General features: G+C 72.5%; 93 protein-coding genes, 1 tRNA gene and 1 pseudogene (1 of these 95 cut by a window edge). 39 read left to right on the top strand and 56 right to left on the bottom strand.

Annotation, left to right across the window (positions count from 1 at the left end; genetic code table 11):
• From AB0K65_RS09590 to AB0K65_RS09560, 7 genes are all read right to left on the bottom strand, one after another.
• Positions 1-2639 carry the 5' portion of a M14 family zinc carboxypeptidase gene (locus AB0K65_RS09590; RefSeq protein WP_365715208.1) on the bottom strand. The gene continues 316 nt to the left of window position 1, outside the view, so the window shows 2639 of its 2955 coding nt (coding positions 1-2639); it begins with the start codon at positions 2637-2639; its stop codon lies beyond the left edge, outside the window.
• A gap of 151 nt (positions 2640-2790) precedes the next feature.
• On the bottom strand, positions 2791-3780 hold the full coding sequence (gene whiA / locus AB0K65_RS09585) for a DNA-binding protein WhiA (RefSeq protein ID WP_365715207.1): 990 nt from the start codon (positions 3778-3780) through the stop codon (positions 2791-2793).
• Complete coding sequence (gene yvcK / locus AB0K65_RS09580; RefSeq protein WP_365715206.1) at positions 3771-4793, bottom strand: uridine diphosphate-N-acetylglucosamine-binding protein YvcK; 1023 nt, start codon at positions 4791-4793, stop codon at positions 3771-3773. Before yvcK ends, whiA begins: the two co-directional genes overlap by 10 nt.
• Complete coding sequence (gene rapZ / locus AB0K65_RS09575; protein WP_365715205.1) at positions 4790-5695, bottom strand: RNase adapter RapZ; 906 nt, start codon at positions 5693-5695, stop codon at positions 4790-4792. Before rapZ ends, yvcK begins: the two co-directional genes overlap by 4 nt.
• Positions 5696-5781: 86 nt before the next feature.
• On the bottom strand, positions 5782-7926 hold the full coding sequence (gene uvrC / locus AB0K65_RS09570) for an excinuclease ABC subunit UvrC (protein WP_365715204.1): 2145 nt from the start codon (positions 7924-7926) through the stop codon (positions 5782-5784).
• 109 nt (positions 7927-8035) lie between these two features.
• Positions 8036-8902: a hypothetical protein gene (locus AB0K65_RS09565; RefSeq protein ID WP_365715202.1), complete on the bottom strand. Its 867-nt coding sequence runs from the start codon at positions 8900-8902 to the stop codon at positions 8036-8038.
• A gap of 5 nt (positions 8903-8907) precedes the next feature.
• A complete protein-coding gene (locus tag AB0K65_RS09560) occupies positions 8908-9537 on the bottom strand; it encodes a papain-like cysteine protease family protein (protein ID WP_365715201.1) in 630 nt (209 codons plus the stop codon).
• Positions 9538-9782: 245 nt separating this feature from the next.
• Between AB0K65_RS09560 and AB0K65_RS09555 the strand changes: the two genes are divergently transcribed.
• The gene (locus AB0K65_RS09555) at positions 9783-10712 is read left to right on the top strand and encodes a hypothetical protein (RefSeq protein ID WP_365715200.1); all 930 of its coding nucleotides are present in this window, start codon (positions 9783-9785) and stop codon (positions 10710-10712) included.
• A gap of 55 nt (positions 10713-10767) precedes the next feature.
• Here the strand turns inward: AB0K65_RS09555 and AB0K65_RS09550 are convergent, their stop codons facing one another.
• Positions 10768-11193 (bottom strand): Rieske (2Fe-2S) protein, encoded by a 426-nt coding sequence (locus AB0K65_RS09550; RefSeq protein WP_365715199.1) that lies wholly within the window; start codon positions 11191-11193, stop codon positions 10768-10770.
• A gap of 171 nt (positions 11194-11364) precedes the next feature.
• Between AB0K65_RS09550 and AB0K65_RS09545 the strand changes: the two genes are divergently transcribed.
• Entirely contained in the window at positions 11365-12264 is a 900-nt protein-coding gene (locus AB0K65_RS09545) for a carbohydrate kinase (protein ID WP_365715252.1), read from the top strand.
• 134 nt (positions 12265-12398) lie between these two features.
• On the opposite strand, the gene uvrA is transcribed toward AB0K65_RS09545, so the two are convergent.
• A complete protein-coding gene (uvrA, locus tag AB0K65_RS09540; RefSeq protein WP_365715198.1) occupies positions 12399-15398 on the bottom strand; it encodes an excinuclease ABC subunit UvrA in 3000 nt (999 codons plus the stop codon).
• Between the two features lie 197 nt (positions 15399-15595).
• Between uvrA and AB0K65_RS09535 the strand changes: the two genes are divergently transcribed.
• From AB0K65_RS09535 to AB0K65_RS09525, 3 genes are all read left to right on the top strand, one after another.
• Positions 15596-16285, top strand: a complete 690-nt coding sequence (locus AB0K65_RS09535; RefSeq protein ID WP_365715197.1) for a maleylpyruvate isomerase family mycothiol-dependent enzyme — start codon at positions 15596-15598, stop codon at positions 16283-16285.
• Positions 16286-16320: 35 nt separating this feature from the next.
• A complete protein-coding gene (locus tag AB0K65_RS09530) occupies positions 16321-16977 on the top strand; it encodes an MBL fold metallo-hydrolase (protein ID WP_365715196.1) in 657 nt (218 codons plus the stop codon).
• 138 nt (positions 16978-17115) lie between these two features.
• Positions 17116-18396 (top strand): MFS transporter, encoded by a 1281-nt coding sequence (locus AB0K65_RS09525; RefSeq protein ID WP_365715251.1) that lies wholly within the window; start codon positions 17116-17118, stop codon positions 18394-18396.
• Between the two features lie 279 nt (positions 18397-18675).
• Here the strand turns inward: AB0K65_RS09525 and AB0K65_RS09520 are convergent, their stop codons facing one another.
• The 5 genes from AB0K65_RS09520 to AB0K65_RS09500 all read right to left on the bottom strand — a co-directional run bounded on the left by AB0K65_RS09520 (position 18676) and on the right by AB0K65_RS09500 (position 25970).
• Positions 18676-19680 carry a TerC family protein gene (locus AB0K65_RS09520; protein WP_365715195.1) on the bottom strand — a complete coding sequence of 335 codons (1005 nt, stop codon included), beginning with the start codon at positions 19678-19680 and terminating at the stop codon, positions 18676-18678.
• Between the two features lie 231 nt (positions 19681-19911).
• Positions 19912-21894: a TerD family protein gene (locus AB0K65_RS09515; protein WP_365715194.1), complete on the bottom strand. Its 1983-nt coding sequence runs from the start codon at positions 21892-21894 to the stop codon at positions 19912-19914.
• A 114-nt stretch (positions 21895-22008) separates the two neighbouring features.
• Entirely contained in the window at positions 22009-22587 is a 579-nt protein-coding gene (locus AB0K65_RS09510) for a TerD family protein (protein ID WP_215065185.1), read from the bottom strand.
• Positions 22588-22738: 151 nt separating this feature from the next.
• A complete protein-coding gene (gene uvrB, locus AB0K65_RS09505; protein WP_365715193.1) occupies positions 22739-24880 on the bottom strand; it encodes an excinuclease ABC subunit UvrB in 2142 nt (713 codons plus the stop codon).
• A 175-nt stretch (positions 24881-25055) separates the two neighbouring features.
• Entirely contained in the window at positions 25056-25970 is a 915-nt protein-coding gene (locus AB0K65_RS09500; RefSeq protein WP_365715192.1) for an MHYT domain-containing protein, read from the bottom strand.
• 183 nt (positions 25971-26153) lie between these two features.
• On the opposite strand from AB0K65_RS09500, the gene AB0K65_RS09495 reads away from it, so the two are divergent.
• A complete protein-coding gene (locus AB0K65_RS09495; RefSeq protein ID WP_365715191.1) occupies positions 26154-26687 on the top strand; it encodes a methylated-DNA--[protein]-cysteine S-methyltransferase in 534 nt (177 codons plus the stop codon).
• 108 nt (positions 26688-26795) lie between these two features.
• Positions 26796-28070, top strand: coding sequence for an MFS transporter (locus AB0K65_RS09490; RefSeq protein WP_365715250.1), 1275 nt, complete (start codon positions 26796-26798; stop codon positions 28068-28070).
• Positions 28071-28153: 83 nt separating this feature from the next.
• Here the strand turns inward: AB0K65_RS09490 and AB0K65_RS09485 are convergent, their stop codons facing one another.
• The 4 genes from AB0K65_RS09485 to AB0K65_RS09470 all read right to left on the bottom strand — a co-directional run bounded on the left by AB0K65_RS09485 (position 28154) and on the right by AB0K65_RS09470 (position 32887).
• Positions 28154-29140: a hypothetical protein gene (locus tag AB0K65_RS09485; protein ID WP_365715190.1), complete on the bottom strand. Its 987-nt coding sequence runs from the start codon at positions 29138-29140 to the stop codon at positions 28154-28156.
• A 71-nt stretch (positions 29141-29211) separates the two neighbouring features.
• Positions 29212-30789 carry an MFS transporter gene (locus AB0K65_RS09480; RefSeq protein ID WP_365715189.1) on the bottom strand — a complete coding sequence of 526 codons (1578 nt, stop codon included), beginning with the start codon at positions 30787-30789 and terminating at the stop codon, positions 29212-29214.
• Entirely contained in the window at positions 30789-32153 is a 1365-nt protein-coding gene (locus AB0K65_RS09475) for a discoidin domain-containing protein (RefSeq protein WP_365715188.1), read from the bottom strand. Before AB0K65_RS09475 ends, AB0K65_RS09480 begins: the two co-directional genes overlap by 1 nt.
• A 377-nt stretch (positions 32154-32530) precedes the next feature.
• Positions 32531-32887, bottom strand: a complete 357-nt coding sequence (locus AB0K65_RS09470; RefSeq protein ID WP_365715187.1) for a cupin domain-containing protein — start codon at positions 32885-32887, stop codon at positions 32531-32533.
• 466 nt (positions 32888-33353) lie between these two features.
• Between AB0K65_RS09470 and AB0K65_RS09465 the strand changes: the two genes are divergently transcribed.
• Together AB0K65_RS09465 and AB0K65_RS09460 are read left to right on the top strand one after the other, a co-directional pair.
• Positions 33354-34268 carry a pseudouridine-5'-phosphate glycosidase gene (locus AB0K65_RS09465; protein WP_365715249.1) on the top strand — a complete coding sequence of 305 codons (915 nt, stop codon included), beginning with the start codon at positions 33354-33356 and terminating at the stop codon, positions 34266-34268.
• Positions 34265-35155, top strand: coding sequence for a PfkB family carbohydrate kinase (locus tag AB0K65_RS09460; protein WP_365715186.1), 891 nt, complete (start codon positions 34265-34267; stop codon positions 35153-35155). Before AB0K65_RS09465 ends, AB0K65_RS09460 begins: the two co-directional genes overlap by 4 nt.
• Before the next feature lie 279 nt (positions 35156-35434).
• Here the strand turns inward: AB0K65_RS09460 and AB0K65_RS09455 are convergent, their stop codons facing one another.
• Positions 35435-36070 carry a uridine kinase gene (locus AB0K65_RS09455; RefSeq protein WP_365715185.1) on the bottom strand — a complete coding sequence of 212 codons (636 nt, stop codon included), beginning with the start codon at positions 36068-36070 and terminating at the stop codon, positions 35435-35437.
• A gap of 5 nt (positions 36071-36075) precedes the next feature.
• Positions 36076-36684, bottom strand: a complete 609-nt coding sequence (locus tag AB0K65_RS09450) for a helix-turn-helix domain-containing protein (protein ID WP_365715184.1) — start codon at positions 36682-36684, stop codon at positions 36076-36078.
• A gap of 83 nt (positions 36685-36767) precedes the next feature.
• Here AB0K65_RS09450 and AB0K65_RS09445 point away from each other — a divergent pair, with 83 nt between their 5' ends.
• Positions 36768-37979: a pyridoxal phosphate-dependent aminotransferase gene (locus AB0K65_RS09445; protein WP_365715183.1), complete on the top strand. Its 1212-nt coding sequence runs from the start codon at positions 36768-36770 to the stop codon at positions 37977-37979.
• Between the two features lie 405 nt (positions 37980-38384).
• Here AB0K65_RS09445 and AB0K65_RS09440 read toward each other — a convergent pair whose 3' ends face one another.
• A complete protein-coding gene (locus AB0K65_RS09440) occupies positions 38385-39119 on the bottom strand; it encodes a hypothetical protein (protein ID WP_365715182.1) in 735 nt (244 codons plus the stop codon).
• An 80-nt stretch (positions 39120-39199) separates the two neighbouring features.
• Here AB0K65_RS09440 and AB0K65_RS09435 point away from each other — a divergent pair, with 80 nt between their 5' ends.
• Positions 39200-39346: a hypothetical protein gene (locus AB0K65_RS09435; RefSeq protein ID WP_365715181.1), complete on the top strand. Its 147-nt coding sequence runs from the start codon at positions 39200-39202 to the stop codon at positions 39344-39346.
• 11 nt (positions 39347-39357) lie between these two features.
• Entirely contained in the window at positions 39358-40017 is a 660-nt protein-coding gene (locus AB0K65_RS09430) for a DUF2293 domain-containing protein (RefSeq protein WP_365715180.1), read from the top strand.
• Positions 40018-40038: 21 nt separating this feature from the next.
• On the opposite strand, the gene AB0K65_RS09425 is transcribed toward AB0K65_RS09430, so the two are convergent.
• From AB0K65_RS09425 to AB0K65_RS09415, 3 genes are all read right to left on the bottom strand, one after another.
• Positions 40039-40812: a chaplin family protein gene (locus AB0K65_RS09425; protein WP_365715179.1), complete on the bottom strand. Its 774-nt coding sequence runs from the start codon at positions 40810-40812 to the stop codon at positions 40039-40041.
• Between the two features lie 189 nt (positions 40813-41001).
• On the bottom strand, positions 41002-42291 hold the full coding sequence (locus tag AB0K65_RS09420) for an SWIM zinc finger family protein (protein WP_365715178.1): 1290 nt from the start codon (positions 42289-42291) through the stop codon (positions 41002-41004).
• A complete protein-coding gene (locus AB0K65_RS09415; protein ID WP_365715177.1) occupies positions 42288-45137 on the bottom strand; it encodes a DEAD/DEAH box helicase in 2850 nt (949 codons plus the stop codon). The genes AB0K65_RS09420 and AB0K65_RS09415 overlap by 4 nt, the downstream gene beginning before the upstream one ends.
• 198 nt (positions 45138-45335) lie before the next feature.
• On the opposite strand from AB0K65_RS09415, the gene AB0K65_RS09410 reads away from it, so the two are divergent.
• Positions 45336-45668, top strand: a complete 333-nt coding sequence (locus AB0K65_RS09410) for a hypothetical protein (protein WP_365715176.1) — start codon at positions 45336-45338, stop codon at positions 45666-45668.
• A gap of 45 nt (positions 45669-45713) precedes the next feature.
• Here AB0K65_RS09410 and AB0K65_RS09405 read toward each other — a convergent pair whose 3' ends face one another.
• Both AB0K65_RS09405 and AB0K65_RS09400 read right to left on the bottom strand, forming a co-directional pair.
• Positions 45714-46169, bottom strand: coding sequence for a DoxX family protein (locus AB0K65_RS09405; RefSeq protein ID WP_365715175.1), 456 nt, complete (start codon positions 46167-46169; stop codon positions 45714-45716).
• Positions 46170-46275: 106 nt separating this feature from the next.
• Positions 46276-46971, bottom strand: coding sequence for a class I SAM-dependent methyltransferase (locus AB0K65_RS09400; RefSeq protein WP_365715174.1), 696 nt, complete (start codon positions 46969-46971; stop codon positions 46276-46278).
• A gap of 218 nt (positions 46972-47189) precedes the next feature.
• On the opposite strand from AB0K65_RS09400, the gene AB0K65_RS09395 reads away from it, so the two are divergent.
• A complete protein-coding gene (locus tag AB0K65_RS09395; RefSeq protein ID WP_365715173.1) occupies positions 47190-47477 on the top strand; it encodes a DUF6343 family protein in 288 nt (95 codons plus the stop codon).
• 50 nt (positions 47478-47527) lie between these two features.
• On the opposite strand, the gene AB0K65_RS09390 is transcribed toward AB0K65_RS09395, so the two are convergent.
• The 3 genes from AB0K65_RS09390 to AB0K65_RS09380 all read right to left on the bottom strand — a co-directional run bounded on the left by AB0K65_RS09390 (position 47528) and on the right by AB0K65_RS09380 (position 49715).
• Positions 47528-47911, bottom strand: coding sequence for a tetratricopeptide repeat protein (locus AB0K65_RS09390; RefSeq protein ID WP_365715172.1), 384 nt, complete (start codon positions 47909-47911; stop codon positions 47528-47530).
• 178 nt (positions 47912-48089) lie between these two features.
• Positions 48090-48698 (bottom strand): dephospho-CoA kinase, encoded by a 609-nt coding sequence (gene coaE / locus AB0K65_RS09385; RefSeq protein ID WP_365715171.1) that lies wholly within the window; start codon positions 48696-48698, stop codon positions 48090-48092.
• 78 nt (positions 48699-48776) lie between these two features.
• Entirely contained in the window at positions 48777-49715 is a 939-nt protein-coding gene (locus tag AB0K65_RS09380) for a PAC2 family protein (RefSeq protein WP_365715170.1), read from the bottom strand.
• A gap of 242 nt (positions 49716-49957) precedes the next feature.
• Between AB0K65_RS09380 and AB0K65_RS09375 the strand changes: the two genes are divergently transcribed.
• Positions 49958-50905, top strand: a complete 948-nt coding sequence (locus AB0K65_RS09375; RefSeq protein WP_365715169.1) for a right-handed parallel beta-helix repeat-containing protein — start codon at positions 49958-49960, stop codon at positions 50903-50905.
• Positions 50906-51035: 130 nt separating this feature from the next.
• On the opposite strand, the gene rpsA is transcribed toward AB0K65_RS09375, so the two are convergent.
• The gene (rpsA, locus tag AB0K65_RS09370; protein WP_132915486.1) at positions 51036-52538 is read right to left on the bottom strand and encodes a 30S ribosomal protein S1; all 1503 of its coding nucleotides are present in this window, start codon (positions 52536-52538) and stop codon (positions 51036-51038) included.
• A gap of 342 nt (positions 52539-52880) precedes the next feature.
• On the opposite strand from rpsA, the gene AB0K65_RS09365 reads away from it, so the two are divergent.
• Positions 52881-53708, top strand: a complete 828-nt coding sequence (locus AB0K65_RS09365) for a methyltransferase domain-containing protein (RefSeq protein ID WP_365715168.1) — start codon at positions 52881-52883, stop codon at positions 53706-53708.
• A gap of 87 nt (positions 53709-53795) precedes the next feature.
• On the top strand, positions 53796-56438 hold the full coding sequence (locus AB0K65_RS09360; RefSeq protein WP_365715167.1) for an ATP-dependent helicase C-terminal domain-containing protein: 2643 nt from the start codon (positions 53796-53798) through the stop codon (positions 56436-56438).
• Here AB0K65_RS09360 and AB0K65_RS09355 read toward each other — a convergent pair.
• The 3 genes from AB0K65_RS09355 to AB0K65_RS09345 form a co-directional block, all read right to left on the bottom strand.
• Positions 56422-57411 carry a DUF3068 domain-containing protein gene (locus AB0K65_RS09355; protein ID WP_365715166.1) on the bottom strand — a complete coding sequence of 330 codons (990 nt, stop codon included), beginning with the start codon at positions 57409-57411 and terminating at the stop codon, positions 56422-56424. The two genes, AB0K65_RS09360 and AB0K65_RS09355, sit on opposite strands and share 17 nt — an antisense overlap.
• 13 nt (positions 57412-57424) lie before the next feature.
• Positions 57425-57565, bottom strand: coding sequence for an SPW_0924 family protein (locus AB0K65_RS09350; protein WP_365715165.1), 141 nt, complete (start codon positions 57563-57565; stop codon positions 57425-57427).
• A 200-nt stretch (positions 57566-57765) separates the two neighbouring features.
• Complete coding sequence (locus AB0K65_RS09345) at positions 57766-59505, bottom strand: lytic murein transglycosylase (protein ID WP_365715164.1); 1740 nt, start codon at positions 59503-59505, stop codon at positions 57766-57768.
• A gap of 188 nt (positions 59506-59693) precedes the next feature.
• Between AB0K65_RS09345 and AB0K65_RS09340 the strand changes: the two genes are divergently transcribed.
• Positions 59694-60593, top strand: a complete 900-nt coding sequence (locus tag AB0K65_RS09340; RefSeq protein ID WP_365715163.1) for a DUF4184 family protein — start codon at positions 59694-59696, stop codon at positions 60591-60593.
• Positions 60594-60650: 57 nt separating this feature from the next.
• Here the strand turns inward: AB0K65_RS09340 and polA are convergent, their stop codons facing one another.
• Positions 60651-63335 (bottom strand): DNA polymerase I, encoded by a 2685-nt coding sequence (gene polA, locus AB0K65_RS09335; protein ID WP_365715248.1) that lies wholly within the window; start codon positions 63333-63335, stop codon positions 60651-60653.
• A 176-nt stretch (positions 63336-63511) separates the two neighbouring features.
• Between polA and AB0K65_RS09330 the strand changes: the two genes are divergently transcribed.
• The 9 genes from AB0K65_RS09330 to AB0K65_RS09290 all read left to right on the top strand — a co-directional run bounded on the left by AB0K65_RS09330 (position 63512) and on the right by AB0K65_RS09290 (position 74434).
• Positions 63512-65794, top strand: a complete 2283-nt coding sequence (locus tag AB0K65_RS09330) for an FdhF/YdeP family oxidoreductase (protein ID WP_365715162.1) — start codon at positions 63512-63514, stop codon at positions 65792-65794.
• A 95-nt stretch (positions 65795-65889) separates the two neighbouring features.
• Positions 65890-66393, top strand: coding sequence for a hotdog fold thioesterase (locus AB0K65_RS09325; RefSeq protein WP_365715161.1), 504 nt, complete (start codon positions 65890-65892; stop codon positions 66391-66393).
• Positions 66394-66770: 377 nt separating this feature from the next.
• On the top strand, positions 66771-67685 hold the full coding sequence (locus AB0K65_RS09320) for a trypsin-like serine protease (protein ID WP_365715160.1): 915 nt from the start codon (positions 66771-66773) through the stop codon (positions 67683-67685).
• Positions 67686-67733: 48 nt separating this feature from the next.
• Entirely contained in the window at positions 67734-68162 is a 429-nt protein-coding gene (locus tag AB0K65_RS09315) for a hypothetical protein (protein ID WP_365715159.1), read from the top strand.
• Between the two features lie 445 nt (positions 68163-68607).
• Positions 68608-69843: a branched-chain amino acid ABC transporter substrate-binding protein gene (locus AB0K65_RS09310; RefSeq protein WP_365715158.1), complete on the top strand. Its 1236-nt coding sequence runs from the start codon at positions 68608-68610 to the stop codon at positions 69841-69843.
• A gap of 106 nt (positions 69844-69949) precedes the next feature.
• Entirely contained in the window at positions 69950-70882 is a 933-nt protein-coding gene (locus AB0K65_RS09305) for a branched-chain amino acid ABC transporter permease (RefSeq protein WP_365715157.1), read from the top strand.
• A gap of 5 nt (positions 70883-70887) precedes the next feature.
• The gene (locus AB0K65_RS09300) at positions 70888-72648 is read left to right on the top strand and encodes a branched-chain amino acid ABC transporter permease (protein WP_365715156.1); all 1761 of its coding nucleotides are present in this window, start codon (positions 70888-70890) and stop codon (positions 72646-72648) included.
• A 5-nt stretch (positions 72649-72653) separates the two neighbouring features.
• Positions 72654-73721, top strand: a complete 1068-nt coding sequence (locus AB0K65_RS09295; RefSeq protein ID WP_365715247.1) for an ABC transporter ATP-binding protein — start codon at positions 72654-72656, stop codon at positions 73719-73721.
• Positions 73718-74434: an ABC transporter ATP-binding protein gene (locus tag AB0K65_RS09290; protein ID WP_365715155.1), complete on the top strand. Its 717-nt coding sequence runs from the start codon at positions 73718-73720 to the stop codon at positions 74432-74434. Before AB0K65_RS09295 ends, AB0K65_RS09290 begins: the two co-directional genes overlap by 4 nt.
• A gap of 67 nt (positions 74435-74501) precedes the next feature.
• On the opposite strand, the gene AB0K65_RS09285 is transcribed toward AB0K65_RS09290, so the two are convergent.
• On the bottom strand, positions 74502-75167 hold the full coding sequence (locus AB0K65_RS09285) for a response regulator (protein ID WP_365715154.1): 666 nt from the start codon (positions 75165-75167) through the stop codon (positions 74502-74504).
• A 105-nt stretch (positions 75168-75272) separates the two neighbouring features.
• Between AB0K65_RS09285 and AB0K65_RS09280 the strand changes: the two genes are divergently transcribed.
• Positions 75273-75356 (top strand) — tRNA-Leu (locus AB0K65_RS09280).
• A 97-nt stretch (positions 75357-75453) separates the two neighbouring features.
• Positions 75454-75651 (top strand): annotated as a pseudogene (locus AB0K65_RS09275) (transcriptional regulator); the annotation flags it as partial.
• 3 nt (positions 75652-75654) lie between these two features.
• Here AB0K65_RS09275 and pyk read toward each other — a convergent pair.
• A complete protein-coding gene (gene pyk / locus AB0K65_RS09270) occupies positions 75655-77085 on the bottom strand; it encodes a pyruvate kinase (protein ID WP_365715153.1) in 1431 nt (476 codons plus the stop codon).
• 304 nt (positions 77086-77389) lie between these two features.
• On the opposite strand from pyk, the gene AB0K65_RS09265 reads away from it, so the two are divergent.
• Positions 77390-79186 carry a 5'-nucleotidase C-terminal domain-containing protein gene (locus AB0K65_RS09265; RefSeq protein WP_365715152.1) on the top strand — a complete coding sequence of 599 codons (1797 nt, stop codon included), beginning with the start codon at positions 77390-77392 and terminating at the stop codon, positions 79184-79186.
• Here AB0K65_RS09265 and AB0K65_RS09260 read toward each other — a convergent pair.
• The 6 genes from AB0K65_RS09260 to AB0K65_RS09235 all read right to left on the bottom strand — a co-directional run bounded on the left by AB0K65_RS09260 (position 79183) and on the right by AB0K65_RS09235 (position 87091).
• Positions 79183-80598 carry a SidA/IucD/PvdA family monooxygenase gene (locus AB0K65_RS09260; protein ID WP_365715151.1) on the bottom strand — a complete coding sequence of 472 codons (1416 nt, stop codon included), beginning with the start codon at positions 80596-80598 and terminating at the stop codon, positions 79183-79185. The genes AB0K65_RS09265 and AB0K65_RS09260 overlap by 4 nt on opposite strands.
• Positions 80595-81992, bottom strand: a complete 1398-nt coding sequence (locus AB0K65_RS09255; RefSeq protein WP_365715150.1) for an aminotransferase class V-fold PLP-dependent enzyme — start codon at positions 81990-81992, stop codon at positions 80595-80597. Before AB0K65_RS09255 ends, AB0K65_RS09260 begins: the two co-directional genes overlap by 4 nt.
• 183 nt (positions 81993-82175) lie before the next feature.
• Complete coding sequence (gene pepN / locus AB0K65_RS09250) at positions 82176-84674, bottom strand: aminopeptidase N (RefSeq protein ID WP_365715149.1); 2499 nt, start codon at positions 84672-84674, stop codon at positions 82176-82178.
• A gap of 55 nt (positions 84675-84729) precedes the next feature.
• The gene (locus AB0K65_RS09245; protein ID WP_365715148.1) at positions 84730-85887 is read right to left on the bottom strand and encodes an asparaginase; all 1158 of its coding nucleotides are present in this window, start codon (positions 85885-85887) and stop codon (positions 84730-84732) included.
• Complete coding sequence (locus AB0K65_RS09240; RefSeq protein WP_365715147.1) at positions 85887-86192, bottom strand: chorismate mutase; 306 nt, start codon at positions 86190-86192, stop codon at positions 85887-85889. The genes AB0K65_RS09245 and AB0K65_RS09240 overlap by 1 nt, the downstream gene beginning before the upstream one ends.
• A gap of 11 nt (positions 86193-86203) precedes the next feature.
• Complete coding sequence (locus AB0K65_RS09235; protein WP_365715146.1) at positions 86204-87091, bottom strand: AraC family transcriptional regulator; 888 nt, start codon at positions 87089-87091, stop codon at positions 86204-86206.
• A gap of 84 nt (positions 87092-87175) precedes the next feature.
• Between AB0K65_RS09235 and AB0K65_RS09230 the strand changes: the two genes are divergently transcribed.
• Positions 87176-88930 (top strand): beta-galactosidase family protein, encoded by a 1755-nt coding sequence (locus tag AB0K65_RS09230; protein WP_365715145.1) that lies wholly within the window; start codon positions 87176-87178, stop codon positions 88928-88930.
• A gap of 116 nt (positions 88931-89046) precedes the next feature.
• Here AB0K65_RS09230 and AB0K65_RS09225 read toward each other — a convergent pair whose 3' ends face one another.
• Complete coding sequence (locus tag AB0K65_RS09225; RefSeq protein ID WP_365715144.1) at positions 89047-89844, bottom strand: serine protease; 798 nt, start codon at positions 89842-89844, stop codon at positions 89047-89049.
• A gap of 141 nt (positions 89845-89985) precedes the next feature.
• On the opposite strand from AB0K65_RS09225, the gene AB0K65_RS09220 reads away from it, so the two are divergent.
• Both AB0K65_RS09220 and AB0K65_RS09215 read left to right on the top strand, forming a co-directional pair.
• Entirely contained in the window at positions 89986-90870 is an 885-nt protein-coding gene (locus tag AB0K65_RS09220; RefSeq protein WP_365715143.1) for a hypothetical protein, read from the top strand.
• Between the two features lie 189 nt (positions 90871-91059).
• Entirely contained in the window at positions 91060-92727 is a 1668-nt protein-coding gene (locus AB0K65_RS09215) for an ankyrin repeat domain-containing protein (RefSeq protein ID WP_365715142.1), read from the top strand.
• Between the two features lie 64 nt (positions 92728-92791).
• Here the strand turns inward: AB0K65_RS09215 and AB0K65_RS09210 are convergent, their stop codons facing one another.
• Positions 92792-93676, bottom strand: coding sequence for an SDR family oxidoreductase (locus tag AB0K65_RS09210; RefSeq protein WP_365715141.1), 885 nt, complete (start codon positions 93674-93676; stop codon positions 92792-92794).
• A 1-nt stretch (position 93677) separates the two neighbouring features.
• Complete coding sequence (locus tag AB0K65_RS09205; protein ID WP_365715140.1) at positions 93678-94565, bottom strand: SDR family oxidoreductase; 888 nt, start codon at positions 94563-94565, stop codon at positions 93678-93680.
• A gap of 67 nt (positions 94566-94632) precedes the next feature.
• Here AB0K65_RS09205 and AB0K65_RS09200 point away from each other — a divergent pair, with 67 nt between their 5' ends.
• Genes AB0K65_RS09200 through AB0K65_RS09185 form a run of 4 tightly spaced genes read left to right on the top strand, consistent with a single transcriptional unit; the run spans position 94633 to position 98034 of the window.
• On the top strand, positions 94633-95403 hold the full coding sequence (locus tag AB0K65_RS09200) for an enoyl-CoA hydratase family protein (RefSeq protein ID WP_365715139.1): 771 nt from the start codon (positions 94633-94635) through the stop codon (positions 95401-95403).
• Entirely contained in the window at positions 95400-96254 is an 855-nt protein-coding gene (locus tag AB0K65_RS09195) for a CoA-transferase (RefSeq protein WP_365715138.1), read from the top strand. Before AB0K65_RS09200 ends, AB0K65_RS09195 begins: the two co-directional genes overlap by 4 nt.
• On the top strand, positions 96251-96985 hold the full coding sequence (locus AB0K65_RS09190; protein WP_365715137.1) for a CoA-transferase: 735 nt from the start codon (positions 96251-96253) through the stop codon (positions 96983-96985). The genes AB0K65_RS09195 and AB0K65_RS09190 overlap by 4 nt, the downstream gene beginning before the upstream one ends.
• On the top strand, positions 96985-98034 hold the full coding sequence (locus AB0K65_RS09185; RefSeq protein ID WP_365715136.1) for a nitronate monooxygenase: 1050 nt from the start codon (positions 96985-96987) through the stop codon (positions 98032-98034). Before AB0K65_RS09190 ends, AB0K65_RS09185 begins: the two co-directional genes overlap by 1 nt.
• Positions 98035-98229: 195 nt before the next feature.
• Here AB0K65_RS09185 and AB0K65_RS09180 read toward each other — a convergent pair whose 3' ends face one another.
• The 6 genes from AB0K65_RS09180 to AB0K65_RS09155 all read right to left on the bottom strand — a co-directional run bounded on the left by AB0K65_RS09180 (position 98230) and on the right by AB0K65_RS09155 (position 104156).
• Complete coding sequence (locus AB0K65_RS09180) at positions 98230-99885, bottom strand: DEAD/DEAH box helicase (protein WP_365715135.1); 1656 nt, start codon at positions 99883-99885, stop codon at positions 98230-98232.
• A gap of 92 nt (positions 99886-99977) precedes the next feature.
• Positions 99978-100181, bottom strand: a complete 204-nt coding sequence (locus tag AB0K65_RS09175; protein WP_005318814.1) for a cold-shock protein — start codon at positions 100179-100181, stop codon at positions 99978-99980.
• Between the two features lie 188 nt (positions 100182-100369).
• Positions 100370-101527, bottom strand: coding sequence for an acetyl-CoA C-acetyltransferase (locus tag AB0K65_RS09170; RefSeq protein ID WP_365715134.1), 1158 nt, complete (start codon positions 101525-101527; stop codon positions 100370-100372).
• A 17-nt stretch (positions 101528-101544) separates the two neighbouring features.
• A complete protein-coding gene (locus AB0K65_RS09165) occupies positions 101545-102132 on the bottom strand; it encodes a TetR/AcrR family transcriptional regulator (RefSeq protein ID WP_365715246.1) in 588 nt (195 codons plus the stop codon).
• A 90-nt stretch (positions 102133-102222) separates the two neighbouring features.
• Positions 102223-103011: an SDR family oxidoreductase gene (locus AB0K65_RS09160; protein WP_365715133.1), complete on the bottom strand. Its 789-nt coding sequence runs from the start codon at positions 103009-103011 to the stop codon at positions 102223-102225.
• Positions 103008-104156: an acyl-CoA dehydrogenase family protein gene (locus tag AB0K65_RS09155; RefSeq protein WP_365715132.1), complete on the bottom strand. Its 1149-nt coding sequence runs from the start codon at positions 104154-104156 to the stop codon at positions 103008-103010. Before AB0K65_RS09155 ends, AB0K65_RS09160 begins: the two co-directional genes overlap by 4 nt.
• Positions 104157-104202: 46 nt before the next feature.
• On the opposite strand from AB0K65_RS09155, the gene AB0K65_RS09150 reads away from it, so the two are divergent.
• Positions 104203-105342, top strand: a complete 1140-nt coding sequence (locus AB0K65_RS09150) for an acyl-CoA dehydrogenase family protein (RefSeq protein WP_365715131.1) — start codon at positions 104203-104205, stop codon at positions 105340-105342.
• Positions 105342-106430: an acyl-CoA dehydrogenase gene (locus tag AB0K65_RS09145; RefSeq protein WP_365715130.1), complete on the top strand. Its 1089-nt coding sequence runs from the start codon at positions 105342-105344 to the stop codon at positions 106428-106430. Before AB0K65_RS09150 ends, AB0K65_RS09145 begins: the two co-directional genes overlap by 1 nt.
• A 160-nt stretch (positions 106431-106590) precedes the next feature.
• Here AB0K65_RS09145 and AB0K65_RS09140 read toward each other — a convergent pair whose 3' ends face one another.
• From AB0K65_RS09140 to gltB, 5 genes are all read right to left on the bottom strand, one after another.
• Positions 106591-107169 (bottom strand): pyridoxamine 5'-phosphate oxidase family protein, encoded by a 579-nt coding sequence (locus AB0K65_RS09140; protein ID WP_365715129.1) that lies wholly within the window; start codon positions 107167-107169, stop codon positions 106591-106593.
• A gap of 73 nt (positions 107170-107242) precedes the next feature.
• Positions 107243-107617 carry a VOC family protein gene (locus AB0K65_RS09135; protein WP_365715128.1) on the bottom strand — a complete coding sequence of 125 codons (375 nt, stop codon included), beginning with the start codon at positions 107615-107617 and terminating at the stop codon, positions 107243-107245.
• Positions 107618-107672: 55 nt separating this feature from the next.
• The gene (locus AB0K65_RS09130) at positions 107673-108392 is read right to left on the bottom strand and encodes a VWA domain-containing protein (protein WP_365715127.1); all 720 of its coding nucleotides are present in this window, start codon (positions 108390-108392) and stop codon (positions 107673-107675) included.
• A 355-nt stretch (positions 108393-108747) separates the two neighbouring features.
• Positions 108748-110208, bottom strand: a complete 1461-nt coding sequence (locus tag AB0K65_RS09125; RefSeq protein WP_365715126.1) for a glutamate synthase subunit beta — start codon at positions 110206-110208, stop codon at positions 108748-108750.
• Entirely contained in the window at positions 110201-114760 is a 4560-nt protein-coding gene (gene gltB / locus AB0K65_RS09120; protein ID WP_365715125.1) for a glutamate synthase large subunit, read from the bottom strand. Before gltB ends, AB0K65_RS09125 begins: the two co-directional genes overlap by 8 nt.
• Positions 114761-115343: the final 583 nt, after the last annotated feature.

Below are 115343 nucleotides of genomic sequence, written 5' to 3'. Positions count from 1 at the left end.
AGCTCGACCCGCTTGCCGGCGTAGGCGCTGAGGTCGATCGACGCCTGACGCCAGCCGTGGGAGGGGCCGGTGAAGGCGTTCCAGGAACCGGTGGTTCCGGTGGTGGCGCAGCCGTCCTCGCCGACGGTCAGATAGCGGGTGAGGAAGGGGTGGCCCTGGACGTAGTAGCCCTCTCCGCAGTCGGCCGGGGCGGCGGTGGAGGTGCCGCCGTTGGCGTCCGGCAGCGTGGTCCAGTCGTCGAGACCGGCGGTGTGGGCCTCGACCACGAGGTTGTCGTAGCCGGGCTCGGTGTCGTAGCTGACCTGGAAGGACAGGGTCGGCTTCGCGTCGGCCCCGACGCCGGTGAGGTCGACGGTGCGGGTGAGGCGGCTCCAGGTGTCGTCGGCATGGCGCACGGCGGCGAAGTACGAGCCCTCGTACGGCTCGAAGGGGGTGCGGACCCCCGGGTAGTCGCCGGCCGAGGCGCTGCTGCCGAAGGCGGGGAACTGCCGCGGGGGCAGGGTGTCCGAGGTGACGGTGTACGCGCCGGCGTTGTCCAGCGGGTTGCCTTCGGCCGCGCCGAGGGTGGCCGAGGCGCCGGCGAATCCGCCCGCTCCGGTGAAGCCGGGCGGGTTCTTCAGGCCGGCCCGGTGGTAGGCGCCGAGGTAGTACTGGGCGAAGTCGTTGGAGTCGGCGCGGCCGATGTCGACCAGGCCGCCGGACTTCTCGCCGGCGTTGACGAGCTTGCCGCCCTCGTTGAGGTAGTCGCGGACGGCCAGCATGACCGGTCCGGAGGGCTGCTCGGCGCCGGTGTACCAGACGACGGTACGGAAGTGGCTCAGGATGCCGAGGGGGTGCGGCACGCCCTGGGTGGCGACGTCCCAGACGGCGGCCTTGCGGCCGCTGTCGGCGAGTGCCTTCGCATAGGCCGCGGTGTGGCGGGCTGCGGTCGTGCCGCCCTCCTCGGCGAGGACGAGGACGTCGCCGCGCGGCCGCTCGGCCACGGTGTACGTGAACGGTTTGGACGCCGTCGCCCGGCCCTCGCGGGTGCGGGCGGTGAACCAGACCTCGACGGTGTCGCCCGGCCCGGCGTCCTCCACCTCGGCCCGGTACTGGTCGAAGTAGAGGTTGTCCTCGCCGCCGTACGTCTCGCCGCCCTTCCACGCCTCCAGCCGCTCGCTCTGCGTCCGGCCGCCGTTGACGCGGTACCTCAGCTCCTTGGCGCGCAGGGACTTCCGCGCGGTGACGGACACCTCCTGGTCGCCGCCGCGGGCGTAGGAGGTGGCGAAGGCGTGCGGGGTGAAGTCGGGGGCGTCGTTCCCGGTGACGGAGACGGGCCTGTCCGGCCGGGCCGCGCTCTCCGCGACGGCGAGGGCGAAGGGGACGTTCTTCGCGAACTCCGCCTGGATCAGCTTCTCGTCGTCGGGGAAGGTGAAGACGGAGGCGCAGTCGGCGGCCTCCCAGGCGTCGGTGGGATCGACGCGCGAGGCGGTGGCACAGGTCGACATCTCCGGGGTGAACATCTGCATCCCGTTGACGTTGGCGGCGTGTCCGTCGGCCTCGCCGTTGGTGGTGTAGAGCTCGGAGGAGACCTGCGGGCGGTAGCCGGGGACGGCCGACTTCTCCGGGGTGCCGGCGAGCGCCTCGAGCGCCACGTCGTCGGGGGTGTCGGTGGCGACCTGCCAGCCCACGCCGTAGAGCAGCAGCTGGGCGGCGGAGTGGTAGTTGATGCCGTACTGGAAGCCGATGCGCCGCTGGAAGGCGTCGAGCGCCCTGGTCTCCGGCTCGGACATGGGGCGGGTCCCGCGGAAGGTCTCGTCGGCCGGGTCGGGTGACGAGCCCTCGTTGTCGTAGCCCCACTTGTAGGCGAAGTTGCGGTTGAGGTCGACGCCGTCGCCCGGCCCGATCCTCCCGTCGCCGTCGTTGTCGCGGAGGTTCTTGCGCCACTGACGGTTCTCGGGGTCGGCGTGGGTGTGGTCGTAGCCGTCCGGGTTGGCGGAGAGCACGAACCACAGCTCGGTCGTGTCCACGACCTTGGTGAGCCGGGGGTCCTTGCCGTAGCCGTCGAGGTAGTGGTGCATCAGCCGCCGGGTCATCTCGGTGGTGATCCACTCGCGGGCGTGCTGGTTGGAGACGTAGAGCGTGGCGGGCCTGGAGCCGTCCCGGGACGTCGCCGCGCCCTTGCCGATCTTGAGGGCGAGGATGTCCTGCCCCCTGACGGTCTTGCCGATGGAGATCACCTTGGTCAGTCCGGGGTGGGCCCGGGCGGTGGCGAGGATCTCCTGCTTCAGGCCGCCGGCTCCGCCGTAGGGGCGGAAGACGCCGTCCCCCGCCCCGGCGACGCGCCGGGCGGTCCGCTCGGAGAGGGTGTGCTCGGCGAGTTCGACCCCCTTGCCGCGCAGCCGGTCCGCCTGCTTCCCGGTGAGGTGGAGTTCGAGGGTGGCGGAGCCCTTCTCGGGCACCAGTTCGGTGAGTTCGTGCGCGTCGGTACCGGCGTCGAGGAGCAGCGGCACCTGTTCCCGGCTGACCTCGGCCCGCCATACGGAGAGGGCGTCGCCGCCGTCGGTGTCCCGGGGTTGCGCGTCGGCGACGGGTGCCGTCGCCAGGCCGGCGATCAGCAGTGAAGCCGCGGCGAGGATGGATCTCGCTCTGCGTCTCATGAGCCCCCCTTGCTGTTGTCTGCCACGAAGGTGAACAGACGACAGGCTCATGAGAGTCCTTGATCATGTCAAGGAGGCCTCCGGTGCGCCGACGCAAACTGCCGGTGCCTCAGAAAGGCACCGGCAGCGGCGAGTTGGGCAAGACGGGAGGTCAGCCGACGAGACTGTCGTCCAGCTCCTCCGACAGGTTGGACTCCGTCCCCGGGATGCCCAGGTCCTGGGCCCGCTTGTCGGCCATGGCGAGCAGACGGCGGATCCGGCCCGCGACGGCGTCCTTGGTCAGCGGCGGGTCGGCGAGCGCGCCCAGCTCCTCCAGAGAGGCCTGCTTGTGCTCCATGCGCAGCCGGCCGGCGGCGGCGAGGTGCTCGGGCACCTCCTCGCCGAGGATCTCCAGGGCCCGCTGGACCCGGGCCCCGGCGGCGACCGCCGCGCGGGCCGAGCGGCGCAGGTTGGCGTCGTCGAAGTTGGCCAGGCGATTGGCGGTGGCGCGCACCTCGCGGCGCATCCGCCGCTCCTCCCAGGCCAGCACCGACTCGTGCGCGCCGAGCCGGGTCAGCAGGGCACCGATGGCGTCCCCGTCGCGGACGACCACCCGGTCCACGCCGCGCACCTCACGCGCCTTCGCGGCGATGGACAGCCGGCGCGCCGCTCCCACGAGGGCGAGCGCGGCCTCCGGGCCCGGGCAGGTCACCTCCAGGGAGGAGGAGCGTCCCGGCTCGGTCAGCGAGCCGTGGGCGAGGAACGCGCCGCGCCAGGCGGCCTCGGCGTCGCAGGTGGCGCCGGAGACGACCTGCGGGGGCAGGCCCCGGATCGGGCGGCCGCGGCCGTCGACCAGGCCGGTCTGCCGCGCCAGCTGGTCGCCGCCCGCCACCACGCGTACGACGTACCGGGAGCCGCGCCGCAGTCCTCCGGGAGCCATCACGATCAGCTCGGAGCTGTGGCCGAAGATCTCCAGGATGTCCCGCTTGAGGCGCCGGGCCGCCATGGCCGTGTCCAGCTCCGCCTCGATCACGATCCGCCCGCTCACCAGGTGCAGGCCGCCGGCGAACCGCAGGATCGACGAGACCTCTGCCTTCCTGCAGCAGGTCCGGGTGACGGGGAGCCGGGAGATCTCGTCCTTCACCGCTGCCGTCATCGCCATGGGCCGATCCTTCCATGCATCCGAAAAATACGGTCGTACGCGGCGGCCAACAGCTCCGGGTCGTGCTTCGGGAGACCGTCGGCCCGGGCGACCGGCGCCAGCTCGACCGCGGCGCCGAGCCGCTTGGCGGCGTCGGACAGTGACTCGCGGTCGGGCACGGCGGCCTCGTCGGCCAGCACCACGTCCAGGGCGAGTTTAGGGGCGTGTCGTCCCAAAACCTCCAAATGACGCTGCGGAGAGAAGCCCTCGGTTTCTCCCGGCTGCGGTGCGAGGTTCAGCGAGAGGACACGCCGGGCCTTGGTGACGACCAGGGCGTCGAGCAGCTCGGGCACGAGCAGGTGCGGGATCACCGAGGAGAACCAGGAACCGGGGCCCAGGACCACCCAGTCGGCGTCGAGGACCGCGGCGACGGCCTCGGGGACGGCGGGCGGGTCGTGCGGGAGGAGGTGCACGGACTGCACCTCGCCCGGCGTGAGCGCCACCGTCGCCTGGCCGCGGACGGTGTCCACGTCGTCCGGGCGGGACGGATCGTGTCCCTTGACCAGGGCCTGGAGCTCCAGCGGCACGGCGGACATGGGCAGCACCCGGCCGTGCGCGCCGAGCAGCCTGCCCACCAGGTCCAGGGCCTGGACGTGGTCGCCCAGCTGCTCCCACAAGGCCACGATCAGCAGGTTGCCGACCGCGTGCTCGTGCAGGTCGCCCTTGGACGAGAAGCGGTGCTGGATGACCCGGGCCCAGGTCTGGCCCCAGTCGTCGTCGCCGCACAGCGCGGCGAGCGCCTTGCGCAGGTCCCCCGGCGGCAGCACGCCCAGCTCCTCCCGGAGCCGGCCGCTGGAGCCGCCGTCGTCGGCGACGGTGACCACGGCGGTGAGGTCACCGGTGATCCGGCGCAGGGCGGCGAGGGAGGCCGACAGGCCCATGCCGCCGCCCAGCGCGACGACCTTGGGCTGGGCGCCGCGCCTGCGGAGCGTACGCACCGAGAGGGTGGACGTACGCCGGCGGTACGGCTTCACTCGCGCCCCATGTCCCGGTGGACGACGACGGTCTCGACCCCTTCCGCGGCGAGGCGGGCGGCGAGCTTCTCGGACGTGGCGACGGAGCGGTGCTTGCCCCCGGTGCAGCCGACGGCGATGGTCACGTACCGCTTGCCCTCGCGGCGGTAGCCCGCGGCGATCAGCTGGAGCAGCTCGGTGTAGCGGTCGAGGAACTCCTTGGCGCCGGGCTGGTTGAAGACGTACGCCGACACCTCCTCGTTGAGGCCGGAGAAGGGCCGCAGCTCGGGGACCCAGTGCGGGTTGGGCAGGAAACGCATGTCGACGACGAGGTCGGCGTCCACGGGCAGTCCGTACTTGAATCCGAAGGACATGACGGTGGCCCGCAGCTCCGGCTCCTCGTCGCCGGCGAACTGGGCGTCCATCTTGGCCCGCAGCTCGTGGACGTTGAGGCTGGAGGTGTCGATCACCAGGTCGGCGTCGCCGCGCAGCTCGCGCAGCAGGTCGCGCTCGGCGGCGATGCCGTCGGTGATCCGGCCGTCGCCCTGGAGCGGATGCGGCCTGCGGACCGACTCGAAGCGCCTGACCAGGGCCTCGTCGGAGGATTCCAGGAAGACGATCCGCCGGGTGACCTGCTGGGCGTCGAGGGCGGCCAGGGACTCCCGCAGGGCGTCGAAGAACTGCCGGCCGCGGACGTCGACGACGACGGCGATCCGGGCGACGTTGCCCTGGGATCGTGCGCCGAGCTCCACCATGGTGGGGATCAGCGCGGGCGGCAGGTTGTCGACGACGAACCAGCCGAGGTCCTCCAGGCACTTCGCCGCGGTGGACCGGCCGGCGCCGGACATGCCGGAGATGATCACCAGCTCGGGGATGGCCGCGTCGGCGGTGCTGTCGCCGTTGGCCTCCGTGCCCGTACTCATGTGTCCTGCTCCGTCTTCTCGCTGATGCCGTTCGTGCTCTTCAAGCCGGTCCTGCTCACGGTGCCGGTCTTGCCCGTCCTGCGCGGTCATGCGGTGCTGCCCCCGTCGTCTTCCATGATCTCTCCTGTTGCCGTGTTCACGGCGGGTGCGGCCGGGGCCGCCTGGGCGAGGGCCACCGCCACGGCCTCGGCCGTCTTGCGGCCCATGCCGGGGACCTCGCAGATCTGCTCGATTGTCGCCTGTCGGAGCCGCTTCACCGAACCGAAATGCTTGATCAACGCCTGCTTGCGCGTGTCTCCGAGACCGGGGACGGCGTCCAGGGGGCTCGTCCTGATGCGCTTGTTCCGCTTCGAGCGCTGGTAGCGGATGGCGAAGTCGTGAGCCGTGTCACGTACCCGCTGAAGGAGGTACAGGCCCTCGCTGGAGCGGGGCAGCACGACCGGGTCGTCATCGCCGGGCAGCCAGACCTCCTCGAGGCGCTTGGCGAGGCCGCAGACGGCGATGTCGTCGATGCCCAGCTCGTCGAGGGCCCGCCGGGCGGCGGCCACCTGCGGCTGCCCGCCGTCGACCACGACGAGCTGCGGGGGGTACGCGAAGCGCTTGGGCCGCCCGTCGTCGGCGGGCACCTCCCCGGAACGGGACGGGCCGCCGGCCGGGGCCGCGCCGCCGTCCCCGGCCGCGAAGGCGCCCGGGGCGCGGGAGCCGGGGATGCCCGGGGTGCCGGGTGCGCCGGCGGACGCTCCGCCGGGTACCGCGCCGTCGACGGCGGCGGCCGCGGCCTCCGCCGCCTCGGTGTCGTCGACGCCTTCGGGCGCCCACTCCCCCGTCCTCTCCTTCTCGGCGAGGTAGCGCTTGAAGCGGCGGCTGATCACCTCGTGCATGGAGCGGACGTCGTCCTGGCCCTCGAAGCCCTTGATCTGGAAGCGGCGGTACTCGCTCTTGCGGGGCAGGCCGTCTTCGAAGACGACCATGGAGGCCACGACGTCGTCACCCTGGAGGTGCGAGATGTCGAAGCACTCGATCCGCAGCGGGGCCGAATCCAGGTCCAGTGCCTCGGCGATCTCCTCCAGGGCGCGGGAGCGCGTGGTCAGGTCGCTGGCGCGCTTGGTCTTGTGCAGCACGAGGGCCTGCTGGGCGTTGCGCGCGACCGTCTCCATCAGGTCCTTCTTGTCCCCGCGCTGCGGGACGCGCAGGGAGACGGCCGAGCCTCGGCGCTCGGAGAGCCACTGGCCGACGGCTTCCAGGTCCTCGGGGAGGGCCGGGACGAGGACCTCCTTGGGGACGGCGTCGCCGCGCTCCTCGCCGTACAACTGCTGGATCGCGTGCTCGACGAGACCGGCCGTGGCGACGGCCTCGACCTTGTCCGTGACCCAGCCGCGCTGGCCGCGGACCCGTCCGCCGCGGACGTGGAAGATCTGGACGGCGGCCTCCAGCTCGTCCTCCGCGAGCGCGATCAGGTCGGCGTCGGTGGCGTCGGCCAGGACGACGGCGTTCTTCTCCATGGCCCGGCGCAGGGCCCCTATGTCGTCGCGGAGGCGGGCCGCCCTCTCGTACTCCATCTCCTCGGCCGCCGCCGCCATCTGCTTCTCCAGGCGGCGGATGTAGGTGCCGGTGCGGCCGGCCATGAAGTCGCTGAACTCCTCGGCCAGGTCCCGGTGTTCCTCCGGGGTGACCCGGCCCACGCAGGGGGCGGAGCACTTGCCGATGTAGCCGAGGAGGCAGGGGCGCCCGGCGGAGGCGGCGTTGCGGAAGACACCGGCCGAGCACGTGCGGACGGGGAAGACGCGGAGCATCAGGTCGACGGTCTCGCGGATGGCCCACGCGTGCGCGTACGGCCCGAAGTAGCGCACGCCCTTCTTCTTGTGGCCGCGCATGACCTGGACGCGGGGGAACTCCTCGTCGAGCGTGACCGCGAGGTACGGATAGCTCTTGTCGTCCCGGTACTTCACGTTGAACCGCGGGTCGTACTCCTTGATCCAGGAGTACTCCAGCTGGAGCGCCTCGACCTCGGTCGAGACGACGGTCCACTCGACGGAGGCGGCCGTGGTGACCATCGTGGCCGTGCGCGGGTGCAGGCTCGCCAGCGGCTGGAAGTAGTTCGCCAGCCGCTGTCGCAGGGACTTGGCCTTGCCGACGTAGATCACCCGGTGGTGCTCGTCGCGGAATTTGTAGACCCCGGGCGAGTCGGGGATCTGTCCCGGCCTGGGGCGGTAGCTGGAGGGGTCGGCCATGGTCCCCACCCTACTGGCGGGAACCGACAGTCCGGGTGTCCCTCCCGTGACGTCCGGGTGCCCCGCCGGGCCGTCGCGGGGAGGCGGCCGGCCCGGCGGGGCGGTGGCGTCAGGACGCGTGTCCCGGAGCGCCGGGTGCCCTCCGGCGACGCCGGGCCGCCGCCGACAGGAAGCCCAGCGCGAGGACGGCGCCCGCGCCCGCCGTGGCGGAGAGGACGGGAGCCGGCGGTCCCTCGCTCTCGGGGCCGCCGGGGCCGCGGAGCGTGCCGGAGGCGAGCGGGGCATCAGGGGCGACAGGGCCCGCGGCGGTGCCGGGGACGGCGTCCCCGCCCGAGGCTCCGTAGCCGCCCGCGGCGCCCTTGCGGGCGTAGCCGGAGCCGGGCAGCTTGTCGCCGTACGCGGCGGCGACCCGCTGCCGGTACGCGGCCAGGCTCGTCCCCGCCGCGCCGATGGCGCGCACGGCGTCCTCGTCCAGCGGGATCACCGTCGCACCCCGGTGGACGTACCACGCGTCGATCTGCGGCTCGCGGAAGACCGTCCCGCCCGGCAGCGCCCGGGCTCCCCGCGCGGCGTAGCGGATCTCGTCGTCTCCGGTGGCGATGTTCACCACCTGCCAGCCGCCCGGGCGTCGCACGGTCCACAGGGAGGCCGTCCGTCCGTCCGAGGCGACGGCCTTGCTCGCGTGGAACTCGACCCGGGCCACCGGCGCGCCCGCCTTCCCCGCGACGAACTCCGGTGAGAGGACCCGTACCGGGACGGCGGCGCCCTCGATGCGGGGGCGTGTCTCGGAGCGGGCGAGGGCGCCGTCGCGGGCGAAGAACCGGGAGAGCGTGTCGAGGGTGGCGGGCGCCGAGGCCGCCGTCTCCGGGGTGACCGCCGTCGGCGGGACGTCGGAGGCGGCGGCGGGGACCGCGACGAGAGCGACGAGGGCGGCGGCGGCGAGCAGACCGGCGCCGGCGGCACGTACGTGGGTCATGGTCGTCACGCCCCTATCCGGTAGAGCGAGTGGGTCCAGGAGAAGGAGCCGTTGTCGACGTACCAGGCGTGCGATGCCCAGTTGTAGCGGTCGCTGGAGGGCCAGGGGTCGCCCCAGTAGACCCAGCTGTTCGCGTCGTCGTAGCCGTACACCACGTGCATGTGGCCGCCGCCGCTCGACCACTGGATCCGCGTCTCGACCGGGCGGCCTGCGTTGATCTCGGTCTGCACGGTCGGGTAGCGCAGCCAGCCGGTGACGTACGAGCCGGGGTTGACGCCCGCCCAGCGCAGTCCGGTCTGGACGTTGCCGAGGGTGGCCTGGTTGTTGGGGCAGTCGTAGCCCTGCTGCCGGTCGAAGGCGGCGTTGCAGAACTGGTTCTGGGTGTACGAGCGGCCGAACCAGGTGGCGATGGTGTTGCCGCCGGCGGCCCAGCACCAGTTCGTCTTCTGCTGCGCCTGCATGGTGATGTTCAGCCGTCGGGAAGCGAGAGCCGCGGGGCCGTCGGCCTCGGGCCCGGCGGAGGCGGAGGCCGTCGTGGTGGCGGTGGTCGTCGTGGCGGCGGTGGCGGTGGTGGTGCCGGCGGGGATGAGGAAGAGGGCGGCGGCGAGTGCCGCGAAGGACAGCATTCTTTGCATCGCGTTCCTCCCGGGGCGGGAAGTGTGGGGATGTGGGGGTGTGGGGGGTGGAGGAGCGCGTCCGGACGCTGGTGAGGAGCATCGAGCGTTGTCGGGAGCCGGTCAACGCGCTTCAATGCGGGGTGACGGCGGCCTGTGAACGGTGCGACCCGGGTGTGAACAGGTGCCCATGTGCCACCTGCGGTCCCGTCATCGGCGGCACGGCGGCCCGCCGTCCCGGCGTGAACGTTCACTGAGGAGTCCCCATGGGGCACACCGAGGCCGATCTGGTGCAGTTGCTGCACACCGGACCGTTCCACCTGGCGCTGCGCACGGCGCTCGCGGTGCGCGGGCTGCCGCTCCAGCGCGTCCAGCACCATCTCGCCCACCGGGGGATCAAGGTCGGGGTGACCAGTCTCAGTTACTGGCAGCAGGGCGCCCGCAGGCCGCAGCGGCCGGAGTCGATGAAGGCGGTCCGCGCCCTCGAGGAGGTGCTCCAGCTGCCGGGCGACTCGCTCATCCGCCTGCTGACGGGAGACGCGGCGGCGCGCGGTGCCGTGGACCGGCCGGCGGCCCGTTCGTACCGCTCACTGGTGGAGGCGTCGGGCGCCGTCGAGGAGCTGCTCGCCGGACTCGAGTCGCCGGTGGACGGCGGCCTGCACACCGTCGGTCACCAGGAGCGGGTCCGCATCGGGGCGGAGCGGCAGTTGCTGGGACGCGCGTCGCAGCACGTGGTGCGGGCGCACCGGGACGGCGTCGACCGCTATCTGGCCATCCATCACGGGGATCCGGGCTGTGACCCCTCGCGGGTGGAGGTGCGCGCCGTGGAGAACTGCAGGGCGGGGCGGGTCCGGTGGCACCGCGAGGCGGGGGTGCTGGTCGCCGAGCTGCTGTTCGACACGCGGCTGCGGGCCGGGGACACCTACCTCTTCGGGTACGGCTTCGAGGACGGGACGGCGGGGCCGAGCGGGGAGTACGTCCGGGGGTTCTCGTTCGCGGGCGGGCAGTACGTGCTCCAGGTCGGGTTCGACGAGGCGGCGCTGCCCGTGCGCTGCCGGCGCTTCACCCAGGCGTCGGCCGGCGCACCGCGCGGTGGGCGCTCGCCGCTCACGCTGAGCGGGCGCCATCGCACCGTGCACCTGGTGGAGCAGGGGGTACGGCCGGGGATCCTCGGCATCGACTGGGACTGGGTGTGAGGGGCACGCGCCGGCGGGCACAGGGCCCCGGCGAGGCCGTCCCGGTCGCCCGGGCTCAGGCCTCCGGGCCCGCGACGAGCTTGCCGTTCTCGACCCGGACGGGGACCGCGGGGAGCGGGACGGTCGCCGGGCCCTGGAGCGCCTTGCCGGTGGTGACGTCGAAGCGGCTGCCGTGGCAGGGGCAGTTGCCCTCGTTGTCCTCGATCTTGTCCAGGACGCAGCCGGCGTGGGTGCACTGGGCGCTGAACGCCTTGTACCGGCCCTCGGCCGGGCAGCTCACCAGCACCCGCTGCTCGCGGTAGAGCTTCGCCCCGCCGACGGGCACCTCGTCCGGGGCGCCCAGGACGACCGGCGCGGTCGGGGTCGGGACCTCGGCGTGGCCGAGCTTGGACTCGGTGGAGCAGGCGGTGACCCCCAGCCCGGCGGCGCCGGCCAGGGCGGCGCCCTTCAGTACGGTGCGGCGGGCGGACTGGCCGGGCATGAGCGCTCCACGGTCGGATCGGGGCAGGACGTGACCGAACCGACGATACCGGCGTGCCTCCGGGGGGCCTCGCGGGGGCCAGGGGCCGAAGGCGGGCGGCGGTCCGCCCGGACCTCGCTGCCGCGCGGCCGGGGGCTGTGCCGTCCGCGGGGCATGGGTTACGTTCACGGCGTGATCGTCGTCGCCGGTGAATCCCTGATCGACCTGGTCCCGGACGGGGCCGCCGCCACCCCGCCATCGCCGCTGGCGCCCCTGGTACCGAGGCCCGGCGGCGGCCCGTACAACACCGCCGTGGCGCTGGGCCGGCTCGGCGCGGACGTGGCCTTCTGCTCACGGGTCTCCACGGACGCCTTCGGCGAGGCCCTGATGGACGGGCTGCGGACGGCGGGGGTCTCGGACGCGCTCGTCCAGCGGGGGCCCGAGCCGACGACCCTGGCGGTCGCCACGCTGGGCGCGGACGGCTCCGCCCGCTACGGCTTCTACGTCGAGGGCACGGCCGACCGGCTCTTCGCCCTCCCCGACCGCCTTCCGGAGGGCGTGCGCGCCGTCGCGTTCGGCACCTGTTCGCTGGCTCTGGAGCCGGGTGCGAGCGCGTACGAGGCGCTGCTGCGGCGCGAGTCGCGCCGCGGGGCTCTCACGCTCCTCGACCCGAACATCCGGCCCGGGCTCATCCCGGACAGGGCGGCCTACCGCGAGCGCTTCGCGGGCTGGCTGCCGTACGTCCGCCTGCTGAAGCTCTCCGAGGAGGACGCGTCCTGGCTGGGCGGCACCCCGGCCGAGTGGCTCGCGCGGGGTCCGTCGGCCGTGGTCCTCACCCGCGGCGGGGAGGGGATGACGGTCTTCACTCCGTCGTTCGAGGTGTCGGTGCCGGCGGTCCGGACGGGTGTCGTGGACACGATCGGTGCGGGCGACACGGTGAACGCGGCGCTCCTGCACGGCCTGGCCGGCCGGCAGGTCGCCTCGCTGGACGCCGTCGGATGGAGCGGCCTTCTGGCGTACGCGGCGAGGGCGGCGGCCCTGACCTGCACGCGCGCCGGAGCGGAGCCTCCGTACGCGTACGAACTCGGCTGAGGCCGTGACGCGGGGGAAACCCGCGTCACGGCCCCAGCGCCCCCGCCGCTCCACACGTCCGCTCGTCACGGCCCGTCGTGCAGGCCGCCACTGGTCACGGCCCGTCGCCGGCGCCGCACGTCACGACCTCGGGCTCACGCCTTGCGGGCGCGGCTCGCCGTCTTCTTGGCGGCGGCCTTCTTCGCCGGTGCGGCCGTCTTCCTGGCGGGCGCCTTGGCCGTGGACTTCTTCGCGGCCGTCTTCCTCCCGGACCCGCTCCGGGCCGCCGGAACGGTCGCGTCACTGATCCGGTCCGCGCCGAGGATCTCGCGGAGGAACTTGCCGGTGTGGCTCGCGGGAACCGACGCGACCTCCTCCGGCGTGCCCTCGGCGACGACCAGACCGCCGCCGCTGCCGCCCTCGGGGCCCATGTCGACGACCCAGTCCGCGGTCTTGATGACATCGAGGTTGTGCTCGATGACGATCACGGAGTTGCCCTTGTCGACGAGACCCGAGAGGACCTTGATCAGCTTCGAGATGTCCTCGAAGTGCAGACCGGTCGTCGGCTCGTCCAGGACGTAGACCGTGCGGCCGGTCGAGCGCTTCTGGAGCTCGGAGGCGAGCTTGACGCGCTGGGCCTCACCACCGGAGAGCGTCGGCGCCGACTGTCCGAGGCGGACGTAGCCGAGGCCCACCTCGTTGAGCGTGCGCAGGTGGCGGGCGATCGTCGGGACGGCCTCGAAGAAGTCCAGCGCCTCCTCGATCGGCATGTCCAGGACCTCGGCGATGGACTTGCCCTTGTAGTGGACCTCCAGGGTCTCCCGGTTGTACCGGGCGCCGTGGCAGACCTCGCACGGGACGTAGACGTCCGGGAGGAAGTTCATCTCGATCTTGATCGTGCCGTCGCCGGAGCAGTTCTCGCAGCGGCCGCCCTTGACGTTGAAGGAGAACCTGCCGGGCAGATAGCCGCGGACCTTGGCCTCCATCGTCTCGGCGAAGAGCCTGCGGACGTGGTCGAAGACGCCGGTGTAGGTCGCCGGGTTGGACCGCGGGGTGCGGCCGATCGGCGACTGGTCGACGTGGACCACCTTGTCGACCAGGTCGTCCCCGTCGACGCGGGTGTGGCGCCCGGGGACCGACTTGGCGCCGTTCAGCTCGCGCGCCAGGTGGGTGTAGAGGATGTCGTTGACCAGGGTCGACTTGCCGGATCCGGAGACGCCGGTGACGGCCGTGAGGACGCCCAGGGGGAAGGAGACGTCGATGTCCTGGAGGTTGTTCTCGCGGGCGCCGTGCACGGTGAGCCGGCGCGAGGGGTCCACGGGGCGGCGGATGTCCGGCGTCCCGATGGCCCTGCGGCCCGAGAGGTACTGCCCGGTCATCGACTCCTCGTTGGCGAGCAGCTCGGCGAGGGGTCCCGAGTGCACGACCTTGCCGCCGTGCTCGCCGGCACCCGGGCCGATGTCGACGACCCAGTCGGCGACCTTGATCGTGTCCTCGTCGTGCTCGACCACGATGAGCGTGTTGCCCATGTCCCGCAGCCGGACCAGGGTCTCGATGAGCCGGTGGTTGTCGCGCTGGTGCAGTCCGATCGACGGCTCGTCGAGGACGTACAGCACGCCGACCAGGCCCGAGCCGATCTGGGTGGCGAGCCGGATGCGCTGGGCCTCGCCACCGGAGAGCGTGCCGGCCGCGCGGTTGAGGGAGAGGTAGTCCAGGCCGACGTCGACCAGGAAGCGCAGCCGTTCGTTGACCTCCTTCAGGACCCGCTCGGCGATCTTCTTGTCGCGGGCGTTGAGCGTGAGGCGGCCCAGGAAGTCGGCGCAGTCGCTGATCGACATCGCGGAGACCTCGGCGATGGACCGGTCCATGACCGTCACCGCGAGGACGATCGGCTTGAGTCGGGTGCCCTCACAGGTGGGGCAGGGAACCTCGCGCATGTAGCCCTCGAAGCGCTCCCGGCTGGAGTCGCTCTCGGCCTCGCTGTGCCGCCGCTTGACGAAGGAGACGGCGCCCTCGAAGGCGGGGGTGGTGTACGCCCGCTCCCGTCCGTACCGGTTGCGGTAGCGGACCTCGACCTGGGTCTTGTGGCCGTGCATCAGGGCCTTCTTGGCCCGCTGCGGGAGACCGGCGTACGGGATGTCCGTCCGGAAGCCGAGCGCCTGGGAGAGGCCGCCGATCAGCCGGCCGAAGTACTCCTTGGTGTGGCCGTGGGACCAGGGATGGATGGCTCCCTCGTCGAGGGACTTGTCCGGGTCCGGGACGATCAGCTCGGGGTCGACCTCCATGCGGGTGCCGATGCCGGTGCAGTCGGGGCAGGCGCCGAAGGGCGAGTTGAAGGAGAAGGAGCGCGGCTCCAGCTCCTCGAAGGACAGGTCGTCGTACGGGCAGTAGAGGTGCTCCGAGAACATCCGCTCGCGCTCGGGGTCGTCCTCGGGGAGGTCGACGAAGTCGAGCACGACCATGCCGCCGGAGAGTCCGAGCGCCGTCTCGACGGAGTCGGTGAGCCGCCGCTTGGCGCCGTCCTTGACGGTGAGGCGGTCGACGACGACCTCGATCGTGTGCTTCTCCTGTTTCTTCAGCGTCGGCGGCTCGCTCAGCTGCACGGTCACGCCGTCGACCCGCGCCCGGCTGTAGCCCTTGGTCTGGAGGTCGGCGAAGAGGTCGACGAACTCTCCCTTGCGCTCCCGGACGAGGGGCGAGAGGACCTGGAAGCGGCTGCCCTCGGGCAGCTCGAGGACCCGGTCGACGATGGCCTGCGGCGACTGCCGCGAGATCGGCCGGCGGCACTCGGGACAGTGCGGCTTGCCGATGCGCGCGAAGAGGAGCCGGAGGTAGTCGTAGACCTCGGTGATGGTGCCGACCGTGGAGCGCGGGTTGCGCGAGGTCGACTTCTGGTCGATGGAGACGGCGGGCGAGAGACCCTCGATGAAGTCGACGTCCGGCTTGTCCATCTGGCCGAGGAACTGCCGGGCGTACGACGAGAGGGACTCGACGTACCGGCGCTGGCCCTCGGCGAAGATCGTGTCGAACGCGAGGGAGGACTTGCCCGACCCGGAGAGCCCGGTGAAGACGATGAGGGAGTCACGCGGGAGGTCGAGCGAGACGTTCTTGAGGTTGTGCTCGCGAGCGCCACGAACGATGAGACGGTCGGCCACGCCGGTCCGCACCTTTCTTGAGAGAGCGGAGGCACAGGAAGGAAGGGTCACAGGATGTCCGATGTGCCTGAATGTGCCTGCATACCCAACAACCAAGGATGCCGGATGCTTCCACCGAGCCTATAGCACGCACATTCGATTTCCGGCCGCGCTCCGACCGCTTCACCCGAACGAGTGGCGGCGCTAGGGTCGGCGCCATGATCGACCACACACGTGACCTGGCCTCTGTACGCCAGGCGACCGACCGACTCCTCACCGCGGCCGCCTCATGGGACAACGCGGCGGTGGCCCAGCCGTCACGGCTTCCCGGCTGGAGCCGTGGCCACGTCCTCGCCCACCTCGCCCGCAACGCCGACGCGCTGGTGAACGTTCTCCGGGGCCGGCCCATGTACGTGTCCGCCGAGGCCCGCGACGCCGACATCGCGCGCGACGCCGGCCGTCCCCTCGCCGACCAGCTCGCCGACGTCCGCGCGAGCGCCGAGCGCTTCGACGCGGTGGGGAACGAGCCCGCCGACTGGGACCGGACCGTGGAGCTCCGTAACGGCGTCACCGACAGCGCCGCGCGGATCCCCTTCCGCCGCTGGGTGGAGGTCGCCCTGCACCACGTCGACCTCGGGGTCGGCTACGAGCTGGAGGACCTGCCGGAGGAGTTCGTCCAGCGGGAGATCGACTTCCTCACGGAGCGGTTCGCGGGCCACGGCGACGTGCCGGCGACCACCGTCCGGGACGAGGGCGGCCGGGAGTGGTCCACCGGCGGCGGCGCCCAGGGCGGACCGGTGACCGTGTCGGGGCCCGCTCCCGAACTGCTCGGCTGGCTCGCCGGACGCCGGGACGGCTCGGCACTGAAGGCCGAGGGCGGACCGCTGCCGCAACTGCCCCCCTTGTGACCCCCGCCGTCGGTGCCCGGCGATAGGCTGCACCCATGACGTACAGCGGAGCGGTGAAGGTCGGCGGCCCGGCGGACGTGCACGAGCTGACGGACCTGATGATCTCCAAGGTCGCCGTCGGCCCCATGGACAACAACGCCTATCTGCTGCGCTGCCGGGCCACCGGCGAGCAGCTGCTGATCGACGCGGCCAACGACGCCGCGACGCTGCTGACGCTGATCGGTGACGACGGCATCGCCTCCGTCGTCACCACCCACCAGCACGGAGACCACTGGCAGGCCCTGGCCGCCGTGGTCGCCGCGACCGGCGCCCGGACGTACGCCGGGGCGTACGACGCCGACGGCATCCCCGTCCCCACCGACGTGCGGGTCGAGGACGGGGACTCGATCCGGGTCGGGCGGGTCGAGCTGACCGCCCGGCACCTCGTCGGGCACACCCCCGGCTCGATCGCCCTCGTCTACGACGACCCGCACGGCCATCCGCACGTCTTCACCGGTGACTGCCTCTTCCCCGGCGGTGTGGGCAACACCTGGAAGGACCCGGAGGCCTTCGCCAGCCTCTTCCACGACGTGCGGACCAAGCTCTTCGACGCGCTGCCCGACGAGACCTGGGTCTACCCCGGCCACGGCAGGGACACCACGCTCGGCGACGAGCGGCCGCATCTCGAGGTGTGGCGCGAGCGCGGCTGGTAGCGGCCGCCCCGGGGCCGCGAGGACGGCGCACGGCCTCCTGCCACGCGCTTCCGCGCGCCCCCGTAACCCACTCGGGCGCCGGGTAGTTGGCGCGGCATGCACGACAGTCACTCCCCGCGTCCGCCCTCCGCACCCTCCATGGCGCGGCTCGCCGCCGCGTCCCTCGTCGGCACGGCCATCGAGTTCTTCGACTTCTTCGTCTACGGAACGGCCGCCGCGCTCGTCCTCGGACCGCTCTTCTTCCCGACGTTCTCCCCTCTCGCCGGGACCCTGGCCGCCTTCGGCACCTTCGCCGTGGGTTTCGTCGCCCGGCCGCTGGGCTCCGCGATCTTCGGCCACATCGGCGACCGCTACGGGCGGCGCCCGGTCATGTTCGCCTCCCTGGTGCTGACCGGCTGCGCCACGGTCGCCGTCGGCTGCGTCCCCACGTACGCGACCCTCGGCATCACCGCCCCCCTCCTCCTGCTCGTCCTGCGCTTCCTGCAGGGGCTCGGCCTGGGCGGCGAATGGGGCGGAGCGGTGCTGCTGACCGCCGAGCACGCGCCGGAGCGGCGGCGGGCGCTGTGGGCCAGCTTTCCCCAGATCGGTCCCCCGGTGGGCTTCCTGCTGGCCAACGGCGTGATGCTGGCCCTCTCCGCCGGGCTGACCGACGCGCAGTTCCGCGAGTGGGGCTGGCGGGTGCCGTTCTGGGCGGCCGGGCTGCTCGCGGCGGGCGGTCTCCTGCTGCGCTCCTCGCTGGCCGAGACCCCCCAGTTCGAGGAGCTGAGCGCGGCGGGGAGGCGGGCGACCGCTCCCCTGGCGGAGGTGGCGCGTGACCACTGGCGCCTGGTGCTCCTGACCGCGGGCGCGCTCGCCGTCGGGTACGCCGTGTTCTACACGGTGTCCACCTGGGCCCTCGCCTACGGCACCGAGCGCCTGGGGATCGACCGCACGGTGATGCTGGTCTGTGTCATGGGGGCGGTGGCGATCAGCGGCGTGGTGACGCCGTTCGTGGCCGTCCTCGGCGACCGCCACGGCCGGCGGCCCCTGTGCCTGCTGGGGTGCGCGGCCTCGGCGGTCTGGATGTTCCCGATGGTGGCCCTGCTGCACACCGCCCGGCCGGTGCTGATGTTCCTCGGCTTCACCGGTGCGCTGCTGGCGTTCATCACCATGTTCGCGGTGATCGCCGCGTACCTCCCGGAACTGTACGAGCCGAGGGTGCGGTGCACGGGCGCCGCGGTCGGCTACAACCTCGCCGGCGTCCTCGGCGGGGCGCTGACACCGATCGTGGCCACGGCCGTCTCGACCGGTCCGGGCGCGCCGTGGGGCGTGGCGGCCTATCTGACGGTGGTGGCGCTGGTGAGCCTGGGCTGTTTCGCCCTGCTGCCCGAGACGCTGCCGGCCGGGCGTGAGGAGGCTCCGAGGAAGGTGCCGGTCTAGGGAGCGGCCCGGGAGGCGTCGGTGTCCGCCCGCAGGCGGGGCTGCGGCGTCCGGTGCCCGCGTACAGCGCGTCGCAGCCCGGGCGAGACATCCCGGACACGGCCGAGGAGTGTCCGGCGGGAGGGTTCCGGAGCACCTGCACGCCGGGGACCGGTCGGGCCCGGGCCAGGACGCGCCGCGGCCGGCGGGGGCGGTGGTGTGCCGCCCGCGCCGGCCGCGGTGCTGTCTCCTGCTGCCGCCCGGTCCTGCCGGGCTCGTCGAGCCCTGCCCCGGGGAGGGTCAGGCCTCGACGCTGTCCTTCTCGGCCTCGCCGGCCTCGGCCGCCTCGGCCGCCTCGCGCTGGGCCTGCTTCTTGGATGCGATCAGGCTGGTGATCGTGGTGATGATCAGGACGCCACAGATGACCGCGAGCGAGAACGGGATGGAGATCTCGGGGACGTGCACCCCGGATTCGTGCAGTGCGTGCAGCACCAGCTTCACGCCGATGAAGCCGAGGATCACCGACAGGCCGTAACTGAGGTGAACCAGCTTCTTCAGCAGGCCGCCGATCAGGAAGTACAGCTGCCGCAGGCCCATCAGGGCGAAGGCGTTGGCGGTGAAGACGATGTACGGGTCCTGGGTCAGGCCGAAGATCGCGGGGATCGAGTCGAGGGCGAAGAGGATGTCGGTGGTGCCGATGGCCAGCATGACGATCATCAGCGGGGTCAGCACCCGCTTGCCGTTGACCCGGATGAAGAGCTTCGTGCCGTGGTACTTGTCCGCGACGCCGAACCTCTTCTCGACGGACTTGAGGAGACGGTTCTCCTCCCACTCGTCCTCGTCCTCGTCGGCGCGTGCCTCCTGGATGAGCTTCCAGGCGGTGTAGATCAGGAACGCGCCGAAGATGTAGAAGACCCAGGAGAAGCTGGCGATGATCGTGGCGCCGGCGGCGATGAAGATCGCGCGGAGCACCAGGGCGATCAGCACGCCCACGAGCAGCACGCGCTGCTGGAGGTGGGAGGGCACCGCGAACTTCGCCATGATCAGCACGAAGACGAAGAGGTTGTCGACGCTGAGCGACTTCTCGGTGATGAAGCCCGCGAAGAACTCGCCCGCGGCCTGGCTGTTGCCGAAGACCAGCAGGCCGAGCCCGAAGAGCACGGCCAGGATGATCCAGACGATGGTCCAGATTCCGGCTTCCTTGACCGACACGTCATGGGGCTTGCGCCCGATGAGGAAGTCGATCCCGATCAGTGCGGTGAGACCGAGAATGGTCAGCACCCAAAGAGTCATCGAAACGTCCACTGCGCCTCCGGCGTCGTACGGCTACTGATCAGCGTCGTCGCTGCCGGAGGTCTCTTCCACCCGGGCCGTGCGGGACGGTCCGGGCCGACGCCCCGGGATCAGACCGCTTCACGATCTGTCCGTATTGACGGGAACGCCGCACATGGGGAGTACTCCCCTCCGCACCATGAAGACTACCCGAAAGACCAAGAGAAGGTAAAGGGCAGGGTAAAGAGACCCCAAGGAGGCAGGTCAGCGGCCCCACTGGCGGCGGGCGTCGGCGACCTGGGCGAGGACCGTGCGGAGCACCTGACTGCCGTGCGGGATGCTCGGCGGCTCGTACGTCCAGGCGTGGCCGACCCACGGATCGGCGAGGTGGTCGTCGGCCACCGGAGTGATGCGCAGCAGCGAGCGCCACAGCGGGTCGAGGACCGGGCCGTACGCCGAGGCCTCCTCGCGGTCGGCGACCATCAGGAGATGGACGCCGACGGCCGGGCCCTCGTCGGCGAGGTAGCGCAGCTGGGTGACCGCCCGGTCGTCGAAGCCGTGGGGGAAGTCGTGGACGATCAGCAGCTGCTCGGCGGTGTCCATGCCGGGCGGCAGCGCGTCGGGGGCGCCGGCCCGGACCGCCATCTGCACCAGGTCGACCCGCTCGGTGAGCCGGGCCAGGACGGCGCCGACGCCGGCGGCCCCGGCGGCCGGGGGGCCCGCGAGGACGCCGGCCTCGACCAGCGGGGCGAGGGACGCGGCTCCCGAGCCGGCCGGGTCGATGACGTGGACGGTGAACTCGCCGGAGGGGTAGACGGCGAGGAGCCGGGCGGCGTGGGCGACGGCGGTGTCCATGGCGAGGCGGCGCAGCTCGGCCTCGTCGAGCAGGTTGGCGGCCTCGGAGTGGCCGCGTCCGCTGTCCACCCACAGCCCGCGTTCCAGCGGAAGGCGGACCAGCATGGGGATCCGCAGACCGGTGCGCTCGGGGAGGTGGAGGTCGCCGAGGCGCACGGCCATCGGCACCTCCATGGGCACGCGGTAGGCGTGCCAGACGGGGTTGTCCCAGCGGGCGAAGGCGGCCGGCAGCGCCGGCTCGACGACCTCGGCCTCCGCCGACAGCTGGTCGAGATCGCGGTCGAGGGCCTCCTGGGCGCGGGCGGTCAGCTCGTCGTGCCGGGCGCGGGCCGCCTCACGGGCGGCGTCCCCTGCGCCGCCGATGCGGCTGCGCGGGTCGGACAGGGCCCGGTCAAGCTCCTGGTCGAGGCGGGACTCGGCGAAGTCGCACGCGCTGCGGTAGGCGGCGGTGGCGCGGGCCAGGTCCTCGAACATGCCCCACACCTGGTTGTAGAGCCGCTCCTCCATGGACCAGCCCGTGGCGTCCCCGGCGACGGGAACGGGCGGGGCGGGCCGCGGCTCCGGGGCCGCGGGCCGGCGCCGGGGATGGGCGTAGCTGATGCCCCCGCCGGTCGCGGGGCCGCAGGAGCCGCCGGGAGGGGCGGAGGAGGCGTCGGGAGACGCGGACGCGGTGGCCGTCGCGGGCGGCACCGGCGTGCCGGGAGCTCCCGGTGCGGCGGTGGTGGCCGGCGGGGGCGCCACCGGCAGCGTCGGGGCCGCGTCGGAGGCCGTCACCGGCGAGGAGTGCCGCACTCGCTCGGCGTCGGGGACACGCGGCGGCGGGGCGGAGACCGATCGGGCCATGCCCCGGGAGACGGCGTCCAGGATCGACGCGGCGAGTTCGGCGGGCCGCTCCACGCCCTGGTCGCCGAGCATGGCCGCGAGGCCGCCTTCGTACCCCTGGCCGATGGCGCGGACCTTCCAGGAGTCCTGGCGGCGGTACAGCTCCAGGGCGACGACGGCGGACTCCCGGTCGAGGCCGGTGAGGGTGAAGCTGGCGATCTCGCCGCCGTCGAGACCGGTGACCGCGACGAAGGGCGCCGCGACGGCGCCGAAGCGGGACGGCCCGCCGACGCCGACGGGCAGCGCCAGCAGGACCGAGACCCGGTGCACGGGGTGCGGCAGCGCTTCCAGGTCGACGGCGAGGCGGTGGTCGGCGGCGGCCTGCTGGGAGACCTCGATACCGGGCAGCGAGGGCGAGCCCGGATGGGCGATCCACTCGACCCCGCCCACCCTGCCGCGTTCGTCGCCGAGGGTCGCTCCGGCGATGACCGGATGCCCGGCCGACACCCGGATCTCCAGTCGGGTGTGGGGCAGGGGGTGGTTCTGCCCGCGGACCAGCTCGGCCGTCATCGACTCTGTCCCCTCAGCATCTTTCCGTGCGGATCATGTGGGAGCGGATCATGTGGGACAGCTCCCGGCGGCCTGGTGCCTCCGGGAGCTGTGGGTGCGCCTGCGGGTGCCGGGTTACAGATGCGGCAGGATCGCGGGCATGAGGTCCTGGAACGTACGGCCGTTGGCCGGGTTCCCCAGGGCCGTCATCTGCCAGCCGGAACCGGCTCGGTGCACCTTCGCCATGATCTGCGCGGTGTACTGGCCGCCGCCGTCCAGGGTGTAGCGCGCGAGCTCCTGGCCGTTGGTCTCGTCGACGATCCGGCAGAAGGCGTTCTGCACCTCCTGGAACGTCTGGCCGGTGAAGGAGTTCACCGTGAAGACGATCTGGTCGATGTGGACCGGGACGCGCTGGAGGTCGACCAGGATCGACTCGTCGTCGCCGCCCTGCCCGGCGCCGCCCACCAGGTTGTCGCCGGTGTGTCGGACCGAGCCGTCGTCGCTGACCAGATGACGGAAGAAGACCACGTCGACCGGCTGCTTGTCCGCGAAGAGCACCGCGGAGGCGTCCAGGTCGACCTCCCGGGTGCGCGAGCCGAACAGCCCACGGCGCGGCGCCGCCTGCCAGCCGAGCCCCATCCGTACCGAGGTAAGGGTGCCCCCGCCCTGCTTCTCCAGGCTGATGGCCTGACCCTTGGTCATGTTGACCGTCACGCGCTGTCCCCTCTCGTTGCGATCCCCGCGGCCGTCTCTGCTGTGCGTGCGGTTGTCCAGCACCCTACGCAGGGGGACTGACAGCGCAGCAGACGCGGTCCGGTTTTGTGTCGGTCTTGCAACACACCGGACCGCTTCCGGGCTCTTCCCGTCAGGCGAGACCCGCCTCCTTCATCTGGCGCAACTCCTTCTTCAGCTCTCCCACTTCGTCCCGGAGCCGGGCGGCCACCTCGAACTGGAGCTCCGCCGCGGCGGCGCGCATGCGGTCGGTCATCTCCTCGATGATCGCCGCAAGTTCGGTGGCGGGGCGGTCGCCGAGCTGGACCGTCGAACCCGCCGCGCCCGCCTTGCCGCCCTTGCCCTTGGCGCCGTGGGCGGCGAGGGAGGGGACGGGGGCCTTGCCGCCCTTGCCCTCCTTGCCCTGCCGGTACCCGGTCCCCAGCAGCTGCTCGGTGTCGACCTCCTCGCGCGCGATCGTGGCGACGATGTCGTTGATCTTCTTGCGCAGCGGCTGCGGGTCGATGCCGTGGGCGGTGTTGTACGCGATCTGCTTCTCGCGGCGCCGGTTGGTCTCGTCGATGGCCTTCTCCATCGCCGGCGTGATCGTGTCCGCGTACATGTGGACCTGGCCGGAGACGTTGCGCGCCGCGCGGCCGATGGTCTGGATCAGGGAGGTGCCGGAGCGCAGGAATCCCTGCTTGTCCGCGTCGAGGATGGCGACGAGCGAGACCTCGGGCAGGTCGAGACCCTCGCGGAGCAGGTTGATGCCGACCAGGACGTCGTACTCGCCGGCCCGCAGCTCCCGCAGCAGCTCGATGCGGCGCAGGGTGTCGACGTCGCTGTGGAGGTAGCGCACCTGGATGCCGAGTTCCAGGAAGTAGTCGGTGAGGTCCTCGGCCATCTTCTTGGTGAGCGTGGTGACGAGCACGCGCTCGTCCTTCTCGGTGCGCAGCCGGATCTCGTGGACCAGGTCGTCGATCTGGCCCTCGGTGGGCTTGACGACGACCTCGGGGTCGACCAGGCCGGTGGGGCGGATGATCTGCTCGACGAAGCCGTCGCCGCGCGACAGCTCGTACGTGCCGGGGGTGGCGGAGAGGTAGACCGTCTGGCCGATCCGCTGCTGGAACTCCTCCCACTTCAGCGGACGGTTGTCGAGCGCGGAGGGCAGCCGGAAGCCGTGGTCGACCAGGGTCCTCTTGCGCGAGGCGTCGCCCTCGTACATCGCGCCGATCTGCGGCACGGTGACGTGCGACTCGTCGATGACGAGGAGGAAGTCCTCGGGGAAGTAGTCGAGGAGGGTGTTGGGCGCGGAGCCCGGCTCCCGGTCGTCGAAGTGCATCGAGTAGTTCTCGATGCCGGAGCAGGAGCCGATCTGGCGCATCATCTCGATGTCGTACGTGGTGCGCATGCGCAGGCGCTGGGACTCCAGCATCTTGCCCTGCCTGTCGAGTTCGGCGAGGCGGCTCTCGAGCTCCCGCTCGATGCCGTTGATCGCCTTCTCCATGCGCTCGGGTCCCGCCACGTAGTGGCTGGCCGGGAAGACGTACAGCTCGCGGTCCTCGCTGATGACCTCGCCGGTGAGCGGGTGGAGCGTGGAGAGGGCCTCGATCTCGTCGCCGAACATCTCGATCCGGACGGCGAGCTCTTCGTAGACCGGGAAGATCTCGATGGTGTCGCCGCGGACCCGGAAGGTGCCCCGGGTGAACGCCAGGTCGTTGCGGGTGTACTGGATGTCGACGAAGCGGCGCAGCAGCTGGTCGCGGTCGATCTCCTCGCCGACCTTGAGCGGGACCATCCGGTCGACGTACTCCTGCGGCGTGCCGAGGCCGTAGATGCAGGAGACGGAGGCGACCACGACGACGTCCCGGCGGGTGAGCAGCGAGTTCGTCGCCGAGTGGCGCAGCCGCTCGACCTCCTCGTTGATCGAGGAGTCCTTCTCGATGTAGGTGTCCGACTGCGGGACGTACGCCTCGGGCTGGTAGTAGTCGTAGTACGAGACGAAGTACTCGACGGCGTTGTTCGGCAGCAGCTCGCGGAACTCGTTCGCCAGCTGGGCGGCCAGCGTCTTGTTCGGCGCCATCACCAGCGTGGGGCGCTGGAGCTTCTCGATCATCCACGCGGTGGTCGCCGACTTGCCGGTGCCGGTGGCACCGAGCAGGACGACGTCCTTCTCGCCGGCGCGGACGCGCCGGTCGAGATCGGCGATGGCCGTCGGCTGGTCGCCGCTGGGCTGGTAGGAGCTGACGACCTCGAAAGGCGCCACCGTACGTTCGATCTTGGAAACGGGCCGCATGCAACCACCGTACGACCCCCCACTGACAGTCGGGCGGTGAAAGGGCCGGAGGGGGCGCGCGGGACCGGGGCCGGGGCCGCGAGAGGTCCTGGGCGGACGGGCGGGAAGGGTCCGGGTGGAAGGGGCGAGAGCGGCCGGGTGGAGGGGCGAGGGCGGCCCTGGCGGGAGGTCCGGCTCACCAGTCCTGGGAGCGGTGGACGCCGTGCGGGGCGCCTCCCCGGCCGTCCCTGCGTACCGCCCGGCCGGACGGCGGGCGGGCCGACCAGTTCGCGGGCTCGCCGTATGCGGCGGCCCGGCGGGGCGCGGGGACGCCGGGCAGATGACCGCCCTGCGCGGCGGGCCGCTGCCAGTCCGGGTCGCCCATCACGAGCAGCGGGTCGAACATGACGACGACGGCGGCCAGGACGAGGAAGACCCCCGGGCCGATCAGCATGGGCAGCAGCAGCGACGTGGCGGAGTCGCCGACGACCGGGCCGGTGCCCTCCGCGTAGAGGTGGACGTTGACCGCCGCCATGGCGGTGTAGTGCATACCACTGACCGCCAGGCCCATCACCATGCTGGCGCCGAGGCTGGCCAGAAATCCGTGCACCGAGACGGCCGCCCAGAGGGCGGCGGTGGCCGCCACGACCGCGATCACCACGGACAGGGCGACGGTCGGGGTGTCGTACGCGATGCGCCCGTGGAGCCGCATCCCCGCCATGCCGAGGTAGTGCATGGTGGCGATGCCGAGCCCGGTGATCGTGCCGCCGGTGACCAGGGTGAGACGGGTCGCGCCGCGGTATCCGACGATGAAGATGCCGATGCCGACCATCACGACGGCGACGGCCAGACTGGCGAAGGTGAGCGGTCGGTCGTATCCGATGGGGACCTGCCGTACCGAGAAGCCCATCATGGCGATGAAGTGCATCGTCCAGATGCCGGTACCGATCGAGGTGGCCCCCAGGGCCAGCCAGCCGGCCTTGAAGCTGTCCCGGTTGCGGAGTGATCTGGTGGTGCAGCGGAGACCCAGGGCGCCGCCGAGGCAGGCCATGAGGTAGGCGGCCACCGGCGTGACCAGGCCGTAGCTGAATCCGTCGACCGTGCCCTGCATGAGCGTGAGTCCTCCACCCGTGGCGCAACGTCGTCCGAAAACAGTCGGTACCGCTGAGTAGTGCTACGGGGCGAGATTATGGCGCGCGGGCGGCCGGACGACCACGTGGTCCGGGAATTGGCATCGGTGAGACCGGGGCGAGACCGGACCGTGATGTCAGTGCCGGGTCGTACCGTGACCGGCATGGACACCACGGTGGAATGGACGGTCGTCGAGAGCGGCATCGGCCCGCTCCTGCTGGCCTCGACCGATCGCGGCCTGGTGAGCGTGGTCTTCCACGCCGACGAGACGGTCCGGGAGCGGGCGCTGGACCGCCTGGCGGGGCGGCTCGGGGCGGAGCTGACGCGGAGCGGCACGGGTCGGCTCGCGGAGCCGATACGGCAGCTCGCGGCGTACTTCTCCGGCGGGCTGCGGCACTTCGACGTCCCTCTGGACTGGACGCTGACGAGCGGCTTCAACCGGCAGGTGCTGCGCGAGCTGGCGGACTCGGTGCCGTACGGGACGGTGGTGGGATACGGAGACCTGGCGAAGCGCGTGGGCCAGCCGGGCGCGGCGCAGGCGGTCGGGGCGGCCATGGGCTCCAACCCGCTGCCGGTGGTCGTGCCGTGCCACCGGGTGGTGGAGAGCGACGGCGGCCTCGGCGGCTTCGGAGGGGGCCTGGAGACGAAGCGGAGACTGCTGGCCCTGGAAGGGGTCCTGCCGGAACCCCTGTTCTGAGGGGCCGCGTGCCGGACGGCCGGGGCGTGGGCGTTCCCCTGCCCTCCCCCGGCTGGCACACTCCCGTAAGTGACCCACGCTCCCGGCGCCCCTGACGCCGCCGCCGACATACCGCCCCGGCGCACCCCCGCCCCGAAGGCCACCGAACTGCCTGCCCTGCGCCGCCGTATCCAGGCCGTGCTGATCGCCAGCCAGATCCTCGGCGGGCTCGGCATCGCCATCGGTGTGGCCCTCGCCGCGGTGCTCGCCAAGGACGTCAGCGGCACGGAGGCGCTGTCCGGGCTGGCCTCCACGGCCACGGTGGCCGGCCCCGCCCTGCTCGCGATGCCGCTGGCGTCCCTCATGGCCGCCCGGGGACGCAGGCCCGGGCTGGTGTTCGCGTACCTGATGGGCGCCGCGGGCGCCGGTGTCGTGGTGCTCGGGGCCGTGATCGACAGCTTCCCCCTGCTCCTCGCGGGCCTGGTCGGTTTCGGCGCCGGATCCTCGGCCAACCTCGCGGCCCGGTTCGCCGCCGCCGATCTCGCCGAGCCGGACCGCCGGGGCCGCGCCATCTCCACGGTGGTGTGGGCGACGACCATCGGCGCCGTCCTCGGTCCGAACGTCGCGGCGCCGGCCGGGGAGAGCGTCGCCGGATTCGGCATCCCGGCGACGGCCGGCCCGTTCGTCTGGGCAGCCGGGGTGTTTCTGATCGCGGCGGTCATGGTCGCCCTGCTGCTGCGTCCCGACCCGCTGCTCACCGCCCGCGACCTGGCCGGCCCCGTGGACGCCGGGGAGGCGGCCGCCGGCCGCTCCCTCAAGGCGGGGATGCGGGCCGTCCGGGCGTCCTCCCGGGCGCGCCTCGCGCTGGTGACCGTGGCCGTCTCGCACACCACCATGGTCTCGATCATGTCGATGACGCCGGTGGCGCTGAGCCATCACGGAGCCGGCATCCAGCTGATCGGCCTGGTGATCAGCGGTCATATCGCGGGCATGTACGCCTTCTCGCCCGTGATGGGATGGCTCTCGGACCGGCTGGGGCGCCTGTCGGTCATCGGCCTCGCGGTCGGGCTGCTGTCGGTGGCCGCGCTGCTCGCCGGCACGGCGGGGGCGAGCCACCCGCAGACCGCCGCGGGCCTCTTCCTGCTGGGACTGGGCTGGTCGGCGGGCCTGGTGTCGGGGTCGGCGCTGCTGACGGACTCGGTGCCGCAGGCGGCCCGGGCAGCGGTCCAGGGGCTGTCGGACTTCACGATGAACACGGCGGCCGGGGTCGGCGGCCTGGTGGCCGGACTGGTCGTCGCCCAGGCGGGTTACGGCCTGCTGAATCTGCTGGGCGCGTGTCTGCTGCTCCCGATGGCGGCGCTGGCGGTCCGGGGAGCGGTACGGGGAACCGCCCGGCGCGCCTGAGCAGCACCACCCGGGCCGCCGGGGTGCCCGCCCGGCGGCTCGGTTCGACCGGCCGTCGGCGGTCCGACGGCCGCCCCGGCGCGTCAGCGCGGGAACGCCGGGGACGACGCGCCGGAGACCAGCCTGCGGGGCGCGCCCGTGCCGTCGGCGGGGACGGTCCACACCGCGCCCTCGTGGCCGTACGCCAGGGTGCCGTCGTCCGCCCAGGCCGCCTGGTCGTCCACGCTCCGCCGCTCGGCGACCGGGTGCTCGCGCAGCGTCCGGAGGTCCAGGACGTGCAGCCTCCAGGGCGCCTTCACGTCCCGGGAGACCTTCTTCTTGAAGGCGATCCGGGTGCCGTCCGGTGACAGCGACGGGCATTCGACGTTCTCCCGCAGGGCCCGCGCCGACCAGCCCCGCATGTCGCCCTCGACCAGGTAGGTGCTGCCCTTGGTGGCGACCGTGGCGTAGAAGCGGTTGTCGTCGCGGGCGAAGGTCACGCCCCAGTAGTTCACGTCCGGGGCGTGGTAGCGCCGTCCGCCGAGGGTGAGCGGGATCTGCTCCATGTTCTTGACCAGGTAGCCGGTGCGCAGGTCGAGGATCGAGGTCCGGGTCGAGAAGGCGGCGGTGGCGTACGAGTCGCCCGTGGCGAACATCGTCCAGGAGAGCATCCGGCCCGAGGCGGAGACCCGGGCCCGGTTCGGGATGCCGGGCAGCGCGATCCGGCGCACCTCCCGCAGCCGCCGGTCCAGGACGAGGGCGTACGAGCGGGCCGGGACGCCCGGCCGCCGCTGGAGACACAGCGCGGTGGACCCGGAGGCGTGGAAGCGGTCGCAGACCGGGCCGCCCGCCACCCGGGCCCGCCCGGGAACGTCCGGGTCCTGTCGGGCGACACGTCCCGTCGCGGTGTCCCGGAAGAACGCCCGGCCCGCCGGGCCGTCGAGGGTGAAGGCCGGATCGGCGGCGGCCGGACGGGCGCGGGGGGCGGTCCGTTCGGCGGCCCGGAACGTATAGGCGGTGGCCCCGCCGCCGAGCAGCAGGACGGCGAGGACCAGGGCCCAGAGTCGTGCGCGGTTGTGCGGGCCTTTCATGACGGGAGCCTTTCGGACGACGGGCGCCGGGCCCCTCCGGGACTCGGCGGCGCTGCGGGGGAAGGGGACACTTAAGGGCACGGCGCCGCGCCGGAGGACGGGGGCGTGTCGGAGGACGGGGGCGCGCCGGAGGACGGGGCCGTGCCGGAGGACGGGGGCGCGCCGGAGGACGGGGCCGCGCCGGAGGACGGGGGCGCGCCGGAGGACGGGGGCGCGCCGGAGGACGGCAGGTTCGCGGGTCGTGGAAGCGCCCCGGGCCCCGGAGTACCCGCGGGCCGCGGCGCGAGACCGGTCGACCGAGGCGGCCCTTCGCCACCCGGCGGCAGCCCGGCCGCAGCAGACCCCGCAGGGCCCGGCGGAACGGCGCGAACCGGCTGCGGCCCTTCGGGGCCGCCCGGCGACCCGTGCGTCCGCGGCGCCGCGGGCAGCAGGCGCCAGGCGCACGCGAGCGCGGTGGCGAGGCCCGCGAGGGCGAGGACCAGGGCGGTGCGAGGCCCCCACAGCGTCCACGCCGCCCCGAAGCCGGTCGCCGCGAGGAGCCGGGCCAGCGCCTGCGCGGTCTGGACGAGGGCGAGTCCGCTCGCCTGCCGCCCCGCCGGCAGGATGGGTCCGGTCAGCGCCATCAGGACCCCGTCCGTGGCCGCGTAGAAGAGGCCGAGCATCCCGAGGACGAGGCCGAGCACGAGGAGGCCGGGGCCCGGGGCGAGGAGCAGGGCGTACGCGACGAGCAGGGCCGCGTGCCCGTACAGGAAGGGCCGGCGGCGGCCGATCCGGTCGGCGAGCCGGCCCGCCGGGACGGCGAGCAGCAGATAGCCGGCCGCGGCGCCCAGCGGCAGGAACGGGAACCAGGTGACGGCCAGGTCGAGCCGTCGCTGGAGCAGGAGATAGACGAAGGCGTCGCCGACGGTGACCGCGCCGAGCAGCGTGGTCACGCCGAGGATCCGCCGGAAGGGGGCGGATCGCAGCGGTGCGAGCGGCGCGGCCGCGCGCGGCCGCCGCGGGCGGGGCGCTCCCGCACCGACGGCCGGCCCGCCCGGTACGAGCACCAGCAGCAGGAGCACTCCGACGACACCCGTGCAGAAACTGACGACGAAGACGGCGTCGTACGCGTCCGCCGTCGCCCACAGCAGGGCGAACGCGACGAGCGGCCCGAGGAGGGCGCCGGTCGTGTCCATCGCCCGGTGGACGCCGAAAGCGCGGCCGAGGTCGTCCGGCGGGCTGCTCAGCGTGATCAGCGCGTCGCGCGGGGCGGTGCGGATGCCCTTGCCGAGCCGGTCGCCGGCGAGCGCCGCCGCGATCCAGCCCGTCGCGCCGCCCGCGAGGAGCAGCCCGAGCCGTGAGCAGGCGGACAGGGCGTACCCCAGGCCGGCGACGCGCTTGTGGCGGCCTCCGCGGTCGGCCGCGTGGCCGCCGAGGAGCCGTACGAGCGCGGTGGCGCCGTTGAAGAGGCCGTCGAGGAAGCCGAACTGGAGCGGGGAGAGGCCGAGTCCGACGACGAGGTAGAGCGGCAGGACGGCCGTCACCATCTCGGAGGAGATGTCCGTGACGAGGCTGACGGCGCCCAGGGCGAGGACGGTCCCGGAGACGCGCCGCCGTCCCCTCGCGCGGGGTGGCGGCGCGTCCGGGCGACCGGTGGTCGCGAGGTACATCAGTGGCAGGTGTAGGTCGGGCCGGAGTCCTTGACCTGGCCGTCGGTGCCGACGTACTGCCAGGTGTACGTCGTGTCGGTGAAGTCCAGCTTGAGGACGCCGTACGGTCCGCTGATCCGCTTCTGGCTGTTCGGCTGGACCGTCTCGATCGGGTACGGCTCCGCGCCGCCCATGCCGCCGACGATCTCGACGATGCCGTCGGGGGTGGCCCGCCCGGAGGCGTCCTGGGGCGCGAACCGCTCGTAGTGGTGGTCGTGTCCGTTCAGGACGAGGTCGGCCCCGGCCCCGTGGAGGATCTGCCAGACGGGCTTGGAGACCGGGTCGTTGCCGTGGCCGCCGGAGGAGTACAGCGGGTGGTGGAAGTAGGCGGCGACGCAGCCCTTGGTGGTGCGGGCGAGGTCGTCCTTGAGCCACTGGATCTGCGCGGCGTCGTCGAAGGAGTTGGAGTCGAGGGCGATGAAGTGCCAGTTCCCCTCGTCGTAGCTGTAGTACGGCTTGCCCTGCGGGTAGGCGAGGGCGCCGAAGTACGCCTTGTAGCCGGCGAGCGGGCCCGCCGGGTCGTAGGTCTCGTGGTTCCCGGGTGCCGGGCGAGTCTTGGCCTTGAAGGCGCCCCACGTCTTGTCGTAGTAGGCGCGGAAGTCGGAGAGCAGGGCGTCGTCGTACTGGTTGTCGCCCATGGTCAGGTAGAACCTGGGGTTGATCCGCTGGGCCAGGGCGGCCGTCTTGGGGTGGGCGCAGGAGCTGCTGGAGGCCGTGCACTGGGCGGCGATGTCACCGGCCGCGACGACGGTGAAGGCGCCTCCCGGGGAGGGCGTCGGGGTCGGCGTCGGGGTTCCGCCGTCGAAGGTGCCGTAGACCTCCGTCTCGTAGAGGGAGTAGCCGTACGACGTGCCGCGGGCGGTGCCGTACACGCGCAGGTAGCGGCCCTTGCCGGTGAGGCCGGTCCAGTCGTCGGTGCCGCCGTTTCCGGCGGTCTCGGTCGCGAGCCGCGTCCAGCTGGAGCCGTCGGCGGAGATCTCGACGCGGTAGGCGCGGGCGTAGGCGGCCTCCCACGAGAGGCGGACGCGCGAGACGGTGGCGGAGGTTCCGAGGTCGACCCGGATCCACTGTGGGTCGGAGCCCTCGGCGCTGGCCCAGCGCGTGGCCGGGTCGCCGTCGAAGGCCTTGGCCGGCGGGAAGGTGGAGTCCTCGACGGAGGAGGAGGTGGCCGGCTTGTCCCGGGAGAGGAGCGGGTCGGCGGCGGCTCCCGCGCGGCCCGGGGAGACGAGCAGCAGGCCTCCCACGAGCAGGAGGACGGCGGAGAGGATGAGGAACGGGGTGAGGGGGACGGTGCGACGGGGTGGGGCGAAGGCGTACAGGCGCATACCTGGGCTCCCTGGCCTGGAGGGTCGGCGAGAGCTGGACACCGGTGCGGGACGCCGTGGCCCTGCCCGGGAGTCCGCGGGGGCGCGGAGCCGTCCGGGCAGGATCGGCGTACAGCGGCCGGGTCAGAGCTCTCGCTGAGCGCGTCACGCCCTCGGGGGTCGGGCGCCGCGCCAAGCCGCTGACGGGATGCTAGCTGATAGGAAACCTTCCTACCAGAGGTCGGTACGCCCTTCTCCGGGCGTTCACCGGAGCTTTCCCGGCAGCTTCTCCCGCCTTTCCCACCGCTTCCCAGGGCCGCCTCTCCCGCCTCCTCCGCGGGACCGCCTCCCCCACCTCCCCCACGGGACCGCCTCACCGGGCGGTCCCGCCCGGGGATTCAGAGGCTGATGTGGTAGGCCTTGCGCAGCGTCTCGTGGACGGTCCAGGTGGTCCGGTCCCCCTCGCGCAGGACACAGGCGTCCCCGGGGCCTATCTCCAGGGTGTCCCCGCCCTCGACGGCTACGGTGGCGCGTCCGCTGACGACCACGAACAGCTCGTTGGCCTCCGTGTCGGTCACCACGCCGGGCGTGATCTGCCAGATGCCCCGCACCTGCTTGCCGTCCGCGGATTCCCACAGAACCCTGCCGGTCACCTCGGGCGTGCCCGACACGATCTGGCCGGGATCGAGCGGCTCGGGCTCCAGGTCCGCGTCGGCGATGTGAACGGCGAAAGAGGGGTGATCGTGTGTCGTCATGGGCGGTGACTGTAGCCGGGGCCCACCGGGGCCCGGCGGGCGGCACCCGTGACGCGGCTCCGTCTCGGCTCCCCGCCCCGCTCCCGCTCCCGCCAGGAGAGTGCCGACGCCGGCGTCCGCCGTGCTCCACCGCCTCGCCCTGACCTCCGCCGCGCCGGCCGCCCCCGCGGCCGACGGCATGGACCGGCTCCGGGTCGCCGGCCGCCTGGTCACCTGGAGCACACCGGAGACCTCCCGCGCCCTGAACCCGGCCACCGGCCCGTACGCTCGGATCACTCCGGCCTACCGTTACGCGCAGGCGCGGTGCTGGGCGGCGGACCTGGCGTACGGCCTGGGCGACGCCGAGGCGAGCGGCTACCGGTCCGTGGTCCGGGTGGTCTGCCCCGACCGGCTGCCCCGGTGCGGCGGTGTGGCCGAGGACCGCCGGCGAGGTTTGACCGGGGCGCCGCCGCGCCAGGGATGGGACATGTCCACACAGGTGTCCGAAGAGGTACGGGAGGCGCTCCGCGAGGGCCGTCCCGTGGTCGCGCTCGAGTCCACGATCATCGCCCACGGGCTGCCGCGGCCGCGCAATCTGGCCGTGGCGCGCGAGTTGGAGTGCCTGGTACGGGAGGGCGGAGCCGTGCCCGCCACCATCGCCGTGATCGACGGCGTGGCCCACGTCGGCCTTGACGAGGAGCGGCTCACGCGGATCGCGGAGGACCCGACCGTACGGAAGCTGGGGCACCGCGACCTGGCGCCGGCGCTGGCGACCGGAGCCACCGGTGCGACGACCGTCTCCGGCACCGCCTGGCTCGCGCACCGCGCGGGCATACGCGTCTTCGCCACCGGCGGGCTCGGCGGCGTGCACCGGGAGTGGAGCGAGACGCAGGACGAGTCGGCCGATCTGCGGCTGCTCTCGCGGGTCGGGGTCACGGTGGTCTGCGCCGGGGTCAAGTCGATCCTGGACGTGCCGGCGACGCTCCAGCGCCTGGAGACCCTGGGCGTGACGGTCGTCGGGTACGGCACGGAGCACTTCCCCGGCTTCTATCTGGCCTCCTCCGGCGAGCCGGTGGACTGGACCCTGCGGACACCTCGGGAGGTGGCCGGGGTGATACGCGCGCGAGACGAGCTGGGCGAGCCGTCCGCCGCGCTCGTCGTGGCCAATCCGGTGCGGGTGGAGGACCAGCTGGATCCCGCCCTGCACGACCGGGTGCTGGCCCAAGGGCTCGCCGAGGCGAGGGAGAAGGGGATCACGGGGCAGGCGGTGACGCCGTTCCTGCTCGAATATCTGACGGTGCACACGCACGGGGCCTCCCTGGAGGCCAATCTCGCCGCGGTGCGCGGCAATGTGCGGCTCGCGGCGCGGATCGCGACGGCGTACGCCGAAGCAGGCGCATGAGGGGCCTGCTCGTCGTCGGGGACGTGGTCACCGATGTCGTCGCCCGCCATCGCCACCCGCTGACGGCGGCGACCGACACGGCGGCCGAGATCCGTACGCTTCCCGGCGGGGCGGGGGCCAATGTCGCCTGCTGGGCGGCGCGTTCGGGATGTCGGGACGTGCGGCTGCTCGGCCGGGTCGGGACCGACGCCGCCGACTGGCACGACCGGGCGCTGGCCTCGTCGGGCGTGCGTCCGCTCCTGGTCCGGGACGCGGAGGCCGCCACGGCCACGGTGATAGCGCTGGTCGACGCGAGCGCGGAGCGCACGTTTCTGACCGACAGCGGGGCGGCGCTGCGGCTGGCCCCCACCGACTGGTCCCCGGCGCTCCTGGACGGGGTCGCCCACCTCCATCTCTCCGGGTACCTCTTCTTCGCGGAGCCGAGCCGCGCCGCCGCGCGACGCGCGCTGCGGGACGCGCGCGCGGCGGGGGTCCCGGTCAGCGTGGACCCCGCCTCGGCGGGCTTCCTGGCGGAGCTGGGGGCGGACCGCTTCCTGGCGGAGGCGGCGGGCGCCGACATGCTGTTCCCCAACGCCGACGAGGCGCGGCTGCTGACCGGTCACGCGGCGCCCGGCGATGCCGCCGTGGCGTTGAGCAGCGCCTTTCCGCTGATCGCGGTCACGCTGGGCGCGCAGGGCGCTCTGGTCGCCGAGGCGGGGGCGGTGACGGCCCGGGTCGCGGCGCCCGCGGTCCGGCCGGTGGACTCCACGGGCGCGGGTGACGCCTTCACCGGGGCCTTCCTCGCCGCCCGGCTCGCGGGGGCGGGCACGCCGAAAGCGGCGGAGGCGGGCTGCCGGGCGGGCGCGGAGGCGGTGACCTCGGTGGGCGGGCGCCCCCCGGCAGCCTGAACTCCGGCCCGGGGCCGGCTCGGACGGGCCTTCTCCGCAGCATCCCGTGGGACGGGCCTCGGCAGACCTCCTCCGTGGAGGCCTTCGCCGCATCACCCCGGGCGGGCCTCGGCAGACGGGCCTGAGACGGGCCTCCTCCGCGGGTTTGCTGTCGAGGGGCCTCCGCGGACGGGCCTCCTCCGTGGACGGGCCTCCTCCGCGGGCTCCCCTCCGACGGCCTTCTCGCCGCGCCCCGGCCCAGCCGTCAGCCGTCAGCCGTCAGCCGTCAGCCACGGTCCTTCACGCCGGGAGGCCCGTCCAGGCCGGGTGGCGGGGGTCGTCGGCGCGGACGACGACGTCGGCGACGTCGGTGGGGCCGACCTCCCGCTCGTACCGCGCGAAGGCGGGCAGGGTCCAGGGCTCCTCGCCGCGGCGCCCGAGGGCCCCCGGGGAGAGCCGCAGGTGCACCGAGAGGTCGAAGGGGAACCAGTGCCCGAGGAGGAACGGGCCGTGCAGCAGCACCACCCCTCCTGGCGGGAGGGACACGTAGGGGCTGCGGGTCGCCCGGTCGGTGACGGGGTCCCACAGGTCGGGCAGCACCCGCCCGCTGCCCCCGGCCTCCAGCGGCCCGAGGACCTCGCGCCAGAGGGCGCCCGTGTCGAACCAGCCGCTGTAGTACGTGTCGGGGTCCTGTCTGCCGTATTCGTACCGCAGCGACGCGGGTCGCAGGAACCCGCCGGCGCCCACCACCAGGACGGACCGGCCGCGCAGTCGCAGCGTGGTCGCGATCCGCTCGGCGAGGTCCCCGGTGGGCGCCACCGGCGCGCCGTCGATGCCCACCTTGAGCCAGTCGCCGCCGTCGCCGGGGGCCGTCCGGTCGAGATGCGCGGCGAGGGTGTCGGCCAGCCGCTCCCAGGTGATCGGTTCGAATCGCACGCTGCTCATGGTGACGGCTCGTCCACGACGGCCCGGCCCGCCACGACCGCCTCCGCGAGCGTCAGCTCGCCCGCCGCCAGGGCGCGGCAGGTCGCCAGGTCCGTCCGCACGCGCGCGTCGGCGGCCTGCGCGGGCCCGTCGCCGTACCCCGCGCCGCCGTCCTCCCCGGTCCGCACGTGGAACGGCCCCTCGTCGAGGTCCACCTGGACGACCCCCGGACCCCGGGCGGCCTCCAACGGGCCCAGCAGCGGGAGCGCGAGCCAGTGCGCCCGTACGGCGTCGGTCGGTCGCGGCTCGTCGAGTGCGGGCGCTCCCCATTCCGCCAGGGCGCGCAGGACGGGAAGCAAGGCGCGTCCCCGCTCGGTGAGTTCGTACACGTGGGCCGGGACGGGCGGCGGCAACCGGCGGCGCGTGACGAGGCCCGCGCCCTCCATCTCCTTGAGGCGGCCGGCCAGCATGTCCGTGCTGACCCCGGGGAGATCGGCGTGCAGGTCGGTGTAGCGGCGCGGCCCCGTGAGGAGTTCACGGACGATCAGCAGCGTCCACCGGTCGCCCACGGCGTCGAGGGCGCGGGCGGCGGCGCAGTACTGGTCATAGCTTCGGCGACGTGGCATACGACGCAGTCTAGACAAGTAGTTGGACTTTCCAAGCTCGAACTTGGTAAAACCAAGCAACAGCACTCTGGGGAGGTCGTCGCATGGAGTTCCGGCAGTCGAGCAAGTTGAGCGAGGTCTGTTACGAGATCCGCGGACCGGTCATCGAGCACGCCAACGCCCTGGAGGAGGCGGGACACAGCGTCCTGCGCCTCAACACCGGCAATCCGGCGCTCTTCGGCTTCGAGGCTCCGGAGGAGATCGTCCAGGACATGATCCGGATGCTTCCCAAAGCCCACGGATACACCGATTCCCGCGGCATCCTCTCCGCCCGCCGCGCCGTGGCCCAGCGCTACCAGGCCCTCGGCCTGCCGGACGTCGACGTGGACGACGTCTTCCTCGGCAACGGCGTCTCGGAGCTGATCTCCATGGCCGTCCAGGCGCTCCTGGAGGACGGCGACGAGGTGCTGATCCCCGCCCCCGACTTCCCCCTGTGGACGGCGGTGACCACCCTCGCGGGCGGCAAGGCGGTGCACTACCTCTGCGACGAGTCGGCCGACTGGTACCCGGACCTCGACGACATGGCCGCGAAGATCACCGACCGCACCAAGGCGGTCGTGCTCATCAACCCCAACAACCCCACCGGGGCCGTCTATCCGCGCGAGATCGTCGAGGGCGTCCTCGACCTCGCCCGCCGCCACCAGCTGATGGTCTTCGCCGACGAGATCTACGACCAGATCGTCTACGACGACGCCGTCCACCACACCGCCGCCGCCCTGGCCCCGGACCTCGTCGTCCTCACCTTCTCCGGGCTCTCCAAGACGTACCGCGTCGCGGGCTTCCGCTCCGGCTGGCTGGTGGTCAGCGGTCCCCGGCAGCACGCCAAGAGCTATCTGGAGGGCCTGACGATGCTGGCCTCCATGCGCCTGTGTGCCAACGCCCCCGCGCAGTACGCCATCCAGGCCGCGCTCGGCGGTCGGCAGTCGATCCACGAGCTGACCCGCCCCGGCGGCAGGCTGCGCGAGCAGCGCGACAAGGCGTGGGAGAAGCTGAACGAGATCCCGGGGGTCTCCTGCGTGAAGCCGAAGGGCGCGCTCTACGCCTTCCCGCGCCTCGACCCGAAGGTCCACCGGATCCACGACGACGAGAAGTTCGTCCTGGACCTGCTGTTGCGCGAGAAGATCCAGGTGGTGCAGGGCACGGGCTTCAACTGGCCCCGTCCGGACCACTTCCGCATCCTCACCCTGCCGTACGCCGACGACCTCGACGCGGCGATCAGCCGCATCGGCCGCTTCCTGAGCGGATACCGCCAGTGACGGGGCCCCGGCGACGGTAGCGGGAGGCAGGTGTGACCGCCGCCGGAAAGGAAGCGGGTCCGAGGGCGTAGCCTGCCCCCGGACCCTGTCGGTGCCGCTCACATCACACGCCGGCACGCTTGAGGACCCGGGTCAGTCGTCATTGCGTCGCGTCCTGCCGTTGGACCACCGCCGATCGAAGCTCGGCGGACCAGATTCGAACTGGCATTTCGACGCACCAGGGCCCGGGCCCGGTCGATCCGGCGATGAGCGGCGCATGCTGAGTCTGGAGCAATAGTCTGAGTCTGCTCGCGACCCTCGTCAGGAGGGCCGCGCATTCACGACAAGCCTCATCTTCAGCTTCGCGCTCCTCGCGCACCCCGGCCGTGTTCCGTGGCCGGGGAGTCTGTGTCGTCCGCCTCCCGACTACCCGAAGAGGTAGCCGAAGACGGCGTCGCCGACCCGCTGGTCGGTCACCTCCGCGCCGTTCGCCTCCTCGCGGGCGAACTTCACGGCCTGCTGGAGCTTCTCCACCCGCTCCAGGAGTTCGTTCACCCGACGGGCCGGCAGCGCCCCGGAGAACTTCACCGTGCTCCAGTACCCGACCGGGATGTCCTCGTAATACACCTCGACCTGCGCCGGGTGCTTCTCCGTCGCCTCCGCCTTCACGTGGTTGCGCGGGACCTTCTTCGTCCGGACCGTGCGGACGACCTCGGTCTTCCACGCGTCCGTCGACGGGTCCTGCGTCCAGGACTCGGCGGCGTCCAGGACGGGCAGCTTGCGCACGAAGGTGTTGATGTCCGTCAGCTGCTTCTCCAGGAAGAGCAGATACGCGACGGGCACCCGGCCCACCAGGACGCGCCCGTCGACCGTAATGTCGGCGCGCGCCTCGCAGTTGGCCCAGTCCTTGGTGGCGGTCACATCGAACAGCCGGGTCAGCGCCCGCGCGGTGTCGCGCAGCACGTCCTCGGCCTTCACCTGCACCAGCGTGGACTCCGGAGGGAGCTGTTCGCCCTCCTCGTCCTTCGGCTGGTACGTACGGGAGATGCCGGCGAGCAGCGCGGGCTTCTGGAGCCCGTGGTGCGCCGCGGTCAGGTCCTGATGCGCCCGGGACTTGACGCCTTTCTCGACTGCGATGATCTGATTGAGTTTCGTTGCCACGTCACGGACCCTAGCCGCGCGACCGGTACCGAATCGAACTGTTTTTCCACGTGTGTTGACGACCCGAGGAGAGACCTTTCATGGAAACGGCCCTGATCTCGGTGGTGGGACCCCTGCTGGGCGTGGTGGCCACGCACCGGTGCGAGGAGGAGCGCGCCCACCACTCCGGGGAGGCCGAGGAAGCACTCGACCGGTTCATCGCCTCGGCCGCTCCCGGCGTCCGCTGAGGAGATCCGTCATGGACCTGGTCGCGCCCGTCGTCGTCGAACCCCTCAAACGCCGCCGCTGCTCCGAGTGTCACCAGGGACCGCTGCGGTGGATGATCATGGAATTCAACGCTCCGGTCTGCCTCGACTGCGCCGACCTCGGGCATCTGGTCTTCCTCGGCCGCGGCGACACGGCACTCACCCGGCGCGCCCGTGAGGGGAGCACGCTGTGGGCGGTGGTGGTACGGCACAACCGGCGCCGTACCCGGTACGAACGTCAGGGGCTGCTCGTCGAGGCGGCCGCGCTGGCCCGGGCCGAGGAGGCCTGCCTGGCGGACGCGGAGGCGCGGGCGCGGAGGCGGGCCCGGGACGCCGTCCGGCGCGCGGAGCGGGACACGCGGGTCACGGCGGAGCTGGAGGCCGAGATCCTGCGGCTGTTCCCGAACTGTCCCGTGGAGCGGGCCGCGGAGATCGCGGCTCACGCCTCCCGGAAGGGCAGTGGCCGGGTGGGGCGCACGGCGGCCGGGCGGGCGCTCGACCGGGGCGCGGTCACGGCGGCGGTGCGGGCGTCCGTACGGCATGTGGACACGGAGTACGACACGCTCCTGATGCGGGGCGTTCCCCGCCACCAGGCCCGGACGAGGGTCGCTCCCGCCATCGAGGCGGTGCTCCGGGCCTGGCGTCCTGCGTGAGGGCTCAGGGCCCCGCGGTTCTCAGACCTCCCCGCCCGCACGGCGGGAGCGGCGGTACAGCAGCGCGCCGCCGAGCAGCAGGGCGGCGCTCGCCGGGGCGGCGTAGCCGACCAGGTCCGAGCCCGTGCTGGCCAGCGAGACGGAGCTGGTCCGCGGAGCGGGAGCCGGGGCCGGCTCGTCGGTGTCCGTGCTCGGCAGCGGCGGGTGGTTGCGGGGCTCCATCGGCTTCGGCTCCTGGCCGGGGGCCTCGGGCGTGCCGGGACCGTTGACCGAGGTGTTGCCGAAGGCGGGGTTGCCGATGCCGACGACGTTGACGGAGTTGCCGCTGACGTTCACCGGGAGGTCGATCGGCAGCTGGATGCCGTTGCCGGAGAGGAGCCCGGGCGAGTTGTGCGCCACGCCCTCGGCCGTGGCGCCTCCGCCGTCGCCGCCGTGGGAGGCGTTCCCTCCCTGGCCTCCCGACCCACCACCGCGCGGGGTGGCGGGCAGGTCCTTGTGCTTGCCGCCGCCCTCGCCGCCCCGGTCACTGGAGCCGTGACCGCCCTGCGCGCCGGAGTGGTTCGCGCATGTGTTGCCGAACGAGGGGTTGAGCAGCCCGACGACGTTGACGGTGTTCCCGCAGATGTTGACCGGGGCGTGCACCGGCAGCTGGACGGTGTTGCCGGAGACCGCGCCCGGCGAACCGATCGCGGCGCCCTGCGCACCGGAGTCGGCGTGCGCGGCACCCGCCGAGAGCGCGAGCGCGCCTCCTGTGACCATCAGTGTGGCCAGACCACTACGGCGAATCTGCCTCATGGCTTCCTGCCTTCCGGAGGTGTAGACGAGCATTCGCCCGTACCGCAATTAACGCGATGCCGCCCCCCTCGGATCAGGCCAAAGGGCTGTTTCACTCCTTCGAGTGGGTATGACTCGAACGTTCGTGGGCAGCATTCCTGGCCGCTTCTCGCTCCCGGTGGCCTCCGACGGCCCGGAAGCGTCTCGTCGTCACCGTCCCAGCAGGTCGGTGAGGGCGCCGACGGGGTCGGTGTCGGGGGTGCCCCGGGGCCACCAGTCCTCTCGGTCGGCGTCCGATTCGTAGCCGTACCAGAGGCCGTCCCGCCCGTAGCGGAGCTGGAGGGAGCGGGTCGACAGACGGTTCCGCCAGGGCCGGAAGGCGGGGTGGTCGGCGGCGAGCAGCGCGGGGCGGGCCCGGTCGAAGGGGCCCGCGGGCGGGTCCCAGGGCTCTTCCAGGACCGTGAGACCGGCGAGCCCGCCCTGGCGCCAGGCGGCGACCGCGCGCGCCAGTTCGGTCGGGGTCCTGTCGAGGGCGTACGCCAGGTCGCGGTAGAGGGCGCGGGTCGACGCGGTGAGGCCCGAGCCGGGGTGAGCGGCGGCGAGCCGGACGGCGTCCTGCCAGGGGGTGAGGGCGGCGACGGGGTCGTGGCCCGTGATCAGGAACGCGTGGGCTCGGGCCGCGGCCTCCGAGGCGAGCAGGTCGAGCGCGAGGGGGTCGGGGGCGTCCGGGTCCGGCGGGTGGACGGGCGGGCGGCCGGGCTGGGCGGGGGCGGGGAGCGGCGCGGGCAGGGGCGGCAGCGGCCGGGGGACGGTGTCCTCGGCGGTCGGGGCCAGGACGCTGCGGGCGAGGACGGTCGCCAGGGCGGGCGCGGCGGCGCCGGCCTCCGCGGCGGAGCGTGCGGCGTTGCGCCGGGTCAGCGCGGCGAGGATCTCCTGCTCGCCGCGGCCCCGCATGAGGAAGAGGACGAAGGGGTCCTCGTCGAGAAGACGCGCGGCCTGGTAGCAGAGGGCGGCGGCGTGTTTGCAAGGGAAGCCGTCGTCGGGGCAGGAGCAGTCGGGGATCAGGTCGCCTGGAGCGGGCAGCAGGCCGGTGACCGCCTCGAGGGCGTGCGGGACGTCCTTGTCGAGCAGGGCGGCGATGTGGTCTGGTCGGGCGGCCGCCTTGTCGAGGAACCGCTCCCAGTCGTCGTCGCCGAGGGTGCGCAGCCGGATCTCCGAGCGGTAAGGGCGGGGGCGGGTGCCGTGGACGTAGGCGACGACCCGGCCGGGCGTGACCGTGATCGCGTCGACGTGGCCCCGCCGGGCGTACGCCTGGCCGCGGGCGAGACGGGCCGGGTCGAGGGCGGTGTCCTCCAGGGCGTCCACCCAGGCGTTGCCCCACCAGGTGGCGGCGAACCGTCCGTCCCGTGCGTCCCGGGGCGCGAGCTGGGGGAACGTGCGGCGGCGGTCGTCGGGGCGCGGCAGGGCGGGGCGGCCGCCCGGGGACGGGCGGGGGGTCATGACGGCCTCCTCAACGACACCAGGTCGGCCAGCTCGCGGTCGGTCAGTTCGGTCAGCGCCGCCTCGCCGGAGCCGAGGACGGCGTCGGCCAGGGCCTGCTTGGCACGGAGCATCTCGGCGATGCGGTCCTCGACCGTCCCCTCGGCGATCAGCCGGTGCACCTGCACCGGCTGGGTCTGCCCGATGCGGTAGGCCCGGTCGGTGGCCTGCTCCTCGACCGCCGGATTCCACCAGCGGTCGAAGTGGACGACATGACCGGCCCGGGTCAGGTTGAGTCCCGTACCCGCCGCCTTCAGGGAGAGAAGGAAGACCGGCACCTCGCCGGACTGGAAGCGGTCCACCATCCGCTCGCGCTCGGCGACGGGCGTCCCGCCGTGCAGCAGTTGGGCCGGGATCGCGCGGGCGGCCAGATGGTCGGCGAGGAGCCGGGCCATGGAGACGTACTGGGTGAAGACGAGGACGGAGCCGTCCTCGGTGAGGATCGTGTCGAGGAGTTCGTCGAGGAGGGCGAGCTTCCCCGACCGGCCGGCGAGCCGGGCCGTGCCGCCGCCCTTCGCGGACTGCTCCTTGAGGTACTGGGCGGGGTGGTTGCAGATCTGCTTGAGGGAGGTCAGCAGCTTCATGACGAGCCCGCGGCGCGCCATGCCCTCGGCCTCCTCGATCTGCGCCATGGTCTCCCGCACCACCGCTTCGTAGAGCGAGGCCTGTTCGCGGGTGAGGGGCACGGGGTGGTCGGACTCGGTCTTGGGGGGCAGCTCGGGGACGATGCCGGGATCGGACTTGCGGCGGCGCAGCAGGAACGGCCGGACGAGCCGGGCGAGCCGCTCGACGGCCTCGTCGTTCTCGATCTCCTCGGTGTTCTCCACCGCGCGGGCGTGGCGGGAGCGGAAGGCTTTCAGGGGGCCGAGGAGGCCGGGAGTGGTCCAGTCGAGGAGGGCCCACAGCTCGGAGAGGTTGTTCTCCACGGGCGTGCCGGTGAGGGCGACCCTGGCCGGCGCGGGAATCGTGCGCAGCGCCTTCGCGGTCGCGGAGAAGGGGTTCTTGACGTGCTGGGCCTCGTCGGCGACGACCATGCCCCACTCGTGCTCGGCCAGTCGGGCCGCGCTGGTGCGCAGGGTGCCGTACGTGGTCAGGACGAACCCGCCGTCGGTGCCGGCCAGGGAGCGGTCGGCGCCGTGGAAGCGGCGCACGGGGACGCCGGGGGCGAACCGTCTGACCTCCCGCTGCCAGTTGCCCAGCAGGGAGGCGGGACAGACGACGAGGGTGGGCGCGCGGCGGGCGCGCCGCAGATGGAGGGCGATGAGGGTGACGGTCTTGCCGAGGCCCATGTCGTCGGCGAGACAGCCGCCGAGGCCGAGCGAGGTCATCAGGTCGAGCCAGGCGAGGCCCCGGAGCTGGTAGTCGCGCAGGGTGGCGTCGAGGCCGTCGGGCGGGGCGACCGCCTCGGGACCGGCGACGAGCCGGTCCCGCAGGGTGGCGAGCGCGCCGACGGGCACGGCGGGGACGGTCTCGCCGTCCACCTCCGCCGTGCCGCTGAGGGCGACGGCGAGGGCGTCGACCGGCTCCAGCAGGCCCAGCTCCCGCTTGCGGGCCTTGCGGACGAGCGCGGGGTCGACGACGACCCACTGGTCGCGCAGGCGCACGATGGGCCGGTGGGCCTCGGCGAGGACGTCCATCTCGCGTTCGCTGAGCGGGTCGCCGTCCAGGGCGAGCTGCCAGTTGAAGCGGAGCAGCTCCTCGCTGTCGAAGAAGGCCGTGCCGTCGGTGGCGGAGCCGGGCGCGGACAGCGCCGGCCGGACGACGGCGGAGGCGCTGAGGGAACGGGCCAGCTCGCGCGGCCAGTGGACGGCGACGCCGGCGTCGGCGAGCCGCGCGGTGGCGGGGCCGAGCAGCTCGTACAGCTCGTCCTCGGTCAGCGCGAGCACGTCGGGCACGTCGCGCTCCAGAAGCCGGCCCAGCGGTGTCCAGACGCGGGCCGCCCGGCGCACCGCGAGAAGGGCGTCGATCCGGGCGCGCGGTCCGAAGTGCTCGTCACCCTCGCCGGCCCAGAGGGCGGCCGCGTCGATGACGAGGGTGGGGTCGGCGAGGCTGTGCACCTGGACGAGGGCGGCGGCCGCCTGCCGCTCGTCGCCGCCCTCCTCGGCGATGTCGAACAGCTCGTAGCCGGCGAGGTCGAGGCGCAGGGAGACGCGGACGCCGGCGTCCATGCCGGCCGCGGCCTCGGCCGCCCAGGCACGGGCGCGGGGCAGGTGCTGGGCCTCACGAGCGGCGAAGGGCGCCCCGGCCGCGTGGGCCGCGGCGGGGGTGCGGGGCAGGGTGTCGGCGACGGCGTCGAGGAAGGCCCGCACGAGCGCCTCGGGCTCGTGCACCCGGAGCGGGCCGCGCCCGGGGACCGGCACGGCGTGGGCCTCGTACGGCATGGCGGCGGCGACGGCCCGGAGATGGGCGATGTCGTCGGCGTCGAGCGGCCCCGCCCGCCAGGCGTCGTGGTCGTCCGCGGTCAGTCCGGGCAGCAGACGCCCTCGCGACGTCAGGTGCAGCGCGTGCAGGGCTGCGGCGCCCCAGCAGGCGGTGGCGGGGTGCGCTCCGGGGTGGTGGCGGGCCGCGATCAGGTGGGGCAGGGCGTCGGCGACGGGCAGGATGACGGCGGGCACCGTGCGCCCGCGGGCCCCGGCGCCGTGGCGGCGCCCGACGGTCAGCCGGCCCGCGGGCCGGGCGTCGCCCGCGTCCTCGGCCAGGAGCTCGGGCAGCGCGCCTCCGTCGGGCGCCCAGAAGGCGACACGGCCCTCGCGGGGCAGGGCGGCCGGAAGGAAGACGGCGGCGCACGCGTGCAGGGTGTGGTTCACGGCGCTGCTCACCTCCCGATCCGGCTCGGATTCCGACTGGACTTCCGACCTTACGGGTGGGGTCTGACAACGACCTCCTCCCCCGCTTCCCCCGGGCGGCCCAACAGCGGGTGACAGTCGCCCCGCCGGGGGGCATGGTGACGTGGAACAGGCTGCGGACGGGTTCTGCCGCCTTCGCCCGACAGACGAGGATCCGCCATGTCCGTTCACCGGCGTCTCGGCATCGCCGCCGGGGCCGCGCTCCTGACTCTCTCCGTCGCGGGCTGCTCCGGCCTCGGCCGGACGGCGGTGGGCCCGATCACGTACGAGACCCCGAACGAGGTCGTGGTCTCCGTGACGAGCCCCTCCGTCAAGGGCTGTCACCGCCTGGCACCGGCCGGCGCGACCAGGGTCGAGAACGGGTCGCTGGTCGACATCGTCATGTACCCGGCGCCGGGCTGCCGGGGGGACGGCATCTACGTGGCCACCATGACCTCCGACTCGATCGCGCCGGGTACGAGGCCCTGGCGGAGCTACAGCCTCGTGCACTGAGCGGCGGCCGGGAGGCGGGCAGGGCCTCGTCCCCGCCCGCCCTTCTCAGGCGCGGCGGCGCAGGGCGAGGGCGAGCAGCTCCCCGTTGTGGTGGCGGCGCGTCCAGGCGATGACGACGAGCGGGACGGCGAAGAGGAGCGGCGTCAGGGCGTACTGGCCGTCGAAGACACTCATCTGCGTCACGAACGCCCCGATCATCAGGCCCGTGAGCGCGATCGCCGAGGCGCTCGACAGGATCGGGATCAGCAGCGCGATCGCACCGGCCAGTTCGAGCGCGCCGACCGTGTACATCAGCCAGTCGCCCCAGCCGATCGCGTCGAAGGACTCGGCGGCGGACGAGTGGCCGACCAGCTTGGGGGCGGCGCTGGGAACGGCGAAGGCGAGGGCGAGGAGGATCTGGAGCACGCGCACGGTGATGTCGAGGCGGCGTCCCTGGCGACGGACGGCGTCGGAGCCGGGCGTCGGGGCGGTGCCGGTGGTGGCGGTCGTGGTGGTGGCCATGGTGGATCTCCTCGTGTCGGCGTCGCGTGCGCTTTCGCTTTCACAGAGGTAGACGGTCCGGGAGCCGCAAACTCATCGCCGCCATGGTGCCCGAACCGGACTCCCGTCAGGGCGACTTGGGGCGCGCCCGGACCCATGTGCCGTCGTCCGTCAGGGTCGTGTCCACGACGAGGCCGGCCTCGCCCAGATGGCGCTCGAAGTCCTCCGGGGCGAGGGGCCGCGACAGGAACGTCTGCGTCCACCGCGCGTCCGGGAAGAGGTACTCGGCGAGGACCGCGTCGACGCCGTCGCCGACCGGTCGTGCCGACACGATCCGTACGGTGCAGCCGGCGGCGTCGACGCGCTCGCGCGGTACCTCGCGGTGCCAGTTCTCGCCTTCGCGCTGGATCAGCACACAGCCGTCGTCCTCGACGTGCCGTCGGCACGTCTCCAGCAGCGCCTGGCGCGTGTCGTGTTCGGCCGTGTGGACCAGGTACGACGCGAGCATGACCACGTCGAACCGTCTGCCCAGGTCGAGTGCCTCGATCGGGCTGAGCACGGTCTCCACGCCCGGCACCCGCTCCCGGACGGCGGCCAGCATCTCCGCCGACTCGTCGACGGCGGTGACAGCGAACCCCCGCTCGACGAGCGGCCCTGTCACCCGGCCCGCGCCGCAGCCCAATTCGAGCAGCGTCGCGCCGGGTGGCACGGCCGCGGCGATCACGTCGGGCTCGTTCCCGACCGCGAGCCGCCGGTACAGCTCGACGGCGCATCCGTCCGGGGTGATCGCCCCGGCTCCCGTCCCTTCGTGTCCCTCACGCATCGGTCCCCTCATGCCCCGGAGAACGCGGGGGCGCGCGGCGCCGTTCCCCCGGTGGGCGGGGGCGACCCGATATCGCCCGTACGAGTGAACGAGCATCGAACACGGGCCGCCTCGGAGCCCCTCCGGTCGTGTCCCCTGGCCGCCGCACCGCGTTCCCGAACGCTCCTGGCGGGTACATCGTAAATGGACGCTCCGGCCTCTGGGGAGATGCGATCGTCATGCGTACGGGCAGTGAACCGGCGACCGCGCGCAGCCCCCTGCGCCTGCGGTTCTGGCTGAGTCTGTGGGGTCTGCTCTGGGCGGGCTTCGGGGTGACGGCGTTCGCCCTGATCGGCCGGCCGGGGTGGGCGGCCGCGTGCGGCGTGCTGTTCCTCGTGGTCCTGGCCGACATGGTGACGGTTCTGCGCCGCCTTCGGCAGGGGCCGCACTGGCAGCCGGGCCGCGATGTCCCGCCCTACGAGCCGGACCACCGGGGCACGCCTCCGGGGGGCCGCTCCTCACCGTGATCACGGGGACACTCCCCGCTGACCGGACCGGTTGGCGGACCGCCCCTGGCTCAGTCCTCGGCGGCTCGGTCCTCGGCGCCGAAGCGGGCGGCCCGGAGGTACTCCGGCTTCGGGTCGAGCGCGGCCGCGAGCCGGAAGTGCCGGGTGGCCTGGTCGGGACGGCCCGACCGCTGGAAGGTGCGGGCGAGCGCGAAGTGCGCGAAGGCGTTGTCCGGCTCCCGCTCCAGGACCAGCTCGAACTCGAGCTCGGCCGGACGCAGTTGCGCGGCGGCGAAGAAGGCGCGGGCACGCAGCAGACGGGCGGCCGTGTTCTCGGGGTGGGCGGCGATCACCGAGTCGAGCAGCTTCACGGCACCGCGCGGGTCACGCGCGGCGAGCAGCTGCTCGGCGGCGCGGAAGTCGATGACGTGGGTTTCGGGGTTCCTCTCGGCCACGGTGGCATCCTTCCCTTGCTCCGGCGGTTCAACATCGGGGACCGCGGCGGTATTCCGTATCGGATGACGATCCCACCGCCGCCCCCTTCGCGATCCTTACCCAGCCGGAGCCGGAGACGATCGGCCGTGGGCCCCACCGCCCGCTCGCGCGGGCGCCATGGGCCCGGGCCGGATCCTTTCAGCGGCCTTCGGTCGAGGCCCGCCGGACGAGGTCGGCCCAGACCTTCCGCACCTGCGGCTCCAGCGCTTCGAAGGGGCCGTCGTTGTCGATGACGAGATCCGCGACGGCGCGCCGCTGCGCGCGCGTGGCCTGGGCCGCCATCCGGGCCCGCGCCTCGGGCTCCGCCATGCCCCGCAGGCGCACGAGCCGGTCGAGCTGGGTCTCGGGCGACGCGTCCACGACCACGACGAGGTCGTACAGCGGGGCGAGCCCGTTCTCGGTGAGCAGGGGCACGTCGTGGACGACCACGTCGTCCGGGCCCGCTCGGCCCTCCAGCTCGGCGGAGCGGGCGCCGACGAGCGGATGGACGATGGCGTTGAGGGTGGCCAGTCGGTCGGAGTCGGCGAAGACGATCGCGCCGAGTTTCGGCCGGTCCAGTGTCCCCTCCTCCGTGAGGATCCCGGTCCCGAACGCCTCGACGACGGCCGCGAGCCCCGGGGTCCCGGGCTCGACGACCTCACGGGCGATCCTGTCGGCGTCGATCAGCACGGCTCCGTACGAGACGAACAGCCGTGACACTGCACTCTTGCCGGCGCCGATACCGCCGGTCAGGCCCACCTTCAGCATGAGCGGCAGCTTAGGACCCCGGCCCGGTCGCCGTCCGGCGGGGGCGGGGTCCGCTCGCGCCGGACGGTCCGGGGAGCCTTACGCCTCGCCTTCACGCTCTGCGAGGAAGCGCTCGAACTCGCGGCCCAGCTCGTCGGCCGAGGGCAGGTCGACGGGCTCGGCGACCAGGCTGCCGCGGGTCTCGGCGCCCGCCATGGCGTCGTACTGGTGCTCGAGACCCTGGACCAGCGCCACCAGCTCTTCGTCGCCCTCACCGATCTGGCGGTCGATCTCGGTCTGGGTCCGCCGCGCCTCCGTGCGCAGGGCGTGCGCCACGGACGGCAGGACGAGCCCCGTGGCCGCCGTGATGGCCTCCAGGGCGGTCAGCGCGGCGTCGGGGTAGGAAGCCCGCGCGATGTAGTGCGGGACGTGCACGGCGATCCCCAGGGTGTCGTGGCCGGATTCCGTCAGCCGGTACTCGATCAGGGCCTCGGCGCTGCCGGGCACCTGGGCCTCGTCGAAGGGGCTGCGGTGGCCCGGGACGAGGTCCGTGCGGCTTCCGTGCGGGGTGAGGCCGACGGGGCGGGTGTGCGGCACCCCCATCGGAATGCCGTGGAAGTTCACCGCGAGGCGCACGCCGAGGCGTTCGACGATCTGCCGGACCGCGACGGCGAACCGCTCCCACTCCACGTCCGGCTCGGGGCCGGACAGCACCAGGAAGGGCGCCCCGGTGGCGTCCTGGACGAGGTGCACCTCGATGGCCGGCGTCTCGTACGCCGTCCATCGGTCGCGCCGGAAGGTGAGCAGCGGTCGGCGGGCCCGGTAGTCGACGAGCCGGTCGTGGTCGAAGCGGGCGACCACCTGGTGCGGCATGGTGTCCAGCAGGCGCTCGACGATCTGCTCGCCGGTCTCACCCGCGTCGATGTATCCGTCGAAGTGGTAGAGCATGACCAGCCCGGCCGACTCCTGCGCCAGGGCCACGTCCACCACGGCCAGGCCCTTCTGGTCCCATTCGTACAAATCCTGGGGATCAAGCACGATTACCGCTCCTCCTCGCGTTCCGTCAGGGGAACGCCGCACGGAGCGAGGGCATTCCCCCGCGGCGGCCTATGCCGATCTCTTCGCCCTCTGGTCCAGACCTTGACATGCACATGTGGCCATCTTTACCGTCACGGAGCAGCAAGCGTTCAGCCTGTCGTTCGCCGTACACATACGAGAACCCCCTCGCGCGGAGCGGCCGCTCCGGCGAGAACGCCACGCTTTTACGGGAAGGCACCCCCATGCGCACCCGCACTCTGCTCCTCACCCTGCTCCCGGCCCTCCTCGCCGTTCCCCTCGCCGCCCCTCCGGCCACCGCCGCCACCATCGAGGTGTCCACCACCGCCCAGCTCAAGACGGCGCTGGCCGGCGTCAGGCCCGGGGACACGATCCACCTCGCCGACGGGACGTATACCGGCAACTTCAAGGCCACCACGCCGGGAACGTCCGCCGCCCGGATCACGCTCACCGGCTCCTCGCGCGCCGTGCTCACCGCCGGCGGCGGCTACGGTCTGCATCTCGACGGCGCCTCGTACTGGACGGTCAAGGGTGTCACCGTCACCGGCGGCCAGAAGGGGATCATGGCGGACACGGCGAACGGCGTGGTCATCGACGGCGTCACGGTGCACGGTCTGGACATGGAGGGCGTGCACTTCCGCAAGTCCAGCAGGAACGGCGTCATCAGGAACTCGAGGATCTACGACACCGGGAACGACGGCCGCGGGATGGGCGAAGGCGTCTACGTCGGCTCCGCCAACACCCTCTCGGACAAGAGCGACAACGTTCAGATCGTCGGAAACATCATCGGCCCTGACGTCGGCGGGGAGGCGGTCGACATCAAGGAGGGCACCACCGGCGCGAGGATCATCGGCAACACGTTCGACGGACGCGGTCTCACCGGCGCCAACTTCGACGACTCGTGGGTCGACGTGAAGGGCAACAACGTCCTGGTGGAGAACAACACCGGCCGCAACACCACCGACAACGGCTTCGAGACCCACACGCAACAGAGCGGCTGGGGCTGCGGCACGGTCTTCCGTGGCAACCACTCCGATCTGACGGGTGCGACCGGACCGAAGCAGCTGGCGATCAACGTGACCAACCGGAGCGGCAGCTGCCCGACGACGGTCTACAGCTCGAACACGGTGACCGGGGGCAAGGGCCTGACGAACATCCCCGTCACCCCCTGACGCGTCCGGCCGCACCGAGGAGACCGGGCGGCCGGAATTCGACCGGACCGCCGCAGAAGGCGAGAAGGCCCGCTCCCCCAGAGGGGAACGGGCCTTCTCGCTTCAGCCTGTCAGCTGGTGGTCAGAGCGTTCAGCTCTGGCCGCCGGCCAGCTTCTCGCGCAGGGCAGCCAGGGCCTCGTCCGACGCCAGGGCGCCGGAGGTGTCGTCCGACTCCGAGGAGTACGAACCACCGGAGACGCCCGCCGGGGCACCGGCCGGAGCGGCGGCGCCACCCTCGGCAGCGGCGGCCTCGTCGGCCTCGCGGGACTTGATGACCTGAGCCTGGTGCTGCTCGAAGCGCTGCTGCGCCTCGGCGTACTGGGTCTCCCAGGCCTCGCGCTGGGTCTCGTAGCCCTCGAGCCAGTCGTTGGTCTCGGGGTCGAAGCCCTCGGGGTAGATGTAGTTGCCCTGGTCGTCGTAGGACGCGGCCATGCCGTACAGGGTCGGGTCGAACTCGACCGAGGCCGGGTCGGCACCGAAGGACTCGTTGGCCTGCTTCAGCGAGAGGCTGATGCGACGACGCTCGAGGTCGATGTCGATGACCTTGACGAAGATCTCGTCGTTGACCTGGACGACCTGCTCCGGGATCTCCACGTGGCGCTCGGCCAGCTCGGAGATGTGGACCAGACCCTCGATGCCCTCGTCCACGCGGACGAACGCACCGAACGGAACCAGCTTGGTGACCTTGCCGGGAACGACCTGGCCGATCTGGTGCGTCCGGGCGAACTGCTGCCACGGGTCCTCCTGCGTCGCCTTCAGCGACAGGGAGACACGCTCGCGGTCCATGTCCACGTCGAGAACCTCGACGGTGACCTCCTGGCCGACCTCGACAACCTCGGAGGGGTGGTCGATGTGCTTCCAGGACAGCTCGGAGACGTGCACGAGACCGTCGACGCCACCCAGGTCCACGAAGGCACCGAAGTTGACGATCGAGGACACGACGCCGGAGCGGACCTGACCCTTCTGGAGGGTCGTGAGGAAGGTCTGGCGGACCTCGGACTGGGTCTGCTCCAGCCAGGCACGGCGGGACAGGACCACGTTGTTGCGGTTCTTGTCCAGCTCGATGATCTTCGCCTCGAGCTCCTTGCCCACGTAGGGCTGGAGGTCGCGGACCCGGCGCATCTCGACCAGGGAGGCCGGGAGGAAGCCACGGAGGCCGATGTCGAGGATGAGACCACCCTTGACGACCTCGATGACGGTACCGGTGACGATGCCGTCCTCTTCCTTGATCTTCTCGATGGTGCCCCAGGCGCGCTCGTACTGGGCACGCTTCTTCGAGAGGATCAGGCGGCCTTCCTTGTCCTCCTTCTGAAGGACAAGGGCCTCGATCTCGTCGCCGACCTTGACGACCTCGTTCGGGTCGACGTCGTGCTTGATCGAGAGCTCGCGGCTCGGGATGACACCTTCGGTCTTGTAACCGATGTCGAGCAGGACCTCGTCCCGGTCGACCTTCACGATGACGCCGTCGACGATGTCGCCGTCGTTGAAGTACTTGATCGTCTCGTCGATCGCGGCGAGGAAGGCTTCCTCGTTACCGATGTCGTTGACCGCAACCTGCGGGGTGGTGGCGGTGGTCTCGGTGCTGCTCGTCATGTGGGAAAGGGCTCCGGTTACGGACAGAAAGTCGTAGGTACTGCTACGCCGTGAGCCCGTATCGCACCAAGAAGCCGGACAGCCAATGAAGCGCCGATCCGCGAACGGTGGCGCCCCGAAAACCGAGGGGACATACAACAGGTACGAGCGCGGCCTGCTCCGTCTGAGGCGCGCAGGCCCGCAGCGCAACCTTTAGCATACGGGGGCAGCCGGACAGGGTCAATGCGCGAAGCGCGCACCCGGGGCGGATCGCCGCATAACCGGCACAACTCAAGCCACTCGCGGCCGTCCTGGCCACGAAGGCCACCGCCGCGCTGAGCGCAAACTACATCGACGGGCGAGATGAACCAAGAGTACGGACGGCAGGACGAGAGCGACTTCGAGCCGGAGGCGACGCGGCGTGACGCCGACGACGCGGAGAGCACCCGGGCGAGTCGTGGCTGGTGGGACAGGAACGCCGACGAGTACCAGAGTGACCACGGAGCGTTCCTCGGGGACGACCGGTTCGTCTGGGGCCCCGAAGGACTCGACGAGGCCGAGGCCGGGCTGCTGGGGCCGGCCGGGTCGCTGAAGGGCCGGGACGTCCTGGAGATCGGCGCGGGCGCGGCGCAGTGCGCGCGCTGGCTCGCCCGGCAGGGCGCCCGGCCGGTGGCGATGGACCTCTCCCACCGGCAGCTCCAGCACGCCCTGCGGATCGGCGAGGACGTACCGCTGGTCGAGGCGGACGCCGGCGCGCTGCCCTTCCGGGACGGCTCCTTCGACCTGGCGTGCTCGGCGTACGGCGCGGTTCCGTTCGTGGCGGACCCGGTCAGGGTGTTCCGGGAGGTCCGCCGGGTGCTGCGCCCCGGCGGCCGCTGGGTGTTCTCGGTGACCCACCCGATCCGCTGGGCGTTCCCGGACGAGCCGGGGCCCGAGGGCCTGTCCGTCGCCGCCTCCTATTTCGACCGCACCCCCTATGTCGAGCAGGACGAGGAGGGCCGGGCCGTCTACGTGGAGCACCACCGGACGATCGGGGACCGGGTGCGGGACGTGGTGGCGGGCGGGTTCCGCCTGGTGGACCTCGTCGAGCCGGAGTGGCCCGCGTGGAACGACCAGGAGTGGGGCGGCTGGTCCCCGCTGCGGGGCCATCTGATCCCCGGCACGGCGATCTTCGTCTGCGAACGGGACTGACTCACGGCATCACCGCCGGTCATTTGAACACATGGGGCTTGTGGACAGCCGTGCCCGCCGCCGGTGACGACGTATGAGACTGAGTGCGTGATCCGACACGACGCACTCGACCTTCTGCCCGTCCGCCATGCCGTCCCCGCGCTGCTGAGCGCGCTGGACGAGCGCGGCGCGGCGGTGCTGTACGCCCCTCCCGGCACCGGCAAGACGACGTTGGTGCCGCTCGCCCTGGCCGGTCTCATAGGGGACGGGCCGCGGCGGCGGGTGCTGGTGGCCGAGCCGCGCCGGATGGCGGTACGGGCGGCGGCCCGGCGGATGGCGTGGCTGCTCGGCCAGGAGGTCGGCGAGGCCGTCGGCTTCTCCGTCCGCGGTGAGCGCCGGGCCGGGCCCTCCACCCGGATCGAGGTGGTGACGACGGGCGTCCTGCTCCAGCGGCTCCAGCGGGATCCCGAGCTGTCGGGCGTGGACGTCGTCCTGCTCGACGAGTGCCACGAGCGTCATCTGGACGCCGACACGGCGATGGCGTTCCTGGTGGACGTCCGGGCGACACTGCGGCCGGAGCTGCGGCTGATCGCGGCGTCGGCGACCAGCGACGCCGAGGCGTGGGCGGAACTCCTCACGGTCCTCGACGGGTCCGGTCCCGCGCCGATCGTGCGGGCGACGGGAGAGGGGCACGGGTGCCGCGTCCTGTTCGCTCCCCCGCCCGCCGGCATCCGGCCGGCGCACGGCACCTGGGTGGATCCGGCGCTGTTGCGTCACGTCGCGGCGACGGTGCGGCTTGCGCTGGAGCGCCACGAGGGCGACCTGCTCTGCTTCCTTCCGGGCACGGGCGAGATCGCCCGGACGGCTGGGATGCTGGCCGGCCTGGACGCGGAGGTGCTCCAGTTGCACGGCCGCGCCCCGGCGGCGGTCCAGGACGCGGTGCTGCGCGGGACGGAGCCGGGCGGACGGCGGCGCGTGGTCCTGGCGACGGCCGTGGCGGAGTCGAGCCTGACGGTGCCGGGGGTGCGGATCGTGGTCGACTCAGGGCTCGCCCGGGAGCCGCGGACGGACCATGCCCGGGGTCTCGGCTCGCTGGCGACGGTGCCTGTCTCGGTGGCCGGGGCGACCCAGCGCCTGGGCAGGGCGGGGCGCGAGGCGTTCGGCACGGTGTACCGCTGCTGGGCCGAGGCGGACGACGGACGCCGGGCGAGGTTCCCGTCCCCGGAGATGAGGATCGCGGACCTGGCCTCGTTCGCCCTGCGGGCGGCGTGCTGGGGTGACCCCTCAGCGGCCGGTCTCGCCCTGCTCGACGCCCCGCCGGCCGGGGCGATGGCGGCGGCCCGTTCCGTGCTGACGGCGATCGGGGCGGTGGAGGAGGACGGTCGGGCGTCGGAGCGGGGGGTGCGGATGGCCCGGCTCGGCCTGCATCCCCGGCTGGCTCGGGCTCTCCTGGACGGGGCGCCCGCGGTGGGCACGCGGCGGGCCGCCGAGGTGGTGGCGCTGCTCAGCGAGGAGCCCCCACGGGAGTACGGCGACGATCTCTCGGCGGCCTGGCGGGCGGCTCGACGGGGCGCGGACGGATACGGGGCGCGTTGGAAGGCGGAGGCGCGGCGTCTGGAGCGGTCGGCCGTCGACGCGGGGGCACCGCGCCCGGCCTCTGTCGGACCGGATGCGGAGCGGTCGGCCGCCGTGCGGCCGGACGGCACGGAAGGCCAGGGGGCCCCGAAACCGGTCGCCGTTTCCGCCCCTTCGGGGACGGCGGGGACGGGGGATGACTCCGCGGCCGGGCTGGTGACGGCGTTGGCGTTTCCCGAGCGGGTGGCACGGACGCGGCAGGGCAGCGGGTTCCTGATGGTGTCGGGGACGGGCGCCGAGCTCGCCGAGGGATCCGGCCTGCGGACCGCTCCGTGGCTGGCCGTGGCCGTCGCGGACCGGACGGCGCAGAACGCCACGGCGCGGGTGCGGCTGGCGGCCGTGGTGGACGAGGAGGTGGCGCGGGCGGCCGCCGGGCATCTGCTCGCCTCGGGTGAGGAGGTCCGATGGGAAGACGGGGACGTCGTCGCCCGGTGGGTGTCCCGCCTGGGCGCCGTGGAGCTGGCGGCGCGGCCGCTCGGGGGCGGGGCCGCTCCCGGAGCGGTGCGGGAGGCGCTGCTCGACGGCCTGCGCCGGGAGGGTCCGGGGCTGCTGCGGTGGAGCCGGGACGCGGAGGAGCTGCGCGGGCGGCTCGGTTTCCTCCACCGGGTGCGGGGCGAGCCCTGGCCGGACGTCTCGGACGGGGCGCTTGTGGACCGGGCGGATGAATGGCTGGAGCCCGAGCTGTCCCGGGCCCGGCGGCGCGCCGATCTCGGCCGGATCGACGCCGGTCAGGCGCTCGGGCGGCTGCTGCCGTGGGCGACGGGCGAGGCGGCGCGTCTGGAGGAGCTGGCGCCCGAGCGGATCGAGGTGCCGAGCGGCTCGCGGATACGCGTCGACTACGGCGGGGAGCAGCCGGTGCTCGCGGTGAAGCTGCAGGAGATGTTCGGGCTCGCCGAGACGCCCCGGGTGGCGGGGGTCCCCGTCCTGGTCCATCTCCTCTCCCCCGCCGGCCGTCCCGCGGCCGTCACCGCCGATCTGGCCTCGTTCTGGAAGGAGGGGTACCGCGCGGTGCGGGCGGAGCTGCGCGGCCGCTATCCGAAGCATCCGTGGCCGGAGGATCCCGGGGCCGCGGAGCCGACCCGGCACACCAGCGCGCGGCTCAGACGGGAGCGGTGACGGGCGACGGCGTCGGGCCGGGGTCCGCTTCCGGGCGCCGGGAGCGCGCCTCGAGCCAGAGGGCGAGGGCGAGGAGGGTGAGGGCGAGGACGACGAAGGTCCACGGCAGATAGGAGACGAGCAGCAGGACCATCAGGCGGTTGGACTCGACCAGCTCGACGACGGCGGTGATGTAGTCCTCGCGCATCTTCACATGGCCCTCGAAGACCGTGACGGTGTCCTGTCCCATCATCGCCCGGGCGTTGCGGAGCTCCTCCTTGTGGATCTCCTCGCCGTTGACGGGGGCTCCGGTGACGGGGTCGACCCAGAACATGCGCCGGGTGGTGTACCACCGGGTGAGGCCGGAACCGGCGAGGATCTCGGGGGTGATGCCCTTGACCGGCATGGTCTTGGGCATGGGGACCTTGGTCCAGGGGATGGTCTGTTCGAAGTAGTAGACGTCCAGGCCGCGGAAGGTCCGGGTGCCCTGGTAGTGGATGGGGGCGGAGGTCCGGGTCTGGGCGTCGAAGTACCGGTAGTCGCGCTTCTCGGTGAGGAAGGGCCATTTGAACTCGATGCCCTCGCGCCGGACGGGGTCGCCGTCGACCATCTCGCCGGTGGCGTGGACGGGGTCCTGGGTGTGGGCGTCGAAGATGTACCGCTCGGGGATCCGGGACACCATCGCGCCGTCCGGCCCGGCCACGAAGGAGAGCGAGTCCCAGACGACCACGTCCCGGCCGGCGTCTCGCTCGATCTTCCTCGACTCCTCCACGTTGCCCTTGAGGGTCTGGATGATCGTGATCTTCTCGATCTTCTCGGCCTTGAGCGTGGAGTAGTTGAGGAGGGTGGCCGGCTTCGCCTCCAGGACGGTCTCCTGGTACTGGTTCGGCGGGATCTTCGCCAGCCGGGGGAAGGCGTACCAGCGCAGGGTGGGGGCCATCGCGGCGAAGAAGACGGCGAAGGAGAGCAGGACGAGGCTCGCTCGGCGGCGCATGGAAGGGCTCCTCCTACTTCTTGGGGCCGGGGTCGGCGGTGAGGAGGGGGCGGGGGGAGGTGGGGCCGTCTGGCGGCAGCTCGACCACGGAGACGAGCAGGATGACGAGGAGGACGGGGACCAGCCCGAGGGCTGCGGCGACGAGGGCACGCACGGTCGGCCTCCCGGTGCTCGAACTGATGCGGCGTCAGGGCGGGGGCACCGTAGCAACGGGGCCGTGAGATGAGAACACGTTGCACCCAGAACACGGCTTCGTCGCCGGGCGGCGGCCCTCCCCCGCACACAGAGCCGCCCCTCCGTCCGGAGGGACGGAGGGGCGGCGCGGGGACGCGTGCGGGACCGGAGTCCGTGCGGTCAGGAGGTGGAGCTGGGCGTCGGCGACGGCGAGCCGTCGGGCGACGTCGACGGGGACGGGGTGGGCTCGGGGGCCGGGGCGGTCACCGTGAGCTCGATCAGCACGCTGCCGCCGCCGGGCGCGGTCAGCCGGAGCAGGAACGTGCCCGCCTCGCCGTCCGCGTAGATGTCCGGCAGGGTCAGCAGACCGTTCTCGTCCGTCTTGAGGCCGGTCAGGGTCCGTACGGGATCGCCGTTCGCGTCCTTGAAGAACGGTCCCTTCCCGGCCGCCCCGGAGTCCTGCGCCGAGCCGACCATGGTGGCGGTGAGGGCGACCGACGCGGCGGGGGCACCGTCGAGGGTGGCCTTGACGAGCACCCGGTCGGCGAACTGCCCGCCGGTCGTCGCGGTCAGCGCCTTGGCGTCGCTGCGTACCAGGGTGTCGGCCTCGCGAGCGGTGACGGTCGCGTCGAATTCGACGGGGGCGAGGGTCCGGCCCACGACCGTGGCCCGCACGGTGAAGGTGCCCAGCTGCTCGCCCGCCCGCAGGAGCGGGGTGACGGCCTTGCCCGTGGAGTTCGTGGTGAGGGTGAGGCTCTTGGCCACGCCGCCGAAGTTGGCACCGGTCGTGCCGGTGATCTCGAAGCGCACGCTGAGCCCGGCGACCGGCTTGCCCGCCGCGTCGAGCGCCACGACCGTGGGCCGCCCGGCGAAGACGCCACCGGCGGTCGCCGTGAGCGCGCCCGTGCCGGCGTCCTTGATGCGGACCACCCGCACGGTCGCCGGCGGGGCCGGCGGCGGGGTGGTCGGGGTCGTGCCCGGCGTGGGCGGCTTGGGCTTCGCCGTGGTCGGCGGCTTCGACGGGGACGGCGTCACGGGGGCCGTCGGCGTCGTCTGCGTGGGCGAGGTGTCGCCGGAGGAGCTGTCGCTGCGGTCGACCGGCAGCACGCCCGTACCGTCCGGGACCTGGTGGGTGCCGCGCTTGTAGTACTCGAACCACGAGAGCACCGTGCGCAGGTACTCCGTCGAGCGGTTGTAGCTGAGGATCGCCCGGTCCAGGTCCGCCTTCACCGCGAGGTCGCGGTTGTTGGCGCAGAGGTAGAGGCCGGCGGCCTGAGCGGCGTCGTAGATGTTGTTGGGGTCCTTACGGCCGTCGCCGTTCGCGTCCTGACCCCAGGTCGCCCAGGTGGAGGGGATGAACTGCATCGGACCGACCGCGCGGTCGTGCTTCGCGTCGCCGTCGTACGCGCCGTTGTCGGTGTCCGAGATGTTGGCGAAGCCGACGCCGTTGAGCTGCGGGCCGAGGATCGCCGAGAGGGTGGTGCCGTTGGCGTCCACCCGGCCGCCCCGCGCCTGGCCGGACTCGACCTTGCCGATGCCGGCGAGCAGCTGCCAGGGCAGGTGGCACGAGGCGTCGCTGGAGGCTATGGACTGTTCCGCGCGCTTGTACGCGGCGAGCACGGTCGCGGGTATGCCCGCCTCGGCGGGGCCGGTGACGATGGGCAGGTCGACGGAAGTCCCCGGCTTGTTCGGGGTGTTCAGCGGCGGGAGGTCGGTGTAGTACGGCGACTGACCGGTGGCCGAGCCGTCCGGGGGCGTCGTCGCGTCACCGGCGCCGATCGACTGGTCGCCGCTCGCGTTGTCGGTGGGAGGCGGTGCCACGCCCGGTGCCTGCGAAGCGGCCAGCGCCGCGACCGCCGCGGCGACGACGGCCCCGCTCGTGGCTCCCCTGCGCAGCCGACGGCCGAGTTGCGCTGCCATGCGTATGGTCCCTCCCCCTCGAGTACACCCGCGCTCCCCGCGCGTGGACTCAGGAGACCCTATGACAACTCCGGGCCTGCGGGCACCGGCGCCTGACCGGCTTTCACGCTTTCGTCACCACTTGGCTGCCCCCGCTTCCGACGAAATCACTCCCGCATACTGGGCGGACCGTCGAAGGGGGAGATCCGATGCCGTTCACCTTGAGTCATGCCGCGGCGGTGCTGCCCGGCATCAGGAGAGACGGAAGGGGACGGGGTCCGCTGGTGGCGTCGGCGCTCGTGGCAGGGTCCTTCTCGCCCGACATGACCTATTTCACGGCCACGGCGGTCCCCGACGCGATGATGTTCGGGGACGTCACGCACGCTCCGCTGGGCATCCTGACGGTCGACGTGCTCATCACCGCGCTGCTGGTGGCACTCTGGCTGATGGTGCGTGAGCCGCTCGTGGCCCTGCTGCCGGCCGGCCGGCGGGCACGGGTGTACGCGTTCGTCCGGGGCCGCCCCTGGCGGGACCGGCGGCCGCTGCCCCTGGCCGCGTGGTTCTGCGTCTCCGCCGTCCTGGGGGCGACGACCCACGTGGTGTGGGACTCCTTCACCCACCTCGACCGCTGGGGGACCCGCGCGATCCCGTTCCTCGGGGACGTCGTGGCCGGCTTCCCCGTCTACCTGTACGCGCAGTACGGCGGTTCGGCGCTGGCTCTGCTGCTGCTGGTGTGGTTCACGGCACGCGCGCTGCGCACGCCTCCCGCGGACGGGGCACAGGCGGCCACGGAGACGGAGGCACGCCGGGAGGAACCGGCTCCGGCGCTTCCGGTGGTCGACCGGCGCGGGCGCCGGCTGGCGGCCGGACTCATCGGAGGATGCGTCCTCGCCGGCATCGTGCACCGCTGCCTGCGCTGGTACGCGTACTGGGGCCGGATCGAGTCGCCGCTGGACGTCATCCCGACCGCCTGTTTCGGAGGCGGCGCGGGCCTCGCTCTCGGCCTGGTGCTGTACGGGGCGGTCGTGCGCCTGCGCACGGCGCCCGCCGCGCCCGAGGCGGCGGGGAGGGACCGCGAGCCGGTGCGCTCCCGACGGGGCCCTCGCTGACCGGGCGCGACATGACGGGAGCCGGCACCCGCGAGGGCGCCGGCTCCCGCCGTACGGTCAGTGCGCCGCCGACTCCCAGTCCGGTCCGACACCCACGGAGACGTCGAGCGGAGCACGCAGCGTGACCGCCGCCGCCATCTCGCGGCGGACCAGGGTCTCCACCCGCTCGCGCTCGCCGGGGGCCAGCTCCACCACGATTTCGTCGTGGACCTGCAGGAGCATCCGGGAGGACAGGCCGGCCTCCCGCAGGGCGCGGTCGACGTTCAGCATGGCGACCTTCACGATGTCCGCCGCGGTGCCCTGGATCGGGGCGTTCAGCGCCATCCGCTCGGCGGCCTCGCGGCGCTGCCGGTTGTCGCTGTTCAGGTCCGGGAGGTACCGCCGACGGCCGAGCATCGTCTCGGTGTAGCCCGTCGCGCGGGCCTCGTCGACGACCCGCCGCAGATAGTCGCGCACCCCGCCGAAACGCTCGAAGTACGTGTCCATCAGCGCGCGTGCCTCGCCCGCCTCGATGTTCAGCTGCTGCGAGAGCCCGAACGCCGACAGGCCGTACGCCAGGCCGTAGGACATGGCCTTGATCTTGCGCCGCATCTCGGCGTCCACGGCCGACCGCTCGACGCCGAAGACCTGCGAGGCGACCGTGGTGTGCAGGTCCTCGCCCGAGGTGAACGCCTCGATGAGCCCGGCGTCCTCGGAGAGGTGGGCCATCACCCGCAGCTCGATCTGGCTGTAGTCGGCGGTCATCAGGGCCTCGAAGCCCTCGCCGACGACGAAGCCGTGCCGGATGGCCCGGCCCTCGTCGGTCCGGACCGGCACGTTCTGCAGGTTCGGGTCGGTGGAGGACAGGCGTCCGGTGGCGGCCACCGTCTGGCTGAACGTCGTGTGGATCCGGCCGTCGGCGGCGATCGTCTTGATCAGGCCCTCGACCGTGGACCGAAGCCGGGCCTGCTCACGGTGGCGGAGCATGATCACCGGAAGTTCGTGCTCCGTCTGGCCGGCCAGCCAGGCGAGCGCGTCGGCGTCCGTCGTGTAACCGGTCTTGGTCTTCTTCGTCTTCGGCAGGTTCAGCTCGCCGAAGAAGACCTCCTGCAGCTGCTTGGGCGAACCGAGGTTGAACTCGTGGCCCACCGAGGCGTGCGCCTCCTTCACCGCCTGCTGCACGGCACCGGCGAACTGCTGCTCCATCGCCTCCAGATGGGCACGGTCGGCGGCGATGCCGTGCCGCTCCATCCGGGCCAGCAGCAGGGACGTGGGCAGTTCGACGTCGTGGAGCAGGTCGGTGGCGCCGACCTCGCCGAGCTTGCCGGCGAACGCCTCGCCGAGGTCGAGGACGGCCCGGGCCTGCGCCATCAGGGCGTCGGCCTCGGCGTGCTCGTCGGTACCGAAGGCCAGCTGCCCGTCGGGGGCTGCCGGGGCCAGCTCGCGGTGGAGGTACTCGACGGAGAGCGCGTCCAGGGCGAAGGAGCGGCGGCCGGGCTTGACGAGATAGGCGGCGAGCGCGGTGTCCATCGTGATGCCCTCGATGTGCCAGCCGTGCTCGGGGAAGACCCGCAGCGCGTCCTTGGCGTTGTGCATCACCTTGGGGCGGGCCGGGTCGCCGAGCCAGGCCGTGAAGGCCCGCTCGTCGGCCTCGTCGAGCCGGGTGGTGTCGAACCAGGCCGCCTTGCCTCCGCCGTGGCCATCGGTGCCGGAGGCGCCTCCGGCGGCCGCGAGCGCGACCTCGCTGACGTTGCCGACGCCCAGGGCCCAGGTGGCCACGGTGGCCACGCCGAGCGGCTGGTCGCCGTGCGCCTCCAGCCACGCGGCCAGCTCGCCGGTGCCCAGGACCGTGCCGTCCAGCTCGACGCCCGCGTCCGGAACGGGGGCCTCTTCCTCCGCCGCGCCGGGATCGACCGCGAGGAGGCGCTCCCGCAGGCTGGGATTGCGGATCTCCAGGACCTCCAGGAAGCCCTTGAGCGCGGTCCGGTCATACGGGGCGCGCTCCAGCTCCGCGACGGTGCGGGGCAGCTCGACGTCCCGGACCAGCTCGGTCAGGTGGCGGTTGAGCTTCACCGACTCCAGGTGGTCGCGCAGGGCCTGGCCGACCTTGCCCTTGACCTCGTCGGCGCGCTCCACCAGCTCGGCGAACGAACCGAACTGGTTGATCCACTTCGTGGCGGTCTTCTCCCCGACGCCCGGGATGCCGGGCAGATTGTCGGACGGGTCGCCGCGCAGGGCGGCGAAGTCCGGATACTGCGAGGGGGTCAGGCCGTACTTCTCCTGGACCTTCTCCGGGGTGAAGCGGGTCAGCTCGGAGACGCCCTTGGTGGGGTACAGCACGGTCACGTGGTCGGTGACCAGCTGGAAGGAGTCGCGGTCGCCCGTGACGATCAGCACGTCGAAACCGGCCGCCTCGGCCTGGGTGGCCAGGGTGGCGATGACGTCGTCGGCCTCGAAGCCGTCCACCGCGAAGCGCTGGGCGTTCATGGTGTCGAGCAGCTCGCCGATCAGCTCGACCTGCCCCTTGAACTCGTCCGGCGTCGACGAGCGGTTCGCCTTGTACTCCGGGAAGTCGGCCGACCGCCAGGTCTTGCGGGAGACGTCGAACGCCACCGCGAAGTGCGTGGGCGCCTCGTCGCGCAGCGTGTTCGCCAGCATCGACGCGAAGCCGTAGATCGCGTTCGTCGTCTGTCCGCTCGCGGTCGTGAAGTTCTCCGCGGGCAGTGCGAAGAACGCCCGGTACGCCAGCGAGTGCCCGTCCATGAGGAGCAGGCGGGGACGGTTGTCTTGGGTCTTCTTCGATGCTGTCTCGGCCACGTACACGATCCTGCCACGGACCGCTGACAATCCCGTCCACGCCCGGTCCGGGCGGGCTCTGTCAGCGGTCCGTGACAGGATCGGAGACGTACACCCCAGGTTTCCGCTCAAGGGAGAGCGCGATGGTCAGCAAGCCGCCGGCAGGCGACCCGGTCCAGGACGCGCCGCAGGTCGCGCCGCCCCAGCACGCGGCCGCCGGACTCCCCGCCGTGGCCCACACGCTCAAGGCGGCCCACGCGCAGATGGGGGTGCGGCGCACCGCCCGGACCCTGCTCAAGGTCAACCAGAAGGACGGGTTCGACTGCCCGGGCTGCGCCTGGCCCGAGGGCGACAAGCGGCACGTGGCGGAGTTCTGCGAGAACGGCGCGAAGGCGGTCGCCGAGGAGGCGACGCTGCGCCGGGTGACGCCCGACTTCTTCGCCGCCCACCCGGTGACGGACCTGGCGGCCCGCAGCGGCTACTGGCTGGGCCAGCAGGGCCGCATCACCCAGCCGATGTACCTGCCGGAGGGCGCGGACCGCTACGAGGCGGTCACCTGGGAGCGGGCCTTCGCGATCATCGCCGAGGAGCTGGGGGCGCTCTCCTCCCCCGACGAGGCGCTCTTCTACACCTCGGGGCGCACCAGCAACGAGGCCGCGTTCCTGCTGCAGCTCTTCGCCCGCGAGTTCGGCACGAACAATCTGCCCGACTGCTCCAACATGTGCCACGAATCGTCCGGTTCGGCGCTCAACGAGACCATCGGGATCGGCAAGGGCAGCGTCTCCCTCGAGGATCTGCACCAGGCGGACCTGATCATCGTCGCCGGGCAGAACCCCGGGACGAACCATCCGCGGATGCTCTCCGCCCTGGAGAAGGCCAAGGCGGCCGGCGCGCGGATCATCTCGGTCAATCCGCTGCCCGAGGCCGGCCTGGAGAAGTTCAGGAACCCGCAGACCCCGCAGGGCATGCTCAAGGGCGCCGCCCTCACGGACCTCTTCCTCCAGATCCGGATCGGAGGCGACCAGGCCCTCTTCCGGCTCCTCAACAAGCTGATCCTGGAGACGCGGGGCGCGGTCGACGAAGGGTTCGTGCGCGAGCACACCCACGGGTTCGAGGAGTTCGCCGCGGCCGCCCGCGCCGCCGACTGGGACGAGACGCTCGCGGCGACCGGACTGGGCCGCGACGAGATCGAGCGGGCCCTGGAGATGGTCCTCGACTCGCGGCGGACCATCGTCTGCTGGGCCATGGGCCTCACCCAGCACAAGCACTCCGTCCCGACCATCCGCGAGGTGGTCAACCTCCTCCTGCTGCGCGGCGCGATCGGCCGGCCGGGAGCCGGCGTCTGCCCGGTCCGGGGCCACTCCAACGTCCAGGGCGACCGCACGATGGGCATCTTCGAGCGGCCGGCGCCCGCCTTCCTCGACGCCCTCGACAAGGAGTTCGGGATCGTCTCGCCGCGCCACCACGGCTTCGACGTGGTCCGGTCCATCCAGGCCCTGCGCGACGGCGAGGCGAAGGTCTTCTTCGCCATGGGCGGCAACTTCGTCGCGGCGACGCCGGACACGGAGGTCACCGAGGCCGCGATGCGCCGGGCCAGACTCACGGTGCACGTCTCGACGAAGCTGAACCGCTCCCACGCGGTCACCGGCAGGCGGGCGCTCATCCTGCCGACGCTCGGCCGCACCGACAAGGACGTGCAGCGCGGCGGCAAGCAGTTCGTGACGGTGGAGGACTCGATGAGCCTGGTGCACGCCTCGCGCGGCAACCTGCCCCCGGCGAGCCCGCACCTCCTGTCCGAGCCGGCGATCGTGGCCAGGATGGCGCGGGCGGTCCTCGGCGCCGCCTCCGCGACGCCCTGGGAGGAGTTCGAGAAGGACTACGCCACCATCCGCGACCGCATCGCGCGCGTGGTGCCCGGCTTCGAGGACTTCAACGCCCGCCTCGCCGCGCATCCCGGCGGCTTCGCCCTGCCGCACGCCCCGCGCGACGAGCGCCGCTTCCCCACGGCCACCGGCAAGGCGAACTTCACCGCCGCGCCCGTCGAGTACCCGAGGGTGCCGCAGGGCCGTCTGCTGCTCCAGACGCTCCGGTCGCACGACCAGTACAACACCACCATCTACGGCCTCGACGACCGCTACCGAGGGATCAAGGGCGGCCGCCGGGTCGTCCTGGTGCACCCCGAGGACGCGGCGGAGCTGGGCCTCGCCGACGGGGCGTACACGGACCTGGTCAGCGAGTGGACGGACGGCAGCGAGCGCCGGGCGCCCGGCTTCCGGGTGGTGCACTACCCGACGGCCCGGGGCTGCGCGGCGGCGTACTACCCCGAGACGAACGTCCTGGTGCCGCTGGAGTCCACCGCGGACGTCAGCAACACACCCGCGAGCAAGTCGGTCGTCGTGCGTCTGGAACAATCACCCACCGCCTAAGCGTTTGCTCAGGCACCCGGGCCGCGTCGTGGCGGCGCCGGTCGCACCACACTGACGACGTACGACGACGTACGAAGACGAACGGAGCCGGGCCGATGGGCGAGCAGCAGCACGTGAAGTTCCCGCAGGAGGTCATCGACGAGTACGCCTCGCTCGGCGTCGACCTGCCCGCCCTCTTCTCGGCCGGGCACCTCGGCAACCGGATGGGCGTGCAGATCGTCGAGGCCTCGGCGGAGAAGGTCGTCGGCACGATGCCCGTGGAGGGCAACACACAGCCCTACGGCCTGCTGCACGGCGGCGCCTCGGCGGTGCTGGCCGAGACGCTCGGCTCGATCGGCTCCATGCTGCACGGAGGAGTCTCCAAGATCGCGGTGGGCGTGGACCTGAACTGCACCCACCACCGCGGGGCCCGCAGCGGCCTGGTCACCGGCGTCGCGACCCCCGTCCACCGCGGGCGCTCCACCGCCACCTACGAGATCGTGATCACGGACGAACAGGACAAGCGGGTGTGCACGGCGCGCCTGACCTGCATGCTGCGCGAGGTCACCGCCAAGGACGCGGCGAACGTCCCGGACGCCGGGACGACGACGGCCGTCTGACCGCACGGGCGGGGCGAGCGGGCCGAGCGGGGCGGGCACCCGCCCGGCCCGGCCCGCACCCGGCGGCACATCCGCCCCGCCCGCAGCCCCGGCGGACCCGCTCAACATCCGCCTCGCACCCGGCGGCACGTCCGCCCGGCCCGGCCCGCTGTCCCCGTGGTACGTCCGCCCCGCACGGCCCGCTGTCCCCGTGGTACATCCGCCCCGCACGGCCCGCTGTCCCCGTGGTACATCCGCTCGCCCTACCCGCAGCCCCGGCGGACCCGCTCAACATCCGCCTCGTGCGGCCCTCTTGCCTCGCAGGGTGTCAGGCGTTTCACTTGCGGCCTTCCCCCACAGGAGAAGACCCGATCCGCTCACACACCGAGGGGCTCTTCTTGACCGCCGTACGCACCACCGCCGTACGCACCACCGCCGTACGCACCACCACCGTGGCGACCGCCGTCGCCGCCGCGGCCTGCGCTGCCGTACTCGCCACCGCGATCCCGTCCTCAGCGATCAACTCGTACCACGCGACCCCCGCGCCCGAGCGCACCGAGGTCGGAGCGCTCGTCGCGACCTGGGACGACGACGCGGACCCGGGCACACCCGACCGGGTCGACTGGGTCTGCTCCGGCACGATGATCGACGCAGACACCTTCCTGACCGCCGCGCACTGCACCACCGACTGGCCGGAGAACGTGCGGTTCCACGTCTCCCTCGACCAGGACGTGCAGACCGGTCTCGACGAGGCCGCCGCCCGGCACCCGGGAGACCCGGCCGCCGTCGCGAAGGCCGTGGCCGTCGAGGGCACGGCGCACAACCACCCGGCCTACCCCGGCCCGGCCTCCGACACCCACGACATCGCCGTGGTGGAGGTCCCGGCCGCAGCGATGAAGGCCCGCTGGTCCTTCACGCCCGCCGCGCTCCCGAAAGCGGGCGCGCTCTCCGCGCTCGGCCCGCAGGGGCTGAACGCCACCCCGTTCGTCGTCGCCGGATACGGCACCCAGGAGGCGCGGCGCGGCCCCGGCGGCCACACCCACCCCGGCGGCGGCGTCCGGCTGAAGGCGCCGGTCGCCTTCAACGCGCTCAACGAGGTCTGGATCCGGCTGGCGATGACCGCCCCCCAGGGCAACGGCGGTGCCTGTTACGGCGATTCGGGCGGCCCGAACTTCGCCACGCTGGACGGCAAGCGCACGCTCGTCGCCACCACGATCACGGGCGACACGCCCTGTTACGCCACCAACGTGGTCTACCGCCTCGACGCTCCGGGCGCCCGGGACTTCCTCAAGCCTTTCACGCAACTGCCTTAGCCGGCACGGGCGTTGTGCGCCGGAGCCTGATCGCCTAGCGTGACGGCCATGGCGCCGCCGCCGCACACCCGGGCCAGGACCGCACTGCGCGCGGTCCTGGCCTTCGGCGTGCTGAGCGCCGCACCGGCCTGCGCCCCGGCCCCCGCACCGCGGGAGCCGCCGGCTCCCCGCCCCCGGACGGCAGTGGATGTCTGCGTCGACCTTGTCGCGTACTGGGTGAGGGAAGCCCTGCGCGGCAGCACGTGGGCCGGCCTCGACTGGGAGCAGAAAGGGCTCTCCAACGAGCAGCTGGTGATCCACGACGACGTGCTCGCGCTCGCCCGCGCCCGGGACCGCATCGAGGGGCGCGAGGCCGCGCTCGCCGCGACCGACCGGGAGACCCGAAGACGGTGCGCGTCGGCGGACGGCGCGACCGGCAGCTCGGAGAACTGGAGACCGCCTCCGGCGCGGAGCACACCGGAACCCTCTCCCTCGTAACACTGCGTAACATTTCCGCAATGGTGCCGCGGAGTACGGCGCTCGACGCTTCGTCCGCTCAGATTTGAGGGCTTGTCCGCTATGCGGACACCTTCGAGGCCGGGCCGACAGGAGCAAGATCCGCTCAAGCACCTTAACGGAACTGCGCGTTCTCACTATGTGAACACCCTCCGACTGCCCGATACGTACCCATTTGCCCCCTGCCTGCGCACCTCCTCTCCCCCTCGCGATAACAAGACAGTCACATCCTGACCTCGCCGCTCCCCACCTCCCCCACCTGCGCTTAGAGTCACCGCCAGTCACCGCGCCGCCGGGCGCGTCCACTGCACGGCCCTGCATCACCCAGTCATCCCCGTACGGCCCGGCACTCACCAACGGCACCTCTTGCCACGGCTTCACGGCACCGCCTCAGCTCGAGGGGGCCGCGCCAGGGAAAGGATTCATCGTGCGACACCGTTCCTTGCTCATCCTCACCACCGTGATCACCACGGGAGCACTCACCCTCACCGCCTGTGGTTCGCGCGACGACAAGGGCGGAAGCGACGCCAACTCCCAGGGCGGCACGACGGTCGTCATCGGCGTCGACGCCCCGCTCACGGGCTCGCTCTCCGCGCTGGGTCAGGGCATCAAGAACTCCGTGGACCTGGCGGTGCAGACCGCCAACAAGAACAAAGAGGTCCCGGGCGTCACCTTCAAGATCGAAGCCCTCGATGACCAGGCCGTCCCGGCCACCGGCAAGGCCAACGCCACCAAGCTGGTCGGCATCAAGGACGTCCTCGGCGTCGTCGGCCCGCTGAACTCCGGCGTCTCGCAGTCCATGCAGGCGGACTTCGACAAGGCCAACCTCACCCAGGTCTCGCCCGCCAACACCAACCCCTCGCTCTCCCAGGGCGACAACTGGGGCAAGGGCGAGTTCAAGCGCCCCTTCAAGACCTACTTCCGCACCGCCACCACGGACGTCGTCCAGGGCAAGTTCGCCGCGAACTACCTCTTCAAGGACGCCGGCAAGAAGAAGGTCTTCGTCGTCAACGACAAGCAGACCTACGGCGCCGGCCTCGCCGCGATCTTCTCCGACGAGTTCAAGCGCCTCGGCGGCACCGTCGTCGGCACCGACTCCGTCACCGTGAAGGAGACCGACTTCTCCTCCACCGCCAACAAGATCAAGGCCTCCGGCGCCGACTCCGTCTACTTCGGCGGCCAGTACCCCGAGGGCGGCCTGCTCTCCGACCAGGTCAAGAAGGCCGGCGCCAAGATCCCCACCATGGGCGGCGACGGCATCTACGACCCGCAGTTCATCAAGGCCTCCGGCGAGGCCAACGACGGTGACCTCGCCACCTCGGTCGGCTTCCCCGTCGAGAAGCTCCCGACCGCCAAGAAGTTCATCGCCGACTACAACGCCGGCGGCTACAAGGACCCCTACGCGGCCTACGGCGGCTACTCCTACGACGCCGCCTGGTCCATCATCCAGGCCGTCAAGGCCGTCGTCGCCGACAACGGCGGCAAGCTGCCCGAGGACGCCCGCGCCAAGGTCACCGAGGCCATGTCCAAGGTCTCCTTCGAAGGCGTGACCGGCAAGGTCTCCTTCGACCAGTACGGCGACACCACCAACAAGCAGCTCACCGTCTACCAGGTCAAGAACGGCGCCTGGGCCGACGTGAAGTCCGAGACCTTCAAGGACTGACCCACCGCACTGCCCCGCACACGCACCACCTGAACCAAGCCGCGCGAGGGCGCAAACAGCGCCCTCGCGCGGTGTCATATCCGACACGCTCATCGGAGGCCCTGCGGTGAACGAACTGCCGCAACAGCTGGCCGACGGCCTTGCCCTGGGGGCCCTTTACGGCCTCATCGCCATCGGTTACACGATGGTCTACGGCATCGTCCAGCTCATCAACTTCGCCCATGGCGAGATCTTCATGATCGGGGGCTTCGGCGCCCTCACGGCATACACGATCCTCCCCGAGGGCACCGCCCTCGTGATCGCGATCCCCGTGATGCTCATAGGCGGCGCGGTGGTCTCCGTGGCCGTCGCCACCGCCGCCGAGCGCTTCGCCTACCGGCCCCTGCGCGGCGCCCCCCGCCTCGCCCCGCTCATCACGGCGATCGGCCTGTCGATCGTGCTCCAGCAGCTCGTCTGGGGCTTCTACCCCGACGCCAAGAGCCCGGTCAGCTTCCCCGAATTCAAGGGAGGCAGCTTCGAGATCTTCGAGAACCTCGCGATCTCCCGCGCCGACGCGTTCGTCCTCGTCGCCGCCCCCGCCTGCATGCTCGCGCTCGGTCTCTTCGTCTCGAAGAGCCGCAGCGGCCGCGCCATGCAGGCGACGGCCCAGGACCCCGACACCGCGAAGCTGATGGGCATCAACACCGACCGCATCATCGTGATGGCCTTCGCCATCGGCGCGGCCTTCGCCGCCGTCGCCGCGGTCGCCGAAGGCCTCGACAAGGGCCAGATCCGCTTCGAGATGGGCTTCCTCCTCGGACTCAAGGCCTTCACGGCCGCCGTCCTCGGAGGCATCGGCAACATCTACGGCGCCATGATCGGCGGCGTCGTCCTCGGTGTCGCCGAAACCCTCTCCATCGCCTACGTCGAGCACATCCCCGGGATGGCCCAGTTCGGCGGCGGTGCCTGGAAGGACATCTGGGTCTTCTCCCTCCTCATCCTCGTGCTCCTGTTCAGACCACAAGGTCTGCTCGGACAGCGCGCCGCGGACAGGGCGTGATCGCGATGACGACCGACCTCACCAAGACGCCGGAGACCACCGGCACCCCCGAGCAGACCGCGGCCCCCCAGAAGCCCGGCCTCCTCCACTGGGTCATCGCCGCCGGTGGCCTCGCCACCGTCGCGAGCACCTTCCTCGCCTGGACCTACACCACCGAATTCCCCGGCAACCTCACGGTCTCCGGCTACCCCGGCGGCCTCCAGGTCCTCACCCTCGTCGGCGGCCTCCTCGTCACGCTGTTCGCCCTCTCCGGGCTCGGCATCAAGGGCCTCCGCTGGCTGACCCCCGCCGGCTCCACCAAGGCGCTGCAGTTCCTCGCCCTCGGCGCACTCGGCACCACCTGGTACACCGTGATCGCGATCGCCGCCCAGCTCGGCGGCCTCGCCCACTGGGAGCCCGGCGCCTACGTCGCCTTCGTCGCCGTCCTGATCCCCCTGGCGGCGTTCTCCCTCAAGGACGACTCCCGCAAGCCGTCCAAGCCCAAGGAGATCCCCTCCTGGGCGGAGATCCTGATCATCGTCGCCGCGTTCGCGATCGGCATGTACGCCGTCACGTACGGCATCTCCACCGAATACCCCGAGCTGTTCCTCGGCTACCTGCTTCTCGCGGGCCTCGGCGCCGGCGCACTCAACAAGTCCGGCCTCATGGGCCGGATCTCCGCCATCGCCTCCAAGAACAAGCAGGTCGCCGCCGTCGCCGCCTTCGCAGCGGCCGCCGTCTTCCCCTTCACCCAGACCACCGACACGTTCACCGTGATCGCCGTGCAGATCCTGATCTTCGCGACGGTCGCCCTCGGCCTGAACGTCGTCGTGGGCCTGGCGGGCCTGCTCGACCTCGGATACGTCGCCTTCCTCGGCGTCGGCGCCTACACGGCCGCCCTCGTCTCCGGATCCACGGCCTCCGCGTTCGACATCCAGCTCCCCTTCTGGGTCGCCATGATCATCGGCGCCATCGCCTCGCTGATCTTCGGCGTGATCATCGGCGCACCCACCCTGCGGCTGCACGGCGACTACCTCGCCATCGTCACCCTGGGCTTCGGAGAGATCTTCCGCATCACCGTCAACAACATGGACGGCGACAACGGACCCCAGATCACCAACGGCCCCAACGGCATCCCGAACATCCCGGCGCTGAACATCTTCGGCTACGACTTCGGCGAGACCCACACCATCCTCGGCGTGGAACTCGGCTCGTACGCCAACTACTACCTGCTGATGCTCCTCGTCATGGTGTTCGTCGTGCTGGTCTTCAGCCGCGCCCAGGACTCCCGCATCGGCCGCGCCTGGGTCGCCATCCGCGAGGACGAGACCGCCGCCACCGCCATGGGCATCAACGGCTTCCGCGTCAAGCTCATCGCCTTCGCCCTCGGCGCCACCCTCGCCGGCGTCGCCGGCACCGTCCAGGCCCACTTCCAGGGCACCGTCCTCCCCGAGATGTACGTGTTCGCCGGCCCCGTCGCCCCGAACTCCGCGTTCCTCCTCGCGGCCGTCATCCTCGGCGGCATGGGCACCATCCGCGGCCCGCTCCTCGGCGCGGCGCTGCTCTTCCTCATCCCCGAGAAGCTGGCCTTCCTCAAGGACTACCAGCTCCTCGCCTTCGGCCTCGCGCTCATCCTGCTGATGCGTTTCCGTCCGGAGGGCCTCATCCCCAACCGGCGCGCGCAGCTCGAATACCACGAGCACGACGAGAGCGCCGACAAGCTCGACGTACCGGAACAGCGGCCCCCCGCCGACCCGATCGTCGGAACCTCGAAGGCGGGTGCGTGAACGCCATGACGACGACCACCACCACGGAGACCACGGCAGCGACGCCCACCGGTGCCACCGTCCTCGACGCCAGCGGCGTCACCATGCGCTTCGGCGGACTCACCGCCGTGCGCGGAGTGGACCTCACCGTCCGCGAAGGCGAGATCGTCGGCCTCATCGGCCCCAACGGCGCCGGCAAGACGACCTTCTTCAACTGCCTGACCGGCCTGTACATCCCGACCGAGGGAACGGTCAGCTACAAGGGGACCGTGCTGCCGCCCAAGCCGCACCTGGTCACCAAAGCCGGCATCGCCCGCACCTTCCAGAACATCCGTCTCTTCTCCAACATGACGGTCCTGGAAAACGTCCTCGTCGGCCGCCACACCCGCACCAAGGAGGGCCTCTGGTCCGCCCTCCTGCGCGGACCCGGCTTCAAGAAGGCCGAGACCGCCTCCCGCGAACGGGCCATGGAACTCCTTGAGTTCATCGGCCTCCAGCACAAGGCGGACCACCTCGCCCGCAACCTCCCCTACGGCGAGCAGCGCAAGCTGGAGATCGCCCGCGCGCTCGCCAGCGACCCCGGCCTGCTCCTCCTCGACGAGCCCACCGCGGGCATGAACCAGAACGAGACCCGGGCCACCGAGGAACTCGTCTTCGCGATCCGCGACAAGGGCATCGCCGTCCTCGTCATCGAGCACGACATGAAGTTCATCTTCAACCTGTGCGACCGGGTCGCCGTCCTCGTCCAGGGCGAGAAGCTCGTCGAAGGCACCTCCGACGTCGTCCAGGGCGACGAGCGCGTCGTGGCCGCCTACCTCGGAACGCCGTACGAAGGCGCACCGGGCGCGGACGAGGTCGCCGAGGTCGAGGCGGCCGAAGCCCACGCCGAGGCCGACACGTCCGACACCACCGAGACGGCGGAGCCGGCCGACGCCGACGACGCCCCGGCGGCCGACGCCCCCGAAAGCCCCGAGGCACCCGAAGCCCCCCAGGCCGAGGAGACCCCGAAGGCCGGCACACCGGCCGACGAGGCCGCCCCCGAGGCACCCGCGACCAAGGACGCGGACAGCACCACCGAAGGAGACACCAAGTGACCGCACTCCTCGAGGTCGAGGACCTCAGGGTCGCCTACGGCAAGATCGAGGCCGTCAAGGGCATCTCCTTCTCCGTCGAAGCCGGCCAGGTCGTCTCCCTCATCGGCACCAACGGCGCGGGCAAGACCACCACCCTGCGGACCCTCTCCGGACTGATCAAGCCCGCCGGCGGGAAGATCACCTTCGACGGCCAGGTGCTCAACGGCATCCCCGCCCACAAGGTCGTCTCCCTCGGCATGGCCCACTCCCCCGAGGGCCGGCACATCTTCCCCAAGCTCACCATCGCCGAAAACCTCCAGCTCGGCGCCTTCCTCCGCAAGGACAAGGACGGCATCGAGCGGGACGTCCAGCGCGCCTACGACCTCTTCCCCATCCTGGGCGAACGTCGCAAGCAGGCCGCGGGCACCCTCTCCGGCGGCGAACAGCAGATGCTCGCCATGGGCAGGGCGCTCATGTCCCAGCCCAAGCTGCTCATGCTCGACGAGCCCTCCATGGGCCTCTCCCCGATCATGATGCAGAAGATCATGGAAACCATCGCCACCCTCAAGGCCGAGGGCATGACGATCCTGCTCATCGAGCAGAACGCCCAGGCCGCCCTCTCCCTGGCGGACTACGGCTACGTCCTCGAAGTCGGCACGATCAAGCTGTCCGGCACCGGCCAGGACCTCCTCCACGACGACGAGGTCCGCAAGACCTACCTCGGCGAGGACTAGTCCACACGAACGGAAGGCCCGCTCCACAGCGTTGTGGGGCGGGCCTTCTCACGTACGGACGGCGCTCCTACTGGCCCTGCTGGCCCTTCGCCGCCTTCTTCTCCTCGGCATCCTCGATGACCGCCTCGGCCACCTGCTGCATCGACATACGGCGGTCCATCGAGGTCTTCTGGATCCACCGGAACGCCGCCGGCTCCGACAGCCCGTACTGCGTCTGGAGCACGCTCTTCGCCCGGTCCACCAGCTTCCGCGTCTCCAGACGCTGGGAGAGGTCCGCGACCTCCTTCTCCAGGGCCCGCAGCTCCGCGAAACGGGACACGGCCATCTCGATGGCCGGCACCACATCACTCTTGCTGAACGGCTTCACGAGATACGCCATCGCCCCGGCGTCCCTCGCCCGCTCCACCAGGTCCCGCTGCGAGAACGCGGTCAGCATGAGGACGGGCGCGATCGACTCGCCGGCGATCTTCTCGGCGGCCGAGATCCCGTCGAGCACCGGCATCTTCACGTCCAGGATCACCAGGTCGGGCCGGTGCTCCCGGGCCAGCTCGACGGCCCGGGCACCGTCGCCGGCCTCGCCGACGACCGTGTAGCCCTCTTCTTCGAGCATCTCTTTGAGGTCGAGGCGGATGAGGGCCTCGTCCTCGGCGATGACGACGCGGGTCGTCAGCGGCGGGACGTGCGACGCGTCGTCATCGTCGGCGGCGGGCTGGGGCGACTCGGGGGCGGTCACGGGGGCTCCTCGTTCAAGGCCTCTTCCAAGGCGGATACAGCTGCCTCAGAGCCTACCTAGTGGGCTGGGGCGGCGCGCACACGGTATGCTGCACGCGGTCACCCTGCCGGGTTGGCGCAACTGGTTGACGCGGAGGCCTCAAAAGCCTCTGTCCGCGAGGACATGTGGGTTCGAATCCCATACCCGGTACCGTAAGCGGATGTTCACCCTCTGGTGAACATCCGTTTTTCGTTCCCGCAGGCTCGAGAATGCACGCAGAGTAGTTGTGCGTAGGCATCGGAGAGAAGAGCGCAAGCGGTACGAGTACCCCCGCCGCTTCTTCACCGACGGCTCGGACGACATCCGGCGGCTCCCCACCGACACACTCGACCGGCTCGGCATCGAGTGGACGCCTTGCACCCGGTACGGGAAGCCGTACGACATCCCCGTCGCCCGCCAAGCCGCCGTCGCGCTCATGGACCTGCACGCCGGGCCCACGTCCTGAGTCTCAGTTGGTCAGCGGGTCGCCGATGTGGTGGACGCGGACCAGGTTGGTGGAGCCGGCCACTCCGGGCGGGGATCCGGCCGTGATGACCACGATGTCGCCCTTCCGGCAGCGGCCGATGCGCAGAAGTTCCTCGTCGACCTGGGCCACCATCGCGTCGGTGGAGTCGACGTGCGGGCCGAGGAAGGTCTCGACGCCCCAGGTGAGGTTGAGCTGGGAGCGGGTGGCCGGGTCCGGGGTGAAAGCCAGGAGCGGGATGGGTGAGCGGTAGCGCGAGAGGCGTTTGACGGTGTCGCCGGACTGGGTGAAGGCGACGAGGAGTTTGGCGCCGAGGAAGTCGCCCATCTCGGCGGCGGCACGGGCGACGGCACCGGCCTGGGTGCGGGGCTTGTTGCGTTCGGTCAGCGGGGGCAGGCCCTTGGCGAGGACGTCCTCCTCGGCGGCTTCGATGATGCGGCTCATCGTCTTGACCGTCTCGATGGGGTACGTGCCGACGCTGGTCTCGCCGGAGAGCATGACGGCGTCGGTGCCGTCGATGACGGCGTTGGCGACGTCGCTGGCCTCGGCTCGGGTGGGCCGGGAGTTGTCGATCATCGAGTCGAGCATCTGGGTGGCGACGATGACCGGTTTGGCGTTGCGCTTGGCGAGTTTGACGGCGCGCTTCTGGACGATGGGGACTTGTTCGAGGGGCATTTCGACGCCGAGGTCGCCGCGGGCCACCATGATGCCGTCGAAGGCGGCGACGATGTCGTCGATGTTGTCGACGGCCTGGGGCTTTTCGATCTTGGCGATGACGGGAAGGCGACGGCCTTCCTCGTCCATGATGCGGTGGACGTCCTCGATGTCGCGTCCGCTGCGGACGAAGGAGAGGGCGATGACGTCGGCGCCGGTGCGCAGGGCCCAGCGGAGGTCGTCGATGTCCTTCTCGGAGAGGGCGGGTACGGAGACGGCTACTCCGGGGAGGTTCAGTCCTTTGTGATCGGAGACCATGCCGCCTTCGATGACGCGGGTGTGGACGCGGGGGCCCTCGACGGAAGTGACTTCGAGGGTGACGCGACCGTCGTCGACGAGGATGCGTTCGCCGGTGGTGACGTCGGTGGCAAGGCCGTCGTAGGTGGTGCCGCAGGTGTGGCGGTCGCCTTCGACGGGTTCGACGGTGATGGTGAAGTCGTCGCCGCGTTCAAGGAGTACGGGGCCTTCACGGAAGCGGCCGAGGCGGATCTTCGGGCCTTGAAGGTCGGCGAGGACTCCGATGCTGCGGCCGGTTTCGTCGGAGGCTTTGCGTACGCGGTGGTATCGCTCCTCGTGCTCGGCGTAGGTGCCGTGGCTGAGGTTGAGGCGGGCCACGTCCATTCCGGCTTCGACCAGTGCCTTGATCTGGTCGTATGTGTCGGTGGCGGGACCCAGGGTGCAGACGATTTTCGCTCGGCGCATGGGTTGAGCCTAGGGCTTACCGATGGGTAGGGCAGGGGCCCGGCATGACTGTTCAACAACCTTTGCGTGAAAGGTTATTGACAAGACTTGAATCTGTGCGGGGTGGTGCTCCGATGAGCATGTCCAGAGGCCGGCGGGGTGTGCCGGGGGCTGGGGTTCGCTCGTCGCGCGGGATTCCTCGCCGGACGGACGCGGGGTGCGGTCCCGGATACTTTCCCACTCCGTAACCGGAAAGGTCTGTTGCCTGAGTGGCGTCTGAGCCAGAATCTACGCGCGTTGTGCGCCACTGGACCAAGGAGAACACATGCCGCTGAACCGCCGGACGTTCCTGGAGGGCTCCGTCGCCGTCGGGGCGGGAGCCGCCGTCACCGCGGGAGCCGTCGCGCCCGCGCAGGCCCATGGGCGTCCGCCCACGCCGGCGAAGCGGTACTCGTTCACCGTGATGGGTACGACGGACCTGCATGGGAACGTCTTCAACTGGGACTACTTCACGGACAAGGAGTTCGACGACAAGGCGCACAACGATGTGGGTCTGGCGAAGATCTCGACCCTGGTCGACCAGGTACGGGAGGCGAAGGGGCGGCACAACACGCTGCTGATCGACGCCGGCGACACGATTCAGGGCACGCAGCTCTCGTACTACTACGCCAAGGTCGATCCGATCACCGCTCGGCGTGGTCCGGTGCACCCGATGGCGCAGGCGATGAACGCGATCGGCTACGACGCCGCGGCGCTGGGCAACCACGAGTTCAACTACGGCATTCCGGTGCTGCGGAAGTTCGAGGAGCAGTGCGACTTCCCGCTGCTGGGTGCGAACGCGCTGGACGCCAAGACGCTGCGCCCGGCGTTTCCGCCGTACAGCATGCACCGGCTGCGTACGCCGCACGGCCGGGACGTGCGGGTGGCGGTGCTGGGTCTGACCAATCCCGGGATCGCGATCTGGGACAAGGCGAACGTGACCGGGAAGATGGTGTTCCCGGGTCTCGAGGAGCAGGCGGCGAAGTGGGTGCCGCGGCTGCGTTCGATGGGTGCGGATGTGGTGGTGGTGTCGGCGCACAGTGGGTCGAGTGGCACGTCGTCGTACGGTGATCAGCTGCCGCACATCGAGAACGCGGCGGGACTGGTCGCCGAGCAGGTGCCGGGGATCGACGCGATCCTGGTCGGGCACGCGCACACCGAGATCCCGGAGTACCGGGTGAGGAACAAGGAGACGGGGCGGGACGTGGTCCTGTCGGAGCCGCTCAAGTGGGGTCAGCGGCTGACGCTGTTCGACTTCGACCTGGTGTGGAGCCGGGGTCGCTGGACGGTGGAGAAGGTGGCGGCGCGGGTTCTGAACTCGAACACGGTGGCGGAGGACCCGAAGATCACCGGGTTGCTCGTCGACGAGCACGAGAAGGTCGTGGCGTACGTCAATCAGGTGATCGGTACGTCGACGGCCGCGATGGCGACGGCGGACGCGCCGTGGAAGGACGAGCCGATCATCGATCTGATCAATCACGTGCAGGCGGAGACGGTGAGGGGGGCGCTGGCTGGTGGGGCGTACGCGGCGCTGCCGGTGCTGTCGCAGGCGTCGTGCTTCTCGCGTACGGCGGCCATTCCGGCGGGTCAGGTCACGATCAGGGACGCGGCCGGGTTGTACCCGTTCGAGAACACGTTGGAGGCGCGGGTTCTGACGGGCGCGCAGCTGAAGGACTATCTGGAGTTCTCGGCGCGGTATTACGTCCAGACCGCGGCGGGGGTGCCGGTCGACACGGCGAAGCTGACGAACGCGGGCGGGATACCGGATTACAACTACGACGCGGTGTACGGGCTGACGTACGAGATCGACATCGCGAAGCCGGCCGGTTCGCGGATCGTGGGTCTGTCGTTCGAGGGTCGGCCGGTCGATCCGGCGGCGCGTTTCGTGTTGGCCGTGAACAACTACCGGGCGAGTGGTGGTGGCGCGTTTCCGCATGTCGCGGGGGCGGAGCAGGTGTGGGCGAACTCGGATGAGATCCGTAACACGATCATTCAGTGGGTGACGGCGAAGGGGACGATCGACCCGGGGCAGTTCGCCTCGGTGGGCTGGAAGCTGACCCGGGACGGTGTGCCGGTCTTCTAGCGCAGTGGTGTGAGGGGCGTCAGCTTCTGGCCTTGGGCCGGGATGCGTGGCGCCTCTTGCCGTTCCAGGCCGAAGCTGGTGAACGCGGTGCGGCGTGGGAGGGGATAGGGCTCGTCGCCGGTGAGGGTGTTGAGGATGGTGGCGCTGCGCCAGGCGGCGAGTCCGAGGTCGGGGGCGCCGACGCCGTGGGTGTGCTTTTCGGCGTTCTGTACGTAGACGGAGCCGGTGACGGACTTGTCCAGGACGAGCCGGAAGGCGTGGTCGATGTGGGCGCGGCCGGCCGAGTCGTGGCGGAGGTAGGGGTCGAGTCCGGCGAGCATGCGGTCGAGAGGGCGTTCGCGGTAACCGGTGGCGAGGACGACGGCGTCGGTGGTGAGGCGGGAGCGGGTGGCTTGCTGGGTGTGTTCGAGGTGGAGTTCGACCTTGGTGGTGGCGACCCGGCCGGCGGTGCGGACGCGGACGCCGGGGGTGAGGACGGCGTCCGGCCAGCCGCCGTGGAGGGTGCGGCGGTAGAGCTCGTCGTGGATGGCGGCGATGGTGTCGGCGTCGATGCCTTTGTGGAGTTGCCACTGCCGGGGGACGAGGTCGTTGCGGACGGGTTCGGGGAGGCTGTGGAAGTAGCGGGTGTAGTCGGGGGTGAAGTGTTCGAGGCCGAGTTTGCTGTATTCCATGGGCGCGAAGGCCTCGGTACGTGACAGCCAGTGGATCTTCTCGGCCCCGGTGGGGCGGGCGCGGAGGAGGTCGAGGAAGATCTCGGCGCCGGACTGGCCGGAGCCGATGACGGTGACGTGTTCGGCGGTGAGGAGCCGTTCACGGTGGTGGAGGTAGTCGGCGGAGTGGATGACGGGGACGCCGGGGGCGTCGGCGAGGGGTCTGAGGGGTTCGGGGACGTAGGGCTCGGTGCCGACGCCGAGGGCGATGTGGCGGGCGTAGGCGCGGCCCAGGGCTTCGGCTTCGCCGTCGGTGTCGAGCTGGGTGTAGTCGATTTCGAAGAGGGCGCGTTCGGGGTTCCAGCGGACGGCGTCGACGTGGTGGCCGAAGTGGAGTCCGGGGAGTTGGGTGGAGACCCAGCGGCAGTAGGCGTCGTATTCGGCGCGCTGGATGTGGAATCTCTCGGCGAAGTAGAAGGGGAAGAGCCGCTCCCTGGTGCGGAGGTAGTTGAGGAAGGTCCAGGGGCTGGCGGGGTCGGCGAGGGTGACGAGGTCGGCGAGGAAGGGGACTTGGAGGGTGGCGCCTTCGAGGAGGAGGCCGGGGTGCCAGTGGAAGGCGGGGTTCTGGTCGTAGAAGGCGGTGGAGAGCCGGCTGGGGATGCCGTGGGCGAGGGCGGCGAGGGAGAGGTTGAAGGGGCCGATGCCGATGCCCACCAGGTCGTGGGGGTGGTCGAGGTCGTGGTGTGGGGTGGTGCCGGTCATCGGTCGGTGCTGCCTTCCACGAGGGTGAGGAGTGCTTCGAGGTCGCGGGGGGTGGCGTGGGGGTTGAGGAGGGTGGCCTTGAGCCAGAGCCGGCCGTCGGCGCGGGCGCGGCCGAGGACGGCGCGGCCTTGGGTGAGCAGGGTTCGGCGGATGGTGGCGACGGTGGTGTCGGGGGCGTGCCGGGGGCGGAAGAGGACGGTGGTGAGGGTGGGGCGTTCGTGGAGTTCGAGGTCGGGGTTCTTCTCGATGAGGTCGGCGAGGTGGTGGGCGAGGGTGCAGCACTGGTCGACGAGGGTGCCGAGGCCGGTGCGGCCGAGGGCGCGGAGGACGACGGCGATCTTCAGGACGTCGGGGCGGCGGGTGGTGCGGGGGGAGCGTCCGAGGAGGTCGGGGAGGCCGGCTTCGGTGTCGTCGTCGGCGTTGAGGTAGTCGGCGGTGTGGGTGAGGGGGGTGAGGTCGGCGGTGTCGCGTACGGCGAGGATTCCGGCGGCGGCGGGGAGCCAGCCCAGTTTGTGCAGGTCGAGGGTGACGGAGTGGGCGCGGTCGAGGCCGGCGAGGAGGGGGCGGTGGGTGGGGCTGAAGAGGGCGGGGCCTCCGTAGGCGGCGTCGATGTGGAGGTCGGCGCCGTGGGTCTGGCAGAGGTCGGCGATCTCGGGGAGGGGGTCGATGCGGCCGGTGTCGGTGGTGCCGGCGGTGGCGGCGACGAGGAGGGGGCCGTGGAGGCCGGTCAGTGTCGTGTCCAGGGCGGCGGGGTCGAGGGTGCCGCGGGGGGTGGGGACGGTGAGGGGTTCGGGGAGGCCGAGGAGCCAGGCGGCGCGGCGGAAGGAGTGGTGGGCGGCGGCGCCGACGACGGTCCGGACGGGGTGGTGGCGGTGGCGTTCGCGGGCGAGGAGCAGGGCGAGTTGGTTGGATTCGGTGCCGCCGGTGGTGACGAGGGCGTCGGGGCGGGGGGCTCGCGGGTACACCTCGGTGGCGAGGGCGTGGGTGACCAGGTCTTCCAGGGCGGAGGCGGCGGGGGCCTGGTCCCAGGAGTCCATGGAGGGGTTGAGCGCGGAGGCGGCGAGGTCGGCGGCGGCGGCGAGCGCGAGGGGCGGGGTGTGGAGGTGGGCGGCGCAGTGGGGGTGGGCGGGGTCGGCGGCGCCTTCGGTGAGGGCGCGGGTGAGGGTGTGGAGGGCGTGGCGGGGGTCGGTGCCGGTGTCGGGGAGGGCGTCGCCGAGTGCGTGCCGGAGGCGGCGGGTGACTGCGTCGGGTCCGCCGGCGGGTAGGGGGCCGCCGCGGTGGGTGGCTCCCTCGCGCAGGGCGTCGAGGACGGTGTCGAGGAGCGGGCGCAGGGCGTCGGGGCCGGTCTCGCCTCCGGCCAGGGGCGGGATCGTCGGGGAGGGCGCGGCACGCATGGCACGAGCTTGCCGGGGGTTCCGGGGGTTTGTCCGATGAGCGTGGGCATGCAACCCGAACGAGGGACGGCGCGCCCGGGGCGGGCGCGCGCCGGGGGCCCGGTGGCGGGTCCGCTTCGGATGGTCCCGGGGGCCGGTGGGTGGGTGCCCCGCCTCCGGTGGTCCGGGGGCGGGGCGGGAGCGTCAGGCGCCGCGGACGCGGAGGGCTCGGGCGAGGTCGTCCAGTTGGTCGACGAGCTTGCGGCGGAGGGCGGGGATCGGGGTCTCGTCGGTGAGGTGGGCGTGGCCGAGGGCCAGGGAGTCGGCGTCGACCGCGTACGCGGGGAAGGCGTGGCGGCCGGCGGCCTCGGCGATCGCGGGGCCTCTGCGGGCGCCGAGGGCGGTGGCGGCGGGGTAGAACCGGGGGACGTACTCCCGTACCAGTTCGGCCTGTTCGGGCTGCCAGAAGCCTTGGGCGGTGGCGGAGAAGAGGTAGTTGGACAGGTCGTCCGTGTCGAAGAGACGTGACCAGGCCGCGGCCTTGGCCTGCGCGGTGGGCAGGGCGGCGCGACAACGGGCGGCGCCTTCCTGGCCGGTGGCGCTGGGGTCCCTGGCCAGCTCCCGGTCGATCGCGGCCTCGTCGACGGCGCCGAGGACGGCGAGGCGGGCGAGGATCCGCCAGCGCAGTTCGGGGTCGGTCTCCGGGCCGCCGGGGACGGTTCCCTCGGCGAGCCAGGCGGCGATGGTGTCGGGCTGGGTGGCGCTGCCGATGAAGGTGCGGACGGCGGTCAGGCGCAGTCCGGGGGCGGAGCCGTCCTCGGTCCGGCGGATGAGGTCGCGGGCCAGGGAGGTGATGAGGGCGAGGGCGGCGGGGCGCTGGTCGGCCGGTACGTACCGGTCGGCGATCTGGGTGCGGGCGAAGGTGAGGACGCCCTGCACGATGGCGAGGTCGGTCTCCTCGGGGAGGTGGGCGTGGGCCGTCTCCAGGTAGGCGGCGGGTTCGAGTTCGCCGTCGCGGACCATGTCGCGCAGGGTGTTCCAGACGACGGCGCGGGTGAGGGCGTCGGGGATGCCGGAGAGGGTGCGCAGGGCCGTCTCGAGCGAGGTCTCGTCGAGGCGGACCTTGGCGTAGGTGAGGTCGCCGTCGTTGAGGACGATCAGGGCGGGGCGGGGGCCGCGGAGTTCGACGGGTCCGGTGGGGGTGTCGGTGATGTCGAGGTCGAGGCGGTCGCGCAGGACGAGGCGGCGGCCGTCGATGAGGTCGCGGTCGTAGAGGCCGGCGGTGACCCGGTGCGGGCGGCTGCCGTCGCGGCGCACGGTGAGGGTGGTGCGGGCCGGTTCGACGTCCGGTCGCGGGGTGAGGGTGTCGACGCCCGTGGTCCGCAGCCACCGCTCGGCCCAGGCGTGCACGTCGCGGTCGGTGGCGGAGGCGAGGTTGTCGATGAAGTCGGCGAGGGTGGCGTTGCCGAACTTGTGCCGTTTGAAGTGGGCGTTGATCCCCGCGAGGAAGTCCTTCTCGCCCATCCAGGCGACGAGCTGGCGGAGGGCTGAGGCGCCCTTGGCGTAGGAGATGCCGTCGAAGTTGAGCAGTGCGGAGGCGGTGTCGGGGACGGCGGCGGGGTCGGGGGCGACGGGGTGGGTGGAGGGCCGCTGGTCGGCGTCGTAGCCCCAGGCCTTGCGTTCGATGGCGAAGTCGACCCAGGTGTCGGGGAAGCGGCGGGTGGCTTCGTTGACGGTCTGGTAGCCCATGTACTCGGCGAAGGACTCGTTGAGCCAGATGTCGTCCCACCAGCGCAGGGTGACGAGGTCGCCGAACCACATGTGGGCCATTTCGTGGGCGATGACCATGGCCCGGGTCTGCCGCTCGGTGACGGTGACGGCGGAGCGGTAGACGAACTCGTCGCGGAAGGTGACGAGCCCGGGGTTCTCCATGGCGCCGGCATTGAATTCGGGGACGAAGGCCTGGTCGTAGGAGTCGAAGGGGTACGGCTCCTCGAACATCTCGTGGAAGCGGTCGAAGCAGGCCTTGGTGACGTCGAGGATCTCGTCGGCGTCGGCGTCGAGGTGGGGGGCCAGCGAGCGGCGGCAGTGGATGGCGAAGGGCAGGCCGGCGTGTTCGGTGCGCACGGAGTGCCAGGGGCCCGCGGCGACGCAGACGAGGTAGGTGGAGATCGGTGGGGTGGGGGCGGCCTTCCAGGAGCCGTCGGGCCGGCGCTCGGTGATGCCGTTGGAGAGGACGGTCCAGCCTTCGGGGGCGCGGACGGACAGTTCGAAGACGGCTTTGAGGTCGGGCTGGTCGAAGGCGGCGAAGACGCGCTGGACGTCTTCCATGAAGAGCTGGGTGTAGGTGTAGGACTCGCCGTCGGTGGGGTCCGTGAAGCGGTGCATGCCCTCGCCGGTGCGGGAGTAGCGCATCTCGGCGGTGACGCGCAGCTCGTGCTCGCCGGCGGTGAGGCCGGGGAGCGGGAGCCGGTTGCCGGCCAGCGTGGCGGGGTCGAGGGCGACGCCGTCGAGCGTGGCGGAGTGCAGGGCCTCGGGCTTCAGCTCGACGAACGTGTCCCCGGTGGTGCGGGCGGTGAACCGGATCACGGCCGCGGAGGCGAAGGTCTCGTCTCCGGTGGTGAGGTCGAGCTCGACCGCGTAGTGCTGGACGTCGAGGAGCTGGGCACGGGTCTGCGCTTCGTCGCGCGTCAGTACGGACATGGGCCCATGCTGCCTGATGGCCGGGGCCGCGGGGAGGGGGGCCCGCGTTCTCCCTTCACGCCCGTGCGGTGCCGGTGAGGTGGGTGAAGGCGGCGGTGATGCGGGGGCGGTCGTAGCCGCCGGGGCCGGCGACGCCGCTGGAGAGGAGGGCGTGGAGCAGGAGGCGGGCCTTGGCGGGGTCGAGGGCGCCGGCCGGGATGAGGCCGCGGTGGAGGATGTCGTGTTCGGATCCGGGGCCGCGGTAGGTGTGGGTGAGGATGGCGCCGGCGCCGGTGCGGGAGGCGAGGACGACGGGGATGCGGGCCGCCAGGGTCTCCAGGGGCTCGATGAGCCAGGTCGGGACGTGTCCGGCTCCGAAGGCGGCCAGTACCAGGCCGTCGAAGCGGGTCTCCAGGCCGTCGAGGAGTTCGCCGCGGTCGCCGAGGGAGAGGGTGACGAGGGCGACCCGTACGGCGGGGTCGAGCCGCAGGGGGCAGAGCGCCGCGGGCCGGGAGGGCCGGAGGAGGATCCGCGGTTCGCCTTCGACGACCGAGCCGAGCGGGCCCGCGCCCGGTGAGGCGAAGGTCGCCACGGAGGTGGTGTGGGTCTTGCGGACGTGGCGGGCGGCGTGGATCTCGTCCGCGAACACCACGAGGACGCCGAGATCGCGGCAGGCCGGGTCGGCGGCGACGGCGATCGCCGCGGCGAGGTTGGCGGGGCCGTCGGCGCCGGGCAGGTCGGGCCGGCGCATGGCGCCGGTGACGACGACCGGTTCGCTCGTGGCGCACAGCAGGTCGAGGAGGAAGGCGGTCTCCTCCAGGGTGTCCGTGCCCTGGACCACGACGACGCCGGAGCCTTCGGCCACGGTCCGGCGGACTTCGTCGGCGAGCGCGGCGAGGTCCTCGAAGGAGAGGGAGGAGCTGGGGAGGCGCCGGAAGTCGCGCAGCCGCACGTCCGGGCCATCAGAGCCGGGTGCCGGCCCCGCGCCGGGCTCCGGGGCCGGCCCCGCGCCGGGTACGGCTTCCGCACCGGGTACGGCTTCCGCGCCTGACACCGGGCCCGCGCCCTGCTCCGAGCCCGGTCCCCCGCCCGGTCCGTGCCCCGGTCCCGTTCCCGTGCTCCGGCTCTTCGCCAGGCCCAGTCCCGCGAGGACCTCCGTGCCCGTCATCCGGGTGGCGTCACCGCCCCGGGCCGAGATGGTGCCCCCCAGCGTGAAGACCGTGACACGGCCCATCAGCGTGCTCCGTCCGCGATGGTCTCGTGGTGGCGGATGACCTCCGCGATGATGAAGTTCAGGAGCTTCTCGGCGAACGCCGGGTCGAGCTTCGCGCTCTCGGCCAGCTCGCGCAGCCGGGTGATCTGGCGGGCCTCGCGGGCCGGGTCGGCGGGCGGGAGCTGGTGCCGTGCCTTGAGGACGCCGACCTGCTGGGTGCACTTGAAGCGTTCGGCGAGCATGTGGACGACCGCCGCGTCGATGTTGTCGATGCTCTCGCGCAGCCGGTTCAGTTCCGCTCGGACGGTCTCGTCGATCTCGCTCATGAGCAGCGAGCTTAGACGGATCGGGAGCCGATCGTCGGTGGGTGGTCGGGATGCGGGACGCGGTTGCTCCAGCCTCCCGGCACGGTCCGTCCCTGCTGTTCGCGGAAGCGGATGGGGGCGGTGCCGACCCGGCGGGTGAACAGCCGGGAGAAGTAGGCCGGGTCGTCGTAGCCGACCCTGCGGGCGACCGCCGCGACGGGCAGTTCGGTGGCGGCGAGGAGTTCCTTGGCGCGGCCGAGGCGGAGGGAGAGGAGGTAGTCCTTGGGGCTGCATCCGGCGGCGCGCCGGACGGCGGTGCGCAGTTCGGTCGGGGTCATGCCGTGCCGGGCGGCGTGCTCGGCGACGGACAGGGGCTGGAAGGCGTCGCGGGCGAGGGCGGAGAGGACGGGGTCGCCGTCGGCGGTGGTGTCGGCGCGTGCCCTGCGCAGGGCGACGAGGAGCTCGTGGACGGCGGCGCCGGTCTCGACTTCGAGGAGGGGGTTGCCGCGGCGGGCGGCGCGGGCGATCCGGCCGACGGCGGCGCGGGCGCCGGCGGCGTCGGAGAGCGGGACGACGGGCCGGTCGGGTTCGATGTAGCCGAGTTCGGTGTAGGTGGCGGTGGCGGGTCCGCCGAAGTCGACGAAGCTCTCGTCCCAGCCGGTGACGGGGTCGGCGGAGTAGTGGTGGGGCACGCCGGGGGTGAGCCAGATCAGGGCGGGTGCGGTGATGGTGGTCCGGCGGCCGTCGGGGGCGCGGTACCAGCCGCTGCCTGCGCTGACGACGACGGCGACGTGGTGGTCGAGGGTGCGCGGGCCGACGGTCGGCAGGGCGCCGTGCTGGAGTCCGACGCCGAGGCAGACGAGGCCCAGGCGGTGGTGGACCGGGCTGGGTGTGAAGTAGCGCATCCAGGTGTGGTACATCCGCCGTCCCTGCCTCTCTTCCGTCCAAACAGCGACGATCTTTGTCCATGGACCGGTCCGCCGCCAGAGGGCGAGGGTGACGCCATGAGCACGTTCGCTGTGGGTGACGAGAATTTCCTCCTGGACGGGCGGCCGGTGCGGCTGCTCTCGGGGGCGCTGCACTACTTCCGGGTGCACGAGGAGCAGTGGGGGCACCGGCTGGGGATGCTCCGGGCGATGGGGCTCAACTGTGTGGAGACGTACGTCCCGTGGAACCTGTACGAGGCGGAGCCGGGGCGGTACGGGGACGTGGCGGCGCTCGGCCGTTTCCTGGACGCGGTGGGGCGGGCCGGGATGTGGGCGATCGTGCGGCCGGGGCCGTACATCTGCGCCGAGTGGGAGAACGGCGGGCTTCCGCACTGGCTGACGGGCCGGCTGGGGCGGCGGGTCCGGACGGACGACGCGGAGTACCTCGCCGAGGTGGAGGGGTGGTTCGGCCGGCTGCTGCCGCAGGTGGTGGAGCGGCAGGTCGACCGAGGTGGCCCGGTGGTCATGGTGCAGGTGGAGAACGAGTACGGGAGCTACGGCTGCGACCGGGGCTATCTGCGCCGTGTCGCGGGGCTGCTGCGGGGCCTCGGCGTGAGCGTGCCGCTGTTCACGTCGGACGGGCCGGAGGACCACATGCTCACGGGCGGTTCGGTGCCGGGGGTGCTGGCCACGGCGAACTTCGGTTCGGGGGCGCGGGAGGCGTTCGCCACCCTGCGGCGGCACCAGCCGTCGGGGCCGCTGATGTGCATGGAGTTCTGGTGCGGCTGGTTCGACCACTGGGGGACGGAGCGTGCCGTGCGGGACGCCGGGGACGCGGCGGTGGCGCTGCGGGAGATCCTGGAGTGCGGGGCGTCGGTCAATCTGTACATGGCGCACGGAGGGACGAACTTCGCCGGGTGGGCGGGGGCGAACCGGGCCGGCGCGCTGCACGAGGGGGAGCTGCTGCCGACGGTGACCTCGTACGACTACGACGCTCCGGTGGACGAGGCGGGGCTGCCGACGGAGAAGTTCTGGCGGTTCCGTGAGGTGCTCGCGGAGTTCGCGGAGGGGCCGTTGCCGGAGGTTCCGGCGGCTCCGCGCCGGATCGCGGGTGCGGTGGGGGCGGCTGCCGCGCAGTGGGCGCCGGCGGCGGAGGTCCTGGAGGCCCTGGGTGACGCGGAGGCGAGCGGTCCGCTGCCGCCGACGTTCGAGGAGCTGGGGGTGGACCGGGGTCTTGTCCGCTACCGCCTGGAGATTCCGGGGCCCCGGCAGCCGTACCCGCTGTCGGTGGCCGGGTTGCGCGACCGGGCGGTGGTGTACGTGGACGGGGTGCGGGCGGGGGTGCTGACGGCCGAGGACGCGGTGCTCGCGGAGCCGGTGGCGGGGCCCGCGATGGTGGAGCTGTGGGTGGAGTCGCTGGGCCGGGTGAACTACGGGCCGCGTCAGGCGGAGGCGAAGGGGATCACGGGCGGGGTGCGGCACGAGCGGCAGTACGTGCACGGGGTGCGCGCCCGCGGGCTGCGGCTGGACGCCTTCACGCCGGAGGCGGTACGGAAGGTGCCGTTCCGGCCGGTGGCCGGGGGCGGGACGGAGCCGGGCCTGTACCGGGCGGTGGTGGAGGTGGCCGGGCGTCCGGGTGACGCGGCGCTCTCGCTGCCGGGCTGGGGGCGCGGTTTCGTCTGGGTCAACGGTTTCTGTCTGGGGCGGTACTGGGAGGTGGGCCCGCAGGATTCGCTGTTCACGCCCGGGCCGGTGCTGCGGGAGGGCGCGAACGAGGTGTGGGTGCTGGAGCTGGAGGGCGGCGGGCCGGAGCCTCGGGTGGAGCTCGCGTAAGAGGGTCCCGCCGGCGGACCGGGCCCGGGTGGAGCCGGCGTAGGGGGGCCCGCCGACGGGCCCGTACGCCCGGCGCGGGTACAGCCCCCGGGCGTACGGGTGGTGCCGTCGGTGCGTCAGAGGGTGGCCGCGGCCGACTTGATGGCGGTGGCGAACGTCGACACCTCGGTGTAGACGCCGGGGTAGCCGGGCCGTGCGCAGCCCTCGCCCCAGCTCACGATGCCGACCTGGATCCAGGCGCCGGCGTTGTCGCGGCGGAACATCGGGCCGCCGGAGTCACCCTGGCAGGTGTCGACGCCGCCCTGGTTGTAGCCGGCGCAGAGCTCCTCGCTGGGCACGAGGTCGCTGCCGTACGACGCCTGGCAGGAGGCGTCGGAGACGAACGGGACCGTGGCCTTGCGCAGGTAGCGCTGCTGCGCGCCGCCCTCGCGGGTGGCGCCCCAGCCGGCGACGGTGAAGGTGCCGCTGTTGTACGCGGTCGTGTCGGCGATCTTGAGGGTGGGCAGCGTGGTGATCGGCGAGGCGAGCTTGATCAGCGCCCAGTCCTTGCCCTTGCCGTTGTAGCCGGGGGCCTGGAGGACCTTGGTCGACCGGACCTTGACGGCGCTGCTGCTCTGCAGGTCCACGACTCCGGCGGTGGCGGTGATGCCGGTGTTGTTGCCGGAGCCGCTCACACAGTGGGCGGCGGTGAGCACGATCTGCGGGGTCAGCAGCGAGCCGCCACAGCCCATGGAGAGCCTGACCATCCAGGGGAACTCGCCCTGGGCGGCGCGGGTGCCGCCGACGACGGGCGCCGGCGCGGCGGAGGCGGTGCTGGGCTGGAGGCTGACGGCGGCGAGGACGACGGCACCGGCGGCGGCGATTCTCTGGAGCGCGCGGACGATCCTGTTCTTCTGCAAGTGACTGCCTTTCATGGGGGGTTGAGCCTTGATGGCATGAGCCCGTCAAGGCGTGGTCCGGATTATGGGCAAGGGCTCCTGGGGCCCACAAGCACCCGTTTTCGGCCAGGCGAACGAAGCCCGGGGGCCCGTAGAGTGGAAGGAAGGGGGTCCGGCGTGCCGAACGGTAACGAAGTCGTCCACGGGTTTCCGCATCTCGACACGGTCCGGGCCGCGATCACCGCGTTGTACCGCCGACTGTCGGCGGACGGAGTAGGGCGGTACGCGACGAGCGTGCCGGCGGCGGACGTGGCCTTCGGGGACGACGACGAGCTCCATCTGGGTGCGCAGCGGGTGGCCGCCGCGCTGGTGGGGCACCTGGGGCTGCCGGGTCTGCCGCGGGCGCGGATGGTGGTGAGCTTCCGCGCGATGGAGCACGCGGCGAGCGTCGAGCTGGCGGCGGGACCGGAGTACTTCATCGAGCTGAACGACCGCTTCCGGCGGCACCGCAGGGACGTGGGGGCGGCGCTGGCCCACGAGATCACCCATGTGCTGCTGCACCGGCTCGGCCTGCACTTCGCGGACGTCCGGGAGAACGAGATCCTCACGGACGTGGTGACCACCTACCTGGGGGCGGGGTGGCTGCTGCTCGACGCCTACCGGGAGGACGAGGTGTCGAGCCAGAAGCTCGGCTATCTGACGCCGGAGGAGTTCGGCTACGTCCTGGCCAAGCGCGCGGAGGTCTTCGGTGAGGACCCCTCGCCCTGGTTCACCAGCGTCGCGGGGTACGAGGCGTGGGCGCGGGGCCGGGAGCTGGCCTCCCGGGACGGGCGGCGGCCGCCGCTGGAGACGGCGGGGTGGGCGGCGCGGCACCGCTACTCCAAGGAGCGGCGGTACGGCCAGGCGGGCACGGACGCCTCGTACGCCTTCGAGGGCACGGGGCGGTCGATGCGGGTCTCCTTTCCCTGCCCGGTCTGCTGGCAGCGGCTCCGGGTGCCGACCGGGCGCAGGCTCCGGGCCAGGTGCCGGGTGTGCGGGACGTTGCTCGCGTGCGAGACGTGAGGCCGGCGCGGCGCACGCGACCGGCACGCGCCGGCACGCCCCGGTGCGGGGCGGCAGGGGATGGCCTGGGACGGTCCGCGGTGACATGGGGTGGCATGAGGCCGCCGACGGCGTGACGAGCGCGATGACCTGAAGGCGTCGGGACGTAATGATTTGCGTCGTTCGGCCGGCCCGGGTGAGGGTCGGTGGATGAGCACGTTGTTCGAGGGGATCCACGACGGTGATGTCGACGCCGTCGTACGGGCGTTGCGGAGCGGGGAGCGGGCCGAGGCCGACGAGGGCGGGGAGACCGCGCTGTACCGGGCCGCGTTGGCGAACGAGGCGGGGATCGTACGGGTGCTGCTCGCGGCGGGCGCCGATCCCGCGCGGGGCGGCGGCGCGGAGGGCGGGGACCTGGCCCTGTGCGCGGCCGCCTGCGGTGGACACGCCGAGGTGGCGCGGGCGCTCCTCGCCGCCGGGGCCCACCCCGACCAGGAGGAGGCGTACGGCTTCACGGCCATGGCGTGGGCCGTACGGCTCGGCCACGCCGAGACCGTCCGGGCCCTCCTGGAACACGGCGCCTCCCCTGACCGGCCCGGGCCCGACGGCCTGCCGCCGCTCGTCGCCGCCGCCCGGCGCGGGTCCGCGTCGAGCGTGCGGGCGCTCCTCGAACACGGCGCCGGTGCCCGGGAGGAGGCGTTGCGCGAGGCGCGTCGCTGGATCGGCGTGGACGTCGCGGGGGCCGTGCTGCGCGGGCTGCTCGACACGCACGGCTCCCAGCCGTACGAGGCCGTCGTGCGCCGGGTCCGGGAGGACGGGGGGATCACCGTCGTCGTCGACCTGCTGCGCGCGGACGGCGCCCCGGGCAGCGGCGACGAACAGCAGACCGGTCACGCCGCCGTCGCCACCCTCCTGGAGACCTCGCTCGGCGTCCGCGTGCCGCACGAGGAACTCGCCGCCCGGGCCCTGCGGTGCGGCGACCCCGACCTCGACGACTGGACCGAGGCGGTCGCGGCGCTGGCCGCCCGCGGCGACGAGGAGACCTTCCGCGCGGCCGCCGCCTGGTGCGCCTTCGACGACGCCCCGCGCCGGGCGTTCGGCGCGTACGTCCTGGGGGCACTGGACGGCTTCGCCGACCGCGCCCTCCCGGTCCTGCGCCGCCTGGCGACCGAGACCCTGACGGGGGACGGGCCTCCCTGGCACGGGGCGGGAGCGGCCGACCGGCCGGGCGACCGAGTCGGCGGGCGGGGCGTGGGCGGCGGACCGGCCGTGGACGGCGGGCGGGGCGTGGGCGGCGGACCGGCCCTCGGCGGGGCGCCGACCGTGGGCAGTCGGCCGACCGTGGGTGGCCCGGCGCGTGAGCCCGCGCTGGCGGTGGTCACCGCGCTCGGGCGGGTCGCGCCCTCGGCGCGGGACCGGCGGGAGGCGGGCGGGGAGCCGGCCGGGCTGGGCGAGCTGCTGCCCTTCGCCGCGCATCCCGACGCCGAGGTGCGGCGCGCGCTCGGGACGGCGCTCACCGGGCTCGTACCGGCCGGGCACGCGCGGGCCCTCGACACGCTCCTCGCGCTGAGCGGGGACCACGACTCGGGCGTGCGGGACTGGGCGACGCTGGCGCTCGCGGAGGTGCCCGGGGACACCCCCGTCCTGCGCGAGGCGCTGGCGGCCAGGCTGGGCGACCCGGACCCGGACGTGGTCGCCGAGGCGGCCCGTGGCCTGGCCATGCGCCAGGACCCCCGCGCGCCCGACGCGCTGGCGGCCCTCCTCGCGGACGGCGCGCCGGACTCGGCGGCCCGTGACACGGCCCTCGCCGCCCTGGAATTCGTGCGGGACGAGCGCGTCAGGAACCGGCTGGAGTGGACGAGCCCGCGCTGCCGATGACCGGAGCCCCCGGCCGGCCTGGCAGCGGCCGGCCGGCGCGGGGCAGGCAGGGCCGGCCCTCGCCCTACGCTCCGTACACCGCTCGCGGCCTCTCCGCCGCGGTCAGGAGTTTCGCTGCCGCCTCCCCCGCCTCCGCGGGCGTCCAGCGCGCTCCCCTGTCCGCCGTGGGGCCGAGGCGCCAGCCCTCCATGACGGTGATGCGGCCGCCTTCCGCCTCGAAGACCCGGCCGGTCACCCCCGCCGAGGCGGCCGAACCCAGCCAGACCACCAGGGGGGAGACGTCCTCCGGGACGCCCGCCAGGTCCGCGAAGGCCCGCTCGGTCATCCGGGTCCGGGCCGCCGGGGCGACGGCGTTGACCTGGACGCCGTACCGGCTCGTCTCCGCCGCCGCCACCAGCGTCAGCCCGACGATCCCGGCCTTGGCCGCCGCGTAGTTCCCCTGCCCGACGCTGCCCAGCAGCCCCGCGCCCGAGGTGGTGTTGACGACCCGCGCCACCGGCGGGCGGCCCGCCTTCGCCTCCGTCCGCCAGTGGGCGAGCGCGTGCCGCAGCGGCAGGAAGTGCCCCTTCAGATGCACCCGCACGACGGCGTCCCAGTCGTCCTCGTCGAGGTTGACGAGCATCCGGTCGCGCAGGAAGCCGGCGTTGTTGACGAGGGTGTCGAGCCGTCCGTACGCGTCGAGCGCGGTGGCGATCAGCGAGGCCGCGCCCTCCCCCGTCGCGATGTCGCCGCCGTGGGCCACCGCGTCCCCGCCCGTCGCCCGGATCTCCTCGACCACGCGTGCGGCCGGCGACCCGGCCGAAGCGGCGCCGTCGAGGCCCACCCCCAGGTCGTTGACGACGACCTTCGCACCCTCCGCGGCGAAGGCGAGCGCATGGGCCCGTCCCAGGCCCCGTCCGCCGCCGGTCACGATCACGACCCGGCCCTCGCACATACCCGTACCGGTCATCTCAGCTCCTGCTCTCCTTGTCGGGGTTCACGGCGTCGGCGTTCACGGCGTCGGCGTTCCCGGCGTCGGCGTGCGCGGTGTCGGCGTTCCCGGCGTCGGCGTTCGCGGCGTCCAGGAAGGCGGGCCGCTCCCCGCCCCCGTGCACCAGCAGTGAGGCCCCCGAGACGTACGCGGCCCGATCCGAGGCGAGGAAGACGGCCGCCTCCCCGACGTCCGACGGGTCGGCCAGACGGCCGAGCGGGACGGTCCGGCCGACGGCGGCGACCCCGTGCTCGTCGCCGTAGTGCAGGTGGGACAGTTCGGTGCGGACCATGCCGACGACGAGGGTGTTGACCCGGATGTCGGGGGCCCACTCCACGGCCATGGAGCGGGCCAGGTTCTCCAGGCCCGCCTTCGCGGCCCCGTAGGCGGCCGTGCCCGGCGAGGGCCGCGTCCCGCTGACGCTGCCGATCATGACGACCGAGCCCCGGGCGGCGCGCAGGGGCTCGTACGCGGCGAGGGTGGCGGTCAGCGGGGCGGTCAGGTTGAGCGCGACGACCCGCGCGTGCCGCGCCGCCTCGCTCTCCCGCCGGTCGGGACCCCCGCTGCCGCCGCCTCCGCCGCCCCCGCCGAGCAGCCGGTAGGGCGTTCCGCCCGCGTTGTTGACCAGGACGTCGAGCCGTCCGTACCGCTCCGCGACACCGGCGAAGAAGCCGGTGACGGCCGACGCGTCCCGCAGGTCGAGCGGGGCGTAGTCGGCCCGCCGCCCCCCGTCCTCGACCGGCGCCTCCGGAGGTCTGCGGGCGCAGACGACGACCCGCGCTCCGGCCCGCAGAAACGCCCGGGCGATCCCGGCGCCCACACCGCGTGTGCCGCCGGTGACGACGGCGACCCTCCCGTCCAGCTCCATCGGCTGCTACCTTCCTCAGCACGCAGTCACCTAACAAACGTTTGGTGGAAAGGTAGCTGATCCGCTCATGGGTGTCTCCACCTCACGCCCGGGCAAGGGCATCGCACTGGTCACCGTCGACTTCCCGCCCGTCAACGCCCTCCCCGTCCAGGGCTGGTACGACCTCGCCGACGCCGTCCGGGCGGCCGGCCGCGACCCGGAGGTCCGCTGCGTGGTCCTGTCGGCCGAGGGCCGCGGATTCAACGCGGGCGTCGACATCAAGGAGATACAGCGCGAACACGGCGTCGGGCACACGGCGCTGATCGGCGCCAACCACGGCTGCGCCGATGCCTTCTCGGCGGTGTACGCCTGCGAGGTGCCGGTCGTCGCGGCCGTCGGCGGCTTCTGCCTGGGCGGCGGTATCGGACTCGTCGGCAACGCGGACGCGATCGTCGCCTCCGAGGACGCCACCTTCGGGCTGCCCGAGCTGGACCGGGGCGCCCTCGGCGCCGCCACCCATCTCGCCCGGCTCGTTCCGCAGCACCTGATGCGCGCGCTGTACTACACCTCCCGCACCGCCACCGCCGCCGAACTCCACGCGCACGGCTCGGTCTGGAAGGTGGTCCCGCGCGCCGGGCTCCTGGACGCCGCGCTGGAGCTGGCCCGGGAGATCGCCGCCAAGGACGGACGGCTGATCCGGCTCGCGAAGGCCGCCCTCAACGGCATCGACCCCGTGGACGTGCACCGCAGCTACCGCTTCGAGCAGGGCTTCACCTTCGAGGCCAATCTCAGCGGTGTCGCCGACCGGGTCCGCGACACCTTCGGGAAACGACGGCAGGCGGAGGAGGGCTCGCGGTGACCGACAAGACGATGACCGCCGAGGAGGTGGTGGGCCGGCTGCGCAGCGGCATGACCCTCGGCATCGGCGGCTGGGGCTCCCGCCGTAAACCGATGGCCCTGGTCAGAGCGCTGCTCCGGTCCGAGATCACCGATCTCACCGTGGTCTCCTGCGGCGGCCCCGACGTGGGTCTCCTCGCCGCCGCCGGCCGGATCCGACGGCTCGTCGCCCCCTTCGCGACCCTCGACTCCATCCCGCTGGAGCCCCACTTCCGGGCCGCCCGGGAGAGCGGCGCCCTCCGGCTGACGGAGCTCGACGAGGCCATGTTCCTGTGGGGCCTGCACGCGGCCGCCAACCGCCTGCCCTTCCTGCCCGTCCGGGCCGGTCTGGGCTCGGACGTGATGACGGTGAACCCGGAGCTGCGCACGGTCCGCTCGCCCTACCCGGACGAGGACGGCGCATACGAGGAGTTCGTCGCCGTGCCCGCCCTGCGGATGGACGCGGCCCTGGTCCACCTCAACCGCGCCGACCGGCTCGGCAACGCCCAGTACCTCGGCCCCGACCCCTACTTCGACGACCTGTTCTGCGAGGCCGCCGACACCGCCTACGTGTCCTGCGAGAAGATCGTGGACGGCTTCGGCGACGCCGTCCCGCAGACCCTCCTCGTCGGCCGGCACTCCGTCACCGGAGTCGTCGAGACGCCGAACGGCGCCCACTTCACCTCCTGCGTCCCCGACCACCCCCGCGACGAGCCCTTCCAGCGGCTGTACGCGACCACCGCCTGGCCGGAGTTCGCGGCCCGTTTCCTGGCCGGCAAGAGCGAGGACGACTACCAGCAGGCCGTACGCGCCTGGCACGAGGAGCAGCAGTGACCACGACCGCCGTCACCCGCGCCGAGTACTGCGTCGTCGCCTGCGCGGAGGCATGGCGGGACGGCGGCGAGGTCCTCGCCGCCACCATGGCCCCCGTCCCCTCCTTCGGTGCCCGGCTCGCCAAGCGCTCCTTCGCCCCGGACCTGCTGCTCACGGACGGCGAGGCGATGCTCGTCGGCCTCGACGGGGAGGTGGAGGGGTGGCTGCCCTACCGCCGTCACCTCACCATGGTCACCGGCGGCAAGCGGCACGTGATGATGGGCGCGAGCCAGATCGACCGGTACGGCAACCAGAACATCTCCTGTGTCGGCGACTGGTCCCGGCCCGCCCGCCAGCTCCTCGGCGTTCGCGGCGCACCCGTCAACACCCTCAACAATCCGGTGAGTTACTGGATCCCCCGGCACTCACCGCGGGTCTTCGTGGAGCGTGTCGACATGGTCTGCGGCGTCGGCTACGACCGCGCGGCCGCGGCCGGGGCGGGCCGCTTCCACCGGATCCCCCGGGTCGTGACGGACCTCGGCGTACTCGACTTCGAGACGCCCGACCGCGCGATGCGGCTCGCGTCGGTCCACCCCGGGGTGAGCGTGGAGCAGGTGAGGGCGGCGACCGGCTTCGCGCTGGTGATCGGCGAGGAGGTGCCGTACACCCGGGAGCCGACCGCCGAGGAGCTGCGGCTGATCCGCGAGGTGATCGACCCCGCGGGACTGCGCGAGCGCGAGGTCAGGGTCTGATGGAGACCGCGCTGACCCGGCTCACCGGGGTGGAGCACCCGATCGTGCAGACCGGGATGGGATGGGTCGCCGGGCCGCGTCTCGTCTCGGCGTCGGCGAACGCCGGGGCGCTGGGCATCCTCGCCTCGGCCACGATGACCGTCGAGGAGCTGCGGGCCGCGGTCCGCGAGGTGAGGTCCCGTACGGACCGGCCGTTCGGGGTCAACCTCCGGGCGGACGCGGCCGACGCCCGGGAACGGGTGCGGATCATCGTCGAGGAGGGGGTCCGGGTCGCCTCCTTCGCCCTCGCCCCGTCGCGCGAGCTGATCGCCGGACTGAAGGACGCCGGGGTGGTGGTGATCCCGTCGGTCGGCGCCCGGCGGCACGCGGAGAAGGTCGCCGCGTGGGGCGCGGACGCGGTGATCGTCCAGGGCGGCGAGGGCGGCGGCCACACGGGCGAGGTGGCGACGAGTGTGCTGCTGCCCCAGGTGGTGGACGCGGTCGGCATCCCGGTGATCGCGGCCGGCGGCTTCCACGACGGCCGCGGCCTGGTCGCCGCGCTCTCCTACGGGGCGGCCGGCGTCGCGATGGGGACGCGGTTCCTCCTGACGTCGGACTCGACCGTCCCCGACGCGGTGAAGGCGCGGTATCTGGCGGCGACGGTCAAGGACGTCACCGTCACCACGGCCGTGGACGGGCTGCCGCACCGGATGCTGCGGACGGAGATGGTCGCGGCGCTGGAGGGCGCGGGCCGGTTCCGCGCGCTGGCGCAGGCCGTGCGCCGGGCGGAGGGCTTCCGGAGGGTCTCGGGCCTGTCGTGGCCGCGGATGGTCCGCGACGGACTCGCGATGCGGCACGGCAGGGATCTGTCGTGGAGCCAGGTCCTGCTGGCCGCGAACACGCCGATGCTGCTGCGGGCGTCCATGGTCGAGGGCCGTACGGATCTCGGCGTCATGGCGTCCGGGCAGGTCGCGGGCGTGATCGAGGACCTGCCGAGCTGCGAGGAGCTTGTCCTGCGGGTGATGTCCGAGGCCGCGGATGTGCTCCGCTCCCTGCCCTCACCGGGCTGAGCCCTCGCCGCCGGTCCTCCGCCGGGCCGAGCCCCCGCCGCCGGTCGCCCCTCACCCGCCGGGCCGTGCCCGACCGCCGGGCCGGTCCTTACCGCCGCGCGGGCGGACCGACGGGGCCGGTGCGCGGTGGCGCACCCTGCGACCCGGGTCCGGGAGCGCCGCCCGTCGGCGGCGCTGCCGGACCTGCCGGGTGTCCTACTGCGCGGCGCCCCGTCGGCCGCCGCCGCCGGTGCGGGTACGGGTGGCCGAAGCGCCCGTGCCCGTACGGCCGCTGGACGCCGTGCGGGTGCGGCCGCCGGTGCCGCCACCGCCTCCGCCCCCTCGGCGGGAGCGCTGTCCGCCGGTCCTGGGCGCGCCGGTCCTGGTGCCGCCGGTCCGGCCCGAGGCGGGCTGGGGCGGCTGCGGGACCTCGATGACGACCGGTATGCCGGACGGCTCGCGGGCGCCGGTGATCCGGGTCAGCTCCTCGTCGCTGGACTTGATCTGCGCCGTGCGCGGGCTGATGCCGGCGTTGGACATCAGCCGGCTCATGTCGCGCTTCTGCTCGGGCAGCACGAGGGTGACGACGCTGCCGGACTCGCCGGCCCGGGCGGTGCGTCCGCCGCGGTGCAGGTAGTCCTTGTGGTCGATCGGCGGGTCGACGTTGACGACCAGGTCGAGGTCGTCGACGTGGATGCCGCGGGCGGCGACGTTGGTCGCCACCAACACGGTGACCAGGCCGTTCTTGAACTGGTCCAGGGTGCGGTTGCGCTGCGGCTGGGAGCGGCCGCCGTGGAGTCCGGAGGCCCGTACACCGTCGGCGAGGAGCCGCTTGACCAGTCGGTCCACGGCCCGCTTGGTGTCGAGGAAGAGGATCGTGCGGCCGTCGCGGGCCGCGATCCTGGTGGTGACGGCCTTCTTGTCGGTCTCGTCGGCGACGTAGAGCAGGTGGTGCTCCATCGTCGTGACCGCGCCCGCGGACGGGTCGACGGAGTGCACGACGGGATCGGTGAGGAACATCTTGACCAGCCGGTCGATGTTCTGGTCGAGCGTGGCCGAGAACAGCATCCGCTGGCCGTCCGGCTCGACCTGCTTGAGCAGCGCGACGACCTGGGGCATGAAGCCCATGTCGGCCATCTGGTCGGCCTCGTCGAGGACGGTGATCGCGACCTGGTCGAGGCGGCAGTCGCCGCGCTCGATGAGGTCCTTGAGCCGGCCGGGCGTGGCGACGAGCACCTCGGCGCCGCGGCGCAGGGAGTTGGCCTGCTTGGTGATCGACAGGCCGCCGACGACGGTCGCGAGCCGCAGCTGGACGGAGGTGGCGTACGGCGCGAGGGCGTCGGTCACCTGCTGGGCGAGCTCGCGGGTGGGCACGAGGACCATGGCGAGCGGGGCCTTGGGCTCGGCGCGGCGGCCCGCGGTGCGGGCGAGCAGGGCGAGGCCGAAGGCGAGGGTCTTGCCGGAGCCGGTGCGGCCGCGGCCGAGGATGTCCCGGCCGGCGAGCGAGTTCGGCAGGGTGGCGCCCTGGATCGGGAAGGGCTCGGTCACGCCCTGGGCGGCGAGCGTCTTGACGAGCGCCGGGGGCATGTCGAGGGCGTCGAAGGACTCGACGGAGGGGAGGGCGGGCGTCAGCGTCTCCGGGAGGGTGAACTCGCGCGGAGGCGGGGGTGTGGCGGGGCCACGGCCGCGCGAGGCGCCGCCCTTGGCCTTGGGGGCACCGGAACCGCGGCGCGAGCCGGCGCCGCCGGAGGCGCCGCCCCCCGAGCCGTTACGGCTGCCGGAGCCGCGCGCGGGGCGGCCCGAGGCATTTCCGGACGGGGTTCCGGAAGTGGAGTCCGCGGCCCGGCGGGGCCGCTTTTCGGAGCGAGTCATGGGGAAATGCCTTCCTGGGCCTGAGCACAGCACGAGCCGGGACCCGCACCTGCGCGGTGCGGGCCCCGGCTGCGAGAAACGCGTTACGGCAATCAGGCGGGGAGGATGTTCTCCGCCTGCGGGCCCTTCTGGCCCTGCGTGACGTCGAACGTGACCTTCTGGCCTTCCTGCAGCTCACGGAAGCCGGAGGTCGCGATGTTGGAGTAGTGGGCGAAGACGTCGGCGCCGCCGCCGTCCTGCTCGATGAAGCCGAAGCCCTTTTCCGAGTTGAACCACTTCACGGTTCCAGTAGCCATGTGAATCTCCTGAATAGGTAGGGTCCCCATCCCGGAGAGTCCGGAAAACAAAATTGCGCCTGAAGGAACATTCCCGTCAGGCGCACATAAAGTTCATGGGTACCAAAACTAGCAACGGGAAGACACTAGCACGCCGTCCCGCCCGGACGGGCGGGAGAGCGACGAGTGTCACACCCGGCGGGCGGGCGTCACAGCCGTTCGATGATCGTCACGTTGGCCTGGCCGCCGCCCTCGCACATGGTCTGGAGGCCGAACCGGCCGCCGGTGCGCTCGAGTTCGTGGAGGAGGGTGGTCATCAGCCGGACGCCGGTGGCGCCGAGCGGGTGACCGAGGGCGATGGCGCCGCCGTTCACGTTCACCCGGTCGGGGTCGGCGCCGGTCTCCTTCAGCCAGGCCAGGACGACCGGGGCGAAGGCTTCGTTGATCTCGACCAGATCGATGTCGTCGATCGTCATGCCGGCCTTCTTCAGGGCGTGCGCGGTGGCCGGGATGGGGGCCGAGAGCATACGGATCGGGTCCTCGCCGCGCACCGAGAGGTGGTGGACGCGGGCGCGCGGGGTCAGGCCGTGTTCGCGTACGGCGCGCTCGCTCGCCAGGAGCATCGCCGCGGCGCCGTCGGAAACCTGGGAGGAGCAGGCGGCGGTGATGGTGCCGCCTTCGACCACCGGGGCGAGGGCGGCCATCTTCTCGGCGGTGGTGTCGCGGCGGGGGCCCTCGTCGACGGTCACGGTGCCGTAGGCCGCCGTCTCGCGGGCGAAGCGGCCCTCGTCGATCGCCCGCAGCGCCCGCCGGTGGGAGCGCAGGGCGAAGCCCTCCTGGTCACCGCGGGTGATGCCCCATTTCGCGGCGATCAGCTCGGCGCCGTGGAACTGGTTGACGGGGGCGTCGCCGTAGCGGGCGCGCCACCCTGCGGAGCCGGCGTAGGGGCCGTCGGTGAGGCCGAGCGGTTCGGCCGCCTGCCGGGAGGCGAAGGCGATCGGGATCATGGACATGTTCTGGGTGCCGCCCGCGACGACGAGGTCCTGGGTGCCCGAGAGGACGCCCTGGGCCGCGAAGTGGACGGCCTGCTGGGAGGAGCCGCACTGGCGGTCGACGGTGACGCCCGGGACCTCCTCGGGCAGGCCGGCCGCCAGCCATGCCGTACGGGCGATGTCGCCGGCCTGGGGGCCGACGGTGTCCAGGCAGCCGAAGACCACGTCCTCGACGGCGGCCGGGTCGATCCCGGAGCGCTCGACGAGGGCCTTCAGGACGTGGGCGCCGAGGTCCGCCGGGTGGGCGGCGGCGAGTCCCCCCCTGCGGCGGCCCACCGGGGTGCGGACCGCTTCGACGATGTAGGCCTCGGGCATGGCTGCTCCTTCGCGGGTCAGGTGCGTACGGCGATTCCGTCCAGGACCATCGACAGGTACTGGCGGGCGATCTCCTCCGGGCTGTGGTGTCCGCCCGGCCGGTACCAGGACGCGGCGACCCAGACGGTGTCGCGCACGAACCGGTAGGTGAGCCGGATGTCGAGGTCGGCGCGGAAGGCCCGGGTGGCGACGCCGCGCTCCAGCGTGCCGAGCCAGGCCTTCTCGAACTTCTGCTGCGACTCGGAGAGGTAGTGGAAGCGGGGCTGGTCGGTGAGGTGCCTGGACTCCTTCTGATAGATGGCGACGGCGGCGCGGTGCCGGTCGATCTCGCGGAAGGACTCGGTGACGAGGGCCTCGATGGTCTCCCGGGGGCCGAGGCCGGCGGCGAGCACCGCGTCGTACCCCTCCCACAGCTCGGTCAGGAAGGTGGAGAGGATCTCGTCGAGCATCGATTCCTTGGAATCGAAGTGGTAGTAGAGGCTGCCGGCGAGCATGCCGGCGGCGTCCGCGATCTTGCGGACGGTGGTGGCGTTGTAGCCCTGGGCGGCGAAGACCTCGGCGGCGGTGTCGAGGAGTTCGCGGCGCCGCTCGGGCGAGGGGGTCACCGGGGTCTTCCGCTGACCGCGCGGCTTGGCGCCGGGCGCGCTGTTCGGCTTGCTGCTTGGCTGGTTCGTCGGCACGTGCCCATTCTCGTCCTACGGGTGCTGGCTGCTGACCGAGACGGTCTCGCCGGTCATGTAGGAGGAGTAGCCGCTGGCGAGGAAGACGATGACGTTGGCGACCTCCCACGGTTCGGCGTGGCGCCCGAAGGCCTCGCGGGCGGTCAGCTCGTCGAGGAGTTCCGCCGAGGTGACCTTGACCAGGTGGGGGTGGAGGGCGAGGGAGGGCGAGACCGCGTTGACGCGGACGCCGTGGGGGGCCGCCTCCAGGGCGGCGCAGCGGGTCAGCGCCATGACTCCGGCCTTGGCCGCGGCGTAGTGGGCCTGTCCGGTCTGGGCGCGCCAGCCGATGACAGAGGCGTTGTTGACGATCACGCCGGGGGTGCCGGACTCCCTGAAGCGGCGCAGGGCGGCGCGGGTACAGCGGAAGGTGCCGTTCAGGGTGACGTCGAGGACGCGGGTCCACTGGTCGTCGGTCATGTCGGCGAGTTCGGCGGTTCCGCCGAGTCCGGCGTTGCCGACGACGACGTCGAGGGCGCCGTGGAGTCGTACGGCGGTGTCGAAGAGCCGCTGGACCTGGCTCTCGTCGGTGACGTCGCACGGCAGCGCGTCGACGCGGCCCGCGCCGAACTCCGCGGCGAGGGCTGCCTCGCTCTCCTCCAGACGGCGGGTGTGGGCGTCGCTGAGGAGGACCCGGGCGCCCTCCTCCAGGAATCTGCGGGCGGTGGCTCCGCCGATGCCGGCTCCGGCGGCGGCGGTGATGACGGCGGTGCGGCCGGCGAGGAGGCCGTGTCCCGGTACGTAGGCGGGGGCTGCCGGGGTCATGGGCGCGGCTCCTTCGGGAGGCCGAGCACCCGCTCGGCGATGATGTTCCGCTGGATCTCGCTCGACCCGGCGTAGACGGTGTCGGCGCGGGAGAAGAGGAACAGCCGCTGCCAGGCGTCGAGTTCGTACGGTTCGCCGGGCAGGGCGGTGGAGGCGGCGCCGCGGACCTCCATGGCCAGTTCGCCGAGGTCGCGGTGCCAGTGCGACCAGTACAGCTTGGCGGTGGAGGGGTCGGTGCCGCGCAGGGCGCCGGCGCGCATGGCGTGCAGTCCGCTCCAGGCGCGGGCGAGCCGGTCGCGGACGTGGGGGTCGGCGAGGGCTCCGGTGCGCCGGGCGAGAGCGATGAGGTCCTCCAGTTCGCGCCGGAAGCCGACCTGCTGGCCGAGGGTGGAGACGCCGCGCTCGAAGCCCAGGGTGGCCATCGCGATCCGCCAGCCGTCGCCGGGTGCGCCGACGACGTGGGCGGCGTCCGCGCGCGCTCCGTCGAAGAAGACCTCGTTGAACTCGCCGGTGCCGGTGAGCTGGGTGATCGGCCGGACCGCGACGCCCGGCTGGTCCATGGGGACGAGGAGGCAGGAGAGGCCCGCGTGCCGGCGGGAGCCGGGGTCGGTGCGGGCGAGGACGAAGCACCACTGGGACTCGTGGGCGAGGGAGGTCCAGATCTTCTGGCCGTGCACGACCCAGGTGTCGCCGTCGCGGGTGGCGCGGGTGCGGACCGCGGCGAGGTCGGAGCCGGCGCCCGGTTCGCTGTAGCCCTGGCACCAGAGTTCCTCGGCCGCCCGGATCGGCGGGAGGAAGCGGTCCTTCTGTTCCGCCGTGCCGTGGGCGATGAGGGTGGGGCCGAGGAGCTGTTCGCCGATGTGGTTGACCCGGGCGGGGGCGTCGGCGAGGGCGTACTCCTCGTGGAAGGCGATCTGTTCCGCCACGCTCGCTCCGCGGCCGCCGTACTCCCGCGGCCAGCCGACACAGGTCCAGGCGTGGGCGGCCAGATGCCGTTCCCAGGCGAGCCGTCCGGCGAACGCCTCGTGCTCGCGGCCAGGCCCGCCGAGCCCCTTCAGGTCCGCGAACGCGCCCCGGAGATGGGCCGCCAGCCAGTCCCGTATCTCGGCACGGAAGGCCTCGACGCTGTTCATGGCGCTGCTCATGGCCGTACGTTAACCTACCAAACACTTGTTAGGGAAGGATGCTCCGATGGATCTGACGCCCACCGCCCAGGAGGAGGACTTCCGCGCCGAGGCCCGCTCCTGGCTGCGCGCCCACGTCCCCGACGAGCCGCTTCCGTCCCTGGAGACCGAGGCGGGTTTCGCGGCCCACCGCGCCTGGGAGGCCCGGCTGGCCGCCGACCGCTGGTCGGTGGTCTCCTGGCCGGAGCGGTACGGAGGCCGGGGCGCCGACATCTTCCGGTGGCTCGCCTTCGAGGAGGAGTACTACGCGGCGGGGGCGCCCGGGCGCGTCTCGCAGAACGGCATCAGCCTGCTGGCCCCGACCCTCTTCGACCACGCCACCGAGGAGCAGCGGGCCCGAGTCCTGCCCGCGATGGCGACCGGCGAGACGGTCTGGGCGCAGGCGTGGTCGGAACCCGAGGCGGGCTCGGACCTGGCGTCGCTGACCTCGCGGGCGGTCCGCACGCGGGGCGGCTGGCTGCTGTCGGGGCAGAAGACGTGGTCCTCGCGGGCCGCGTTCGCCGACCGGGCCTTCGGCATCTTCCGCAGCGACCCGGCGGCAGACCGCCCGCACCGGGGCCTGACGTATCTGATGTTCGACCTGCGGGCGCCGGGCGTGACCGTCCGGCCCGTCGGGCGGCTGGACGGCAAGCCGGCCTTCGCCGAACTCTTCCTCGACGAGGTCTTCGTGCCCGACGAGGACGTGATCGGGGAGCCCGGCCAGGGGTGGCGGATCGCGATGTCCACGACCGGCAACGAACGCGGGCTCACCCTGCGCTCCCCCGGCCGCTTCCTGGCCGCCGCCGACCGTCTCGTACGGCTGTGGCGCGCGACCGGCGAGGACCGGGGCGCGCGGGACCGCGTCGCGGACGCGGTGATCGGGGCCCGGGCCTATCAGCTCTTCACCGCTGCGGGGGCCTCGCGGTTCGCGGCGGGCGCGGCGGTCGGGGCGGAGTCCAGCCTCAACAAGGTCTTCTGGTCGGAGTACGACATCGCGCTGCACGAGACGGCGCTCGACCTGCTGGGCGCGGACGGCGAGCGGGCGGACGGGGAGTGGAGCGAGGGGTACGTCTTCTCGCTGGCCGGGCCCGTCTACGCCGGGACGAACGAGATCCAGCGCGACATCATCGCCGAGCGCCTGCTCGGCCTGCCGAAGGGCCGCCGCTGATGAGGTTCCTGCCGACCGGGGAGCAGCGCGCCTTCACGCGCTCGCTGGACGCGCTGCTGACGGCCGCGGACACGGCGGCGGCGGTACGGGCCTGGGCCGGGGGCGCCCCGGAGCCGGGGCTCGCGGTGTGGGCCCGGCTCGCCGAGGCGGGGGTGTTCGCGCTGGCGGCCCCTGAGGCGTACGAGGGAATGGGTCCGCTCCCCGTCGACACGGCCCTGGCCTTCGTGGAGCTGGGCCGCCACGCGGTCCCGGGACCGCTGGTGGAGACGGTGGCGACGGCGGCCCTGCTGAGCGAACTGGCCCGCCTGGGCCAGCCGGGCCCCGCGAAGCGCCTGCTGCCGGGGCTGCTGTCGGGCGGGACACCGGCGACCTTGGCGGCCCCCGCCTGGGGCCCGGGCGAGGCGGAGACGGGCCGGGCGGAGACGGGCCGGGCGGAGACGGGCCGGAGTGGCGCCCCCGCTGCCCGCGTCGGCGGAGGCGGTCCCGTTCCGCCCACGCCCTACGCGCTCGACGCCGATGCCGCGGCACTCACGTGCACCGTCGTCGGGGACGAGCTGCGGATCGCCCCGGGGCACGGCCCCGTACGGGCGTCCGCCGATCCGGCCCGGCGGCTCGCGCTCCCCGCCCCGGGCGGCGAACTGCTGGCCGCCGGACCGGAGGTCACCGCCGCCGCCGGATACGCCGCGCGGTGGGCGATGCTCACGACGGCCGCGCAGTCGCTGGGGGTCGGACTCGCCCTGCTCGACCGGACGGTGGCGTACGCGAAGCAGCGCACCCAGTTCGGCACGCCGATCGGGTCGTTCCAGGCGGTCAAGCACCGGCTCGCGGACACGCTGATCGGCCTGGAGTTCGCCCGCCCCCTGCTCTTCGGAGCGGCGCTCACGTTCGAGAGCGTCGATCTCGCCGCGGCGAAGGTCGCCACCGGGGAGGCAGCCTACGCCGCGGCCCGGACCGCCCTGCAGATCCACGGCGCCATCGGCTACACCGAGGAACTCGACCTCTCCCTCTGGCTGCGCAAGGCCCGCCCGCTGCGGGACGCCTGGGGCGCCCCGTCCTGGTGCCGGGCCCTCGTGCTGGGCAGGCCGTGACCTCGTGCTGCGCCGGGCCATGCCATGCCGTGACGACCGGGCACGGCGTCCCGGCGGGGCGCCGGCAGGGGGCCGCACGCCGGAAGGGGCAGCCCGGAAGGCGGCGACGGCCGGGCCCCGCGGGGACCTCCGCGGTGACGGTCGAAGATCCCGACGCCTGTCAGGGATCCTGGCGCGGCGCGGCGTCGTCGTTGCCGCGTCGGATCGTGCGTACCGTCCGCCCGGGCGACCAGGTGCGGACGACCAGCTCGTCGTCCTCGACGGACGTGCGCACCACCTCGGTCGGTTCCATCAGGAAGAGGTGGAACGGCAGCGGGGCGCCGACCTCGCGGGCGAACCGCTCCGTCGTCTCCGGGTCGGTCACCTCGACCGCCCGCCCGGAGACCCGGACGTCTCCGCCGTCCATGTCGGTCCCCGCGCCCGGGTTGGCCAGGAGCGAGCACCGCGGATCGCGCCGGAGGTCGAGCGCCTTGCGCGAGTTCGGCATCATCGCGAGCCACAGCTCGCCGAGGCGGAAGTTCACCTCCAGGCCGGTGAGCCGCGGCGAGCCGTCCTTCCGTACGGTCGCGAGGACGTGATGGGTATACCGGCCGAAGCGCTCCCGGACGGTCGCGGCGAGGGCGGGCTCGGCGGCGGAGAAGGCCGACCAGGTCGGCGCGGCGGCACCGCGTCCGGTGTTCCCGGTGTTCCCGGTGTGCTCAGTGTTCCCGGTGTGCTCAGTGTTCCCAGGGATTCCCATGACTCCAGGGAACACCGGATACCCGCCATCTCCTGTCCGGATTCCCGGCGCGCTGCGCAAGGCAGGCGGGCCCTCACTCCCCGCGTTCGGAGGCGGACCGCTCCACGCAGAACTCGTTGCCCTCCGGGTCGGCCAGCGTCACCCATCCCGTCCCGTCCGGGCGCCGGTGGTCGCCGACCAGCGTCGCGCCCAGCGCCGTCAGCCGCTCGACCTCCTCGTCACGGGTGCGGTCCCGCGGCTGGAGGTCGAGATGCACCCGGTTCTTCACCGACTTCCCCTCCGGCACGGTCACGAAGAGGATCCCGGCGCCGGGCGTCTCCACCAGTGCCTCCTCGTCGCCAGGCGAGTCCTCGTCGGACACCTTGGAGTCCAGCACCGCGGCCCAGAACGTGGCCAGGGCGTAGGCGTCGGAACTGTCGATCGTCACGTGGCGCACCGAAGAGCTCATGACGCCCACTCTGGTGCGGGGAGTCCGCCGGGGCCACTGGTTTTCGCCGCGGGCGTCAGGCGCGCACGATCGCCTGGGCCCGGGCGGCGGACAGCCAGGCGGGGAAGTCGGCCACGAGCCGGTCGTACAGCTCCGAGTCCGGGACGCGGCGCGGGTCCCTTCCGGCGTGGAAGAAGCCGGCGTTGTCGACGGGCCGCTTGCCCGGGACCGCCAACTCGTCCAGCTTGCGCAGGAACTCGAACTGCCGGCTGCCCGGGTCGCCGAAGCCGACGAACTGCCAGAAGATCGGCAGCTTCGCCGCCTTGCAGAGATAGCGCTCGGCGGCGAGCTTGTTGATCGGACCGCCGTCGGTCTGGAAGACGACGAGCGCGGGCGCGGTGGCGCCGCTGTCGAGGTAGTGGTCGATGACCGCGTCCATGGCCAGGTGGTAGCTGGTCTTGCCCATGTGGCCGAGACCGGCGACGATCCGGTCGATCCTGCCCTGGTGGTCGGCGAGCGCGATGTCGGTCTCGGCGTCGATGTCGGTGGAGAAGAACACCACCGGCACCCGTCCGTCGTCGTCCAGGTTCGCCGAGAGCCCCAGCACCCGGTCGGCCAGGGCCTGGACGCTGCCGTCCTGGTAGTACGGCTTCATGGAGCCGGAGTAGTCGAGCACCAGATAGACGGCGACGCGCTGCCCGGCCATGCCGTGCTTCCGCAGGGAGACCCCCGCCGACTTGTACAGACTCACCAGCGCGGGTGCGGACTCCTCGACCTTGGTCAGGCTCAGCGCCACGGACGGCTCCCCTCCATCGTCCCGTACGGACTGCCGAGCGTACGGGATCGCCGAGGCGCTCTTGCCAGGGGCGGACGCCCGGAGTAACGGGATCCGGAAGCAGGGGCTTTGGGGCGGAGGCGAGACCGTACGGTCCGGCGGACGACGGACTGGGCGCGTCGGATGGGCCTGCTGGGCGTCCTGGCCGTGGCGGCGGCGTCCTTGATCACCTGGATCGCCCCGAGCGGCGGCGGCTGACCCCTCCGCCCCGGGACGCGCCGCGGCGCCCGCCCAGTCGTCCGGTCGGGGACATTCGGGAAGGCGCCGCGCTCAGTTCCGTACGTCGTTGTACGGGACGTCTCAGGGTGCTGCCGGATCAGACCGTCAGGGAACGGTCCGTCGGGCGGATCGGGGCCGGGAGGTCGCTCGCGCCCGTCAGGAAGCGGTCGACTCCGCGCGCCGCCGAGCGGCCCTCGGCGATCGCCCAGACGATCAGCGACTGACCGCGGCCCGCGTCGCCGGCCACGAACACGCCACCGACGTTGGTGGCGAAGTCCGCGTCCCGCGCGATGTTGCCGCGCTCGTCGAGCTCCAGGCCGAACTGCGAGACGAGACCGTTCTCGACGTCCGTGCCCGTAAAGCCCATCGCGAGCGTCACCAGCTGGGCGGGGATCTTGCGCTCCGTGCCCGGCTTCTGGGTCAGCTTACCCTCGATGAACTCGACCTCGACCAGGTGCAGGAACTGGACGTTGCCGTCCTCGTCGCCCTCGAAGTGGGTGGTGGAGACGGAGTAGACCCGCTCGCCGCCCTCCTCGTGCGCCGACGTGACCTTGTAGAGCATGGGGAACGTGGGCCACGGCTGGCCGGCCGCGCGGTCCTCGCCCGGTCGCGGCATGATCTCCAGCTGGGTGACCGAGGCCGCGCCCTGGCGGTGGGCGGTGCCCACGCAGTCCGCGCCGGTGTCGCCGCCGCCGATGACCACGACGTGCTTGCCCTCGGCCGTGATCGGCGGGGCCACGAAGTCGCCCTCGACGACCTTGTTGGCGAGCGGGAGGTACTCCATCGCCTGGTGGATGCCCGCCAGCTCCCGGCCGGGGACCGGCAGGTCGCGGGCGGTGGTGGCGCCGGCGGCGATGACCACGGCGTCGTACCGCTTGCGCAGGTCCTTCGCGGTGATGTCCCGGCCGATCTCGACACCCGTGCGGAACTTGGTGCCCTCCGCGCGCATCTGCTCGATGCGGCGGTTGATGTGCCGCTTCTCCATCTTGAACTCGGGGATGCCGTAGCGCAGCAGGCCGCCGATGCGGTCGGCGCGCTCGAACACGGCGACCGTGTGGCCGGCCCGGGTCAGCTGCTGGGCGGCGGCGAGACCCGCCGGGCCGGAGCCGATGACCGCGACGGTCTTGCCGGACAGGCGCTCGGGCGCCTGCGGCTTGACGTCGTTGCTGTCCCACGCCTTGTCGATGATGGAGACTTCGACGTTCTTGATGGTGACGGCCGGCTGGTTGATGCCGAGCACGCACGCGGCCTCGCACGGAGCCGGGCACAGGCGGCCGGTGAACTCCGGGAAGTTGTTGGTGGCGTGCAGCCGCTCGGAGGCCTGGGCCCAGTCCTCGCGGTAGGCGTAGTCGTTCCACTCGGGGATCAGGTTCCCGAGCGGACAGCCGTTGTGGCAGAACGGGATGCCGCAGTCCATGCAGCGGCCGGCCTGCTTGCTGATGATCGGCAGCAGGGAGCCGGGAACGTAGACCTCGTTCCAGTCCTTGACTCGCTCGCCCACCGGCCGGGTCTTGGCGACCTCGCGCCCGGTGGTCAGGAAGCCCTTGGGGTCAGCCATTGGTCGCCGCCTCCATCATCTTCTCGGTGGTCTCGGCCTCGGAGAGACCGGCGAGCTCAGCGGCGTCCTTGGCGGCGAGCACTGCCTTGTACGTGGTCGGGATGATCTTGCTGAAGCGGTCGACGTTCACGGGCCAGTCGGCGAGGAGCTTCTCGGCGACGGTCGAGCCCGTCTCCTCCTGGTGGCGGCGCACGACGTCGTGCAGCCATGCCTTGTCGGTGTCCGACAGGGCTTCGACCGCGGCCAGGTTCCCGGAGTTGACGTTGTCCCGGTCGAGGTCGACGACGTACGCGACGCCGCCCGACATGCCGGCCGCGAAGTTGCGGCCCGTCTCGCCGAGGACGACCGCCGTGCCGCCGGTCATGTACTCGCAGCCGTGGTCGCCCACGCCTTCCGAGACGACCAGCGCGCCGGAGTTGCGGACGCAGAAGCGCTCGCCGGTGCGGCCCCGCAGGAACAGTTCGCCGCCGGTCGCCCCGTACGCGATGGTGTTGCCCGCGATCGTGGAGTACTCGGCCAGGTGGTCGGCGCCGCGGTCCGGGCGGACGACGACACGGCCGCCGGAGAGGCCCTTGCCGACGTAGTCGTTGGCGTCGCCCTCCAGGCGGAGCGTGACACCGCTCGGCAGGAAGGCGCCGAACGACTGGCCGGCGGAGCCGGTGAAGGTGATGTCGATGGTGTCGGCGGGCAGGCCCGCGCCACCGAACTTCTTGGTGACCTCGTGGCCGAGCATGGTGCCGACCGTGCGGTTGATGTTCCGGATCGCGACCTGGGCCCGGACCGGCTGGGCCTCCTCGGCGGAGTTCGCGCCCAGCGCCTCGGCCGCGAGCTCGATCAGCTCGTTGTCGAGGGCCTTCTCCAGGCCGTGGTCCTGCTCGACCAGGGCGTGGCGGACCGCGCCCTCGGGCAGCTCCGGCACGTGGAAGAGCGGGGCGAGGTCCAGGCCCTGCGCCTTCCAGTGGGTGACGGCGCGGCTGGTGTCGAGGAGCTCGGCGTGGCCGACGGCCTCCTCGAGGGTGCGGAAGCCCAGCTCGGCGAGGAGTTCGCGGACTTCTTCGGCGATGAACTCGAAGAAGTTGACGACGTACTCGGCCTTGCCGGAGAAACGGTCCCGCAGGACCGGGTTCTGGGTGGCGATGCCGACCGGGCACGTGTCCAGGTGGCAGACGCGCATCATGACGCAGCCGGAGACGACGAGCGGCGCGGTCGCGAAACCGAACTCCTCGGCGCCGAGCAGCGCGGCGATGACGACGTCACGGCCGGTCTTGAGCTGGCCGTCGGTCTGGACGACGATCCGGTCGCGCAGGCCGTTGAGCAGCAGGGTCTGCTGGGTCTCGGCGAGGCCGAGCTCCCAGGGGCCGCCCGCGTGCTTGAGCGAGGTGAGCGGCGAGGCGCCCGTGCCACCGTCGTGGCCGGAGATGAGGACGACGTCCGCGTGGGCCTTGGAGACACCCGCGGCGACCGTGCCGACGCCGACCTCGGAGACCAGCTTCACGTGGATGCGGGCTGCCGGGTTGGCGTTCTTGAGGTCGTGGATCAGCTGAGCCAGGTCCTCGATGGAGTAGATGTCGTGGTGCGGCGGCGGCGAGATGAGGCCGACACCGGGCGTCGAGTGACGCGTCTTGGCGACCCACGGGTAGACCTTGTGGCCGGGCAGCTGGCCGCCCTCGCCGGGCTTGGCGCCCTGCGCCATCTTGATCTGGATGTCGTCGGCGTTGACCAGGTACTCGCTGGTGACACCGAAGCGGCCGGAGGCGACCTGCTTGATGGAGGAACGGCGCGCCGGGTCGTACAGGCGGTCCGGGTCCTCGCCGCCCTCACCGGTGTTGGACTTGCCGCCCAGCTGGTTCATGGCGATGGCGAGGGTCTCGTGCGCCTCGCGGGAGATGGAGCCGTACGACATGGCGCCCGTCGAGAACCGCTTGACGATCTCGGAGGCGGGCTCGACCTCGTCGATGGAGATGGAGGGGCGGTCCGAGGTGATGCCGAAGAGGCCGCGGAGCGTCATGAGGCGCTCGGACTGCTCGTTCACCCGGTCCGTGTACTTCTTGAAGATGTCGTACCGCTTGTTGCGCGTGGCGTGCTGCAGGCGGAAGACGGTCTCGGGGTCGAACAGGTGCGGCTCGCCCTCGCGGCGCCACTGGTACTCGCCGCCGATGTCCAGCGCGCGGTGCGCGGAGGGGACACCGGAGGCCGGGTAGGCCTTGGAGTGCCGGGCGGCGACCTCCTTGGCGACGACGTCGAGGCCGGCTCCGCCGATCTTGGTGGCCGTGCCGTTGAAGTACTTCTCGACGAAGGCCTGGTCGAGGCCGACGGCCTCGAAGACCTGGGCGCCGCGGTAGGAGGCGACGGTCGAGATGCCCATCTTGGACATGACCTTCAGGACGCCCTTGCCGAGGGCGTAGATCAGGTTGCGGATGGCCTGCTCGGGCTCCAGGCCCTCGATGAAGGTGCCGGCGCGGACCAGGTCCTCGACCGACTCCATCGCGAGGTACGGGTTGACGGCGGCGGCGCCGTAGCCGATGAGGAGGGCCACGTGGTGGACCTCGCGGACGTCGCCGGCCTCGACCAGCAGGCCCACCTGGGTGCGCTGCTTGGTGCGGATGAGGTGGTGGTGGACGGCCGCGGTGAGCAGCAGCGACGGGATCGGCGCGTGCTCGGCGTCGGAGTGCCGGTCGGAGAGGACGATCAGGCGGGCGCCGCCCTCGATCGCGGCGTCGGCCTCGGCGCAGATCTCCTCGATGCGGGCGGCCAGGGCCTCGCCGCCGCCGGAGACCCGGTACAGGCCGGACAGGGTCGCGGCCTTCATGCCGGGCATGTCGCCGTCGGCGTTGATGTGGATGAGCTTGGCCAGCTCGTCGTTGTCGATCACCGGGAAGGGGAGCGTGACGCTGCGACACGAGGCCGAGGTCGGCTCCAGCAGGTTGCCCTGCGGGCCCAGGGAGGAGCGCAGCGAGGTGACGAGCTCCTCGCGGATGGCGTCCAGCGGCGGGTTGGTGACCTGCGCGAAGAGCTGGGTGAAGTAGTCGAAGAGCAGCCGGGGGCGCTCGGACAGGGCCGCGATCGGGGAGTCCGTGCCCATGGAGCCGAGCGGCTCGCCGCCGGTGCGGGCCATCGGGGCGAGGATGATGCGGAGCTCTTCCTCGGTGTAGCCGAAGGTCTGCTGGCGGCGGGTGACCGAGGCGTGGGTGTGGACGATGTGCTCGCGCTCGGGGAGGTCCTCGAGCTCGATCTCGCCGGTCTCCAGCCACTCGGCGTACGGCTTCTCGGCGGCGAGGCCGGCCTTGATCTCGTCGTCCTCGATGATCCGGTGCTCGGCGGTGTCGACGAGGAACATCTTGCCGGGCTGCAGGCGGCCCTTGCGGACGACCTTGGCGGGGTCGATGTCGAGGACGCCGACCTCGGAGGAGAGGACGACGAGGCCCTCGTCGGTGACCCAGTAGCGGCCGGGGCGCAGGCCGTTGCGGTCGAGGACCGCGCCGACCTGGACGCCGTCGGTGAAGGTGACGCAGGCCGGGCCGTCCCAGGGCTCCATCATCGTGGAGTGGTACTGGTAGAAGGCGCGCCGGGCCGGGTCCATGGTCTCGTGGTTCTCCCACGCTTCCGGGACCATCATCAGGACGCTGTGCGGCAGGGAGCGCCCGCCGAGGTGGAGCAGCTCCAGGACCTCGTCGAAGGAGGCGGAGTCGGAGGCGTCCGGGGTGCAGACGGGGAAGATGCGGTCGAGCTTGCCCTCGCCGAAGAGGTCGGAGGCGAGCTGGGACTCGCGGGCCACCATCCAGTTGCGGTTGCCCTTGACCGTGTTGATCTCGCCGTTGTGCGCGACGAAGCGGTACGGGTGGGCCAGCGGCCAGCTCGGGAAGGTGTTGGTGGAGAACCGGGAGTGGACCAGGGCCACGGCGGTGGCGCAGCGGCGGTCCGACAGGTCCGGGAAGAAGGGCTCCAGCTGGCCGGTGGTCAGCATGCCCTTGTAGACGATGGTGCGGGCGGAGAGGGACGGGAAGTACGTCCCGGCCTCGCGCTCGGCGCGCTTGCGCAGGACGAAGGCCTTGCGGTCGAGCGCGATGTCCGTGCTCGTGCCGTCGGCGACGAAGAGCTGGCGGAAGACCGGCATGGTGGAGCGGGCGGAGGCGCCGAGCAGCTCGGGGGCGACGGGGACCTCACGCCAGCCGAGGACGTTCAGGCCTTCCTCGGACGCGATCGTCTCGATCTGCGAAACGGCCTGTGCGGAGCCGTCGGCAGGGAGGAAGGCGATGCCGACGGCGTAGGCGCCGGCGTCGGGGAGGTCGAAGTCGGTGACCTCGCGGAGGAAGGCGTCCGGGACCTGGAGCAGGATGCCGGCTCCGTCTCCGGAGTCGGGCTCGGAGCCGGTGGCGCCTCGGTGCTCGAGGTTGCGCAGTACGGTCAGCGCCTGCTCGACCAGCGCGTGGCTGGCTACACCGGTGAGGGTGGCCACGAACCCGACACCACAGGCGTCGTGTTCGTTACGGGGGTCGTACATCCCCTGCGGAGCGGGGCGACCGTCCATGGGCGACCAGGCGTCGGAACGCATCGGCTCTCCCGTCGTCGTCGTGGCATATGCAGCAGCCGAGGGACGACGTTGGCCCTCCGCGAAATTTCGTGCAGGTTACATGATGGCTGGCTTCTCGGGAAGCGGATAGCTCATTCCAGCATGCGGACACCGCTGACACGGAGCGGTGGCGTCGGTTCACAGGTGGACAGGTCGATCTTGTGGCATTCGTAAGGATTCGACGACCTGTCGCGGAGCGGGCTTCATTGCCCGCGGCGCTTACGCCTCATGCCCTGCGGTCAGGGTTTCGAAACCGCCGGGTAACCGGCTAGATATGTCGCGCTGTGCATAGTGTCTCACTGCTCCGGCGGATCCGCTCAGGGATATACGTCACAGCCAGCATGCACGCGGAAGGCCCCCGCCGCAGGGCGAGGGCCGGGGCGGGGGCCTTCCGGAGTAAGGGCGCCCACGGCCGGGGCCGGGGGGGGCCGAATCCAGGGGTTCCGGATCCGGGGGCACCTCCGCGTCAGGAGCCGGAAGTCCGGGCCGGGCCCGTCGAAGGCCGGAGTTCCGGGCCGGGCCCGTCGAAGGCCGGAGTTCCGGGCCGGGCCCGTCGAAGGCCGGA

This window comes from Streptomyces sp. NPDC053755 (assembly GCF_040677675.1).
Lineage (GTDB): Bacteria > Actinomycetota > Actinomycetes > Streptomycetales > Streptomycetaceae > Streptomyces.
Note: the sequence above shows the minus strand (reverse complement) of the source record. Positions and strands in the feature narration are given on the sequence as shown.

Excerpts from the sequence above, each read along its gene's own strand:
- AB0K65_RS09555 (WP_365715200.1), top strand. The coding sequence starts at position 9,783 with ATGGGGCACACCGAGGCCGATCTGGTGCAGTTGCTGCACACCGGACCG.
- AB0K65_RS09325 (WP_365715161.1), top strand. The coding sequence starts at position 65,890 with ATGGGCGAGCAGCAGCACGTGAAGTTCCCGCAGGAGGTCATCGACGAG.
- AB0K65_RS09225 (WP_365715144.1), bottom strand. The coding sequence starts at position 89,844 with ATGAAAGGCAGTCACTTGCAGAAGAACAGGATCGTCCGCGCGCTCCAG.
- AB0K65_RS09180 (WP_365715135.1), bottom strand. The coding sequence starts at position 99,885 with ATGACTCGCTCCGAAAAGCGGCCCCGCCGGGCCGCGGACTCCACTTCC.
- AB0K65_RS09475 (WP_365715188.1), bottom strand. The coding sequence starts at position 32,153 with ATGCGCCTGTACGCCTTCGCCCCACCCCGTCGCACCGTCCCCCTCACC.
- AB0K65_RS09150 (WP_365715131.1), top strand. The coding sequence starts at position 104,203 with ATGGATCTGACGCCCACCGCCCAGGAGGAGGACTTCCGCGCCGAGGCC.
- AB0K65_RS09375 (WP_365715169.1), top strand. The coding sequence starts at position 49,958 with ATGCGCACCCGCACTCTGCTCCTCACCCTGCTCCCGGCCCTCCTCGCC.
- AB0K65_RS09185 (WP_365715136.1), top strand. The coding sequence starts at position 96,985 with ATGGAGACCGCGCTGACCCGGCTCACCGGGGTGGAGCACCCGATCGTG.
- AB0K65_RS09420 (WP_365715178.1), bottom strand. The coding sequence starts at position 42,291 with ATGACCCCCCGCCCGTCCCCGGGCGGCCGCCCCGCCCTGCCGCGCCCC.
- AB0K65_RS09495 (WP_365715191.1), top strand. The coding sequence starts at position 26,154 with ATGGACACCACGGTGGAATGGACGGTCGTCGAGAGCGGCATCGGCCCG.
- AB0K65_RS09405 (WP_365715175.1), bottom strand. The coding sequence starts at position 46,169 with ATGGCCACCACCACGACCGCCACCACCGGCACCGCCCCGACGCCCGGC.
- AB0K65_RS09215 (WP_365715142.1), top strand. The coding sequence starts at position 91,060 with ATGAGCACGTTGTTCGAGGGGATCCACGACGGTGATGTCGACGCCGTC.
- AB0K65_RS09480 (WP_365715189.1), bottom strand. The coding sequence starts at position 30,789 with ATGTACCTCGCGACCACCGGTCGCCCGGACGCGCCGCCACCCCGCGCG.
- AB0K65_RS09515 (WP_365715194.1), bottom strand. The coding sequence starts at position 21,894 with ATGACGGCCGAGCTGGTCCGCGGGCAGAACCACCCCCTGCCCCACACC.
- AB0K65_RS09205 (WP_365715140.1), bottom strand. The coding sequence starts at position 94,565 with ATGGAGCTGGACGGGAGGGTCGCCGTCGTCACCGGCGGCACACGCGGT.
- AB0K65_RS09295 (WP_365715247.1), top strand. The coding sequence starts at position 72,654 with ATGACGACGACCACCACCACGGAGACCACGGCAGCGACGCCCACCGGT.
- AB0K65_RS09425 (WP_365715179.1), bottom strand. The coding sequence starts at position 40,812 with ATGAGGCAGATTCGCCGTAGTGGTCTGGCCACACTGATGGTCACAGGA.
- AB0K65_RS09300 (WP_365715156.1), top strand. The coding sequence starts at position 70,888 with ATGACGACCGACCTCACCAAGACGCCGGAGACCACCGGCACCCCCGAG.
- AB0K65_RS09450 (WP_365715184.1), bottom strand. The coding sequence starts at position 36,684 with ATGCCACGTCGCCGAAGCTATGACCAGTACTGCGCCGCCGCCCGCGCC.
- AB0K65_RS09170 (WP_365715134.1), bottom strand. The coding sequence starts at position 101,527 with ATGCCCGAGGCCTACATCGTCGAAGCGGTCCGCACCCCGGTGGGCCGC.
- AB0K65_RS09230 (WP_365715145.1), top strand. The coding sequence starts at position 87,176 with ATGAGCACGTTCGCTGTGGGTGACGAGAATTTCCTCCTGGACGGGCGG.
- pepN (WP_365715149.1), bottom strand. The coding sequence starts at position 84,674 with ATGTCCGTACTGACGCGCGACGAAGCGCAGACCCGTGCCCAGCTCCTC.
- AB0K65_RS09340 (WP_365715163.1), top strand. The coding sequence starts at position 59,694 with ATGCCGTTCACCTTGAGTCATGCCGCGGCGGTGCTGCCCGGCATCAGG.
- AB0K65_RS09500 (WP_365715192.1), bottom strand. The coding sequence starts at position 25,970 with ATGCAGGGCACGGTCGACGGATTCAGCTACGGCCTGGTCACGCCGGTG.
- AB0K65_RS09145 (WP_365715130.1), top strand. The coding sequence starts at position 105,342 with ATGAGGTTCCTGCCGACCGGGGAGCAGCGCGCCTTCACGCGCTCGCTG.
- AB0K65_RS09400 (WP_365715174.1), bottom strand. The coding sequence starts at position 46,971 with ATGCGTGAGGGACACGAAGGGACGGGAGCCGGGGCGATCACCCCGGAC.
- AB0K65_RS09365 (WP_365715168.1), top strand. The coding sequence starts at position 52,881 with ATGAACCAAGAGTACGGACGGCAGGACGAGAGCGACTTCGAGCCGGAG.
- AB0K65_RS09240 (WP_365715147.1), bottom strand. The coding sequence starts at position 86,192 with ATGAGCGAGATCGACGAGACCGTCCGAGCGGAACTGAACCGGCTGCGC.
- AB0K65_RS09175 (WP_005318814.1), bottom strand. The coding sequence starts at position 100,181 with ATGGCTACTGGAACCGTGAAGTGGTTCAACTCGGAAAAGGGCTTCGGC.
- uvrC (WP_365715204.1), bottom strand. The coding sequence starts at position 7,926 with ATGGCCGACCCCTCCAGCTACCGCCCCAGGCCGGGACAGATCCCCGAC.
- AB0K65_RS09530 (WP_365715196.1), top strand. The coding sequence starts at position 16,321 with ATGACGTACAGCGGAGCGGTGAAGGTCGGCGGCCCGGCGGACGTGCAC.
- polA (WP_365715248.1), bottom strand. The coding sequence starts at position 63,335 with ATGGACGGGCACTCGCTGGCGTACCGGGCGTTCTTCGCACTGCCCGCG.
- AB0K65_RS09465 (WP_365715249.1), top strand. The coding sequence starts at position 33,354 with ATGTCCACACAGGTGTCCGAAGAGGTACGGGAGGCGCTCCGCGAGGGC.
- AB0K65_RS09245 (WP_365715148.1), bottom strand. The coding sequence starts at position 85,887 with ATGGGCCGTGTCACGGTCTTCACGCTGGGGGGCACCATCTCGGCCCGG.
- AB0K65_RS09345 (WP_365715164.1), bottom strand. The coding sequence starts at position 59,505 with ATGGCAGCGCAACTCGGCCGTCGGCTGCGCAGGGGAGCCACGAGCGGG.
- AB0K65_RS09210 (WP_365715141.1), bottom strand. The coding sequence starts at position 93,676 with ATGACCGGTACGGGTATGTGCGAGGGCCGGGTCGTGATCGTGACCGGC.
- AB0K65_RS09155 (WP_365715132.1), bottom strand. The coding sequence starts at position 104,156 with ATGAGCAGCGCCATGAACAGCGTCGAGGCCTTCCGTGCCGAGATACGG.
- AB0K65_RS09395 (WP_365715173.1), top strand. The coding sequence starts at position 47,190 with ATGCGTACGGGCAGTGAACCGGCGACCGCGCGCAGCCCCCTGCGCCTG.
- AB0K65_RS09135 (WP_365715128.1), bottom strand. The coding sequence starts at position 107,617 with ATGAGCTCTTCGGTGCGCCACGTGACGATCGACAGTTCCGACGCCTAC.
- AB0K65_RS09565 (WP_365715202.1), bottom strand. The coding sequence starts at position 8,902 with ATGACCCACGTACGTGCCGCCGGCGCCGGTCTGCTCGCCGCCGCCGCC.
- AB0K65_RS09460 (WP_365715186.1), top strand. The coding sequence starts at position 34,265 with ATGAGGGGCCTGCTCGTCGTCGGGGACGTGGTCACCGATGTCGTCGCC.
- pyk (WP_365715153.1), bottom strand. The coding sequence starts at position 77,085 with ATGCGCCGAGCGAAAATCGTCTGCACCCTGGGTCCCGCCACCGACACA.
- AB0K65_RS09160 (WP_365715133.1), bottom strand. The coding sequence starts at position 103,011 with ATGACCCCGGCAGCCCCCGCCTACGTACCGGGACACGGCCTCCTCGCC.
- AB0K65_RS09315 (WP_365715159.1), top strand. The coding sequence starts at position 67,734 with ATGGCGCCGCCGCCGCACACCCGGGCCAGGACCGCACTGCGCGCGGTC.
- uvrB (WP_365715193.1), bottom strand. The coding sequence starts at position 24,880 with ATGCGGCCCGTTTCCAAGATCGAACGTACGGTGGCGCCTTTCGAGGTC.
- AB0K65_RS09255 (WP_365715150.1), bottom strand. The coding sequence starts at position 81,992 with ATGCGTGCCGCGCCCTCCCCGACGATCCCGCCCCTGGCCGGAGGCGAG.
- AB0K65_RS09525 (WP_365715251.1), top strand. The coding sequence starts at position 17,116 with ATGGCGCGGCTCGCCGCCGCGTCCCTCGTCGGCACGGCCATCGAGTTC.
- AB0K65_RS09235 (WP_365715146.1), bottom strand. The coding sequence starts at position 87,091 with ATGTACCACACCTGGATGCGCTACTTCACACCCAGCCCGGTCCACCAC.
- AB0K65_RS09265 (WP_365715152.1), top strand. The coding sequence starts at position 77,390 with ATGCCGCTGAACCGCCGGACGTTCCTGGAGGGCTCCGTCGCCGTCGGG.
- AB0K65_RS09260 (WP_365715151.1), bottom strand. The coding sequence starts at position 80,598 with ATGACCGGCACCACCCCACACCACGACCTCGACCACCCCCACGACCTG.
- AB0K65_RS09200 (WP_365715139.1), top strand. The coding sequence starts at position 94,633 with ATGGGTGTCTCCACCTCACGCCCGGGCAAGGGCATCGCACTGGTCACC.
- whiA (WP_365715207.1), bottom strand. The coding sequence starts at position 3,780 with ATGGCGATGACGGCAGCGGTGAAGGACGAGATCTCCCGGCTCCCCGTC.
- AB0K65_RS09410 (WP_365715176.1), top strand. The coding sequence starts at position 45,336 with ATGTCCGTTCACCGGCGTCTCGGCATCGCCGCCGGGGCCGCGCTCCTG.
- AB0K65_RS09560 (WP_365715201.1), bottom strand. The coding sequence starts at position 9,537 with ATGCAAAGAATGCTGTCCTTCGCGGCACTCGCCGCCGCCCTCTTCCTC.
- AB0K65_RS09550 (WP_365715199.1), bottom strand. The coding sequence starts at position 11,193 with ATGCCCGGCCAGTCCGCCCGCCGCACCGTACTGAAGGGCGCCGCCCTG.
- AB0K65_RS09355 (WP_365715166.1), bottom strand. The coding sequence starts at position 57,411 with ATGCGCCGCCGAGCGAGCCTCGTCCTGCTCTCCTTCGCCGTCTTCTTC.
- AB0K65_RS09330 (WP_365715162.1), top strand. The coding sequence starts at position 63,512 with ATGGTCAGCAAGCCGCCGGCAGGCGACCCGGTCCAGGACGCGCCGCAG.
- AB0K65_RS09470 (WP_365715187.1), bottom strand. The coding sequence starts at position 32,887 with ATGACGACACACGATCACCCCTCTTTCGCCGTTCACATCGCCGACGCG.
- rapZ (WP_365715205.1), bottom strand. The coding sequence starts at position 5,695 with ATGAGTACGGGCACGGAGGCCAACGGCGACAGCACCGCCGACGCGGCC.
- gltB (WP_365715125.1), bottom strand. The coding sequence starts at position 114,760 with ATGCGTTCCGACGCCTGGTCGCCCATGGACGGTCGCCCCGCTCCGCAG.
- AB0K65_RS09535 (WP_365715197.1), top strand. The coding sequence starts at position 15,596 with ATGATCGACCACACACGTGACCTGGCCTCTGTACGCCAGGCGACCGAC.
- rpsA (WP_132915486.1), bottom strand. The coding sequence starts at position 52,538 with ATGACGAGCAGCACCGAGACCACCGCCACCACCCCGCAGGTTGCGGTC.
- AB0K65_RS09435 (WP_365715181.1), top strand. The coding sequence starts at position 39,200 with ATGGAAACGGCCCTGATCTCGGTGGTGGGACCCCTGCTGGGCGTGGTG.
- AB0K65_RS09485 (WP_365715190.1), bottom strand. The coding sequence starts at position 29,140 with ATGAAAGGCCCGCACAACCGCGCACGACTCTGGGCCCTGGTCCTCGCC.
- AB0K65_RS09125 (WP_365715126.1), bottom strand. The coding sequence starts at position 110,208 with ATGGCTGACCCCAAGGGCTTCCTGACCACCGGGCGCGAGGTCGCCAAG.
- AB0K65_RS09140 (WP_365715129.1), bottom strand. The coding sequence starts at position 107,169 with ATGGGAATCCCTGGGAACACTGAGCACACCGGGAACACTGAGCACACC.
- AB0K65_RS09445 (WP_365715183.1), top strand. The coding sequence starts at position 36,768 with ATGGAGTTCCGGCAGTCGAGCAAGTTGAGCGAGGTCTGTTACGAGATC.
- coaE (WP_365715171.1), bottom strand. The coding sequence starts at position 48,698 with ATGCTGAAGGTGGGCCTGACCGGCGGTATCGGCGCCGGCAAGAGTGCA.
- AB0K65_RS09430 (WP_365715180.1), top strand. The coding sequence starts at position 39,358 with ATGGACCTGGTCGCGCCCGTCGTCGTCGAACCCCTCAAACGCCGCCGC.